Annotated in this window: 108 protein-coding genes, 1 tRNA gene and 3 riboswitches (2 of these 112 only partly in view); of the genes, 62 read left to right on the top strand and 47 right to left on the bottom strand. The window is 64.1% G+C overall.

Features of this window, described 5'->3' with window-relative positions; translation table 11 throughout:
* The 8 genes from GCT19_RS17130 to GCT19_RS17095 all read right to left on the bottom strand — a co-directional run.
* On the bottom strand, nt 1-53 hold the 5' end (the start) of the coding sequence (locus GCT19_RS17130) for a thiamine pyrophosphate-binding protein (protein WP_018432464.1). It extends 1,675 nt beyond the left edge of the window; only the first 53 of its 1,728 coding nucleotides appear in the window; it begins with the start codon at nt 51-53; its stop codon lies off the left edge, out of view.
* Between the two features lie 239 nt (nt 54-292).
* A complete protein-coding gene (locus GCT19_RS17125) occupies nt 293-1,681 on the bottom strand; it encodes an L-serine ammonia-lyase (protein WP_152852598.1) in 1,389 nt (462 codons plus the stop codon).
* Nucleotides 1,682-1,709: 28 nt separating this feature from the next.
* Complete coding sequence (locus GCT19_RS17120; protein WP_018432466.1) at nt 1,710-2,840, bottom strand: alginate lyase family protein; 1,131 nt, start codon at nt 2,838-2,840, stop codon at nt 1,710-1,712.
* Nucleotides 2,841-2,964: 124 nt separating this feature from the next.
* Complete coding sequence (gene gcvP, locus GCT19_RS17115) at nt 2,965-5,901, bottom strand: aminomethyl-transferring glycine dehydrogenase (protein ID WP_152852597.1); 2,937 nt, start codon at nt 5,899-5,901, stop codon at nt 2,965-2,967.
* 82 nt (nt 5,902-5,983) lie between these two features.
* A complete protein-coding gene (gene gcvH, locus GCT19_RS17110; RefSeq protein ID WP_013090937.1) occupies nt 5,984-6,364 on the bottom strand; it encodes a glycine cleavage system protein GcvH in 381 nt (126 codons plus the stop codon).
* Between the two features lie 61 nt (nt 6,365-6,425).
* The gene (gene gcvT, locus GCT19_RS17105; protein WP_152852596.1) at nt 6,426-7,544 is read right to left on the bottom strand and encodes a glycine cleavage system aminomethyltransferase GcvT; all 1,119 of its coding nucleotides are present in this window, start codon (nt 7,542-7,544) and stop codon (nt 6,426-6,428) included.
* Nucleotides 7,545-7,623: 79 nt separating this feature from the next.
* Nucleotides 7,624-7,784, bottom strand: a riboswitch (glycine riboswitch).
* 20 nt (nt 7,785-7,804) lie between these two features.
* A riboswitch (glycine riboswitch) is annotated at nt 7,805-7,906 on the bottom strand.
* Nucleotides 7,907-8,123: 217 nt separating this feature from the next.
* Complete coding sequence (locus GCT19_RS17100; RefSeq protein ID WP_018432469.1) at nt 8,124-8,474, bottom strand: hypothetical protein; 351 nt, start codon at nt 8,472-8,474, stop codon at nt 8,124-8,126.
* A gap of 218 nt (nt 8,475-8,692) precedes the next feature.
* Nucleotides 8,693-9,742 carry an oxidoreductase gene (locus tag GCT19_RS17095; protein ID WP_152852595.1) on the bottom strand — a complete coding sequence of 350 codons (1,050 nt, stop codon included), beginning with the start codon at nt 9,740-9,742 and terminating at the stop codon, nt 8,693-8,695.
* A 249-nt stretch (nt 9,743-9,991) separates the two neighbouring features.
* Between GCT19_RS17095 and GCT19_RS17090 the strand changes: the two genes are divergently transcribed.
* A complete protein-coding gene (locus GCT19_RS17090) occupies nt 9,992-12,082 on the top strand; it encodes a UvrD-helicase domain-containing protein (RefSeq protein ID WP_018432471.1) in 2,091 nt (696 codons plus the stop codon).
* Between the two features lie 117 nt (nt 12,083-12,199).
* Here GCT19_RS17090 and GCT19_RS17085 read toward each other — a convergent pair whose 3' ends face one another.
* Nucleotides 12,200-13,099, bottom strand: coding sequence for a c-type cytochrome (locus GCT19_RS17085; RefSeq protein WP_152852594.1), 900 nt, complete (start codon nt 13,097-13,099; stop codon nt 12,200-12,202).
* 308 nt (nt 13,100-13,407) lie between these two features.
* Between GCT19_RS17085 and GCT19_RS17080 the strand changes: the two genes are divergently transcribed.
* Nucleotides 13,408-13,483: transfer RNA gene (locus GCT19_RS17080), tRNA-Arg, on the top strand.
* Between the two features lie 190 nt (nt 13,484-13,673).
* Here the strand turns inward: GCT19_RS17080 and fliT are convergent.
* The 3 genes from fliT to GCT19_RS17065 all read right to left on the bottom strand — a co-directional run bounded on the left by fliT (nt 13,674) and on the right by GCT19_RS17065 (nt 16,909).
* Entirely contained in the window at nt 13,674-13,973 is a 300-nt protein-coding gene (gene fliT / locus GCT19_RS17075) for a flagellar protein FliT (RefSeq protein ID WP_152852593.1), read from the bottom strand.
* 19 nt (nt 13,974-13,992) lie between these two features.
* The gene (gene fliD / locus GCT19_RS17070) at nt 13,993-15,564 is read right to left on the bottom strand and encodes a flagellar filament capping protein FliD (protein WP_152852592.1); all 1,572 of its coding nucleotides are present in this window, start codon (nt 15,562-15,564) and stop codon (nt 13,993-13,995) included.
* Nucleotides 15,565-15,724: 160 nt separating this feature from the next.
* A complete protein-coding gene (locus GCT19_RS17065) occupies nt 15,725-16,909 on the bottom strand; it encodes a flagellin (RefSeq protein WP_018432475.1) in 1,185 nt (394 codons plus the stop codon).
* A 384-nt stretch (nt 16,910-17,293) separates the two neighbouring features.
* On the opposite strand from GCT19_RS17065, the gene GCT19_RS17060 reads away from it, so the two are divergent.
* From GCT19_RS17060 to GCT19_RS17020, 9 genes are all read left to right on the top strand, one after another.
* Nucleotides 17,294-18,976: a glycosyltransferase family 2 protein gene (locus GCT19_RS17060; RefSeq protein WP_152852591.1), complete on the top strand. Its 1,683-nt coding sequence runs from the start codon at nt 17,294-17,296 to the stop codon at nt 18,974-18,976.
* Nucleotides 18,977-19,060: 84 nt separating this feature from the next.
* Complete coding sequence (locus GCT19_RS17055; RefSeq protein WP_018432477.1) at nt 19,061-20,179, top strand: DegT/DnrJ/EryC1/StrS family aminotransferase; 1,119 nt, start codon at nt 19,061-19,063, stop codon at nt 20,177-20,179.
* Entirely contained in the window at nt 20,179-20,421 is a 243-nt protein-coding gene (locus GCT19_RS17050; protein WP_018432478.1) for an acyl carrier protein, read from the top strand. Before GCT19_RS17055 ends, GCT19_RS17050 begins: the two co-directional genes overlap by 1 nt.
* 4 nt (nt 20,422-20,425) lie before the next feature.
* Nucleotides 20,426-21,463, top strand: coding sequence for a ketoacyl-ACP synthase III (locus tag GCT19_RS17045; RefSeq protein WP_018432479.1), 1,038 nt, complete (start codon nt 20,426-20,428; stop codon nt 21,461-21,463).
* 2 nt (nt 21,464-21,465) lie between these two features.
* The gene (locus GCT19_RS17040; protein ID WP_152852590.1) at nt 21,466-22,221 is read left to right on the top strand and encodes an SDR family NAD(P)-dependent oxidoreductase; all 756 of its coding nucleotides are present in this window, start codon (nt 21,466-21,468) and stop codon (nt 22,219-22,221) included.
* A gap of 1 nt (nt 22,222) precedes the next feature.
* Entirely contained in the window at nt 22,223-22,867 is a 645-nt protein-coding gene (locus GCT19_RS17035; RefSeq protein ID WP_152852589.1) for a NeuD/PglB/VioB family sugar acetyltransferase, read from the top strand.
* A 64-nt stretch (nt 22,868-22,931) separates the two neighbouring features.
* Nucleotides 22,932-23,975: an aromatic ring-hydroxylating oxygenase subunit alpha gene (locus tag GCT19_RS17030; protein ID WP_152852588.1), complete on the top strand. Its 1,044-nt coding sequence runs from the start codon at nt 22,932-22,934 to the stop codon at nt 23,973-23,975.
* A complete protein-coding gene (locus GCT19_RS17025) occupies nt 23,972-25,114 on the top strand; it encodes an SGNH/GDSL hydrolase family protein (RefSeq protein ID WP_152852587.1) in 1,143 nt (380 codons plus the stop codon). The genes GCT19_RS17030 and GCT19_RS17025 overlap by 4 nt, the downstream gene beginning before the upstream one ends.
* Nucleotides 25,115-25,219: 105 nt before the next feature.
* On the top strand, nt 25,220-26,128 hold the full coding sequence (locus GCT19_RS17020) for a sulfotransferase domain-containing protein (RefSeq protein WP_152852586.1): 909 nt from the start codon (nt 25,220-25,222) through the stop codon (nt 26,126-26,128).
* Between the two features lie 108 nt (nt 26,129-26,236).
* On the opposite strand, the gene GCT19_RS17015 is transcribed toward GCT19_RS17020, so the two are convergent.
* Nucleotides 26,237-31,126: an O-linked N-acetylglucosamine transferase family protein gene (locus GCT19_RS17015; protein ID WP_152852585.1), complete on the bottom strand. Its 4,890-nt coding sequence runs from the start codon at nt 31,124-31,126 to the stop codon at nt 26,237-26,239.
* 271 nt (nt 31,127-31,397) lie between these two features.
* Here GCT19_RS17015 and GCT19_RS17010 point away from each other — a divergent pair, with 271 nt between their 5' ends.
* Together GCT19_RS17010 and rpsU are read left to right on the top strand one after the other, a co-directional pair.
* Nucleotides 31,398-32,342 (top strand): aldo/keto reductase, encoded by a 945-nt coding sequence (locus GCT19_RS17010; RefSeq protein ID WP_152852584.1) that lies wholly within the window; start codon nt 31,398-31,400, stop codon nt 32,340-32,342.
* A 415-nt stretch (nt 32,343-32,757) separates the two neighbouring features.
* The gene (gene rpsU, locus GCT19_RS17005; protein ID WP_006050883.1) at nt 32,758-32,970 is read left to right on the top strand and encodes a 30S ribosomal protein S21; all 213 of its coding nucleotides are present in this window, start codon (nt 32,758-32,760) and stop codon (nt 32,968-32,970) included.
* Nucleotides 32,971-33,071: 101 nt separating this feature from the next.
* Here the strand turns inward: rpsU and GCT19_RS17000 are convergent, their stop codons facing one another.
* Nucleotides 33,072-33,497, bottom strand: a complete 426-nt coding sequence (locus GCT19_RS17000) for a hypothetical protein (protein WP_152852583.1) — start codon at nt 33,495-33,497, stop codon at nt 33,072-33,074.
* Between the two features lie 161 nt (nt 33,498-33,658).
* Nucleotides 33,659-34,255, bottom strand: a complete 597-nt coding sequence (locus GCT19_RS16995) for a DNA-3-methyladenine glycosylase I (RefSeq protein ID WP_176135933.1) — start codon at nt 34,253-34,255, stop codon at nt 33,659-33,661.
* 140 nt (nt 34,256-34,395) lie between these two features.
* On the opposite strand from GCT19_RS16995, the gene GCT19_RS16990 reads away from it, so the two are divergent.
* Both GCT19_RS16990 and GCT19_RS16985 read left to right on the top strand, forming a co-directional pair.
* Nucleotides 34,396-35,286, top strand: coding sequence for a BadF/BadG/BcrA/BcrD ATPase family protein (locus GCT19_RS16990; protein WP_152852582.1), 891 nt, complete (start codon nt 34,396-34,398; stop codon nt 35,284-35,286).
* Between the two features lie 47 nt (nt 35,287-35,333).
* On the top strand, nt 35,334-36,155 hold the full coding sequence (locus GCT19_RS16985) for a Cof-type HAD-IIB family hydrolase (RefSeq protein WP_152852581.1): 822 nt from the start codon (nt 35,334-35,336) through the stop codon (nt 36,153-36,155).
* 112 nt (nt 36,156-36,267) lie between these two features.
* Here GCT19_RS16985 and GCT19_RS16980 read toward each other — a convergent pair whose 3' ends face one another.
* From GCT19_RS16980 to aqpZ, 3 genes are all read right to left on the bottom strand, one after another.
* Complete coding sequence (locus tag GCT19_RS16980) at nt 36,268-36,561, bottom strand: PXPV repeat protein (protein WP_013090911.1); 294 nt, start codon at nt 36,559-36,561, stop codon at nt 36,268-36,270.
* Nucleotides 36,562-36,849: 288 nt separating this feature from the next.
* Entirely contained in the window at nt 36,850-37,617 is a 768-nt protein-coding gene (locus tag GCT19_RS16975) for a histidine phosphatase family protein (protein WP_152852580.1), read from the bottom strand.
* 173 nt (nt 37,618-37,790) lie between these two features.
* Nucleotides 37,791-38,531 (bottom strand): aquaporin Z, encoded by a 741-nt coding sequence (gene aqpZ / locus GCT19_RS16970; protein ID WP_152852579.1) that lies wholly within the window; start codon nt 38,529-38,531, stop codon nt 37,791-37,793.
* 286 nt (nt 38,532-38,817) lie between these two features.
* On the opposite strand from aqpZ, the gene GCT19_RS16965 reads away from it, so the two are divergent.
* Nucleotides 38,818-39,120 (top strand): H-NS histone family protein, encoded by a 303-nt coding sequence (locus GCT19_RS16965; protein WP_013090908.1) that lies wholly within the window; start codon nt 38,818-38,820, stop codon nt 39,118-39,120.
* Between the two features lie 292 nt (nt 39,121-39,412).
* Here the strand turns inward: GCT19_RS16965 and GCT19_RS16960 are convergent, their stop codons facing one another.
* Complete coding sequence (locus tag GCT19_RS16960) at nt 39,413-40,477, bottom strand: glycosyltransferase family 4 protein (protein ID WP_152852578.1); 1,065 nt, start codon at nt 40,475-40,477, stop codon at nt 39,413-39,415.
* Nucleotides 40,478-41,280: 803 nt separating this feature from the next.
* On the opposite strand from GCT19_RS16960, the gene flhD reads away from it, so the two are divergent.
* The 20 genes from flhD to GCT19_RS16860 all read left to right on the top strand — a co-directional run bounded on the left by flhD (nt 41,281) and on the right by GCT19_RS16860 (nt 63,444).
* Complete coding sequence (flhD, locus tag GCT19_RS16955) at nt 41,281-41,601, top strand: flagellar transcriptional regulator FlhD (protein WP_013090906.1); 321 nt, start codon at nt 41,281-41,283, stop codon at nt 41,599-41,601.
* On the top strand, nt 41,601-42,251 hold the full coding sequence (gene flhC / locus GCT19_RS16950; protein WP_152852577.1) for a flagellar transcriptional regulator FlhC: 651 nt from the start codon (nt 41,601-41,603) through the stop codon (nt 42,249-42,251). The genes flhD and flhC overlap by 1 nt, the downstream gene beginning before the upstream one ends.
* 136 nt (nt 42,252-42,387) lie before the next feature.
* Nucleotides 42,388-43,248 carry a flagellar motor stator protein MotA gene (motA, locus tag GCT19_RS16945; RefSeq protein ID WP_013090904.1) on the top strand — a complete coding sequence of 287 codons (861 nt, stop codon included), beginning with the start codon at nt 42,388-42,390 and terminating at the stop codon, nt 43,246-43,248.
* Between the two features lie 22 nt (nt 43,249-43,270).
* The gene (gene motB, locus GCT19_RS16940; RefSeq protein WP_013090903.1) at nt 43,271-44,281 is read left to right on the top strand and encodes a flagellar motor protein MotB; all 1,011 of its coding nucleotides are present in this window, start codon (nt 43,271-43,273) and stop codon (nt 44,279-44,281) included.
* 83 nt (nt 44,282-44,364) lie between these two features.
* A complete protein-coding gene (locus GCT19_RS16935) occupies nt 44,365-44,742 on the top strand; it encodes a response regulator (RefSeq protein WP_013090902.1) in 378 nt (125 codons plus the stop codon).
* Between the two features lie 96 nt (nt 44,743-44,838).
* Nucleotides 44,839-47,178, top strand: a complete 2,340-nt coding sequence (gene cheA, locus GCT19_RS16930) for a chemotaxis protein CheA (protein ID WP_152852576.1) — start codon at nt 44,839-44,841, stop codon at nt 47,176-47,178.
* 78 nt (nt 47,179-47,256) lie between these two features.
* Complete coding sequence (locus tag GCT19_RS16925) at nt 47,257-47,790, top strand: chemotaxis protein CheW (protein ID WP_013090900.1); 534 nt, start codon at nt 47,257-47,259, stop codon at nt 47,788-47,790.
* A 39-nt stretch (nt 47,791-47,829) separates the two neighbouring features.
* Complete coding sequence (locus GCT19_RS16920) at nt 47,830-49,689, top strand: methyl-accepting chemotaxis protein (RefSeq protein ID WP_018432497.1); 1,860 nt, start codon at nt 47,830-47,832, stop codon at nt 49,687-49,689.
* A 204-nt stretch (nt 49,690-49,893) separates the two neighbouring features.
* A complete protein-coding gene (locus tag GCT19_RS16915; RefSeq protein ID WP_152852575.1) occupies nt 49,894-50,856 on the top strand; it encodes a CheR family methyltransferase in 963 nt (320 codons plus the stop codon).
* Nucleotides 50,853-51,566, top strand: coding sequence for a chemoreceptor glutamine deamidase CheD (cheD, locus tag GCT19_RS16910; RefSeq protein ID WP_152852574.1), 714 nt, complete (start codon nt 50,853-50,855; stop codon nt 51,564-51,566). Before GCT19_RS16915 ends, cheD begins: the two co-directional genes overlap by 4 nt.
* Before the next feature lie 5 nt (nt 51,567-51,571).
* The gene (locus GCT19_RS16905) at nt 51,572-52,660 is read left to right on the top strand and encodes a protein-glutamate methylesterase/protein-glutamine glutaminase (protein WP_026228102.1); all 1,089 of its coding nucleotides are present in this window, start codon (nt 51,572-51,574) and stop codon (nt 52,658-52,660) included.
* Between the two features lie 61 nt (nt 52,661-52,721).
* Nucleotides 52,722-53,117 (top strand): chemotaxis response regulator CheY, encoded by a 396-nt coding sequence (cheY, locus tag GCT19_RS16900; protein WP_008923965.1) that lies wholly within the window; start codon nt 52,722-52,724, stop codon nt 53,115-53,117.
* 1 nt (nt 53,118) lies between these two features.
* The gene (gene cheZ / locus GCT19_RS16895) at nt 53,119-53,829 is read left to right on the top strand and encodes a protein phosphatase CheZ (protein ID WP_013090895.1); all 711 of its coding nucleotides are present in this window, start codon (nt 53,119-53,121) and stop codon (nt 53,827-53,829) included.
* Nucleotides 53,830-54,166: 337 nt separating this feature from the next.
* On the top strand, nt 54,167-54,712 hold the full coding sequence (locus GCT19_RS16890; RefSeq protein WP_026228103.1) for a DUF2844 domain-containing protein: 546 nt from the start codon (nt 54,167-54,169) through the stop codon (nt 54,710-54,712).
* Between the two features lie 14 nt (nt 54,713-54,726).
* Nucleotides 54,727-56,049, top strand: coding sequence for a DUF3443 domain-containing protein (locus tag GCT19_RS16885; RefSeq protein ID WP_152852573.1), 1,323 nt, complete (start codon nt 54,727-54,729; stop codon nt 56,047-56,049).
* Nucleotides 56,050-56,223: 174 nt separating this feature from the next.
* Entirely contained in the window at nt 56,224-57,459 is a 1,236-nt protein-coding gene (flhB, locus tag GCT19_RS16880; protein WP_176367761.1) for a flagellar biosynthesis protein FlhB, read from the top strand.
* Nucleotides 57,456-59,558, top strand: coding sequence for a flagellar biosynthesis protein FlhA (flhA, locus tag GCT19_RS16875; RefSeq protein WP_018432505.1), 2,103 nt, complete (start codon nt 57,456-57,458; stop codon nt 59,556-59,558). Before flhB ends, flhA begins: the two co-directional genes overlap by 4 nt.
* A gap of 282 nt (nt 59,559-59,840) precedes the next feature.
* Entirely contained in the window at nt 59,841-61,817 is a 1,977-nt protein-coding gene (gene flhF, locus GCT19_RS16870) for a flagellar biosynthesis protein FlhF (RefSeq protein WP_152852571.1), read from the top strand.
* Nucleotides 61,810-62,679 (top strand): MinD/ParA family ATP-binding protein, encoded by an 870-nt coding sequence (locus GCT19_RS16865; protein WP_026228106.1) that lies wholly within the window; start codon nt 61,810-61,812, stop codon nt 62,677-62,679. Before flhF ends, GCT19_RS16865 begins: the two co-directional genes overlap by 8 nt.
* A gap of 30 nt (nt 62,680-62,709) precedes the next feature.
* Nucleotides 62,710-63,444: an RNA polymerase sigma factor FliA gene (locus GCT19_RS16860; protein WP_013090888.1), complete on the top strand. Its 735-nt coding sequence runs from the start codon at nt 62,710-62,712 to the stop codon at nt 63,442-63,444.
* 94 nt (nt 63,445-63,538) lie between these two features.
* Here the strand turns inward: GCT19_RS16860 and GCT19_RS16855 are convergent, their stop codons facing one another.
* From GCT19_RS16855 to flgA, 5 genes are all read right to left on the bottom strand, one after another.
* A complete protein-coding gene (locus GCT19_RS16855; RefSeq protein ID WP_013090887.1) occupies nt 63,539-63,949 on the bottom strand; it encodes a type II toxin-antitoxin system HicB family antitoxin in 411 nt (136 codons plus the stop codon).
* Nucleotides 63,946-64,128 (bottom strand): type II toxin-antitoxin system HicA family toxin, encoded by a 183-nt coding sequence (locus GCT19_RS16850; protein WP_013090886.1) that lies wholly within the window; start codon nt 64,126-64,128, stop codon nt 63,946-63,948. Before GCT19_RS16850 ends, GCT19_RS16855 begins: the two co-directional genes overlap by 4 nt.
* 290 nt (nt 64,129-64,418) lie before the next feature.
* Nucleotides 64,419-64,865: a flagella synthesis protein FlgN gene (locus GCT19_RS16845; RefSeq protein ID WP_013090885.1), complete on the bottom strand. Its 447-nt coding sequence runs from the start codon at nt 64,863-64,865 to the stop codon at nt 64,419-64,421.
* A 94-nt stretch (nt 64,866-64,959) separates the two neighbouring features.
* Entirely contained in the window at nt 64,960-65,319 is a 360-nt protein-coding gene (flgM, locus tag GCT19_RS16840; RefSeq protein ID WP_321576816.1) for a flagellar biosynthesis anti-sigma factor FlgM, read from the bottom strand.
* Nucleotides 65,320-65,481: 162 nt separating this feature from the next.
* Entirely contained in the window at nt 65,482-66,963 is a 1,482-nt protein-coding gene (flgA, locus tag GCT19_RS16835) for a flagellar basal body P-ring formation chaperone FlgA (protein ID WP_152852570.1), read from the bottom strand.
* Between the two features lie 218 nt (nt 66,964-67,181).
* Here flgA and flgB point away from each other — a divergent pair, with 218 nt between their 5' ends.
* The 12 genes from flgB to flgL all read left to right on the top strand — a co-directional run bounded on the left by flgB (nt 67,182) and on the right by flgL (nt 79,646).
* Nucleotides 67,182-67,682, top strand: a complete 501-nt coding sequence (flgB, locus tag GCT19_RS16830; protein WP_018432510.1) for a flagellar basal body rod protein FlgB — start codon at nt 67,182-67,184, stop codon at nt 67,680-67,682.
* 128 nt (nt 67,683-67,810) lie between these two features.
* The gene (gene flgC / locus GCT19_RS16825; protein WP_013090881.1) at nt 67,811-68,236 is read left to right on the top strand and encodes a flagellar basal body rod protein FlgC; all 426 of its coding nucleotides are present in this window, start codon (nt 67,811-67,813) and stop codon (nt 68,234-68,236) included.
* 10 nt (nt 68,237-68,246) lie between these two features.
* Nucleotides 68,247-68,954: a flagellar hook assembly protein FlgD gene (locus tag GCT19_RS16820; protein WP_018432512.1), complete on the top strand. Its 708-nt coding sequence runs from the start codon at nt 68,247-68,249 to the stop codon at nt 68,952-68,954.
* A gap of 43 nt (nt 68,955-68,997) precedes the next feature.
* Nucleotides 68,998-70,512 carry a flagellar hook protein FlgE gene (locus GCT19_RS16815; RefSeq protein ID WP_152852569.1) on the top strand — a complete coding sequence of 505 codons (1,515 nt, stop codon included), beginning with the start codon at nt 68,998-69,000 and terminating at the stop codon, nt 70,510-70,512.
* Between the two features lie 17 nt (nt 70,513-70,529).
* The gene (gene flgF, locus GCT19_RS16810) at nt 70,530-71,288 is read left to right on the top strand and encodes a flagellar basal-body rod protein FlgF (RefSeq protein WP_013090878.1); all 759 of its coding nucleotides are present in this window, start codon (nt 70,530-70,532) and stop codon (nt 71,286-71,288) included.
* A gap of 56 nt (nt 71,289-71,344) precedes the next feature.
* Complete coding sequence (gene flgG, locus GCT19_RS16805; RefSeq protein ID WP_013090877.1) at nt 71,345-72,133, top strand: flagellar basal-body rod protein FlgG; 789 nt, start codon at nt 71,345-71,347, stop codon at nt 72,131-72,133.
* Between the two features lie 29 nt (nt 72,134-72,162).
* Nucleotides 72,163-72,861: a flagellar basal body L-ring protein FlgH gene (gene flgH / locus GCT19_RS16800; RefSeq protein ID WP_026228107.1), complete on the top strand. Its 699-nt coding sequence runs from the start codon at nt 72,163-72,165 to the stop codon at nt 72,859-72,861.
* Between the two features lie 2 nt (nt 72,862-72,863).
* Nucleotides 72,864-74,033: a flagellar basal body P-ring protein FlgI gene (locus GCT19_RS16795; protein ID WP_152852568.1), complete on the top strand. Its 1,170-nt coding sequence runs from the start codon at nt 72,864-72,866 to the stop codon at nt 74,031-74,033.
* A 12-nt stretch (nt 74,034-74,045) separates the two neighbouring features.
* Nucleotides 74,046-75,053, top strand: a complete 1,008-nt coding sequence (gene flgJ, locus GCT19_RS16790) for a flagellar assembly peptidoglycan hydrolase FlgJ (protein ID WP_152852567.1) — start codon at nt 74,046-74,048, stop codon at nt 75,051-75,053.
* 358 nt (nt 75,054-75,411) lie between these two features.
* Entirely contained in the window at nt 75,412-76,185 is a 774-nt protein-coding gene (locus GCT19_RS16785; RefSeq protein WP_184249444.1) for a flagellar brake protein, read from the top strand.
* A 228-nt stretch (nt 76,186-76,413) separates the two neighbouring features.
* Nucleotides 76,414-78,408, top strand: a complete 1,995-nt coding sequence (gene flgK, locus GCT19_RS16780; protein WP_152852565.1) for a flagellar hook-associated protein FlgK — start codon at nt 76,414-76,416, stop codon at nt 78,406-78,408.
* Between the two features lie 11 nt (nt 78,409-78,419).
* A complete protein-coding gene (gene flgL, locus GCT19_RS16775; RefSeq protein ID WP_152852564.1) occupies nt 78,420-79,646 on the top strand; it encodes a flagellar hook-associated protein FlgL in 1,227 nt (408 codons plus the stop codon).
* Between the two features lie 76 nt (nt 79,647-79,722).
* Here the strand turns inward: flgL and fliR are convergent, their stop codons facing one another.
* Genes fliR through fliL form a run of 7 tightly spaced genes read right to left on the bottom strand, consistent with a single transcriptional unit; the run spans nt 79,723 to nt 84,176 of the window.
* Nucleotides 79,723-80,505: a flagellar biosynthetic protein FliR gene (gene fliR / locus GCT19_RS16770; protein WP_013090870.1), complete on the bottom strand. Its 783-nt coding sequence runs from the start codon at nt 80,503-80,505 to the stop codon at nt 79,723-79,725.
* A gap of 31 nt (nt 80,506-80,536) precedes the next feature.
* Complete coding sequence (fliQ, locus tag GCT19_RS16765; RefSeq protein WP_013090869.1) at nt 80,537-80,806, bottom strand: flagellar biosynthesis protein FliQ; 270 nt, start codon at nt 80,804-80,806, stop codon at nt 80,537-80,539.
* A 34-nt stretch (nt 80,807-80,840) separates the two neighbouring features.
* Complete coding sequence (fliP, locus tag GCT19_RS16760; protein ID WP_018432522.1) at nt 80,841-81,608, bottom strand: flagellar type III secretion system pore protein FliP; 768 nt, start codon at nt 81,606-81,608, stop codon at nt 80,841-80,843.
* Between the two features lie 41 nt (nt 81,609-81,649).
* A complete protein-coding gene (gene fliO, locus GCT19_RS16755; RefSeq protein WP_152852563.1) occupies nt 81,650-82,165 on the bottom strand; it encodes a flagellar biosynthetic protein FliO in 516 nt (171 codons plus the stop codon).
* On the bottom strand, nt 82,162-82,626 hold the full coding sequence (gene fliN, locus GCT19_RS16750; protein ID WP_013090866.1) for a flagellar motor switch protein FliN: 465 nt from the start codon (nt 82,624-82,626) through the stop codon (nt 82,162-82,164). The genes fliO and fliN overlap by 4 nt, the downstream gene beginning before the upstream one ends.
* A complete protein-coding gene (gene fliM / locus GCT19_RS16745; protein ID WP_013090865.1) occupies nt 82,619-83,617 on the bottom strand; it encodes a flagellar motor switch protein FliM in 999 nt (332 codons plus the stop codon). The genes fliN and fliM overlap by 8 nt, the downstream gene beginning before the upstream one ends.
* 58 nt (nt 83,618-83,675) lie before the next feature.
* Nucleotides 83,676-84,176, bottom strand: coding sequence for a flagellar basal body-associated protein FliL (fliL, locus tag GCT19_RS16740; RefSeq protein ID WP_026228111.1), 501 nt, complete (start codon nt 84,174-84,176; stop codon nt 83,676-83,678).
* A gap of 39 nt (nt 84,177-84,215) precedes the next feature.
* Here fliL and GCT19_RS16735 point away from each other — a divergent pair, with 39 nt between their 5' ends.
* Nucleotides 84,216-84,521, top strand: a complete 306-nt coding sequence (locus GCT19_RS16735) for a hypothetical protein (protein WP_152852562.1) — start codon at nt 84,216-84,218, stop codon at nt 84,519-84,521.
* 410 nt (nt 84,522-84,931) lie between these two features.
* On the opposite strand, the gene GCT19_RS16730 is transcribed toward GCT19_RS16735, so the two are convergent.
* The 6 genes from GCT19_RS16730 to fliF all read right to left on the bottom strand — a co-directional run bounded on the left by GCT19_RS16730 (nt 84,932) and on the right by fliF (nt 92,087).
* Entirely contained in the window at nt 84,932-86,473 is a 1,542-nt protein-coding gene (locus tag GCT19_RS16730) for a flagellar hook-length control protein FliK (protein ID WP_152852561.1), read from the bottom strand.
* A 61-nt stretch (nt 86,474-86,534) separates the two neighbouring features.
* Nucleotides 86,535-86,984 carry a flagellar export protein FliJ gene (gene fliJ / locus GCT19_RS16725; RefSeq protein WP_013090850.1) on the bottom strand — a complete coding sequence of 150 codons (450 nt, stop codon included), beginning with the start codon at nt 86,982-86,984 and terminating at the stop codon, nt 86,535-86,537.
* Nucleotides 86,985-87,001: 17 nt separating this feature from the next.
* Nucleotides 87,002-88,636 (bottom strand): flagellar protein export ATPase FliI, encoded by a 1,635-nt coding sequence (fliI, locus tag GCT19_RS16720; protein WP_321576815.1) that lies wholly within the window; start codon nt 88,634-88,636, stop codon nt 87,002-87,004.
* Complete coding sequence (gene fliH, locus GCT19_RS16715) at nt 88,630-89,313, bottom strand: flagellar assembly protein FliH (protein ID WP_013090848.1); 684 nt, start codon at nt 89,311-89,313, stop codon at nt 88,630-88,632. Before fliH ends, fliI begins: the two co-directional genes overlap by 7 nt.
* A complete protein-coding gene (fliG, locus tag GCT19_RS16710) occupies nt 89,306-90,301 on the bottom strand; it encodes a flagellar motor switch protein FliG (RefSeq protein ID WP_013090847.1) in 996 nt (331 codons plus the stop codon). The genes fliH and fliG overlap by 8 nt, the downstream gene beginning before the upstream one ends.
* Nucleotides 90,291-92,087, bottom strand: a complete 1,797-nt coding sequence (fliF, locus tag GCT19_RS16705; protein ID WP_018432527.1) for a flagellar basal-body MS-ring/collar protein FliF — start codon at nt 92,085-92,087, stop codon at nt 90,291-90,293. The genes fliG and fliF overlap by 11 nt, the downstream gene beginning before the upstream one ends.
* Nucleotides 92,088-92,323: 236 nt before the next feature.
* Between fliF and fliE the strand changes: the two genes are divergently transcribed.
* The 5 genes from fliE (at nt 92,324) to GCT19_RS16680 (ending at nt 95,586) form a co-directional block, all read left to right on the top strand.
* Nucleotides 92,324-92,659 (top strand): flagellar hook-basal body complex protein FliE, encoded by a 336-nt coding sequence (fliE, locus tag GCT19_RS16700; RefSeq protein ID WP_152852559.1) that lies wholly within the window; start codon nt 92,324-92,326, stop codon nt 92,657-92,659.
* Nucleotides 92,660-92,929: 270 nt separating this feature from the next.
* The gene (fliS, locus tag GCT19_RS16695) at nt 92,930-93,364 is read left to right on the top strand and encodes a flagellar export chaperone FliS (RefSeq protein WP_013090844.1); all 435 of its coding nucleotides are present in this window, start codon (nt 92,930-92,932) and stop codon (nt 93,362-93,364) included.
* Nucleotides 93,361-93,687, top strand: coding sequence for a flagellar protein FliT (locus GCT19_RS16690; protein ID WP_013090843.1), 327 nt, complete (start codon nt 93,361-93,363; stop codon nt 93,685-93,687). Before fliS ends, GCT19_RS16690 begins: the two co-directional genes overlap by 4 nt.
* A gap of 106 nt (nt 93,688-93,793) precedes the next feature.
* A complete protein-coding gene (gene fliK / locus GCT19_RS16685; RefSeq protein ID WP_152852558.1) occupies nt 93,794-95,218 on the top strand; it encodes a flagellar hook-length control protein FliK in 1,425 nt (474 codons plus the stop codon).
* The gene (locus GCT19_RS16680; RefSeq protein WP_018432530.1) at nt 95,218-95,586 is read left to right on the top strand and encodes an EscU/YscU/HrcU family type III secretion system export apparatus switch protein; all 369 of its coding nucleotides are present in this window, start codon (nt 95,218-95,220) and stop codon (nt 95,584-95,586) included. Before fliK ends, GCT19_RS16680 begins: the two co-directional genes overlap by 1 nt.
* Nucleotides 95,587-95,793: 207 nt before the next feature.
* On the opposite strand, the gene GCT19_RS16675 is transcribed toward GCT19_RS16680, so the two are convergent.
* From GCT19_RS16675 to GCT19_RS43350, 5 genes are read right to left on the bottom strand one after another with little or no spacing between them, the layout of a single operon-like run.
* Entirely contained in the window at nt 95,794-96,528 is a 735-nt protein-coding gene (locus GCT19_RS16675) for an immunity 52 family protein (RefSeq protein ID WP_152852557.1), read from the bottom strand.
* Between the two features lie 7 nt (nt 96,529-96,535).
* A complete protein-coding gene (locus GCT19_RS16670) occupies nt 96,536-97,159 on the bottom strand; it encodes a restriction endonuclease fold toxin 5 domain-containing protein (RefSeq protein WP_152852556.1) in 624 nt (207 codons plus the stop codon).
* Nucleotides 97,159-97,503 carry a hypothetical protein gene (locus tag GCT19_RS16665; protein WP_063710100.1) on the bottom strand — a complete coding sequence of 115 codons (345 nt, stop codon included), beginning with the start codon at nt 97,501-97,503 and terminating at the stop codon, nt 97,159-97,161. The genes GCT19_RS16670 and GCT19_RS16665 overlap by 1 nt, the downstream gene beginning before the upstream one ends.
* Nucleotides 97,460-97,993, bottom strand: coding sequence for a DUF4123 domain-containing protein (locus GCT19_RS16660; RefSeq protein WP_193727403.1), 534 nt, complete (start codon nt 97,991-97,993; stop codon nt 97,460-97,462). Before GCT19_RS16660 ends, GCT19_RS16665 begins: the two co-directional genes overlap by 44 nt.
* Complete coding sequence (locus GCT19_RS43350) at nt 97,993-98,352, bottom strand: hypothetical protein (protein ID WP_227749278.1); 360 nt, start codon at nt 98,350-98,352, stop codon at nt 97,993-97,995. Before GCT19_RS43350 ends, GCT19_RS16660 begins: the two co-directional genes overlap by 1 nt.
* A gap of 457 nt (nt 98,353-98,809) precedes the next feature.
* Here GCT19_RS43350 and GCT19_RS16650 point away from each other — a divergent pair, with 457 nt between their 5' ends.
* Both GCT19_RS16650 and GCT19_RS16645 read left to right on the top strand, forming a co-directional pair.
* Nucleotides 98,810-100,717, top strand: coding sequence for an alkaline phosphatase family protein (locus GCT19_RS16650; RefSeq protein WP_227749277.1), 1,908 nt, complete (start codon nt 98,810-98,812; stop codon nt 100,715-100,717).
* A 6-nt stretch (nt 100,718-100,723) separates the two neighbouring features.
* The gene (locus tag GCT19_RS16645) at nt 100,724-102,007 is read left to right on the top strand and encodes a cytochrome-c peroxidase (protein ID WP_227749276.1); all 1,284 of its coding nucleotides are present in this window, start codon (nt 100,724-100,726) and stop codon (nt 102,005-102,007) included.
* Nucleotides 102,008-102,393: 386 nt separating this feature from the next.
* On the opposite strand, the gene GCT19_RS16640 is transcribed toward GCT19_RS16645, so the two are convergent.
* The 4 genes from GCT19_RS16640 to GCT19_RS16620 form a co-directional block, all read right to left on the bottom strand.
* The gene (locus GCT19_RS16640) at nt 102,394-102,678 is read right to left on the bottom strand and encodes a hypothetical protein (RefSeq protein ID WP_152852554.1); all 285 of its coding nucleotides are present in this window, start codon (nt 102,676-102,678) and stop codon (nt 102,394-102,396) included.
* Nucleotides 102,659-103,177: a DUF2778 domain-containing protein gene (locus GCT19_RS16635; protein WP_184252028.1), complete on the bottom strand. Its 519-nt coding sequence runs from the start codon at nt 103,175-103,177 to the stop codon at nt 102,659-102,661. The genes GCT19_RS16640 and GCT19_RS16635 overlap by 20 nt, the downstream gene beginning before the upstream one ends.
* A gap of 474 nt (nt 103,178-103,651) precedes the next feature.
* Nucleotides 103,652-105,070: a coniferyl aldehyde dehydrogenase gene (locus GCT19_RS16625; RefSeq protein WP_152852551.1), complete on the bottom strand. Its 1,419-nt coding sequence runs from the start codon at nt 105,068-105,070 to the stop codon at nt 103,652-103,654.
* Between the two features lie 107 nt (nt 105,071-105,177).
* A complete protein-coding gene (locus tag GCT19_RS16620; protein ID WP_152852550.1) occupies nt 105,178-106,866 on the bottom strand; it encodes an isovaleryl-CoA dehydrogenase in 1,689 nt (562 codons plus the stop codon).
* Between the two features lie 316 nt (nt 106,867-107,182).
* Between GCT19_RS16620 and GCT19_RS16615 the strand changes: the two genes are divergently transcribed.
* Nucleotides 107,183-108,808, top strand: a complete 1,626-nt coding sequence (locus GCT19_RS16615; protein WP_152852549.1) for a GMC family oxidoreductase — start codon at nt 107,183-107,185, stop codon at nt 108,806-108,808.
* A 77-nt stretch (nt 108,809-108,885) separates the two neighbouring features.
* On the opposite strand, the gene GCT19_RS16610 is transcribed toward GCT19_RS16615, so the two are convergent.
* On the bottom strand, nt 108,886-109,836 hold the full coding sequence (locus GCT19_RS16610) for a LysR family transcriptional regulator (RefSeq protein WP_018432542.1): 951 nt from the start codon (nt 109,834-109,836) through the stop codon (nt 108,886-108,888).
* A gap of 112 nt (nt 109,837-109,948) precedes the next feature.
* Here GCT19_RS16610 and GCT19_RS16605 point away from each other — a divergent pair, with 112 nt between their 5' ends.
* From GCT19_RS16605 to metF, 5 genes are all read left to right on the top strand, one after another.
* Nucleotides 109,949-110,440: a CidA/LrgA family protein gene (locus GCT19_RS16605; RefSeq protein ID WP_152852548.1), complete on the top strand. Its 492-nt coding sequence runs from the start codon at nt 109,949-109,951 to the stop codon at nt 110,438-110,440.
* Entirely contained in the window at nt 110,437-111,162 is a 726-nt protein-coding gene (locus GCT19_RS16600; RefSeq protein ID WP_152852547.1) for an LrgB family protein, read from the top strand. Before GCT19_RS16605 ends, GCT19_RS16600 begins: the two co-directional genes overlap by 4 nt.
* Nucleotides 111,163-111,226: 64 nt before the next feature.
* Nucleotides 111,227-111,361, top strand: a riboswitch (S-adenosyl-L-homocysteine riboswitch).
* Between the two features lie 33 nt (nt 111,362-111,394).
* Entirely contained in the window at nt 111,395-112,813 is a 1,419-nt protein-coding gene (ahcY, locus tag GCT19_RS16595) for an adenosylhomocysteinase (RefSeq protein WP_152852546.1), read from the top strand.
* Nucleotides 112,814-112,988: 175 nt separating this feature from the next.
* Entirely contained in the window at nt 112,989-113,342 is a 354-nt protein-coding gene (locus GCT19_RS16590; RefSeq protein WP_018432546.1) for a phage holin family protein, read from the top strand.
* Nucleotides 113,343-113,353: 11 nt separating this feature from the next.
* Nucleotides 113,354-113,511: the beginning of a methylenetetrahydrofolate reductase [NAD(P)H] gene (gene metF / locus GCT19_RS16585; RefSeq protein ID WP_013090827.1), read on the top strand. It continues 673 nt past the right edge of the window; only the first 158 of its 831 coding nucleotides appear in the window; it begins with the start codon at nt 113,354-113,356; its stop codon lies beyond the right edge, outside the window.

Below are 113,511 nucleotides of genomic sequence, written 5' to 3'. Positions count from 1 at the left end.
GTGCGTGCGGTCTGGGAAGCGGAATTGGCAGCGGGAGCATTCGGCAGCGACATTGCGAAGAAGCCTCCTGGCAGTGCGTGAGTGCGTTGGAATGGAGCCGCATCGACGAAATCTCCAACAGCGGCCGATGCATGCTACGTCAGCTTACGCCGAGCACGTGGGCGCTGTCATGGCGCAGCGCAACTGTTCGATCGGCGCAGGCGCAACGCGATCGCCCAAATGAAAAACGCGGGCCGCAGGGCCCGCGTTTTTCCGATGCGATCGCGTGCAATTGAATGCGGCGCTCAACGAGTCAACATTCGACGATATTCACCGCGAGTCCGCCGCGCGACGTTTCCTTGTACTTGGTCTTCATGTCCGCGCCGGTTTCGCGCATCGTCTTGATCACCGAATCGAGCGACACGTAGTGGCTGCCGTCGCCGCGCAGCGCCATGCGCGCGGCATTGACTGCTTTCACCGATGCCATCGCATTGCGCTCGATGCACGGAATCTGCACCATGCCGCCAACCGGATCGCAGGTGAGCCCGAGGTTGTGCTCCATGCCGATTTCCGCCGCGTTCTCGACCTGCTTGGGCGTGCCGCCCATCACGGCGGCCAGCGCGCCCGCGGCCATCGAGCAGGCGACGCCGACTTCGCCCTGACAGCCCACCTCCGCGCCGGAGATCGACGCGTTCAGCTTGTACAGGATGCCGATCGCGGCGGCCGTCATCAGGAAGTCGATCACGCCCTGCTCGTTCGCGCCCGGCATGAAGCGCGTGTAGTAATGCAGCACCGCCGGAATGATGCCGGCCGCGCCGTTGGTCGGCGCGGTGACGACGCGCCCGCCCGCGGCGTTCTCTTCGTTGACGGCGATCGCGTACAGGTTGATCCAGTCGACCATCGACAGCGGGTCCTGCAACGCGCGCTCAGGATTGCCCGTCAACGCGCGATACAGTTGTGGCGCGCGCCGCTTCACCTGGAAGGGGCCGGGCAAGTGACCATCGGCGTCGGGATTGTTGATGCCGCATCCGCGCGCGACGCATGATTGCATCACGTCCCAGATCTTCAGCAGACCCGCGCGCGTTTCTTCCTCGCTGTTCCAGACTCGTTCGTTTTCCCACATCAGCTGCGCGATGCTCTTGCCGCTCGACGCGCACAGCGCGAGCAATTCATTGCCGGTACGAAACGAGTGTGGAAGCTGGTCGACGGCGCTCAACACCTTCATGTTCGGCGCGCCGGCCGTCACGACGAAGCCGCCGCCGACCGACAGATAGGTCGACTCGCGCAGCGTCGCGCCTTGCGCATCGAACGCGAACAGCTTCAGGCCGTTTGGATGCTCGGGCAGCGCCTGGCGATAAAACGCGATCTGCTCCTTCTGCACGAAAGGTACCTCGTGCGTGCCGAGCAGCGCGAGTTTGCGCGACGTGCGCACCGCTTCCAGCCGTTGCGCGATCGTGTCGGGATCGACGGTGTCGGGCGCATCGCCCATCAGGCCTAGCATCACGCCGCGATCGGTGCCGTGCCCTTTGCCGGTCGCGCCGAGCGAGCCGTACAGCTCCGCTTTCACCGCTGCGGTGGAATCGAGCAGCCCGTCGCGCTCGAGTCCCTGGACGAACATCAGCGCCGCGCGCATCGGCCCGACCGTATGCGAGCTCGACGGACCAATGCCGATTTTGAAGAGATCGAAGACGCTGACTGCCATGTACTGCTCCCTGCCTATGGATAAGAGTTTAGCGCGCCGCCAGCGGCAAGCACACGGCCAGCCACGCGGGCGGCGTCGGTGCGAGCTGCAGCGCGACTGGCGTGAAGCGTCCATCGAGACGCGCCGCCAGGTGAAACAGTTCCGCCGCGTTCTTCGGGTCCCACCGACCCGAATAGCCGGGCAAGCCGGCCTCGCGACGTTTCGCATCGAACGCGACGTTCGAATGCACGAATTCCTCATGCGTCTGGGTACCCATCGCAAACGGCACGAGCCAGTTCAGCGCGGCGAGCAGCGTCGCGCCGTTCGCGCCCTTCTCCTGCAGCCAGTTGCGGTTATGCCGGCGCGCGGCGAGCGCGGCTGTCACCAGTGGTTGCAGATCGTAGGTGACGTAGTGCAGCGCATCACGCTCGCCGAAGTCGATCGTCGAGCCGTCCGGCGCGATGTTGTCGCCGATATGCTCGACGAACAGCCGTTGCGCGGCGTTGATCATCTTGCGATTGTCGAGCGTGAACGCGGCCATTGCGATCAGCTTGATGCGGTGGCTTTGCCAATTGTTACGGAACGTGCCGGTGAGCGGCCGCGGCTGCGCGTCGATCTGTGCGATATAGCCGTTGGCGAACTTCGTCAGAAACGCCATCGCCGCGTTGCGCGTTTTGACGGGCAGCGCGCTCGCGGTCATGTCATACGCGAGGATCAGCCCTTCGAAACCCGTTTCGTCGATCGGATTGAAGCTCGGCTGATAGGTCGTGACCCATGCATACAGCAGGCGGTCGACGAGCTTCAGGAAGCGGTCGTCGCTGGTCGCGCGCCACGCGAGCGCGGCGTCGCGCAGCAGGTCGAGATCCTTCTGCGCTTCGACGCTCTGATCGTAGATACCCTCGTGCGGCAGCGTGCCTTCGGTGTGCAGTTTCGCGAGCGCATGGGGCTGCTCGTTCAGATGCGCCAGCACGTTGGCGACGAGCGCCTTGACGCCGGGATCGGCATTGGTGCGCTCGCTTGTTTGCAGCGCCGGCGCCGCGCAGAAATTCATCGCGGCTTGCGCCTCGCGCAGCGGCAACAGCACGGCCGCGCCGGCCAGCAGCACAGCGTAAGCGGGTCGCCACGGACGGAGACCCGCCGCCTCGTCTTGGCTTTGCATCAATCGCACCTTTCGCGCCATGCGAAACTCCTCGTTAGGCTGATTCGGTGTGTGATGTTAGCCGGTTGCGGCTTTCAACAACAGGATCGCGCGCGCACGCTGACGGACCTTCGCAGCGCCGCGCGTGACGTCTCCTGACTCGCTGTTACTCGTAATCGGCGATCGGCACGCACGAGCAGAACAGGTTGCGATCGCCGTACACGTTGTCCGCGCGGCCGACCGGCGGCCAGTACTTGTTCGCGATCAGCGTTTTCAGCGGATACGCGGCCGTCTCGCGCGCATAGGCATGCTTCCAGTCGTCGGCGATCACGACCGCCGCCGTGTGCGGCGCGTGCTTCAGCGGATTGTCCTCGCGGTCCGAGCGGCCTTCCTCGACCGCGCGGATTTCCTCGCGGATCGCGATCATCGCCTCGATGAAGCGGTCGAGCTCTTCCTTCGACTCCGACTCGGTCGGCTCGACCATCAGCGTGCCCGGCACCGGGAAGCTCATCGTCGGCGCGTGGAAGCCGTAGTCGGCGAGGCGCTTGGCGACGTCGTCGACGGTGATGCCGCTCGTGTCCTTGATCGGACGCAGATCGAGAATGCACTCGTGTGCGACGAGGCCGCCGGGGCCCGAGTACAACACCGGATAGTGCGGCGCGAGCTTGTTCGCGACGTAGTTCGCGTTGAGGATCGCGGTTTCGGTCGCGGCGGTCAGATTCTTCGCGCCCATCATCGCGATGTACATCCACGAGATCGGCAGGATCGACGCCGAGCCGTACGGCGCGGACGACACCGCGCCAATGCCTTGCGGGGCACGCTCGTAGCCCGACGAAGTCTGGTTCGGCAGGAACTGCGCGAGGTGCGCGCCGACCGCCACCGGACCGACGCCCGGTCCGCCGCCGCCGTGCGGAATGCAGAAGGTCTTGTGCAGGTTCAGGTGCGAGACGTCGCCGCCGAACTGACCCGGCGCGCACAGACCGACCATCGCGTTCATGTTCGCGCCGTCCACATACACCTGGCCGCCGTGCGCATGCACGATCTCGCAGATTTCGCGGACGTTCTGCTCGAACACGCCGTGCGTCGACGGGTATGTGATCATGATCGCCGCAAGCTTATCGGCGTGCTGCGCGGCCTTCTTCTTCAGGTCTTCGATATCGACGTTGCCCTGAGCGTCGCATGCGACGACCACGACCTGCATGCCAGCCATCTGCGCCGACGCCGGGTTCGTGCCGTGCGCCGAAGCGGGAATCAGACAGACGTTGCGCTGCGCTTCGCCGCGCGACGCGTGATAGGCGTGGATGATCAGCAGACCCGCGTACTCGCCCTGCGAGCCCGCGTTCGGCTGCAGCGATACGGCCGCATAGCCGGTCGCGGCAACCAGCATCGCTTCGAGCTGATCGATCATCTCGCGGTAGCCGACGGTCTGTTCGGCCGGTGCGAACGGATGGATCTGGCCGAACTCGGGCCACGTGACCGGCAGCATTTCCGACGTCGCGTTCAGCTTCATCGTGCACGAGCCGAGCGGGATCATCGAGCGATCGAGCGCGAGATCCTTGTCCGACAGGCTGCGCAGATAGCGCAGCATTTCCGTTTCCGAATGATGACGGTTGAACACGTGATGCGTCAGGTACGCGCTCGTGCGTTCGAGCGCGGCCGGCACCGATGCGGTCTTCGATGCGCTCAGCGCGGCGTCGAGCGCGTCGACTTGCGGCACGTCGCTCGCGAAGGCCGCTTGCGCGAACACCGCGAGCAGGTCGGCCAGATCGTGGCGGGTGGTGGTTTCGTCGATCGACAGGCCGACTTGCGTCGCGCTCACGTGGCGCAGGTTGATGCCCTTCGCCGTGGCCGCGTCGTGCAGCGCTTGCGTGCGTGCGCCGGTGTCGAATGTGAGCGTGTCGAAGAAGGTTTGGTTGACGAGCTTGTAGCCGAGTTGCTTCGCGCCTTCGGCGAGCAGCGTGGCGATGCGGTTCACGCGCAGCGCAATCGTCTTCAGGCCGTGCGGCCCGTGATAGACCGCGTACATGCTCGCCATGATCGCGAGCAGCGCCTGCGCGGTACACACGTTCGAGGTCGCCTTCTCGCGGCGGATGTGCTGCTCGCGCGTTTGCAGCGCGAGACGCAGCGCGGGGTTGCCTTGGGCGTCGACGGTCACGCCGACCAGACGTCCGGGCATCTGCCGCTTGAATTCGTCGCGCACCGCGAGGTACGCGGCATGCGGGCCGCCGAAGCCGACCGGCACGCCGAACCGCTGCGTATTGCCGACGGCCACGTCCGCACCCCATTCACCCGGCGGCGTCAGAACCGTCAAGGCGAGCAGGTCGGCGGCGACGACCACATGGCCGCCCGCCGCGTGGATCGCTTCGGTCAGCGCGCGGTAGTCGCGCACGTCGCCGTTCACGCCCGGGTATTGCAGCAGCACGCCGAATGCGTTGGCGTCGGCAGCCTCAGCGGCCGGGCCGACTTTCACTTCGATGCCGACCGGAGTCGCGCGCGTCTTCACGACTTCGATGGTTTGCGGCAATACGTCGTCGGCGACGAAGAACACGTTCGACTTCGGTTTGCCGACACGTTGCAGCAGCGTCATCGCTTCGGCTGCAGCGGTCGCTTCATCGAGCAGCGATGCGTTCGAGATCGCGAGGCCGGTCAGGTCGGTGACCATCTGCTGGAAGTTCAGCAGCCCTTCCAGACGGCCTTGGGAAATTTCAGGCTGGTACGGCGTGTACGCGGTGTACCACGCCGGATTCTCCAGCACGTTGCGCAGGATCACCGTCGGCGTATGGGCGTTGTAATAGCCCTGGCCGATGTAGGAGCGGAACACCTGGTTCTTGTCCGCGAGCTCGCGCAGGGCAGCGAGCGCTTCGGCTTCGCTCTTCGGCTGCGCGAAGGGGCCGAGCGGCAGCGCTTCGGTGCGGCGGATCGTCTTCGGGATGACGGCGTCGATCAATGCCGCGCGCGACGCGAAGCCGATTGCTTCGAGCATCGCTTGCTGGTCGGCCGTGTCCGGGCCGATATGCCGTTCGGCGAAGGCGTCGTGCACTTCGAGCGCGGCGAGCGAGAGAGGAGTGCGGTTCATCAGACGATCCGGGTGTTCGAGCTTCATGGGTGTTCCTGGCGGCGCGGCGCGCGCCGTTGTGCGAGCGCCGCGCCTGACGGTTAAAACGAAAAGTGAATCAGGCAGCGACTCAGGCGCCGATCGACTTCGCGTACGCGTCGGCGTCGAGCAGACGCTCCAGCGACGCATCGGCGGCCGGCTTGATCTTGAACAGCCAGCTGTCGTACGGCGTGCTGTTGACGGTGTCCGGCGAGTCGCCGACGGCCGTGTTCGCTTCGATGACTTCGCCCGAAACCGGCGCGTAAATATCGGAAGCGGCCTTCACCGATTCGATCACGGCGACGGTGTCGCCCGCGGTCACGGACTTGCCGAGTTCCTGGACTTCGAAGAAGACGATGTCGCCGAGCGCTTCCTGCGCGTGGTCGGTGATGCCGACCGTCAGCGTGCCGTCCGCTTCGGTGCGGACCCATTCGTGCGATTCGGTGTATTTCAGATCGGCCGGGATGCTCATTGGATGCTCCTAATCGGTATGTTCGGTAGTGGTTTGAATGTAGGGGGCGTGCGCCGGCCGCTTAGACCACCAGCACCTTGCCGTTGCGCACGAACGGCAGTTTTACCACGCTTGCGGGGCAGGCTTTGTCGCGAATCTGGACATGCACCGTGTCGCCCGGCTGCACGCCTTGCGGCACGCGCGCGAAGGCGATCGATTCCTGCATGGTCGGCGAGAACGTTCCGCTGGTGATTTCGCCGTCGCCGTGCGGCGTGACGACTTTCTGATGCGCGCGCAGCACGCCGGCGGCCTTGCCGTTTTCCTTCAGCAGGATCAGGCCGACGAACGCGGCGCGCGAGCCGCCGGCTTCCAGGCTGCTCTTGCCGACGAAGTCGCGCGGTGAGGTGAGGTCGACGGTCCATGCGAGGCCGGCGTCGAGTGGCGAGACATTGTCGTCCATGTCCTGGCCGTACAGATTCATGCCGGCTTCGAGGCGCAGTGTGTCGCGCGCGCCGAGACCAGCCGGGCGCACGCCGTGGGCGGCAAGTGCATTCCACAGCGCTTCGACGTGGGTAGCCGGCACGATGATCTCGAAGCCGTCTTCGCCGGTGTAGCCGGTGCGCGCGACGGTCAGCTCGCCGAACGGCGTGCCGTCGATGCGCGCGGCGTTGAACGGCTTCAGCGCTTCGGTCGCGGCGCGCGCGGCCGGCACGGTTTGCCAGGCTTTTTCGCGCGCGTTCGGGCCTTGCACGGCGACGATCGCCAGGTCGCGGCGCGGCGTGATGGTGAGGCCGAAGCCGCCTTCGGCGTTGAGCTGGCCGAACCAGGCGATGTCTTTGTCGGCGGTGCCGGCGTTGACGACCACGCGGAAGTAGTCTTCGCCGAAGTAATAGACGATCAGGTCGTCGATCACGCCGCCGTTCGGATTCAGCATGCAGGAGTAGAGCGCGCGGCCCGGCGTTTGCAGCTTCGCGACGTTGTTCGCGAGCGCGTATTCGAAGAACGCGCGGACGCGCTCGCCGGTGAAGTCGACCACGCACATGTGGGACACGTCGAACATGCCGGCGTCGGTGCGCACCGCGCGATGTTCCTCGATCTGCGAGCCGTAGTTGACGGGCATGTCCCAGCCGCCGAAGTCGACCATGCGGGCATTGAGCGCACGGTGAGCGGCGTGGAGCGGGGTGTGTTTGAGTTCGGTCATGGGGCCTCGGGCGTCTCGCGAAACAAAAAAGGCCATGCGGCGCACTGCCTCGCGGCCTTGTGCCTGCGAGCGTGTTCTGCATGACCCCTCTGTCCTCGATACCTGAGAGATTGCGCCGCCGCGACGGGCTCAATGAGCTCGATTCGTCACGGTGAAACGCGCGCCCCTTCGGTGGGCAGCCTGCCTGCGGTGCACGACGTGCGACGCGGATGGCTACTGCCGCTCTCCAGAGTGCGAAAAAACCGCCGGAAGACGGGTTTTCGACGCGGTCGGTCCTTTTGCCTGAGAGTTTGCGGGTGTGCCCCTTCGGCGGCGCGGCCTGCGATTTTTCGCTTGCCAGCGCGCTCTCCCGACGCGTGCGGCGAATGTACGCGACGGGCCGGGGCTTGTCAATTAAAGGGCCGGGAGCGCTGTCGGGAGTGACCGCGACGGTTCGGGGCGCAAAAAAGAAAAGCGCGGGTCGTATGCCCGCGCTTTTCAGTTGCTTGTCCCGGCGCTATCCGTCACCGCACGCTGAGCGATAGTGGGCGCTCACCTGCTGACGCGTTTGCCAACTCGTTTGCCGACTTGCCCGCTGACTCACTCGCCGATCGCATGAGCCGCACTGTCCAGTTCCTGGTTCAGCACGCGCTGTTCTTCCGAAGACAAACCGCCGCCATGCTGTGTGGCCATGTCATGCGCTTCCTGGCGGATCGTCTCGAGACGGTGATGCAGCGCGGCGCCTTGCGGCGGCGGGTAATAGCCTCGATTCACGCGAGTGTCGATACGGCGCGCGAGATTGTCGATGCGGCCTTCGACCTGGCGCAGGCGCTGGTCCGCGATCTGCTTCGGAGTGGGGCTCGGATGCGGCGCCGGCGGGGGCGTCACCACGCAGGCGGTGACGGAGCCGAGCAGCGCGCATGCAACCAGGGCACGGATGATTCGAGACATGGATTCTCCCGGAGTCGTTGTCGTATCGAATTGCTACCTCGCTAGCAACGGATGACGAGGAACGCCCGCTGACTCGGCCACGGGCGAACTTGTAACGTTATGTTCCTTTCTGGAACGTCAGGAAAGCCCTGCGCCGACGGCCTTCTCGGCGCAAAAGGTCATTCCGCTTTTGGTACACAGACCGCGCGGGCACGGTCCGACGCGCAGTGATGCAAGGCTCAGCGAATGCGCTCGAATGGCAGCCGCACGCCTTGCTCGGAACTGCGCGCGGCCAGTTCGATGATCGTCATCACGTCGACCGCGTCGCGCGTGCTGACCGGAAATGCGACGCCGTTCTGGATCGCATCGGCCAACGCAATATAGAAGCCTGCGTACTCGCCGTTGCGGGTCGGCAATTCGCGCTCGACTTCCTTGTCACCTTCGAGCACGCGCAGCACGCCGGGGGTGTTGCCGGCGCCGAAGCCTGCGTCGCCGGGGCGCAGGCCGGCTTTCAGCTGATCTTCCTGGGTATCGAGCCCGTGCTTCACATAGCTGCCGCGCGTGCCATGAATAGCAAAGCGCGGTCCCGGCAATGCGGTCAGCGCGCTCGCGTGCAGCACGACCTCGAACGCCTCATAGCCGAGTTGGATGTGCACGTAGTCGGGTGCGCTTGCGTCGTCGCGATGCGCGCGCACCGTCGCCGAGACGGTCTGCGGCGCGCCGAAGAGGGCGAGCGCCTGGTCGATCAGATGCGGACCGAGATCGAACAGCAGACCGCCGCCGCGCGTCACGTCTTCGCGCCAGCGCTGACGCACGCCCGGCCGGAAGCGGTCGAAATGCGATTCGTAGTGCGTGACGCGACCCAGTTCCACGCGCGCGAGCAGATCGCGCACGGTCAGAAAATCGCCGTCCCAGCGGCGGTTGTAAAAGGGCGCGAACAGTTTGCTACGAGCGAGCGCGATATTCGCAAGCGTGTGCGCGTCGGCGGCGCTCAGCGTGACAGGCTTGTCGACGACCACGTGCTTGCCGGCTTCCAGCGTGCGGCGCGCGAGGTCGAAGTGAGTGTCGTTGGGCGTCGCGATCACGACGCAATCGATGTCGTCGAGCGCGAGCAGCGCGTCGAGATCGGCGACGATCTTCGCGTGCGGATAGTCGGCGTGCGCGCGCTCGGATTGCCCGGTCGCAATCGCGGCGACGCTCGCGCGTCCGCAATGCTCAATCACGGGTGCGTGAAACGTCGCGCCGGCGAAGCCGTAGCCCATCAATCCAATCTTCAGCGATGCGGACATGCGATTCTTCCTGAAGGAACGGCGCGCCGCCTTGCCACCGCGGCGGCGGCGCGCAATCTCATTATTGTGGCATTTGTGGGTTGGACCGGGGGCCGAGCATGGCCCCATCGCGGGGTCCGTCGCGGTTGTCCATGTTAACATCGCACCTCTCGCGCGCATCGAGCCGCGCAGCATGTCCCGGGCCTTCGGCCGGTGCCTCCCGCCGGTCCGACTTCAGCGGCCCTCAACCGTATTACCCATCCACAAACGATGTCCGCAGGCCTGAACCCCGCTCAAAGTGAAGCGGTCCGTTATCTCGACGGCCCCTGTCTCGTGCTCGCCGGCGCCGGTAGCGGCAAGACACGCGTGATCACACAGAAAATCGCGCACCTGATCGAAGCGAAGGGCTTCGAGCCACGTCACATCGCCGCCGTCACGTTCACGAACAAGGCCGCGGCGGAAATGCGCGAGCGCGTCGGCAAGCTGCTCGAAGGCAAGACGCTGACCGCGCCCGGCAAAGAAGGCCGCAAGGTGCCCGTGAACCAGCTGACGGTGTGTACCTTCCACTCGCTCGGCGTGCAGATCCTGCGGCAGGAGGCGGAACACGTCGGCCTGAAGCCGCAGTTCTCGATCATGGATTCCGACGACTGCTTCGGCATGATCCAGGAGCAGGTCGGCTCGACCGACAAGGGCTTCATTCGCAAGATCCAGTCGATCATCTCGCTGTGGAAGAACGGCCTGATCATGCCCGAACAGGCAATTGCGACCGCATCGACCGAGGACGAGCACCAGGCGGCGATCGTCTATCGCAACTACGTGGCGACGCTGCATGCGTATCAGGCGGTCGATTTCGACGATCTGATCCGCCTGCCCGCCGAACTGTTCGCAAGCAACGAGCAGGTGCGCGACCGCTGGCAGAACAAGCTGCGTTATCTGCTGATCGACGAGTATCAGGACACCAACGCGTGCCAGTACGAACTGGTGAAGCTGCTGGCCGGCAAGCGCGCGGCGTTCACGGCGGTCGGCGACGACGACCAGGCGATCTACGGCTGGCGCGGCGCGACGCTCGAAAACCTCGGCCAGCTCGGCAAGGATTTTCCGAATCTGCACCTGATCAAGCTCGAGCAGAATTACCGCTCGACGGTGCGCATCCTGACCGCCGCGAACAACGTGATCGCGAACAACCCGAAGCTGTTCGAGAAAAAGCTGTGGTCCGAGCACGGCATGGGCGACACGATCACGGTGACGGGCTGCAACGACGAGGAGCACGAGGCGGAGTCGGTCGTGTTTCGGCTGTCCGCGCACAAGTTCGAGCGGCGCGCAAATTTCCGCGACTACGCGATCCTGTATCGCGGCAACTTCCAGGCGCGCATCTTCGAGCAGGTGCTACGCCGTGAACGGATTCCGTACGTGCTGTCGGGTGGCCAGTCGTTCTTCGACAAGGCCGAGATCAAGGACATCTGCGCGTACCTGCGCCTGATCGCCAATGCGAACGACGACCCCGCGTTCATCCGCGCGATCACCACACCGCGCCGCGGCGTCGGCAATACGACGCTGGAGGCGCTCGGCGCGTTCGCGGGTCAGGCGAAGGTGTCGCTGTTCGAGGCGGTCTACATGGGCGGCATCGAGGCGCGTCTGTCGCCGCGTCAGATCGAGCCGATGCGCGCGTTCTGCGACTTCATGCAGCGCCTGACCGACCGCGCGGAGAAGGACGCGGCGGGCACGCTGCTCGACGAGCTGATGGAGGCGATTCACTACGAAGCGTATCTGTACGACGCGTTCGACGAACGCCAGGCGCAGGCGAAGTGGCAGAACGTGCTCGAATTCATCGAGTGGTTGAAGCGCAAGGGGACGAAGGAAGAGCCGGCGGGCGGCAGCGGCAGCGAGGCGACCGGCTACGACACCGCCGACGGCTTCGGCGACACCGGCAAGAACCTGCTCGGGCTGATCCAGACGGTCGCGCTGATGTCGATGCTCGAAGGTCGCGAGGAAGATCCGGATGCGGTGCGGCTGTCGACCGTGCACGCGTCGAAGGGGCTCGAGTATCCGCACGTGTTCCTGGTCGGCGTCGAGGAAGGCATCATGCCGCATCGCGGCGGCGCGGACGACGAGCCGATCGACGACGCGCGCATCGAGGAGGAACGCCGGCTGATGTACGTCGCGATCACGCGCGCGCAGCGCAGCCTGCATCTGAACTGGTGCAAGAAGCGCAAGCGGGCGCGGGAGACGATCGTCTGCGAGCCGTCGCGCTTCATCAACGAAATGCTGCTCGACGACGCGCCGCCGCCGACGCCGGAAGAAGCGCCGATGTCGCCGAAGGATCGGCTCGCGAGTCTGAAGGCGCTGTTGCAGAAGGCGTGAGCGGGCCAGGCTTCAAATGTCCGCCAGATGCGGTTGCTTGTCATTGCGCATAAAAAAATCCCTGCATCGCGTTAGCGCATGCAGGGATTTTTTGTTCAGCGGCCGACGCCGCGCGGTTCACTTCACCGCGCTGACCATATAGTCGACCGCGGCTTTCACGTCCGCATCCGATGCGTTCGAGCCGCCCTTCGGTGGCATCGCGCCCTTGCCGTGCAGCGCGTAGTTGTAGACCGTGTCCATCGAGTCCTTCAGGCGCGGCGCCCATGCTTCCTTGTCGCCGAACTTCGGCGCGTTCAACACGCCGGCCGCGTGACACGCCTGACATACCGACTGATACAGCGCCTTGCCGGCCTGCGAAGCGTCCGCGCTTTGTGCGCCAGCTGCTGCCGGGGCGGGAGTCTGCGGCACGCTGGCCATGGCGGCCATCGCCGCGGCGGCCTGGGCTGCGCCCGCGTCCGATGCGGCTGCCGCGCCGGATGCCGCACCGGCACCCGACGCCGCCGCCGCGCCCGCCGCCGGCTGCGCCGGCTCGGGGAAGCTCGCGCCCGAATTGTTCGCCATATAGATGACCGCGCGCGCGATCTCGAAATCGCTGTAGTCGTCCGGGCTCGTGCCGCCGCGCGGCGGCATCGCGCCTTTGCCGGACAGTGCGGTGTGCCACAGCGTGTCGAAGCCTTGCGCGATGCGCGGCGCCCAGTCGGCGGTGTTGGTGAATTTCGGCGCGCCCGCGGCACCCGACGCGTGACACGCCGAGCAGACCGCCTTGTAGACTTCCTCGCCGCTCTTGTAGACGCGCGGCGCGTTGGCGTCGCGGATTTCGACCTGGGCGATCGGATGGATGCGGGAGGTGACTTCGGCTTCGGAGAGGGAGTCGGTACCAGCGCCGGTGCGTGTCGAATTGTCGACGTAGACGGCGAGCAGAACGATGATGATGATTGGCACAGCAAACCCGGCGATGACCGCGGCGATGAGCTGTGCTGGGGTTTTGATCGGGGCTCCGTGTGGTGCTTCGCTCATGCTTGTCTCGTCTCCGTGGGTATGTGAGCGGTACAGCGCGACGGCAACTTCTTGTTCTTGATCAGCCACGGACGATTATAGACGCAAGGTTTCGGCGGCGGCGAGGGGGCCTGGACGGCGTTCAGCAGGCGTTTACCCGCATCGGCACGGGCGATGACAGGGCTCGGGGAAGGCGCTGGGGCGTGTGTCGGAGGCCGTCCGGTGGACGGTTCGGCCGAAACCGGGTATCCTTGCGGTCTCTCGCGTTGGCGTCGTGTCCGTTCTGGTTGCCGCGCTTTCGTGTAGATTCCCCGCAGTTTTGTGGTGAAGCGCCCGTAGCTCAATGGATAGAGTACTGCCCTCCGAAGGCAGGGGTTGCTGGTTCGATCCCAGCCGGGCGCGCCAAAATTCGAAGTGATGCTGGGTGGATTAAACCTAGCAAAATCAAGGCCCTAAGGCAAATGCCGAGGGCCTTTTTCATTTTAGGCGACGCCGAAAACCCGCCCCCCATCGAAAATCAGGGCTGCTGCAAAAAGAAAAGCCCGCGCAAGGCGGGCCAAGGTACGCAAATGGGCAGCGAATCGTGGTTCCTGCCTCAAGCCATCGCCATGCTCAAATACCGCCCGGCATTGCGACTCGACTGCATGTTCGCCTGATACTCGGCGCCCAGCTCCTGCTGCGCGACACGCGCGGCTTCGAAGATCCGGCTGTCGATCTCGTGAATTTCCCTGAGTCTTGCCATCACCTCCTGCGGCGGCTGCGCGCCGAGCGCCGTCAAGAGCGGCGAGCGCTCGTCCGCAAGCCGCGCGGCCCGCTCCCAGTCGCCGACAGCGGCCGCCAGTTCGAGATCCTTCGTCATCTGCCAGATGCGCTCGATCGGGGCTACGTTTTGCATGGTTGGCTCCCCGCTGCGCTCAGCCCTTGTTCGTGGCAAGCGCACCTGCGCTGTTGGTGCCACCGAACAGTTGCGTGAGGTACTGCGAGTTGTTGTTCATCGTTGACATCAGCGTGTTGAGCGCGGTGAACTGCGCGGTGTACATGCTGGTGAGCTGGGCCTGCCACGCTGTCAGCGTCGTCTGCTGGTTCGTGAGGCTCTTCAGGTCGGCGTTGATCGCGTCCGTACGGTTTTGAATGATGCCGCCGGACGAGGTGTAGTTCGTGACGTTGTCGTCGAGTTGCGCGGCGATGCCATTGGTCGGATTGAACAGCGAGGCCACGACCGACTGATTGTTCTGCAGCGCATTGCTGAGCGTCGTGTTATCGACCGACAGCGTGCCGTCCGCCTGGAGCGAAATGCCGATCGCGTCGAGCGTCGTCTTCGAGGAGCCGCTGCCCACGCCGCCGCCCACGATCTTGGCGAGCTGGTTCTGGATCATGCTCAACGTGGAGTCGCCGAGCAGTACGCCCTGCGATGTCGAGGTCGCGTTGTACGCCGTCAGCGATGCCATCGTCGTGACCAGCGTGTTGTAGACGGTGACGAAATTATTGATCGCCGTGGATTCCGCGCTGGTGTCCTGCGCGATGGTGAGCGTCTGCGTGGTGCCCACTGCCGCTGCCGTGAGGTTCAGCGTCACACCGGACAGGGCTGTCTTCACGGAGTTCGTTGAACTGCTCACGCCGACGCCGCCGAGCGTGAAGTACGAATCCTGGGCGGCCTGCGTCTGGGTCCAGCCTGAGCCGGAGATCGTCGACTGGCTCGGGTTGATCGGATTGCCGCTGCTGTCGGTACCGGTCAGATCGCTCGCGCTGGAGATCGACCCGCCGGCGGTGGTCGTCACCGCGAGCTTGTTCAGGTCGTCGCTCGAGTTCGAATCGTTGATCGCGATACTGATGCCGCTCGACCCGCCGGTCGACTTCGATTGCAGCACGAGGTGGGCGCCGTCCGCGCCGGTCACCACGGTTGCGGTTACGCCGGGATTGTCGTTGGCCGAATTGATCGCCGAGGCAATGCCGGCAATCGTGCTGTTCGAGCTGTTCAGGGAAATGGTGCTGGTCTGGCCGTTGACCGTCAGGGTCATCGTGGCCGAGCCGGAAGCCAGGTTTGTGCTCGCGCCATAGCCCGCCGAGGTCAGCACCTGCGACGTGGCGACCTGCGCCACATTGAGCGAGTACGAACCAGCCACTGCGCCGGCCGCAGCCGTGGCGGTCACGCCGGTGCCGCTCAGGGTGGTCGAGAATGTATTGAGCGTGTCGCCGTCGCTGAGCGGCAAGACGGCTGCCTGCAACGCGGACAGTCCCGCGGAGAGCGTGCCGTAGGCCGAGATCAGCGTATTGTCCGCAGTCTGGTTGGCGGCGATGGTCGCGGCCTGGCCGGCGGTCTTGCTGTTGACGAGCGCGGTGACGAGCGCAGTCGTGTCCATCGACGAATTGGTCGAGCCGCTGATGATCGACTGGGCGGCTGCCTGCACCGACGCCTGGGCGGCGGCGGTCGTGGTGGCGACTGCGCTCGCGATCGCGGTAGTCGTGGATCCGGTTACGGTGGACATGAGGAGGCTCCGTGCGTCGGCAAGGCCGGTGAAAGCGGTTGAATGCGCGGTTTAATTCGCGGTGTAACGCTGGAAACGACAATCGGGAGGCAAGCCTCCCGACGGTTTTGAGTCCGGCGCGCGATACGCTGCGCGCCGGACACCTGCAGCCGGAAGCGTCTTACTGGAGGAGCTTCAGGATCTGTTGCGGCTGCGAGTTCGCTTGTGCCAGCACCGAGATACCGGCTTGTTGCAGAACCTGTGCCTTGCTCAGGTTAGCCGTTTCTTCCGCGAAGTTCGCGTCCTGGATCGACGACTGGGCGGTCGAGAGGTCGGTCGATTGAGCTTGCTGCGTCGAGCCGATTGCGCTGAAGCGGTTTTGTGCCGCGCCGAGCGTAGCTTGCAGGTTGTTCAGCGTGGTCAGTGCGTTGTCGATCGATTCCATCGCCATGCTTGCGCCGCTCTGGGTGCTGATGTCGATGTTCGCGACGTCCGACGGGACGTTGAGTTTGTCGATCGTCGCGCCGACGGCGTCGTTCGACGTCTTCGTGGTGCCCGTCGTGACGCTATCGAGCTTCGTGGCGATAGCGGTGCCTGCGGTGGCAGCGTTAGCGGCCGAGATGGTTGCGTTGCCAGCTGCGTCGGCGGTGATGGTGACACCGGCGCCGAGCACTGCGGTAGCGATCGCGCTGGTCAGTGCCTGGTTGTTCTGGTCCGTCAGCGTGTAACCGCCCTTGCCATCGGCGAGCACGTTGATTGCCGTGATCGTCGCGCCCGAAGCAACCGTCGCGCCGGTGTTGTCCAGCGACAGGCCGGTGAACGAACCGAGCGTGTTGCCTACCTGCACGTTGCCCGTGCCGAGCTTCGCAGCCGACATGTCTTGCGTCAGGCTCAGGCTGATCGTCTGGCCGACGTTTGCGCCGACCTGGAACGACACGTTGCCTAGCGAACCGTTGAGCAGGTTCATGCCGTTGTACGTCGTCTGCGACGCGATACGGTTCACTTCCGAAATCTGTTGCGCGACTTCCTTCTGCAGCGCCGCGCGGTCGTCGCTGGTCATCGAGCCGTTCGCTGCTTGCGTGGCCAACTGGCGGATACGCTGCAGGCTGCTCGTCAGCGAGGCAAGACCGCTCGATGCGGTTTGCACCATCGACGTGCCGTCGTTCGAGTTCGACACACCCTGGTTCAGACCGTTGATCTGGGTCTGCATGATGTTCGAGATCGCGAGGCCTGCTGCGTCGTCCGCTGCGCTGTTGATGCGCTTACCCGACGACAGGCGCGTGATCGCCTGCGACAGCGCGCTGCCCGAACCAGTCAGGTTCTGCTGCGAAACGAGCGAGTTGATGTTTGTATTAATTCCGAGCATTTCAATTCTCCGAGTAGGGCACGAGCCCGATCCCAAAATTGGCAGCGCTGTGTGAGTTTGCCGCCTTGCTTGGGATATCGGTCTGCCCCGCAAAAACTTTAAGGGGAGAATCGATGAAAGAAGTCAGATGGCGCGCAGGGGCCTCGGTTCGGGAGCCGAGGCGTATGGCCGGCGTTCATATTGCGTCTGGCTTTCAGCCAGTCTGCGCCCGGCGCCGCGGGCCAGTCATTAGTCATTGCGCATTTTTCCGCAATTCGGAGGCGTGCGCGAACCGCGGGGTTTCCGCATCCGCGGAATTAGGTGCGAAAACCGTGCTTGTCCACCGGATTAAGGTTCGGCAGCGGCCGCTACACTGCCCGATCGCTTAATTCAGCCGCCAGTCGTATGCCAACAGTCAGCATCCTCATTCCCGCGTTTAAGCCGACATACCTGGCGAAGACTTTGGCGAGCGCCTGCGCTCAAAGCTTCACGGACATCGAAATCCTGGTCGGCGACGACACGCCCGACGGCATACTGCGCAAGATTGTCGAGGATGCGAACGATCCGCGGATTCGATACTTTCACCACGGATTTCAGAACGGCCTGCGCAATCAGGAGCAGTTGTGGGCGCACGCTAGCGGCCGGTACGTGAAGTGGCTTTACGACGACGATCTTTTGATGCCGACCTCGGTCGCCGTGCTGGTTGCCGCGCTCGACAGTCACCCCCAATCGACGCTGGCCTTTCACCAGCGCGTTGTCATCGACTCCGACGACAAGGTGATCGACGTGCCAGCCGCACTGATCCAGCCCGGCGCGACGGCGCTGCTGGATCGCGCGTTCCTGGTCGAGAACGTAGTGGTGACCGCCAACAACTTCCTCGGTGAACCCAGCAACGTGATGCTGGTGCGCGAGCGGGTCGATGTCGGCTCCATGATGAAGTACCGGGAACACGGATTCATCTATCTGACCGATGTCGCGATGTACCTGAATATGGCGGAGCGGGGGCCGATCGTCCTCGCTGGCGGCTACCACAGCTGCTTTCGGCGGCACGCGACGCAAAACTCCGGCGTGGCGAACCCCTGGCTTGCGGCGGGCTTTTACGAATGGGAAATCATGGTGCGCGCCGAAGCGGCTGCCGGGACCATCGGCGCCGAGCTGCTCGGCAAGGCTCGCGAGCGGCTCCGCGAGGTTTACAGCTTTGCGATCGAAAAGCGCGGTCTGTCGGGGCTCGAACCGCTGCGGCAGAGCCTGGACGAACTGGGGCGCGTGCCGCCTCGCGAACTGCCCGAATCTCGCCGGTTTCTCGACGGCATCGCCCACTCGCGCGCGCTGGCTGCCGCGAAGAAGCGCAAGCGCGTGCGTCTGATCTGCGCCACGCGGGGAGACCAGCAGCAGTTCATGGCCGAAACCGCGCTCGGCCGTTCGCTGCGGCTGTACAGCTCCGCCATGCACGGCGACGATGTACAGATCAGGCTGACGATCAACAACACCCAAAGCTTGCCTGCAATCTACAACGCCGCGATCGAGGCAGCGGCCACCGATCCGGCGATCCTCGTCTTTATCCACGATGACGTCTGGCTTGCCGACTTCTTCTGGCAGGAACGCATCCACACGGCACTCGAGCACTTCGAGGTGGTCGGTATCGCTGGCAATACGCGCCGCGTGCCGGGGCAGCCGGCCTGGCATTCGACGACGCTCAGCTTTGAACAGGACGCGGAGCATCTGAGCGGAAGCGTCGGCCGTGGTCGGGGCATGCCCTGCGACGAAGTCGATCTGTACGGGCCCCCGGAGCAACAGTGCAAGCTGCTCGATGGCTTGATGCTGATCGCCGACAGCGAAACGCTGCTGGCCCGGGGTGTCCGGTTCGACGAGCGTTTTGCGTTCGACTTCTACGATCTCGACTTCTGTCGCCAGGCCGAACTGGCTGGCTTGCGGATGGGAACGTGGGCGCTCAGCGTGATTCACGAGGGCGGCCATCGGCACGGCACCGAGCCGTGGAACGAAGGCTACATCCGGTATCTGCAGAAATACGGCGAAGAGGCGGGGTATGACGTGCCGGTGACGCAGGTTTATGCCAATGAGGCGTAGTAAGGGGGAAAAGCCCCTTAGTTCACAGGACTGAAATGGCGGCGCGAGCGTCAAAATCTCGGGACCGACTTATCTCGATTGCCCATGAAATCGCCCGGCCAGACGCCCATCTATGTCACCCAGCCGTACATGCCACCGCTGGAGGACTTCATTCCCTATCTGGAAAAAATCTGGGATTCCCACCGGCTGACTAATCATGGGCCGATGCACGAGCACCTCGAAAAGGCGCTCGCCGAGTATCTCGGCGTCGAGCACATCGCACTCTTTTCGAACGGCACCCTGGCGTTGGTCACGGCTCTGCAGGCCTTGCGCATCACCGGCGAAGTCATCACGACGCCGTACTCCTTCATCGCGACGGCGCACTCTTTACGCTGGAATGGCATCGAGCCGGTGTTCGTGGACATCGACCCGAACACACTCAATCTTGATCCCGCGAAGATCGAAGCGGCCATCACGCCCAAGACCACGGCTATCTTGCCGGTGCATTGCTATGGCAATCCCTGCAAGGTCGAGGCGATTCAAAAAATCGCCGACACCTACAACCTGAAAGTGATCTACGACGCCGCGCATGCGTTCGGCGTGCGCGACGAAGGCGGCAGCATCGTGCGGCACGGCGACCTTTCCGTATTGAGCTTTCACGCCACCAAGGTGTTTACGACCTTCGAGGGCGGCGCCATCGTCTGCCCGGACAAGAAGACCAAACAACGCATCGACAACCTGAAGAACTTCGGGATCGTGGACGAAACCACGGTCGTCGCACCGGGCATCAACGGCAAGATGGCCGAGGTCAATGCCGCCTTCGGCTTGCTGCAACTGCAGCACATCGAAAAGGCACTGGCGCGCCGTCGCGAGATCGGCGCGAAGTACGGCGAGCTGTTGAAAGGCGTTCCGGGCATCGAATGCGTGCAGCAACGGGAAGGTAACGGCAGGAATTTTTCGTATTACCCGATTCTGGTCGGACAGGAATATCCGATCAGCCGGGACGCCCTTTTTGAGCGATTGAGGGAAAAGGGAATTCATGGGCGCCGGTATTTCTATCCGTTGATCACCGAGTTCCCGATGTATCGCGGCATGTCCGGCGCTTCGCGCAGCAATTTGCCGGTGGCGACGAAGGTGGCAGCAGAGGTGATCTGCCTGCCGATTTATCCGAACCTCACGAACGATGAGGTCGAGACGATTGCAGCACTGATTGGAGATATTTGATGACTACCGAGTTTGTAATTCCCAGCATTGAAAGCTTTATTGAAAATTTTCTGGTTGTCACCGATTTCCAGAATCCGGTGGAAGTGAAACCGGAGACGGAATTGAGCAGCCTGGAAGAATGGGATTCGCTGGCTGCACTGGGCGTGATCGTGATGTTCGACACGGAGTTCGGCAAGGTGATCTCGGGTGACGACCTGAAGAAGTGCGCAACGATCACCGATCTCTACAAGCTGCTCGGATAAGAACATGGCCTTTTCCACTCTGCGCAATGTGCGCTTCGCAGGCATGGCGACCTGTGTGCCAAGACGTGTCTATGACAACGTCCTTGATGCTCCGCCGCAGATCCGTTCGGAGCGCGAGCGCCTGGTGCGCAATATCGGCATCCAGACGCGACGCCTTTGCCCGGAGTGGCAATGCTTTTCCGATCTCGCTTTCGATGCAACGGAGAAGTTGCTGGCTGAGCTGGAGTGGGAGCGGGAAGAGGTCGATGCGCTCGTTGTCGTGACGCAGTCGCCGGATTACCTGATTCCATCGACGGCGATCATCCTGCAGGATCGCCTGAAGCTGTCGCAGGCGACGATCGCCTATGACGTGAACCTGGGCTGCTCCGGCTATCCGTTCGGTTTGCATCTGCTGGGCAGCATGATTGCCGCCGGCGCGATCAAGAAGGCGCTGCTGCTGATCGGCGATCGCTCGGGCAACCTTCGCGATCCTTTGTTCTCCGACGCCGGCACGGCGACCGCACTCGAATTCGACGAGAAAGCGCCGCCGATGCACTTCGACCTCAACAGCGACGGTAGCGGTTACAAGGCGATCTGCTTGCCGGTCGGCGGACATCGGGAGCCGGTTGGTATCCACCACATGATCCCGACCCGGGATGAAGGCGGCTTTTATCATTCAGGACTCGACTTGACGCTTGATGGCCCAGCCGTGCTGAGTTTTTCCACGCAGCGTGTACCGCCTGCAGTAGAAAAGATTCTGGAAAGAACAGGCACGAGCAAGGACGACATTGACTATTTCGTCTTCCATCAAGCCAACAGGATGATCAACGAGACCATCCGCAAGAAGCTGGGTTTGCCGGTGGAGAAAGTGCCATCCACCTTGCCGGATTTCGGCAATACCAGCGGCGCATCCTTGCCGGTGACGATGACGGCCCGTTTGCACGAGGTGCTGGGCGAAGGCCGGCATCGCCTGCTATTGAGCGGTTTCGGTATTGGCCTGTCGTGGGGCACCGTCATTATGGATATTGAAGGCGCCAGGTTTCCGGCATTGATCGAGTCATGAGTATGGAAAACCCGTTTTCGCTTTCCGGGAAGCGCATCCTGGTCACAGGTGCTTCATCGGGCATTGGTCGTCAGATTGCGATCTCCTGTTCTCAGATGGGTGCGCAGGTCGTCATCACGGGCCGCGACCGCGAACGTCTGAAACAGACGCTGGAGATGCTCGATAAATCGGCATTGGTGGGGCATCAGGCCGTACAAGCCGAACTGACGAATGCGGCCGAGCGGGAGACGTTGGTCGCGGCGCTTGACGGCAAGCCACTGAATGGCGTCGTGCATAGCGCAGGCATTTCGCGCCTGAGTCCGGTACGCATGTTCACCGAGCAGCACTTGCGTGAAGTTCAGGCTATCAATGTCGATGCACCGATGCTGCTGACGCAGGCGCTGCTCAAGCGCAATCTGGTCGCACCGGAAGGTTCGCTGGTATTTGTCGCCTCGATTGCGGCGCATATCGGCGTTGCCGGTGTCGGGGCCTATTCGGGGACGAAGGCCGCGCTGATTGCCATGATGCGTTGTCTTGCGATGGAAGTGGTCAAGCGCCGTATTCGCGCCAACTGCCTTTCGCCGGCATTGGTCGAAACGCCTCTGCTGGAGGCGACGGCCACCATGGTGGGATCGATGGAGCAGGAGCGAAACAACTACCCGCTCGGCTTCGGCAAGCCGGACGATGTGGCCAATGCCGCGATTTTCCTGTTGTCGAACGCCAGCCGGTGGATCACCGGCACGACGCTGGTGATGGATGGCGGCTTGACGATCAGCTGATATGCCGAATTCCCATCGCAGCCTGCTGATTGTCGGGGCCGGAGGTTTCGGTCGCGAAGTGTTGAGCTATATCGAGGACGACAATCCTCTATTCAAGGTGAAAGGCTTTCTCGATGGTCGTGCCGGTGCGCTCGATGCAACGCCACGCGACGTGCCGATCGTCGGCGATCCGCTGACGTACCAGCCATTGCCGAACGAGGCGTTCATGGCTGCGCTCGGCGATCCGCAGCAGCGTTTCAAGTACACCGCGACGCTCCGTGACGTTCACCATGTCGATTTCGCGACGGTCGTGCATCCGCGTGCCAATGTGAGCAAACACGCAAATCTGGCACATGGTTGCATCATCGGCCCAGGTGTAGGCGTGTCGGTCGATACGCACATCGGCGCCTTTACCTGCATCCAGGAATACACAGTCGTCGGTCACGATGCGCGTATCGGCGAGTGGTGCCAGATCAACAGCCATTGCACGATTGCAGGCGGCGCCTGGATCGGCAACTTTGTCACGATTCATCCCAACTGCGTGATTACCAGTCGTGCCGTCATTGGAGACGGTGTGACCGTTGCGCCGGGCAGCGTTGTCATCGGACGGATTCCGGCAGGTATCACGGTCTTGGGCAATCCGGCCAAACGTTTTTCTTTCCGCTGAATTTATGTCGACTCATCAGATCCCGCCCCGAGCTTACGTCGATTCTGTCCATCACGAAAACGAGTTGAACGGTTTGTTCCGTCAGTCGTGGATTTTCGTGGGCCTGAAACTGGAACTGCAAGGCAACGTGCATCAGGGCATGCGCGTGGGGAATAAGGAAATCCTTCTGCAATGCGACGAAGCCGGCAAGCCGCGCGCCTTTTTGAACGTGTGCTCGCATCGTCATGCGCGTTTGTGCGAGCCCGGGACGCATCGTGGTTTCGTGCGCTGCCCGTACCATAGTTGGGTTTACGACAAGACCGGTGTGCCACTCAGCGTGCCTCAGAGACAGGCATTTCCTCAAGTCGTCGCGGAGCCTGAGAAGTTTCGTCTGCATGAGTTTGCTTGCGACGCGGCAGGGGAATTCATCTTTGTGCGCTTGTCGGAAGAGGGCCCCAGTCTGCGCGAGTATCTCGGTTCGCAGTACGCCTTTCTCGAACGCGCAAGCGAAGGCATGGACACGGTGCTGGATGAGTTCCGCGAAGATGTCGGAGCCAACTGGAAAGTCGTGATCGAAAACGCCTTGGAGGGCTATCACGTCCCCTCAGTGCATTCCGGCACGTTCATGGAAGTCGACGGGATGAGCCGCGAGAAGGAAGCTCCGCGCTTCTTCTTCGACGACACCCGGCACAGTCATCTGGAGCACGAGGCCAACGCCGATTGGGTCGCGCGTTTCAAGCGCATGGAGTCCCGAATCGGCCGCTGGCCATGGCGTTTCGAGCATTACACACACCATCACATTTTTCCGAGCCTGACCGTGACGTCCTTTATGGGCTATAGCTTTCACGTGCAGCGTTTCGATCCGACCGCCGCGGAGACAACGACGGTGCATTCGCGCACGCTCGGCGTCAAATTCGAAGGAAGCACCGAGGCCGGGAAAAAAATGATGGAGCACATCCATGCCGATGGGCACGCCTTCACCAGGAAAGTGTTTGCGGAAGATGGCGGGATTTGCGCCAAGGTGCAGGCGGGCGTGCGCCATGCGACGAAGCTGGCTGTTCTCGGCGAGGGGATCGAAGACCGTGTTCGTCATTTTCACCGTGCCTATATGTCGGAAACAAATAAGTGAAAATTCTATTGATTGGTGGCAGCAATCTGGTCATGACCAGTGGTATCAGCTTGCAATTGCCACGGTTCTTGAAGATGGCTGGACTGGCTGCTGATCCGGTTGTCACCAATTTGTCAGTCGGCGGAACGGGGAGTTTGTTCGGACTTGAGAGGCTTGTCCGCCACGACGGCGCAGATTATGACCTGGTCGTGATTGAATACGGGATCAACGACCTGTTCGCTTTTCAAAAAGACGTGTGTCTGTGGAGAGCAGGATTCCGGGGATTGCTGGAGCTGGTTTGCAGAAAATTTCCATCTGCGATGATTGTCAGTCTGATTTTGGGAAGGCGCTCGGAAAGTACCTGGTACGATCAGAGCGAGATGCATGACGAAATGACCGCGATATCCGCGGAATATGGCGCCACTGTCGTCAATGCTGATGGGCACTTCAAACGTAGCGGACTCGGATTCGGGGAGGGATTTGCCTCCTTGTATCGAGACCTTACTCATTATGCGACGCCACTGGTCGATGGTTATATCGCGCAGTACTGTGCCTTGCACATTGCGAATATCATCAACAAGCCAAGGTCACGAAATGGTTCCGGGCCTTCTGCGGATACAGGTCGGATACGGATGCACGTAACGCCTTTCCCTGGTGCACAAAGAGATTTCAAGGGATCGCGTTTCCAATGGCGTGCAGGAAGGCTTGATCTCGGGAAAAAAATTGCAATCGATGTCAAGGGCGTTCCCATCGGCATGTCCTTCGTATCCGTCCCCGAATCGTGTGCGTTGCATCTTGATATTGCCGGCAAGAAGTGCATCGTTAATACCTCTACGGCGTGGACTCAGAATGGGATGTTTCCATTTCTCGTTACGCATGCCCCGCTGCTTCGAATATGGAACAAGAGCGAACCGCTTCCAGATTTCACTCGCGTTGAAATTACTGCAATTGACACTGCTTCCGTATTATGGAAGCAGTCGCTGGTACAAGAGCATGGCTATCCGGAGGGAAGCCCGGAACCCGTTGATAAGCAAATGGGGGAAAGAGCCTCAACTGCATATATCGACGCAATCACGTCATGGACCTATGAGAAGGACTCCGTTTCTGACAATGACGCGTGCGATCAAGGGAAATGTTCGCGAATAGCGCAGGCCCTGTGAACAGAATCTCACGCCAATTTGCTATTACAAGGGCAAGGCCGGCCTCATGATTTTTTCCAAGAACAAAAATAGAAGCTGCCGGGGATTAAAAGAAACAGAACTGAAATGACGCTAAAGAATATTTTTATTGCTGGCATGCCAAAATGTGGCACGACATCGTTGGCTGAATGGATGGTGCGAGGTGGACTTGCCGAATACAGAGTGCCAGGTGTCAAGGAGCCCCATCTATATGCAAACGACGACGCGCATCCATCCCTGCCAGCGTCGGCTTTGCCACTTTTGGATGCGAGCCAAGGCTATGCCAACCCAGTAGTGATTGGACGATTGCCGGAGCACGATACGCATATCGTTATCTGTCTAAGAAATCAATTCGACAGGGCTTGGAGTCACTACAAGATGTACAGGCTTCTGGGCGCAGATAACAAGAGCGCAAGCGATTTTTTTATGTCGTTTCCGGGCAAATATGAAAATCGGGAGTTTGTTGACTCGGAATTGGCACTCAATGATGTGTGGGCACTCACCAAGAAATATTTCGCACGCCGCAGTCACGCGGTAGTCGAGAAATATTTCAAGAAAGAAGTCGGGCATCTTATGTCCCACAGTTTCCTTGAGCGAATCCAATATGAGTTAGCCTTTTATCTTTCGCGGCGAACCTTCCCGCTCTTTTCTGTTCTTGGTGCCAGTTTGTATTATTTTCCAGTACGTAGCCTGCTGGAGAAATACCAACCTTCGGATATTTCCGTCCTCTCCGTCAATCTGTTGCGCGATTCGGATACAAGGGACCGCTTCGTCCACGGCGTGTTCGACAAAGAGCAGGAGACGCCAGACATCCCCGTCTTTTTCAGCAGCGCTGAAGTGGAATTCGAGCAGCCTAAGCCGGACTTCAACGACAAGGCATTCGATTGGTTGCGCGCGTTTTTCGGCTATGACCTTGCCCAAGCAAGACCGTTGATCGAAACAACGCGTTTCGGAAGCAGTTTGTTGGATAACAAAGCGTTGGATCGCTATCTCTAAGGAGCTCCAAGGAAACACGCATTGGCCACGTGATTCCTTGTTCTGGCAGGGGCGGTCCGGCGGGCGGTCATCAGCGATTGAAGCAGCCTTGACCGCGCTCCCTGTCCGCTAACTCCCATATTTCCGCAAATACCGCTCGTACCCCTCACGCCACCCCGGCGAACCGAACGCCCCCCCGCTTTCATGCACCACGCTCAACGGCCACGTGCCCATGCGCAGCCCCTTGAGCTCGGCCTCGCGACAAAAATCCATGTCGTAGAAATGGAACTTGAACTGCTCGTCGAATCGCACGTCGCGGCTCACGAGCGTTTCGCTGTCGGCAATTAGCAGGAGACCGTCGAGGAGTTTGCATTCCTGTGCGACCGGGCCGAAGTTCGAAACCTCGTTGCATGGGAAGCCCTTGCCGTGGCCGACTGTCCCGCTCAGATACCGTCGCTCGTCCCAGCGCAGGTCCGGCGAGACGAAGGCCCATGACGGCTGATGCGGCACGCGACGCAGGTTGCCGGCAAGGCCCACCACGTCGAAACGCGTGAGCGATCGACGCACGCGCAGCTTCCAGAAGAAGTCGCTGAGCCAGATGTCGTCGTGAATGAAGACGAGAATCGCTGGGTCCTGCTTCGCGTGCTCGATGGCCTCGTTGTAGATGCTGGAGAGCCCGCGCGTGTTGTTGTCGAACAGTTGGAGCTGGACGTCGGGCTGGTTCGCGTAGGGCTTCAGCGAGCGGCCCAGTGCGGTTTGTTTCCAGAACTGCTCACGGCTGCAACGGGTGCCGCAGACCAAACGGATCGGCTTGATTGCCGCGGAGACGCTGTCTGCCTTCTCGCTCGACGTGACCGATGCCGAGGTTGTCCGGGCGGCGGCTGGTGTGTCGCTTGCGCGCGCCGCGATCGGCTGCGCCGGCGCATTCAAGTCGCGCGCCGGAACCTCGAAGTGCACGGGTTCCAGCCCGTCGCACCAGCGTTGCCACATCGTGCGCAGCGCACGCGATGCAGCGTCGGCGATCGTGCCCGCGCTGATCAGCGACGACTGTGCGCAGTGCGCTCGGAGCTCGCTGCGCACCATGGCGAGCGCGTCCGGGTCGGCGGCCAGCGCGACGCACTTGCTCACAAAATCGTCCTCGTCGCGCGCAACGAATGCCTCGTCGATGCCGAGGTGCGACAGCCATCCCGTGCTGCCGCGGCTGGCCATCGAGACGCCGGGCAGGGTCACGGTCGGAACGCCCATCCAAAGCGCGTGCATCGTCGTGGTCGAGCCGGCGAACGGAAATGCGTCGAGACACACGTCGATCTGATGATGCTGCTCCAGATAAGCCGCCATCCCCGCGCGCGGCAAGAAGCTGATGCGGCTGCCGTCGATTCCCTGGTCGGCGAAGAGCGCGCTCACCTTGCTCATCTGCTCCGGCGCCACAATCGCGCCGATGACCATCCGCGAGTCCGGCACTTCGCGTAGTACGCGCGCCCACAGCGCGATGACTTCCGGCCCGATCTTGAGCAGCTTGCTGAAGCTGCCGAAGGTCATGAAGCCGTTTTTCAGCGCCGGCAATGCGTTGACGTCCGGCGCGTGGGGGTGCGGCTTGAACGGTGCGAGCGCCGGAAGGAACACGAGCTTTTCCGAGAACTGCCCGGCGAACTGCGCGAGCGGCGTGACGAAGCGGTCCGACATGTAATAGTCGATGGCCGTCAGACCGGTCGTCGATGGATTGCCGATCCAGCTCACCTGCACCGGCGCGGGTTTGTGCGCGAAGGTGACCAGGCGGTTGCGTCCGGTATGGCCGGACAGATCGATCAGGATATCGATACCGTCGCCACGGATCTTTTCAGCGAGCGCGGCATCGCTGATGCCGGCAACCGGGTGCCAGCCTTGCGCATGGGCGCGGATCTGCTCGGTGTAGCCGTCGCTGATCGTGTGGTTCGAATAAAAGTGCAGTGCGAGGCTCGTGTCGCGCGCCAGATATTCGACGATCGACAGCAGGAAATATGCGATCGGGTGATTGGACAGGTCGCCCGAAACGAAGCCGATCCGCAGACGCCGTGACGGATTGCGCTGATTGGCGTGCTTTGGCCGGCGCGCGCGCAGGGGCGCCTCATGGCGGGTCGCGAATTCGCGGTATTCCGCGAAGGCGCTCGCCGCATCGAGACCGTACTGATGCATCAGGCAGAACAGCAGGTTGCTGCGCACCTGCGCCTGCGTCGGCGCCAATTCGAGTGCCCGGCGCAACGCGGACTCGGCCTCTTTGCTCTCGCCATACTCGAGCAGTGCGACGCCGAGCGCGTCGTACGCGAGGGCGTTGTCCGGTGTCAGCGCCACGGCACTGCGGAAACAGGCGATGCTGTCCGCGTGTCGCCCCATCGACTGCAGGACGACGCCCAGCGAATGGTGCAGTCCCGCGCTCTCGGGATGGCGTTTGAGTGCCTCGCGGCAGTGCCTTTCGGCTTGCTCGAACTGACGCGTGATTTTCAGCGCGTCGGCCAGCAGTGTCTGTGCGGAAAGCGTGTCGGGCAGCAGGGTGGCAGCACGCTCCGCAGCGTTCGCGAACTCAGTGAGCTTGCCCGCGCGCTGCAACGCGCACGCAAGGGCGAGCCAGCATTCTCCGTGCGACGGGTATTGCTCCGTCAAGCGATGCGCGATCTTGAGCGCTGCTTCGATTTTTCCCTTCGCGAAGAGATCCGTGTATTGGCGCATCTCCTTGGCGCTGGCGCGTCGGACATCGCTTCTTGCGGGCGCGGCTGCATCCGCTACCTTGAGGTCGTGTTCCGGTTGCCGATCGGCGGCTGGTGCGGCGGCTTGGTCTGGAACCGGCGAAGCGATATCGAAATGTTCGGGCGCGAGTCCGTCGCACCAGCGCTGCCACATGATGCGCAGCGCGCGCGATGCGGCGTCCGCGACTGGTTTCGCACTGAACACGGGTGACTGCGCGCAATGCGGGCGAAGCTCGCGGCGCAGCGTCGCGAGAGCCTCGATGTCGGCGGCGAGGGTTACGCACTTGCGCACATAGTCGGCCTTGTCATGCGCGACGAAGGGCGCGTCGAGTCCCAGCAATGAGAGCCAGCCCGTGCTGCTGCGGCTTGCCATCGAATCGCCGGGCAGCGTCACCGTGGGCACACCCATCCACAAGGCTTGCAGCGTCGTGGTCGAGCCGCCGAACGGAAACGCGTCGAGGCAGACGTCGATCTGGTGGTGCTGTTCCTGATAAACGAGCATGCCTTTGCGCGGCAGAAAACCGAGGCGCGCCGCGCCGATCCCTTCGGCGGCGAACCGCTCGGTCAGCTTGTTCATCTCGTCCTGACCGGAAATCGAACCGATGACGAGACGCGCATCCGGCACCTCGCGCAGTACACGCGCCCACAGCGCCACGACGGCCGGCCCGATCTTGCTCATCCGGCTGAAACTGCCGAACGTCAGGAAGCCATTGCGCAACGCTGGCAACTCGTTGACGGGCGGTGAGTTTTCCGGCGCCCTGAACGGGGCGAGGGCTGGCAGGAACACGAGTTTTTCTGAGAACTTTCCGGCGAACTGGTCGAGGGGCGTGACGAAACGGTCGGACAGGTAATAGTCGATCGACGTCAGGCCGGTCGTGGCGGGATTGCCGATCCAGCTGAGCTGAACCGGCGCCGGTTTGTGCGCGAATGCCGCGAGCCGGTTGCGGCCCGAATGGCCCGCGAGGTCGATCAGAATGTCGATGCCGTCAGCGCGGATCTGCTGTGCGAGCGCGCCGTCAGCGAGGCCGTACACTTCACGCCATCCATCGGCATGGCGGCGGATCTGTGCGGTGACGCTGTCGCTGGCCGGATTGTTCGAATAGAAGTGCAGCGACAGGTTGTTGTCCCGCGCCAGATGCTCGACGGTCGGCAAAAGAAACGACGTCACGGGGTGATTCACCAGATCGCCCGAAACGAAGCCTATGCGCAGGCGCCGCGATGGATCGCGGGCGTTCTCATGGCGGGGCCACTGCTCGCGAAGGGGCGCTTCGTGCCGTTTCGCGAACTCGCGGGCCTCGGCCTGGAACATCGCCATGTCGCGATCGACCTTGTGCATCAGACAGTGCAGCAAGGCGGTGTACGCGCTCGCATCCATCGGCGTCAATTCGAGTGCGCGGCGATACGCGGTTTCCGCCTCTTCATTCTGGCCGTGCCCGAGCAGAGCGGTGCCGAGCGTGCCATGGATGTCCGCATGGCCGGGCGCCAGCGCCGCGGCGCGGCGGCAACTGGCGATGCTGTCGGTGTAGCGGTGCATTCCCGTCAGGCTGTTCGCCAGCATGCGATGCAGTTCCGCATAGTTGGGGAATCGCGCGAGCGCCTCGCGGCAGTGGGCCTCGGCGCGCGGCCAATCGGCGATGGCGCAGAGGCCGCTTGCCAGCAGCACGTAGGAAACCAGATCGTCGCCGAGCAGTCGTACGGCGTGCTCCGCGACGGGCACGGATTCGGCGTACTGTCCCAGACGCTGCTGGGACAGCGCGAGCGCCCGCCAGCATTCTCCGTGCGACGGATAGTGCGTCGTCAGACGAAGGGCGATGTTCAGCGATGCCTCGATCTCTCCTCTACTGAAGAGGGCCGCGTGCTGGTTCAGCTCCTCTGTGCTCGCGCGACGCGTATCAGTCGAGGGCAGACGGGCGAGCAGGGTAGCGAGCGCCGGCTCGCGCACGCCGAGTTGCTGTGCCGCATCGCATGCCGCCCGGGCCGCTTCGGTCTGGCCGGTCTCGATCAGGGCGTTGATGTAGCCGACCCAATACGCGCCGTTGTTCGGTTCACGGCCGAGTGCGGCTTCGAAATGCGGCCACGCCTCGTCCTGCCTCCCGGTTTGCACGAGCAGCAGGCCGAGGTGGTGATTGGCACTGGCGTGATCGCGAATCGCGTCGAGAATCGCGGTGTAGTGCGAAGCGGCCTGGTCGAATTCCTGCCTGCGATGATGCTCGAACGCCGCCTGCATGACGACCGCGATGTCGTGCTCCAGCTGTTGTTCGGGCGCCAGGGCGTCGGTTGGGAGGGTAGGAAGGGACATGTCGAATTCGCGCGAGGTCGCAAGGAGGCTAAGTCTGCGATTATGGGGTGGGGTCTGGTGGGCCGATGCGTCGAGCTAACGCCAAAACGGTCGTCAATTTGGCGGCATATCGCGGAATTGCGGGGTCTGCGCAAAGACAAGGCGAACTTGCCACCATCGCGAGCTCTGTTGCGCCGTGCTGCAGCCTTGTTCGGGGCGGCGTATGCTCAACGGTCCCGGGATTTCCCACCCACCTCCCGCATTGCCTTCGCCCACTCGTACTGGAGCCATCATGGAACTACGCAGGATCGGCACTTCCTCGTTGCAGGTCGCCCCGCTGATGTTCGGCGGCAACGTATTCGGCTGGACGGCCGACGAAGCCACCTCTTTCTCGATCCTCGATGCGTTCGTCGACGCCGGACTCAATTTCATCGACACCGCCGATGTCTACTCCGCCTGGGTGCCCGGCAACCAGGGCGGGGAGTCGGAGACGATCCTCGGCAAGTGGTTCCGGCAGAGCGGCAAGCGCGAGCGGATCGTGCTCGCGACCAAGGTGTCGAAGCATCCGCAGCGCAAGGGGCTGTCGGCCGCAAATATTCGGGCGGCGGTCGAAGACTCGCTGCGCCGCCTGCGAACCGATTACATCGACGTCTATTTCTCCCACGACGACGACACCGCGACGCCGCTCGTCGAAACGCTCGGTGCGTATCAGAAGCTGATCGAGGCGGGCAAGGTGCGCGTGATCGGAGCGTCCAACTATCGTGGCGCGCGCGTTGAGGAAGCGCTTGCGGTGTCGCGCGAGCATGGCCTGCCCGAGTACCAGTTATTGCAGCCCGAATACAACCTGTACGACCGAGCGCAATACGAGAGCGACAGCGAGCCGGTGGCGCTGGCGAATCATCTCGGCGTGGTGGTCTATTACAGCCTCGCGAGCGGGTTCCTGTCAGGCAAATACCGCAGCGAGGCCGATCTGGCCGGCAGGGCGCGCGGGAGCCGGGTCGAAAAATACCTGAACGGGCGCGGCTTGCGGATTCTGGGCGCGCTCGACCGCGTCGCGCAACGGCACGGCAGCACGCCGGCCGCGATCGCGCTTGCATGGCTGATCGCGCGGCCGAGCGTTACGGCCCCCATTGCGAGCGCGACCTCGGTCGAGCAGTTGAACAGCCTGGTCGCCGCCGTCCACCTGTCCCTCACCGCCGACGATATCCGTGAACTGGACGAAGCAAGCGCCTGGTAGGGCGAGCGCCTTGGTGGCCGATGTGGACGTCATCCGCGCCAGGGAAAAGCTTGGCGCAATCGGTAAACCCCTGGTAGGATGGAGAGTTTCCTGATATGATCGGGAGTGAATTGAGATCTTTGCCTGTTTCGTCAGTGTTCTTCATTGATGAAAGGTTGGCGAAACGGCAACAGACGCGGCTTTTGCATTACGTCTGTCCGCGTTCCGCGGTGAACTCCCCACCTCTCTTTTCCGGCCTCCGTGGCCGCTTTGCCTCTCGCTTCATTCGTGGTTTGGCCGGGGTTGTTTATGAGCCTCGCGTTTGCCTGTTACTGGCCATGAATCGGAGTGACCGGAGTGCCGGTGCGTAAGTGGTGACCTGAGCGGTTACTGCCAAGCAATTAAACCCGTATCTAGTGATTGAGTTAGGAATTACATGACGACGATTCTTCTGAAGGAAAACGAGCCGTTCGAAGTGGCAATTCGCCGCTTTCGTCGCGCAATCGAAAAGAATGGCCTGATCGCTGAACTGCGTGAGCGCCAGTCGTACGAAAAGCCGACCACGGCTCGTAAGCGCAAGAAGGCAGCAGCTGTCAAGCGCCTGCACAAGCGTCTGCGCAGCCAGATGCTGCCGAAAAAGCTGCACTAAGCACGCTTTTTACGTACGCCGAACGGCGGTGTGAGCTTCGAAAGAAGCCACATCGCCGTTTTGCTTTTAAGGCGGCGAATTTATGCGCCGCCGTGCAGCCGTTACGCCGCGGTCTTCAGCCGCTCGGCCGACAGACCGAATTCGCGCGCGATCGAGCCCAGCCGGTCGTGCCACTCCCATGTGCCGAACACGTCGTGCACGTTTTGCAGGCAACTGAGCAGAGCGATGGTGGCCGGGTCATACACATTGATGCGAGCGCGCAGCAGCGCTTTTTTCAGCGCGGCCACGCCGGCATCCATGTAAGCGGGCACTTCCGTCGGAGGTTTGCCGATGAAGCGCACTGGCACGCCTTCCATCGCAGTCATATAGTCGCGCGGCTTGATCAGGTTGCCGACCGGGCAGCCGCCACGATAGCCGCGGTAGGCGCCGCCGCCCCTCGGCAGCAATGCGGCGCGTTTCTGTTCGAACAGATGCGTGACGGACTGATCGTAAATATCCTGGTGGGTCAGGAAGCTAAGAGTTTTCATGGTTGGTCTCCCGCGTCCGAGGCGGCAGCTATTTGTTGTTGAGCGCGCATCGAGTGAGCGCATGGCGATGAGTATCCACCGCGCGCCGTCCGACGAAGGACCGACTACGAGCATGAAAGGGCGCCAATTCGCGAGTTTGCGCGTCCAGCGGACTCCCGGCCTCACCCTGCCTTGCGCCGACGCCCCTTCTTGCCCAGCGACGCGCATCGCTCACGGCACATGCAGGTCGTCTCATGGTCGTTGACCATGCCGACCGCCTGCATGAATGCATAGCAGATCGTCGAACCGACAAATTTGCAGCCGTAGCGCTTGAGCGCCTTGCTCAGCGCGTCCGATACTTCCGTCGATGCAGGCGCGTGCTTATACGAAGCCCATTCGTTCTGAATCGGCGTGTCGTTGACGAATGACCACACGAAGCTCGCCAGTGAGCCATGTTCGGCCTGGATCTGCTGCACGGCGCGCGCGTTCTGGATGGCCGCCTCGATTTTGCCGCGGTGGCGCACGATGCTCTCATCGGCGACGAGTGCATCCACATGCTTCGGCGTGAAGGCCGCGACCTTATCGATGTCGAAGTCGGCGAAAGCACGGCGGTAGCCGGCGCGCTTGTTGAGTATCGTCGACCATGACAAACCGGCCTGCGCGCCTTCGAGCACGAGCATTTCGAACAGGTGCTGGTCGTCGCGCGAGGGTACTCCCCACTCGGTGTCGTGGTACTGTGCGAGCGCTTCGCTCGATACCCAGTTGCATCGTTGTGTCACTGTCGCGCTCCCGCGTGGTCGTATCGATCGCCAGCATAGCGGAAGCGGTGTATGCCGCAAGCTGGCCAATTGGCCAATTGCACGATTCAAACTGACCTGCCACGCTAAGCGTTATTCACCCACGGAACTGATTCGACTCGATGAACCACGACTTCTTTCTGATCGGCGTCGACGGCGGCGGCACCGGCACGCGCGTCGTCCTCGGCGATGCGCAGGGCCGCGAACTGGCGCAGGCGGCAAGCGGCCCATCAGGTCTCGGGCTCGGCATCCCGCGCGCATGGCAGTCCATTCAAGCCGCCTGCGGTGAAGCCTTCGAGCGAGCCGGAGTCGCGCTGGACTGGTCGCGCTGCGTGCTCGGTTGCGGACTTGCGGGCGTCAACAATCGCGACTGGCTCGCCGAGTTTCACGAGCAGGCGCCGCGACTGGCCGGACTGGCGGTCGAATCCGACGCCTACACGACCCTGCTCGGCGCGCACGACGGCGCGCCCGGCGTGATCGTCGCACTCGGCACCGGCAGCGTCGCGGCCTCGCTTGCGAGCGACGGCGAATTCCGCATGGCTAGCGGCTACGGCTTTCCGTCAGGCGACGAAGCGAGTGGCGCGTGGCTCGGCCTCCGACTGATCGTGCACGCGCAGCAGGCGCTAGACGGCCGTGCGCCCATCGACGATCTCGCGCATGCGTTGCTCGCGCATACCGGCACTGAGGATCGCGACAGCCTGGTCGTGTGGCTGTGCGCGGCCAATCAGACTGCCTACGCACGGCTCGCACCGATCGCGATCGAACACCGCGCACATCCATTCGCGGCGCGCTTGCTCGGCGAGGCCGGTGTCGAAGTCGGCAAGATGATCGCCGCGCTGGACGCGACGGGCTCCCTGCCGGTCGCATTGTGCGGAGGCCTCGGCGTGCCGTTACGCGAGTACGTGCCCCAGGTGTATCAGGCGCGCCTGCGCGAGCCGCGGGCGGATTCGGCGCATGGCGGCCTGCAACTGGCGCGGCGCGAGGCGCAGCGGCTGGCTGGACGAGACCTGTAAAATATCCGCTTTGACGCTGCCTCGACGGCTCAGCCGCCGGACTCACCATGTATAAAGTCATCGCCACGGATCTCGACGGCACACTGCTCAACGCCGATCACCAGCTAGACCCGTTCACGGTCGCCACGGTGCGCAAGCTCGAAAGCGACGGGCTGCAGTTCGTGATTGCCACGGGGCGGCATTACTGCGACGTCGCCGGCATTCGCGATCTGCTCGGCATCAATCCATATCTGATCACGTCGAACGGCGCGCGGGTTCATGCGCCTGACAACACGGTGATCCACGCCGACGATCTGCAGCCCGCGATCGTCCAGCGTCTCGTGCAGCCTGAAATTGTCGGCGCGCATGGCCGAGTGATCGTCAGTCTGTTTGCAGACGAAGCGTGGCTGATCGATCGCGACGCGCCCCATCTGCTTGAATTTCACCAGGACTCGGGCTTCAGGTACGAAGTGACCGATCTGCCGAAGCACGATGGCGTCGACATTGCCAAGGCGTTGTATATCGGCGATCCCGCCGATCTCGCGCAGGTGGCCGCCAATCTGGAACGCGAATTCGGCGAGCGACTATACGTGACGTATTCGTTGCCGGATTGTCTCGAAGTGATGACCGCGAATGTGTCGAAGGGGCGCGCGCTGCAGATCGTGCTCGAGCGGCTCTCCGTCGACGCGTCGCAGTGCGTCGCGTTCGGCGACAACATGAACGATATCGATCTGCTCGAGACGGCCGGCCATCCATTTATGATGAACAACGCCAATCCCGATCTGATCATGCGTCTGCCGCATGTGCCGCGCATCGGCAACAATTTCGAGGCCGGCGTTGCGCATCATCTGCGCAAACTCTTTGCCCTCAACGACGAACTGGCGTCCTGAACCGCAATTACTCAAATTGAAAGCGGCCGCATTCACACTCGCGTGGATGCAGGCCGCAGAAGTTGCTCGCGAAGCGAGAAGCGCGGAGCGCGCTGTACTCCGCTTACGCTCGTCAATCCCGCCAGCCGCGGTGCTCACCGCGATAGTCATGACCCCAGCGACGATTGTCGTGACCCCAGCCGCGGTCATAGCGGTGATAGTCGCGGTAATAGTCGCCACGCGGGTAGCGATGATCCCAGCCGCCGTAATACACGGGCTCCGGCGCCGCATAGACGCGCGCGGGCGCGGCATAAACCGGGGCGCCGAGCGACAGGCCGACGCTCAGATCCGTATGCGCCTGGGCGACACCGCATGCGCCCGCCGCGAGTCCGGCAGCAACCAGCAAGTGAGTGACGATGCGTTTCATGTTGGTCTCTCCTGTGAGGCGACGTAGGTTTGTCGCACAGGACCAATGTACGCACTCGAGGCGGGGCGGACTGCGACTAGATGTTACGGACTGCAAGCATCGTCGAAGTCATCGCGGGCAGGCGGAAAGGTCGCGCGGACGGTGCGCGCAGGCACCTTACTTTGCTGTCCGCCGCGCCCCACGGGAGCTTTGCGGCTGGTTGATTCGAGCCGGCAGGCGGCTGGCCGCGCGCGCTTGCCGCTTGATGAGCCAGCACACGTAATCGCGGCTTACATCTGTATTACCGAATTAATCCGCCGCCGGTGCCGAAGCGTTCGAACTGGAGGAAGAGGCCGCCCCCGCCGAAGACGCCGGCACTCCCGGCAATGCCGCACAAGGGCAATCGGTCGCGCGTCCATCCAGCCCTTCGCGGTCGTGTTTGAAGCTCGCGCGCGGCGTGCCGTTCTGCCAGTCGAGTCGGACGATGTAAATGCTGTCGAAGTCGTCGCTTTGCCATTTCGGCACGTCGGCCGCGCGACCGCCATGCGCGCTCAACATCTGCCGCAATAGCTTTTCGATCAGCTTGTGCTCCCAGGCAATGACGATCAGCTTGCCGCGATTGGCCGGATCGACCAGCGCGTTGCCGAGCTGGTCGATCTGCGCAAAGCCGTACGGCGTTTCCACCGGCATCTGGAATTGAATCGCGGTCGGCTCGATCGTCGCGAGCGGGCGCACGTAATAGTACGGATGACCGCCGTCGTCTTTTTGCTGGCCGGGGTCGGGCGCGTAGATCGCATCGGGTTTGCCGAATTTGGCGGCGATCACGGCCGGCAACGCGAGCGCGCGGTTGAGCCCCTGGCAGTCTAGCTGGCCGTAGCCTTGCGCGGGCTTCTCGCCGTGACGAACGAATACGAGGGTTTCGATATTGCCGCCCGCCGCAGCTACGGCGGGGGCCGCGGTTGCGACGACAGTCGCCGTGTTCGTCGCCGCGTTCGCGGCCAGCAACGTCAGCGTGCTCGCGCACAAGCCGCCGAGCGACAGTGCAACGCCTTGCAGGAATCCGCGGAAACGGTTCATCGAAAGCACCTGTGCGAGGCTGGGAAGTCGCCCGATTCTAGCAGCGGTGCCCGCCGTCACGCGGCCGCCGCGGCACTGATATCGCATTGGCGCTCGCAATGAATAATGGGCGCCGGGACGCCCATTCATCCGGACTACGCGACGATCACGCGACCGACGCGTCGAACCGGCCGTCAGTCGAGCGCCAGCTTGCTCGCATCGCTGCAGCGATCCTCGGCGATCAGCGGATAGACGACACCCGCGATCACCGCGCCGATGATCGGCGCGGCCCAGAACAGCCAAAGTTGATCGATCGCCGCGCCGCCGACGAATAGCGCCGGGCCCGTCGAGCGCGCCGGATTGACCGACGTATTGGTGACCGGAATCGAGATCAGGTGGATCAGCGTCAGGCACAGGCCGATCGCGATGGGCGCGAAGCCGGCCGGCGCGCGGCGATCGGTCGCGCCGAGAATCACGAACAGGAAGAAGCCGGTCATCACCACTTCGCAAACGAAGGCGGCGGCGAGCGCGTAGTGCCCCGGCGATTGCTCGCCATAACCGTTCGTCGCGAAGCCGCTTGCGACCAGGTCGAAGCCCGGCTTGCCCGACGCGATCAGCGACAGCACGAATGCGCCGAGCACCGCGCCGACGACCTGCGCGGCGATATAAGGCAGCAGATCCCGCAACGGAAATCGGCCGGCGACAGTCAGGCCGACGCTCACCGCCGGATTCAGGTGGCAGCCCGAAATGTGGCCGATCGCAAAAGCCATCGTCAGCACGGTCAGGCCGAAGGCCAGCGACACGCCGACGAAACCGATGCCCAGACCATGAACCGGCCCGGCGAAGTTGGCGGCGAGGACCGCGCTGCCGCAGCCTCCGAGCACGAGCCAGAAGGTGCCGAACAGTTCGGCAACGAGACGCTTTGACAACTGCATGTTTGGTGATCCTAAAAAGAATTGGTACTTCAGAAGCACGCATCGAAAAGGGCGAGTACGTACCTTGAGCGCGCAATTCTAGGTAGGCAGCGCCAAATCGGGTGTCAAGGATTGTCAATCCGGACAGAATTTATAAACTATTGCGAGATAAAGCGCATGTTTTACAATTCACACGCTTTAATAATTATCAGAGGAAAATTCGCTAAACCGGTATTAATGGCCATTGCGAATTTTTATAATTGCAGCTAGTCTGCGGTCGAATGAGTTCTAGAAAGGGGAGAACCGAATGTCTCAATATGCAGACCTCAAGGCGCAGATAGCCAAATTGCAGGCACAGGCAGAAGAAGCGCGACGCACGGAAATCGACAATGTCGTCGCCGACATCCGCCAAAAGATCGCCGAATACGGTCTGACCGCGCAGGATCTCGGTTTCGCGGTCGCCGCCAAGCGCGGCCGCCCGCCCAAGAAGACGCCGCTGCCGGCGAAATATCAGGACCCGAAGTCGGGCAATACGTGGAGCGGGCGCGGCAAGCCGCCCAAATGGATCGTCGGCAAGAATCGCGAGCGCTTTCTGATTGGCTCGGCTTGATGTCCGCCCGAGGTGACGCGGTGCAAGCGGTCTGAAGGTTTTTTGCCGCTTGGCTTAATCGGCGCGCGCTAATCCGCGGTGGAAGCGCCACCATCGCAGTATTAAAAAAGCCGCCCATACAGGGCGGCTTTTTCGCGTCCGGCGGCGAGAAAGACTTCGTTTTCCGGTCCTGCAAACGATTCCGAAGCCGGATTCGTCCGCTATTGGGCGTTATAGGCGAAGGTTCGCAGCGCCGCTTCAAAGCGGACCGAGAACGGCCGGCCGTAAAAGCGACGGCCGTTTTCAAGCACGCTTAGCCGACCGCGACCTGGCGCAATACCGGGCGCCGCGACGTTTCAATCAAGGCCGAATAGCCGTCGACATAGTTCTGCGCCATCGTTTTCGAACTGAACCGGCGTTCGAACTGCGCACGGATTTCGGTGCGCGACAGCTCGTCCAGACGCTGCAGAGCCGCTACCGCGCCTTGCACGTCCTCGACGATGTAGCCGGTCACCCCGTGGTCGATCACCTCGGGCACCGAGCCGCGGTTGAACGCGATAACCGGCGTGCCGCAAGCCATCGACTCGATCATCACGAGGCCGAACGGCTCGGACCAGTCGATCGGGAACAGCAGCGCCTTCGCGCCGGACAGAAACTCGGGTTTCTGCGCCTCGTTGATTTCGCCGACGAACTCGACATGCGCCATCGACAGCAGCGGCTCGATCTCGCGCTTGAAGTACTCCATGTCGACCTTGTCCACCTTGGCGGCGATCTTCAGCGGCAGACCGCTTTGGGCGGCGATCTTGATGGCTGTATCGACGCGCTTTTCCGGGCAGATCCGGCCGAGGAACGCGAGGTACTCGGGCTTCTTGTGCGGCTGCGGCGTGAGCAACTGGTCCGGCAGGCCGTGATAGATCGTGCTGAGCCAGTTGGCCTGCTGCAGCGGCAGACGCTGCGAATCCGAAATCGACACCACCGGCACATGCGAGAACGCGTCGAACACCGGCTGCAATTCCGGCAAGTCGAGGCGGCCGTGCAGCGTGGTCACGAACGGCGTGTCCATCGTCGTGAACAGCGGGAACGGCATGTAGTCGAGATGGAAGTGCAGCACGTCGAACTCGTGCGCGACCTTGCGGACCTTTTCCATCATCAGCACGTGCGGCGCCAATGCATCGCGAATCGTCGGATCGAGGCGCAGCGCGCGTGGCCAGCACGCCTCGAGATTGGCGGACGTGACCGAGTCGCCGCTCGCGAACAGCGTGACGTCATGACCGAGGTCGACGAGCGCTTCGGTCAGATACGACACGACACGTTCGGTGCCGCCATAGAGTTTCGGTGGGACAGCTTCGTAGAGCGGCGCGATTTGTGCGATTCGCATGCGTTTTCTCCTGTATCGATCGGAGTTAGCGCGGGGGGCGCTGACCCGAATCCCATGCAGATTTTTGACACTTACCGGGGCTTCGCACGACGGCGGGATTGCTCGAGGTACGTAGGCCTAACGGGCGTTTGGGCGCGGTTGGCCCCGCCCGAAGGGTGCTCCGAAATAGGTATCGGGTAATCCCTTAGCCTCCATTATCGGGATCGACCGCGGTAATTCGAGTTATTTTTCAAACGCTTAATGTTGTTACAGCGCGAAACAAGGACCGTTACAGCTCGCGCGCACGGTCCAATCGCAACCGCTCCCAATAATCGGCAAACCGGATTCCGCCGACTCAGTCAACGGCCCAACAAGCGAAATGCACCCTAGCAAGCGGCGGACCTGAGGGTCCGATGACGCGCGAAACGTGTCTAACCGAGCCTGATTGCAGGCGGGTGAAAACGTCTTATAATTCTTTCTCACCGTTTTACGGTGCGGCGGTGAAGTTCCGGAAACTCACCAACCGGTACACGCCGCAACCGAATAAATTCCCAGCGCGCATCGTCAGTCCCGCCCAGCGCCTCAATTCGTCCCAATTCGAGCCTCGCCGCACCCTCGGTTGTAGGAATTATTCCTACACAAATGACGGATTAATCCGTCATCCAGGTGGGGTGTCTCTCCGATTTTCGGCTGTGCCCCCTTTCGAGACAATGCTTGCAAGACCAGAGACGAGTCGATTCGCGCGGGGTTCAGCGCGCGCGTTCGAGCAAACGTTTCCGCAAAAAAAATCGGCCTGACCAGCCGGGCATACGAACGGGGGAATCATGAGCACGACTAGCCACATGCTCAGTGAGATCAGGGAAGTCAATCTGTCCTATTTGCTGCTCGCCCAGCGTCTGCTGCGCGAAGACAAGCCGATGGGCATGTTCCGCATGGGTATTTCGGACCAGCTGGCCGACGTGCTCGCCAATCTGTCGTTGGCGCAGACCGTCAAGCTCGCGGCGTCCAACCAGATGCTGTGCCGCTTCCGCTTCGACGATCACGCGGTGCTGACCGCCCTCGCGGATAAGGACAAGTCCAGCGCGGTCGCGCAGGCGCATTCGGCGATCCTGATGGCGAGCCAGCCGGTCGAGCAACTCGGCTGATGGCCAGTAAGAGCGTCGTACTCGAAGCTCGGGAAATCACCCTCGCGATCGAGCTGATCGAACTGGGCGCGCGTCTGCAATTGCTGGAGGCAGAAACCAGCCTGTCGCGCGACCGGCTCGTCAAGCTGTACAAGGAACTGAAAGGGGTGTCTCCGCCCAAGGGCATGCTGCCGTTTTCGACCGACTGGTTCATGACCTGGCAGCCGAACTTTCATTCATCGCTGTTCTACAACATCTACCGTTTCATGGCCGGCCACGGCGGCTGCCGCGCGATCGAATCGATCGTGAAGAGCTACCGGCTGTATCTGGAGCACGTGCAGTTGCACGACGACGAGCCGGTGCTCAGTCTCACGCGCGCGTGGACGCTGGTGCGCTTCTTCGACTCGGGCATGCTGCAGCTGAGCGCCTGTCGCCGCTGCGGCGGCCAGTTCGTCGCGCACGCGCACGATCCGCAGCACGCGTTCGTTTGCGGACTGTGCCAGCCGCCGTCGCGCGCGGGCAAGACGAAGAAGGCAGCACAAACGCGGGCCGAGCGGCAAAGCGCCGTCGCCGAAATTCGGGCCGAGGTGCCGCAAGTGGCCGAAGCGCGGGCTCACGAGGCCCGCTGCACCGCCCTCGCGCTCGACACCTTCGTCACCGCCGAAGTCTGAGTGACACACGTTGAGGCAGCGCAAGCCTCTGGTTTACACCGGACGCAAGCGCCGTCTTTTTCCCCAAAGTTTTTCGCCTCGGTGCCGTAAACCTGACTAACGACGGTGACCGTCGCTTTTTTGTGAGGGCTCGGCAGTGCTGATATTCGTGGGAACACTCGTGACGCTGTTGTCCGTCTTCGGCGGTTACGCGCTGGAAGGGGGCCATCTCGGCGCGCTGCTGCAACCCGTTGAGGTGCTGATGATCGCCGGCGCCGGACTTGGCGCGTTCATTCTCGGCAACGGGATGAAGACGATCCGGGCGACACTGCGCGTCATTCCGACCCTGTTCAAGGGCGCGAAGTACAACAAGGACGTCTACATGGAGCTGATGGCGCTCCTGTACGTGCTGCTCGCGAAAGCGCGCAAGGAAGGCACGCTGACGCTCGAAGCCGACATCGACGATCCGTCGAAGAGCCCGATTTTCACGCAGTACCCAAAGATCCTCGCCGACAAGCACATCATCGAGTTCCTGACCGACTACCTGCGGCTGATGGTCGGCGGCAACATGAACGCGTTCGAGATCGAAAGCCTGATGGACGAGGAGATCGAGACGCACCACCAGGAAGGCGAGGCGCCCGCGCAGGCGCTGGCCAAGGTCGGCGATGCGATGCCGGCGTTCGGTATCGTCGCCGCGGTGATGGGCGTCGTGCACACGATGGCCTCGGCCGACCGGCCGCCCGCGGTGCTCGGCGAGATGATCGCGCAGGCGCTGGTCGGCACCTTCCTCGGCATTCTGCTTTCGTACGGGTTGATCGGACCGCTCGCGAGCGTCGCCGAACAGCGTGTGACCGAGTCCACCAAGATGTTCCAGTGCATCAAGGTGACGATCCTCGCGAGCCTGAACGGCTACGCGCCGGCGATTGCGGTCGAGTTCGGCCGCAAGGTGCTGTTCTCGACCGAGCGCCCGTCGTTCGCCGAGCTCGAAGAGCACGTGCGCCGCGTCAAGGCGAAATAAGGCTGAGACGGGAACCGAATCGATGAGCAGCAAGGACAAAGACCGCGCAATCGTTGTCAAGCGCTCGGCGCCGAGGAAGCATGGCCATCACGGTGGCGCATGGAAGCTCGCCTACGCGGACTTCATGACCGCCATGATGGCGTTCTTCCTGCTGATGTGGCTGCTGAGTTCGGCCTCCACGGTGCAGCTGAAGGGCATCGCCGAGTACTTCAACCAGCCGCTGAAGATCACGCTGTGGGGCGGTGATCGCAGCGCCGAAGACTCGAGCATCCTGAAGGGCGGCGGGCGCGACATCTCGACCGACGCGCAGGGCGTGACCCGCTCGACCGACGGCAGCAGCAACCGCGCCGAGCGCACCGCGTCGCGCAATAACGAAGACTCGGTGAAGCAGCTGCAAGGCGAGCTCGAACGCCGCGAGCAGGTCCGCCTGCACGACCTGCAGGTCAAGCTGATGGCCGCGATCGAGGCGAACCCGGTGCTGCGCCAGTTCAAGCAGCAGATCCGCATCGACTCGACCCTGACCGGCCTGCGCATCGAGATCGTCGACTCGCAGAAGCGGCCGATGTTCGCGACCGCGCGCGACGTCGTCGAACCGTACATGCGCGACATTCTGCGCGAGATCGGCCACACGCTGAACGACGTGCCGAACCGCATCATCGTCCAGGGCCACACCGACGCCGTGCCGTACGCGGGAGGCGAGAAGGGCTATAGCAACTGGGAGCTGTCGGCCGACCGCGCGAACGCGTCGCGGCGCGAGCTGGTCGCGGGTGGCATGGACGAAGCGAAGGTGATGCGCGTGCTGGGTCTCGCGTCGACGCAGAACCTGAACAAGGCGGACCCGCTCGATCCGGAGAACCGTCGCATCAGCATCATCGTGTTGAACAAGAAGTCCGAGGCGGCGCTCGATCACGACGATTCGACGACGACGACGCTGTCGGACGACGCAGCCGGCTCGAAGCCGTTGCTGCAAAAACTTGCGCAGCCGGTGACGGCTGCACCGAAGTTGCCGGCGGCGGCGCCGCCGGCAAAGTAACAGACCGCGGCCGCCGGGCCGGGGCCCGCGCCCGAACGGCGCGCCCCGCCCGGCGGCCCAGTGTTAAGCGCAGCGAGGTTTTCATGATCAGGCACATCCTGGCAGTCGACGATTCGGCATCGATGCGGCAGATCCTCGCCGCGACGCTGACAGGCGCCGGCTACGAGGTCACGCTCGCGGCGGATGGCAACGAAGGCCTCGAAAACGCGCTCGCGATGGCGTTCGACCTCGTGTTGACCGACCAGCACATGCCCGGCAAGACCGGTCTCGATCTGATCACCGCGCTGCGCGGAAATCCGGCCTATCAGGCGACGCCCATCCTCGTCCTCACGACGGAATCGGGCGAACCCTTCAAACAGGCGGCGCGCGCAGCGGGCGCGACCGGCTGGATCGAAAAGCCGCTCGACCCGGACATGCTGACCGAGCTGGTGGCTGCGCTGGCCGAACCGGACCCGGATTGATCCGCGTAATCAATACCTTTAGACACAGTACAGATAGCTCTCGACGCGCCTCTCCGGCAACTCACGCCAGACAGGCACTCTCGCGGTGAACCAGGCATGACACTCGACATCACACAGTTCTATCAGACGTTCTTCGACGAAGCGGACGAACTGCTCGCGCAGATGGAGCAATTGCTGCTCAATCTCGACGTGGCCCGCCCGGACCCCGAAGACCTCGCGGCGATCTTTCGCGCCGCGCATTCGATCAAGGGCGGCGCGGCGACGTTCGGCTTCACCGCGCTCACCGAGACCACGCACATTCTCGAGTCGCTGCTCGATCGCGCGCGCAACAACGAGCTGGTGCTGCGCAAGGACATGATCGACACGTTCCTCGAAACCAAGGACGTGCTGTCCGGCCAGCTCGCCGACTACCGCGCGAGCGCCGAGCCCGACGCCGAGGTGGCGCGCGCGATCTGCGCGAAGCTCGAGCAGCTGCACGCGGAAAGCCGCATGGGCGGCGCGCCGGCGGCGGCAGCCGTCGAGACCGCGCCGGTCGCGGCGCAGCCGACGGCAACCCAAACAACAACACCAACAACCGCGGTACAGCAGCAAGGCGGCACCCCGCCCGAGCACGTCGTCGAACAGGCGGTGCAGATGGCGGGCGAATGGATGGACGGCGAACCGGCACAGACCGGGCAAGCCGCGGGCACGGACGACAGCGCCGGCCCACATCTGAAAATTACGCTACGGGGCGTGGGAGAGAAAGACCAGGAACTGCTCGCCGAAGAGCTGGGCAACCTGGGCAATATCGTCGGGCAGGTCAAGAGCGGCGGCGATCTGATGCTGTGGCTCTCGAGCGACGTACCCTCCGACGACATCATCGCCGTGTGCTGCTTCGTGATCGACGAAAGTCAGATCACGATCGGCCGTGGCACCGCGCCGGCGGACGACGCGCAGCAGGGCGAACCTGGAACGCCCGACGCTGCCGCCGCTCCGACGCCGGCGCAAACCGCGCCTGTCGCTCCCGCCGCTCCCGCGGCGCAAGCGCAAGCGCAGCCGGTCGCTCACGCGGAGCAAGCAGCATCGTCGAGTCCGGCGGCTCACACCGCTGCGCCCGCAAGCGCGGCCGGTCACGCCGACAGCATCGAGCCGCCGCCAGCACCACCCGCAGCGGCTCCGGCGGCAGCCAAACCGGCTGCGGCAGCGTCCGCCGAACACGACCGCAAGGCGGCCCGTCCGGCCGCCGCGGCGGCGAGCGGCGAAGGCAGCTCGATTCGCGTCGGCGTCGAGAAGGTCGATCAACTGATCAACCTGGTCGGCGAGCTGGTGATCACGCAGGCGATGCTCGCGGAGACCACCAGCACGTTCGATCCGGCGCTGCACGACCGGCTCTTCAACGGCATGGCGCAACTCGAGCGCAACGCGCGCGATCTGCAGGAAGCGGTGATGTCGATCCGCATGATGCCGATGGATTACGTGTTCAGCCGTTTCCCGCGTCTGGTGCGCGATCTCGCGGCGAAACTCGGCAAGGAGGTCGAACTCGTCACCTTCGGTCAGGCGACCGAACTCGACAAGAGCCTCATCGAACGGATCATCGATCCGTTGACGCACCTCGTGCGCAACAGTCTCGACCACGGCATCGAAACCGTCGAGGCGCGGCGCGCGGCGGGCAAGGATTCGACCGGTCAGCTGGTGCTGTCGGCGGCGCACCATGGCGGCAACATCGTCATCGAGGTCAGCGACGACGGCGCGGGCCTGCGCCGCGACAAGATTCTCGCGAAGGCGGTCAAGCAAGGCATGCAGGTCAGCGAAACGATGACCGACGAGGAAGTCTGGAACCTGATCTTCCTGCCGGGCTTCTCAACCGCCGAGCAGGTCACCGATGTGTCCGGTCGCGGCGTCGGCATGGACGTGGTGAAGCGCAACATCCAGTCGATGGGCGGTCACGTCGAGATCACGTCGCACGCGGGCAAGGGCAGCACCACGCGGATCGTGCTGCCGCTCACGCTGGCGATTCTCGACGGCATGTCGGTGAAGGTCGGCAACGAGATCTTCATCCTGCCGCTGAACTTCGTGATGGAGTCGCTGCAGCCGCAAGCCGAAGACATCTACACGGTCGCCAACGGCGAGCGGGTGGTGCGCGTGCGCGGCGAATACCTGCCGCTCGTCGCGCTGCACGAGGTGTTCAACGTGTCGGAGGCGAAGCAGGAGCCGACCCAGGGGATCGTCACGATCATGCAGACCGAGGGACGGCGCTTCGCGATGCTGATCGACGAACTGGTCGGCCAGCAGCAGGTGGTCGTGAAGAATCTGGAAACGAATTACCGCAAGGTGCACGGCATATCCGCGGCGACCATTCTGGGCGACGGCAGCGTCGCGCTGATCGTGGACGTCGCCGCGCTGAACCGCGAAACCCGTCATGCGCATGGGCATGCGCAGGCGATGAGCCTCGCGTGACGCATGCAGCAAACACGGTACTGACAGACATCGCAACACAACTTCAATTCAATTTATCCCAACCGTTTGGGGGCTAACGTGGCAGAAGTCCAATCCATCAATTCGAGCGTCGCAAACGCGAGCGGTACGAATGGCCGCCGCGACGCGCAGGCGGACGCCGGCGGTCAGGAATTCCTCGTCTTCACGCTCGGCGCGGAAGAATACGGCATCGACATCCTGAAGGTGCAGGAGATCCGCGGCTACGACAACGTAACCCGCATCGCCAACGCGCCCGAGTTCATCAAGGGCGTGATCAACCTGCGCGGCATCATCGTGCCGATCGTCGATATGCGGATCAAGTTCCATCTGGGCCGCGTCGAGTACGACCATCAGACCGTCGTAATCATCCTGAACGTCGCGCATCGCGTGGTCGGCATGGTCGTGGACGGCGTGTCGGACGTGCTGACGCTGACGGTCGACCAGATCATGCCGGCGCCGGAATTCGGCGCGACGCTGACGACCGAGTACCTGACCGGCCTCGGCACCGTCGACGGCCGCATGCTGATCCTGATGGACATCGAGAAGCTGATGACCAGCTCCGAGATGGCGCTGACCGAAACGCTCGGCGTCTGACGGCAAGCAGTAACGGAACCCGGCACAAGGAGCATCAACATGCTGAGCAGGTGGTCGATCCGCACATCGCTGACGATGGTGGGGATTCTTCTGGTGACGCTGACCGTGGCGGTCGGCGCGCTTGGGCTGACCGCGCTGAATCGCGCGAGCGGCTCGCTCGATCGCATCGCGCGCGGTGAACTGGTCGCGATTCATGCGCTCGACGACGCGTCGGCGTATTTGTTGCGCTCGCGCATCGCGATCGAACGCTTCAACACGCTGACGGCCGCCGGCAACGCGGACGAGGCGAAGAAGGCACTCGATCGCGCGCAGGAGCTGCTCGGCAAGAGCAATCAGAGCTGGCAGGCGTATCTCGACGCGCCGAAGCACGGCGTCGAGCAGCCCTTGCTCGACGATGTGCTCGCCAGGCATACGACGGTGATGCACGACGGCGTCGACGTCGAATTCGCCGCGTTGAACGCGAACAATCTCGACGCATATCATGCGGTCGCGGACACCAGGATCAGTCCGATGTTCATCGCCTACGACGCGGCCGCCGCCGCGGTGATCCAGGCGCTGCAGCAGAGCGTAGCCGATCAGGAGGCGAGCGCGCAGTCGAACACATCGCTGATGATCACGCTGATCAGCGTGATCACGGCGTTCGCGCTGCTGGTGGTGGTCGGCATCCGCTTCGCGCTGCGCGGGCTCATCGTGCAGCCGCTGAACGACGCGACCGCGTGCTTCGAGCGGATCGCCGCGGGCGACCTGTCCACCCCCGTCGAGGCATTCAGCAACAACGAAATCGGCCGTTTGTTCGCGGGCATCAAGCGGATGCAGGAAAGCCTCGCGACGATGCTGCGCGCGGTACGCAGCGGCACCGAGTCGATCGACACCGGCGCGCGCGAAATTGCGATGGGCAACACCGATCTGTCGCAGCGCACCGAGCAGCAAGCGGCGTCGCTGCAGGAAACCGCGTCGAGCATGGATCAGCTGACCGGCACCGTGCGGCAGAACACCGAGAACGCGCGCCAGGCGAGCCAGCTCGCCGTCAACGCGTCGGACATCGCGACGCGCGGCGGCGAGGTGGTGAGCCAGGTCGTCACGACGATGCAGGAGATCGCGACCAGCTCGAACAAGGTCGTCGACATCATCGGCGTGATCGAAGGCATCGCATTCCAGACCAACATCCTCGCGCTGAACGCGGCGGTCGAAGCCGCCCGCGCCGGCGAACAGGGCCGCGGCTTCGCGGTCGTCGCGGGCGAAGTGCGCAGCCTCGCGCAGCGCAGCGCGAGCGCCGCGAAGGAGATCAAGGAGCTGATCGGCGATTCGGCCGACAAGGTGAAGAGCGGCTCCGAACTGGTCGGCCGCGCGGGCACGACGATGGACGAAATCGTGCAGGCGGTGCGTCGCGTGACGGACATCATGGGCGAGATCAGCGCGGCGTCGGAAGAGCAGTCGGGCGGCATCGAGCAGGTCAATCGCGCGGTCGTGCAGATGGATTCGGTCACGCAGCAGAACGCGGCGCTGGTCGAACAGGCGGCGGCCGCGGCGGCGTCGCTCGAAGACCAGACGCGGCAGTTGCAGGCGGTGCTGAGCGGCTGGAAGGTGAGCGGCTCACCGGCGCGTCAGAGCGCACCGGCGACGCGTGCACAGAACTCCGCGCAGTTCGCCAAGGCGGCGCCGCAAGCGGCGAGCGTGGCGACTCCGGTGAACCCGGCTGGCGCGGGCAGCGAAGCGAAGGCGCCCGCGGCGGCGCCGGCGGCCCCGACCCAGCACGACGCAGCCGCACGCGTCGAACCGGCATTGAAGTCCTCCAGGCCGGCCGCAGCCGCGGCTCGCGTCACGACCGACACGCCCGCGCGCGCCGCTCCGGCGAGCCCGCCGAAGGCAAGCGCGGACGCGGATTGGGAAACGTTTTAGGCAACGGCAGAGTGATATGTGGTCAACCGGCATCGCGCCCGCGGATGGGCGAAGCATCGAAGCACGCGCAGCACGCGTGTCGCGAGCCGGCCGTATGTCGATGGCACTCGCGGGAGGGCGCGACCCCGCGAAGACAATTCCTACCTCCCAGGCAGTCCGGCTGGGCGGCGAGCGTGACGGCTCATATCGCAGACAGGAATTTTGATGATGGCAACGCGCGCAACACAACGTCCCGTACGGGCGGCGCCTGACGGCACGGAGCCGGCCAGGTCCGTCGAGACGGGACGCGATTTCGAATTCACGGCGGCGGATTTCGCCCGCATCCGCGATCTGATTCATCGCGTGGCGGGCATCTCGCTGTCGGACCACAAGCGCGACATGGCGTATAGCCGCCTCGCGCGACGCTTGCGGGCGCGCGGCATCGATACGTTCCGCCAGTATCTCGATCTGCTCGAAGCGGAAAACGATCCGGCCGAGTGGGAAGCGTTCACCAATGCGCTGACCACCAACCTGACCGCGTTCTTCCGCGAAGCCCATCACTTTCCGATCCTCGCCGAGTTCGTGCCGCGCCGTTCGCAACCGGTGTCGGTGTGGTGCTCGGCGGCATCGACGGGCGAGGAGCCGTACTCGATCGCGATGACGCTGATCGAGGCGCTCGGCGAGACCGGCGCGCGCCAGGCGTCGGTGCTCGCGACCGACATCGACACCCAGGTGCTCGCGAAGGCCGAGGCCGGCGTCTACCAGTTCGACCAGGTCAAGCACCTGTCGCCCGAGCGCCTGAAGCGCTTCTTCCTGAAGGGCACGGGCGCGCATGCGGGGATGGTCAAGGTGCGTCCCGAAGTGCGCGCGCTCGTGCGCTTCGAGCAATTGAACCTGACCGATCGCGATTACCAGTTGCGCACGCAGTTCGACGCGATCTTCTGCCGCAACGTGATGATCTATTTCGACAAGCCGACGCAGGCGCAGGTGCTGACGCGCTTCGAGCCGCTGGTGAAGCCGGGCGGCCTGCTGTTTGCCGGCCATTCGGAAAACTTCACGTACGTGACGCAGGCGTTCCGGCTGCGCGGCCAGACCGTCTATGAACTGACGCGCGACGCCAGCGGCGCGCGCGCGCCGTCGCGCGGCCACGCGCATGACGCGCTTCAATCGAGCGGGGTGGCCGCATGAGCAGCACGCTGCCGATCGCTTCGAACCTGTACTACGACAACCACTTCCAGCGCCCCGGCGTGAAGCTGTTGCCCAACGAGTTCTACACGACGAGCGAAGACATGGTGCTCGTGACCGTGCTCGGCTCGTGCGTCGCGGCCTGCATCCAGGACCGCACCGCGGGCATCGGCGGCATGAATCACTTCATGCTGCCGGACGACGGCGCCGACGTCGCGCAGGCCGCGTCGGACTCGATGCGCTACGGCGCGTACGCGATGGAAGTGCTGATCAACGAACTGATCAAGGCGGGCGGCCGGCGCGAGCGCTTCGAGGCCAAGGTGTTCGGCGGCGGCGCGGTGCTCGCGGGTATGACGACGATGAACATCGGCGATCGCAACTCGGAGTTCGTGCGCCGCTATCTGGCCACCGAAAAGATCCGCATCGTCGCCGAGGACCTGCAGGGCTCGCATCCGCGCAAGGTCGCGTTCATGCCGCGCACCGGTCAGGTGATGGTGAAGAAACTGCGCTTGCAACAGGAAGCGGGCGTCGCCGAGCGCGAACAGGCGCTCGTGCGGCAGAGCGCCGAAGCGCGCGCCGAGCGGCTCGCCGCGGCGCGCAGCCGGGTCGAGCTGTTCGCGAAGCCGGCCGCCGCGCGGCCGAAAATCGAACTGTTCGGCGCGAGCCCGCGCCCGATTCATTCCAACAACGCCAGAACCACAGAGGAGGCGTGAGCGCTGTGCAAAAGATCAAGGTATTGTGCGTCGACGATTCGGCGCTGATCCGCAGCCTGATGACCGAGATCATCAATGGCCAGCCGGACATGACGGTGGTGGCGACGGCGCCCGATCCGCTCGTCGCGCGCGAGCTCATCAAGCAGCACAACCCGGACGTGTTGACGCTTGACGTCGAAATGCCGCGCATGGACGGCCTCGATTTTCTCGAGAAGCTGATGCGTCTGCGGCCGATGCCGGTCGTGATGGTGTCGTCGCTGACCGAGCGCGGCAACGAAATCACGCTGCGCGCGCTCGAACTCGGCGCGGTCGATTTCGTGACCAAGCCGAAGGTCGGTATTCGCGACGGCATGCTCGACTACGCGGAAAAGCTCGCCGACAAGGTTCGCGCGGCGGCCCGCGCGCGCGTGCGCCAGGCGGCCCCCGCGCAGCATGCGGCCGCGCACGCGGCGCACGCGACGGTCGGCTCCGCGCCGCTCTTCAACAACCCGCTGCTCAGTACCGAGAAGCTGGTCATCGTCGGTGCGTCGACGGGCGGCACCGAGGCGATTCGCGAAGTGCTGGTGCCGCTGCCGCCCGATGCGCCCGCGGTGCTGATCGCGCAGCATATGCCGCCGGGCTTTACGAAATCTTTCGCGCAACGCCTCAATGGTTTGTGCCGGATTACCGTTAAAGAAGCAGAGCACGGCGAGCGGGTGCTGCCGGGGCACGCGTACATCGCGCCGGGCCACGCGCATCTGTTGCTCGCGAGGAGCGGTGCGAACTATATTGCGCATCTGTCCGACGACCCGCCGGTGAACCGGCATCGTCCGTCGGTCGATGTGCTGTTCCGCTCGGCCGCGCAGCATGCGGGCAAGAACGCGGTCGGCGTGATTCTGACCGGCATGGGGCGCGACGGCGCGGCCGGTCTGCTGGAGATGAAAAAGGCCGGTGCCTACACACTGGCGCAGGACGAAGCGAGCTGCATCGTGTTCGGCATGCCGCGCGAGGCGATCGCGCTCGGCGCGGCCGACGAAATCGCCTCGCTGCCGGACATGAGCCGGCGCGTGATGGCGCGTTTGTCGTCGATGGGTGACCGCGTTCAGCGGGTATGATGCGTGCCGGATGGAATGACGCGGTTCAACGCCGCAACATGGATCAAGCAAAGGGATAGAAATGGATAAGGGAATGAAGATTCTGGTGGTTGACGATTTTCCGACGATGCGCCGGATCGTCCGCAACCTGCTGAAGGAACTGGGCTACTCGAACGTCGACGAGGCGGAAGACGGCCAGGCCGGTCTCGCGCGTCTGCGCAGCGGCAGCTACGAGTTCGTGATCTCGGACTGGAACATGCCGAACCTCGACGGCCTCGCGATGCTGAAGGAAATCCGCGCCGACGCGAGCCTCGCGCATCTGCCGGTGCTGATGGTGACGGCCGAGTCGAAGAAGGAGAACATCATCGCGGCGGCGCAGGCCGGCGCGAGCGGTTACGTCGTCAAGCCGTTCACGGCCGCGACGCTCGACGAGAAGCTCAACAAGATCCTCGAGAAGATGGCGAAAGCCGGGAGCTGACGTGACGCCGCCGACCCAAACGCCTGGCGCCGAAGCGGGCAACGATAGCGGCGACTTCGCGTCGGACCGCATCCTCGCGCGCATCGGTCAACTGACGCGCACGTTGCGCGATTCGATGCGCGAGCTCGGGCTCGACAAGCACGTCGAGCGCGCGGCCGAAGCCGTGCCCGACGCGCGCGATCGGCTGAAGTACATCGCCAACATGACCGAGCAGGCCGCCGAGCGCGTGCTGTCGGCGATCGACATCGCGAAGCCGATCCAGGAGCAGTTGCAGAAAGACGCGGGCACGCTCGACGCGCGCTGGGAGCAGTGGTACGCGGCGCCGATCGAACGCGAGGAAGTGCGCGCGCTGATGAACGACACGCGCACCTTCCTGCGCGGCGTGCCCGACTCGACCAGCGCGACCAACTCGCAGCTGATGGAGATCATGCTCGCGCAGGACTTCCAGGATCTGACCGGCCAGGTGATCAAGAAGATCACCGAGGTCGTCTATCTGATCGAGCAGCAGCTGCTCGGCGTGCTGGTCGAGAACATCGCGCTCGAGAGGCGCGAGCAGTTCGCGGCGCACGCGGCGGCCCTGAAGGCCGAGGTGTCGTCGACGGGCAGCCCCGAGCATCTGCTCAACGGTCCGCAGATCAATCCGGAAGGCAAGACGGATGTGGTCCAGGATCAATCGCAGGTCGACGATCTGCTCGCTAGCCTCGGTTTCTGAGCAAGCGATTAGGCCCGGCAAGCGCGCCGGGCTGGTGGTTTCTCCGCGATTTACGCCAAACACGCGTTCAATTAGCACCGACTCCCGATCTTCCGTACGATTTCCTGCTAGTAATAGTCGGTAAGTCGCACATGCGGGCGCACCTTGCGCCGGCTGAAAGAATCCGCAGGCATACTACGAGGTCAAAGCGGTACGGCACCCGGCCCGCGCAACGCCGGGCAGTCGCGTGGTGAGGACATCCCTCAGCATTGCGGCCGCGGCGGTGCCGTATCATCTGCCTAAAAGCGGCCGCTTCGAGCAATCGGCGAAGCGTACCGCGGCCCGGGAGGAATTTCTCATGTGGAGTCGTATTGGTCGCGCCGGAGTCACGGCGCTCGTGTTGCCATGTTCGTTACTGGCCCTGACGGCCGCGCAGTCAGCCCATGCAGCGCTGGGCAGCGCGCCGCTTACCCCCCCGTCCGACGCGTCGGTATCGTCCCGTGTGGTGCAGCCCGCCAGCGGATCATCGCAAAGTGTGATGCGTTCTCAAGCGAGCGGCGCATCTTCCACCTCTTCCACACCCGCTTCCTACACGGTACGCGAGACCACGTTCGGCAACGGCACCGTGGTGCGCGAATATCTGAGCACCAGTGGCGCGGTATTCGGCATTGCGTGGCGTGGTCCGCAAATGCCGGATCTCAATGATCTGCTCGGCAGTTATTTCCCGCAGTACGTGGCCGGCGTGAAGGCCGCTCGGGCCGCGCGCGGCAACGCGCGCGGGCCGGTCGCCGTGAACGACAGCGACATCGTGGTGCGTTCGGGCGGCCATATGGGCGCGTTCAGCGGCGTCGCGTGGCTGCCGTCGGCGCTGCCGGCCGGCGTCAGCGGTTCCGACATCCAGTAACGGCGAGGACGACGATGCGAATCATGCTCACGACCGCGAATCTGAAAGGCTGGATGCAGGCCGCGCTTGCCGTGCTGCTGGCGGCGACGCTCGTCGCCTGCGGCGGAGGCGGTGGCGGTGGCGATGACAACTCCGGTTCCAACAATGGCGGCGGCACGTCGAACGGACTGAACGGCGGTTCGCTGCCGCCCAGCCCGACCCAGCAGCCGATCTCCGCGAACGCGTCGAACACGGTGCCGATCACGGTCGGCCGGGGCGCGGCCGGCGTCATCAATATCCCGACCGTCAGCGTGACGATCTGCGCGCCGGGCTCGACCACCAACTGCCAGACCATCAACAACGTCCAGCTCGACACCGGCTCGTTCGGCTTACGCGTGGTCAGTTCCGTGCTCAATTCGACGCTGCTCGGCGCGCTGCCGGTCAGCACGATCGGCAGCAACGGCGCGCAGCTCGCCGAGTGCGCGACGTTCGCGGACGGCTTCACGTGGGGCTCGGTGCGCACCGCGGTCGTGACGATCGGCGGTGAAACGACGACCGGCGCGATCCCGTTGCAGATCATCGGCGACAAGCCCACGAGCACGGTACCCACGCGCGGCTGCGGCAGCGGCTCGCCCGAAAACACGGTCAGCGATCTGGGCGCCAACGGCATTCTCGGCGTCGGCACCGCGCTGACCGATTGCGGCGCGACGTGTGCGAACCCGTTGACCGCGGCGACCTACAGCAACTACTTCGCCTGCCCGAACGGCACGTCGTGCACGCGCACCGCGGTGCCGCTCACGCAACAGGTGGCGAACCCGGTCGCGAACTTCCCGCTCGACAACAACGGCGTGATCGTGCAGATGGCACCCGTGTCGAACTTCGGGCAGGCGTCGGCGACCGGCACGCTGGTGTTCGGCATCGGCACGCAGGGGAACAACCCGCTTGCCGCTGCGCAGGTCTTCACGACCGACCCATTCGGCAACCTCAACAACAGCACATTCAATGGCACGACGGTCCAGGCGTTCCTCGATTCCGGCTCGAACGGCTATTTCTTCACCGATAGCTCGATCACGCTGTGCGGCAGCCAGTTCGCGGGCTTCTATTGCCCGTCGTCGGCGCAGACCCGCACGGTCACGCTGGTGGGCTTGAACAAGGTGTCGGCGGTCGCGAGCATCGGCATTCTGAGCGCGCAGACGCTGTTCGCGAACGGCAGCAACTTCGCGTTCAACAACCTCGCCGGTCAGATCGGCGTCAACGCCAGCTTCGACCTGGGTCTGCCGTTCTTCTACGGCCGCCACGTGTACTACCACATCGACCAGACCGCGAGCGGCGGTCCCTCCCCGTTCGTCGGCTACTGAGCCGCACGTCGATCCGAGGCCGGACGGCGCGCGCGAGACACGCGCGAGCCGTCCGGTCATCCGTCGAAATACCCCCGTTTCTCCTCCTTTATCCGCCGATCGGCGCTTGCGTCGAGCAGGAATAATCGCTCTCACTGGAAAGAGGCGCCGTGCCTCGGCCGACTGGAGAGCTTTGTGGCAGAGGACAGCGACCTCGAAAAAACCGAATCAGCCACCCCTCGGCGCCTGCAGAAGGCGCGCGAGGAGGGGCAGATCGTGCGTTCGCGGGAGCTGTCGACCTTTGCGCTGCTCGCGGCCGGCTTCTACGGTGTATGGGGCATGTCGGGCAACATCGGCGAGCATTTGCAGAACATGGTGCGTGCGTCGCTGATGTTCAACCATGCGAGCGTGTTCGACACCAACCGCATGCTAATCGGCGCGGGCACGGCAGGTCGCGAAGGACTGTACGCGCTCGTGCCGGTACTCGGCGTCACCGGACTGGCCGCGCTGCTCGCGCCGATGGCGCTGGGCGGCTGGCAGCTGTCGGCGAAGGGGCTCGAACCCAAGTTCAACCGGCTGAACCCGATCGAGGGCTTCGGCCGCATGTTTTCGATCAACGGACCGATCCAGCTCGGCATGTCGCTCGCGAAGACGCTGGTGGTGGGCCTGATCGGCGGCACGGCGATCTGGAATCGGCACGAGGAATTCCTCGCGCTCGCGACGCAGCCGCTCGAAGTCGCGCTCGCCAACTCCATGCATCTGATCGCGGTGTGCTGCGGCATGACGGTGGCCGGCATGTTCGCGGTGGCCGCGCTCGACGTGCCGTATCAGCTGTGGTCGTTCCACAAGAAGCTGCGCATGACGAAGGAAGAAGTGAAGCGCGAGCATCGCGAGAGCGAAGGCGATCCGCACATCAAGGGCAAGATTCGCCAGCAGCAGCGCGCGATCGCGCGGCGCCGCATGATGGCGCAAGTGCCGAAGGCCGACGTGGTCGTGACGAACCCGACGCACTTCGCGGTCGCGCTGCAATACACGGACGGCGAGATGCGCGCGCCGAAGGTGGTCGCCAAGGGCGTGAACCTCGTGGCCGCGCGGATTCGCGAGATCGCCACCGAAAACAACGTGCCGCTGCTCGAAGCGCCGCCGCTCGCGCGGGCGCTGTATCACAACGTCGATCTGAATCGCGAGATTCCGGGGCCGCTCTATGGCGCGGTCGCCGAAGTGCTCGCGTGGGTCTATCAGCTGCGCCGCTTCAAGGCCGAAGGCGGCGACGTGCCGCTCGCGCCGACCGAACTCGACGTGCCGCCGGAACTCGACAAGGGCGCCGTGTCGGACCAGGACGCCGCCGAAGAAGCCGCCGACACGCTGAACCCGACCGCCGACAACGCCAACGACGCCACTAGCGGCGACAACAACGGAGCCTCCGCATGAACGCTCGCGCCGGTTTCCTCGCCCGACGGCCGGATGCGCTGAGCAGCACCAACCTGCGCGCCCTCGCCGGGCCGGTGCTGATCTGCATGATCCTCGGCATGATGATTCTGCCGTTGCCGCCGTTCCTGCTGGATCTGCTGTTCACGTTCAACATCGCGCTGTCGGTGATGGTGCTGCTCGTCAGCATGTACACGATGAAGCCGCTCGACTTCGCCGCGTTCCCGAGCGTGCTGCTGTTCTCGACGCTGCTGCGGCTGTCGCTGAACGTCGCCTCGACGCGGATCGTGCTGCTCGAAGGCCATACCGGTCCCGACGCGGCCGGCCAGGTGATCGAGTCGTTCGGCCACTTCCTCGTCGGCGGCAACTTCGCGGTCGGTATCGTCGTGTTCGTGATCCTGATGGTGATCAACTTCATGGTGATCACGAAGGGCGCGGGGCGGATCGCCGAAGTGTCCGCGCGCTTCACGCTCGACGCGATGCCCGGCAAGCAGATGGCGATCGACGCCGATCTGAACGCCGGCCTCATCAACGAAGAGCAGGCCCGCAAGCGTCGCACGGAAATCTCGCAGGAAGCCGAGTTCTACGGCTCCATGGACGGTGCGAGCAAGTTCGTGCGCGGCGATGCGATCGCCGGTCTGCTGATCATGGTGATCAACATCATCGGCGGGCTGATCGTCGGGATGGTCCAGCACGACATGACTTTTGCCGCGGCGGGCAAGAACTACACGCTGCTGACGATCGGCGACGGCCTCGTCGCGCAGATTCCGTCGCTGGTGATTTCGACGGCGGCCGGCGTGATCGTGTCGCGCGTCGCGACCAACGAGGACATCGGCACGCAGCTGACCGGCCAGCTCTTCACGAACCCGCGCGTGCTGATGATCACGGGCTGCATTCTCGTGCTGATGGGCCTGATCCCGGGCATGCCGCACTTCGCTTTCCTGATTCTGGGCGGCGGCCTGATCCAGCTCGGCCGCACGATGAAGAAGCGCAACGAGGAGCGCAAGAACGCGCCGGCGCTCGTCGACGTCGCGCCGGCCGCGCTCGCACCGGTCGAAAACGCCGAGGCGAGCTGGGACGACGTGACGATGATCGACACGCTCGGCCTCGAAGTCGGCTACCGGCTGATTCCGCTCGTCGACAAGAACTCGGACGGCGAGTTGCTCAAGCGGATCAAGAGCATCCGCAAGAAGTTCGCGCAGGAAATCGGCTTCCTGCCGCCGGTCATTCATATCCGCGACAACCTCGAATTGCGGCCGAACGGCTATCGGATCGCGTTGAAGGGCGTCGAGGTCGGCTCGGGCGAGGCGTATCCGGGCCAGTGGCTCGCGATCAACCCGGGCCAGGTATCGGCCGCGCTGCCGGGCACGCCGACCCAGGACCCGGCGTTCGGCCTGCCCGCGATCTGGATCGATACGAACCTGCGCGAACAGGCGCAGGTGTACGGCTACACGGTCGTCGATTCGAGCACGGTGGTCGCGACGCACCTGAATCACCTGGTCGTCACGCACGCGTCGGAGCTGCTCGGCCGCCGCGAGGTGCAGTCGCTGGTCGAGCGGATGCAGAAGGACACCGCGTCGCTGGTCGACGATCTGGTGCCGAAGATGCTGCCGCTCACCACGCTGCAAAAGGTGCTGCAGAACCTGCTCGAAGAAGGCGTGCCGATCCGCGACATGCGCACGATCCTCGAAGCACTCGCCGAACACGCGACCAAGCTCACCGATCCGCACGAGCTGACCGCCGCGGTGCGCCTCGCGCTGGGTCGCGCGATCACGCAGCAGTGGTTCCCCGGCACCGCCGACATGCAGGTGATGGGGCTCGACGCGAACCTCGAACGGGTGCTGTCGCAGGCGCTGTCGACCGGACCGAACCCGGGCCTCGAACCGGGTCTCGCGAATACGCTGCTCACCGAAACGCAGAAGGCGATGATGCGTCAGCAGAACCTCGGCCTAGCACCGGTGCTGCTCGTGCAGCACGCGCTGCGGCCGATGCTCGCGCGCTTCCTGCGCCGCAGTCTGCCGCAGCTGAAGGTGCTGTCGTATGCGGAAGTGCCCGATACGCGCAACGTCAAGGTGGTGAACCTGATCGGCGCGCACGGCTGACGCAGGCCGCTCGCTCGTGGCAGTCGATACGACGAAAACCGGCGCTCCAGTGGGGCGCCGGTTTTCGTTTGCGCTTCCGGTTCCGCCTGCCGGCGAATCGGTAAAAACGCCTTTGCGGGCCTCGTCAAACGGTGTGTCTGCCGTGTGTCCATCGCGCGAATTGCCCACTTTTAACGGTCTTTATCCATCGATCGTCGCCCGACGCGTTTCGCAATAATTGATCGCATTGGGAAGCGGTGTATTGCCGGTCCGTCAGTCCGTATACCTCATCGGGGGTCCAGCTTGAACATTCGTAAATTTGTCGGTGCTACCAGTCGCGATGCGTTGCGTCTCGTTCGCGAAGCACTTGGCCCCGATGCAGTCGTGCTGTCGAATCGTACGATGGACGACGGCAGCGTCGAAATCGTCGCGCTCGCCGACAGCGACCTCGCCGCGCTCACGCCGAAAGCGCGCGAAGGCGCGCAGGCTGCGGCGCTAGGCATGGGCTCGGGTGCGGCATCGACTGGGGGGCCGCGCGGCTTGTCCGCGGCGCCGATGAATCCGTATGCGAGCGCCATGCCGGACGTGTTTTCGTCGGTGTTCGGCGCGAGCCCCGAAGCGGGTGCCGAAGCGATGACGGCGAACGAGCCGGCGAATGCGGCCGCGGATCTCATGGGCGGCTCGGCGAACAAGACGGCGCTCAATTCTGCAGTCAGCCAGGCGGCCGACATGCTGTCCGCGAGTGAAGCAGCATCTGCCTCGTTGCCCGCCAATTCGCCAGCTGGTCCGGCGATGCTGGGTACGAGCGGCGCGCCGGCGGCCAGCGCGACAGGCGCCGCGCCCGTAGCGAGCCAGCCCGCTTCTGCCGCAACTTCCGGCGCGAGCGCCCGCGCCGCGGCCACGCGCCTGTCGAAAGACATCCGCGCGGATCTGCTGAAGGCCGCCGGCGTGCCGGTACCGCCGGCTGTCGCATCGAGCGAGGCCGCCGCGCCGCGCACGATGGCCGAATCGAATCCGTGGCTCATCGATCACGCGCGCCGCATCGCGGCCGAGCAGCAGCAACAGGACGGTCAATACAGCGCGCGTCCCGCCGCGATGACGCCCGCCGTCGCGACCGCCAAAGGCCTCGGCAGCGCGGTCGACGCGCGGCCGGTGATCGATACGCCCGACTGGGCACGCGAAGCCGCCGAAGTCGCCGCGCGCCGCACCGCGCAGAAGATCGCGCCGGCGTCCTCCAGCGATGAAGGCCGCACGCCGGCCGCCGTCGCCGAAGCGATCAAGGGGCGCATGGAGCAGGTCGTCAAGGACACCGTGATGAACGAGCTGTCGTCGATGCGCGACATGATGGAAGAGCAATTCGCGGGTCTGCTGTGGGGCGATCGACAGCGCCGCAGTCCCGCGCGCGCCGCGCTCACCAAGCATCTGTTCGCCGCCGGCTTTTCCGCGCAGCTCGTGCAGATGCTGGTCGACAACCTGCCCGAAGCCGTCGACACGATGGACGGCGGCATGGACTGGGTGCGCTCGGTGCTCGAATCGAACCTGCCGGTGATGGAGAACGAAGACGCGCTGATGGAGCGCGGCGGCGTGTTCGCGCTGATGGGGCCGACCGGCGTCGGCAAGACGACGACCACGGCGAAGCTCGCCGCGCGCTGCGTGATGCGCTTCGGCGCGAGCAAGGTGGCGCTGCTGACGACGGACAGCTACCGCATCGGCGGTCATGAGCAACTGCGCATCTTCGGCAAGATTCTCGGCGTTTCGGTGCACGCGGTGAAGGACAGCGCCGATCTGCAACTCGCGCTCTCCGAATTGCGCAACAAGCACATCGTGCTGATCGACACGATCGGCATGAGTCAGCGCGACCGCCTCGTGTCCGACCAGATCGCAATGCTGAGCCGCGCCGGTCAGCCGGTGCAGCGTCTGTTGCTGCTCAACGCGACGAGCCACGGCGACACGTTGAACGAAGTCGTGCAGGCCTATCAGCGCGCGCCGGACCAGCAGCCGCTCGCCGGCTGCATCCTGACCAAGCTCGATGAAGCGACCAACCTCGGCGGCGTGCTCGATACGGTGATCCGCTACAAGCTGCCGGTGCATTACGTGTCGACCGGACAGAAGGTGCCGGAGAACCTGTACGTCGCGACGAAGAAATTCCTGATCAAGAGCACCTTCTGCATTCCGCGCGACAACTCGCCGTTCGTGCCGCACGACGACGACATCCCTGCTTTGCTGTCCTCGCTGTCCGCACGTTCGACGGCCGAGCTGCACGAGGTTCGCTTTGGATAAGTTCGGTTCAGATCAAGCCGAAGGGTTACGGCGGATGCTCGCGCGCGGCGGTGCGCGCGTGATCGCGTTGGCGGGCGCCTCGTCGGGCGTCGGCAATACGACCGTGGCGGTGAATCTCGCCGCGGCGCTCGCGCAGCAGGGTAAGGACGTGCTGGTGATCGACGAATGCGTCGGTGAGAACTCGGTGAGCGCGATGCTTGGCGGCTTGCGCGGCGCGGGCAACTTCGCGGCGGTGATGCGTGGCGACACGCCGGTCGATTTCGCCGCCGCGCGTCACCCGCTCGGTTTTTCGGTGCTGGCCGCGTCGCGCAACAACCGCGAGGGACACACGGAGGCCGAACTCGGCGTGTTGCTCGGCGGTTCGGCCGACATCGTGCTGATCGACGCGCAGCTCGATGTTGAAGGGCATCTGTCGTCGCTTGCGAAACAGGCGCACGACGTGATGATCGTCGCGCGCATGTCGGGCGAGGCGATCACCGACGCGTATGCGTGCATCAAGCGGTTGCATTACGCGCACGCGATCGCGCAGTTGCGCGTGCTCGCGAATCACGTGCAAAGCACCAACGACGCGCAAGCCGCGTTCGCGAAGCTCGCCGGCGTGGCCGGTCGTTACCTGACCGTCGCGTTGGAACACGCCGGCTGCATCGCGGCCGACGTGCGCATGGCGCGCGCGCTCGAGCTGTCGCGCTGTGTGGTCGACGCGTTTCCGTCGACCCCGGCCGCGCGCGACTTCCGCCATCTCGCCGCCGAATTGCAGTACTGGCCGATGCGGCCAGCGATGTCGTCGCAAACGCCTTGGCGGGCGCCTGCGACAGTTACAGCGGCGCACCACGCCGACCAACCGTCCGCGCATCACGCTTAAAAGGCGTGCACGAAGGATAAGGGGAGCACGATGTACAACGCTCAGGGAAAGATTTCTCAGGCCGACGTTCTGACGAAGTACGCACCGCTCGTGCGTCGACTCGGCTTGCAGCTCGTCGCGAAAATGCCGGCGAGCGTCGATCTCGACGACCTGATCCAGGCCGGCATGATCGGCCTGCTGGACGCTGCCGGCCGCTACAAGGAAGACCAGGGCGCGCAGTTCGAGACCTATGCCAGCCAGCGGATTCGCGGCGCGATGCTCGACGAGCTGCGCAGCAACGACTGGCTGCCGCGCAGCTTGCGCCGCACCTCGCGCGAAGTGGAAACTGCGGTGCACAAGGTGGAGCAGAACCTCGGCCGCTCGGCGAGCGAGGCGGAGGTCGCCGAGCACCTTCAAATGCCGCTCGACGAATATCAGTCGATGCTGCAGGACCTGCACGGCAGCCAGCTGATCTACTACGAAGACTTCGACCGCTCCGCCGACGACGAACCTTTTCTGGACCGCTACTGCGTCGATCATTCCGATCCGCTGTCGGCGCTGCTCGACGACAGCTTGCGCTCCGCGCTGATCGAAGCGATCGACCGCTTGCCGGAACGCGAGAAGCTGCTGATGTCGCTGTACTACGAGCGCGGCATGAATCTGCGCGAGATCGGCGCGGTGATGGAAGTCAGTGAATCGCGCGTGTGCCAGTTGCACAGTCAGGCGGTGGCACGCCTGCGCGCCCGGCTGCGCGAAATGGCCTGGGCGAACGCAGAAACGAACTGACTCCACCGCGGGGCGGCGCGCCGCTTTTCAAGCGTTGCCGGCCAGACGCGGCAGCGCGCCGATGGGGATGCGCGCCTGCGCCGCCTTGCGTTGCTCAAGCGTCCGCCATCTCATGCTCGGCGGCGAGCGCGAGAAACGCCGAGCGCGACATGCCGCGCGCCTGTGCGTACGCGTCGATCTCCTGCACCAGCACCTCGGGCAGCGAGATATTGATGCGGACGGCCTTCTTCAACGCCGGAATATTGCGCGTTGTCACGAAACCCCATGTGAACCCCTCGAACTCGGGATTGCGCCGATGCTCGCCGAGCGTGAGCGGCTCGGGCAGCGGCAACCCTTCGTCGAGCAAGGTTTCGAGATGCGATTCGATCGCCTCTTTCGCGTTCACATACGCTTGTTCGAGCGTGTCGCCCGCGGAGTAGCAGCCCGGGATATCGGGCACCACGACGCCGAACGCGTGCGTGTTGTCCCCGGGTTCGATGGCGATCGGAAAGATCAGATGCTTCATTTGAGCCCCGCCTGTTTCAGAATGCTGTTCAGGGTGCCGGCCGGCAGATCTTTTTTCGGGTGGGGAACGGTGACGAGCCCCCGTTTTCCCGCGTGCCTGAAATGATGGTGACTGCCCGCTATGCGGACGAGCTGCCAGCCATTTGCTTGAATCAGTTTCACGACCTCGGCACTGTTCATACATCATACCCTCCATTATACACACCTCTACACAAACCAACTGGCAAACAAGTTTTTGCCTGTCGATGTACGGCCGCGACGAAGCCGCGGCATTGGCGAAAGCTCGAACGAAGTCACCATTTCAACGTGCTGAGGTGTATTAGCGCCAGCTAGCCGAATGGCTAACGCGGCGCGCGTAGCGCAGGGACGTGGATGAAAAAGCGGTGGCGAAAAACGAAGAGGCCCGTCATTGACGGGCCTCTTCATTCATTTCGGATATTGCTCAATTGCAGGCCGGGCAGGCGGGCCGATCAAAGTCCCGAATAAGCCGGAACGCGTCCATCCGGCCCATACAGATTCGTCTTGCGCGGCACGTTGACTTGCAGCGCCTTTAGCGCGCGCTGGTTGTAGTCCATCCGCACGCGGATCAGCTCGCCGTTGTTGGTGTTGACGCGCCGCGCGCGATCCGCGGCTTTCTGCAGCAGCGTCCATTGCGTCGCGATGCGCGCGTCCGTGCTCGCCGCTAGCTCCATGCCGGACCAGCCGGTCGGAAAGCCGAGTTCGGTCAGCTGCGCGTCGCGCGCGGCTTCGAGCCTCGCGAGCACGCCGATCAGCTCGGTTTTCTTCTCGACGATCGCGGGCAACTGCTCCATGGGGGAGACCGTCGTCAGTGCTTTGGTTTCGAGAGTGAGGATCGAGGCGAAGGCCTCGACGGTCGAATATTCTTCGATCAGGGTAGCAACCAGGGCGTCTTTCATGTCAACAACTCGCTACGCACACCGGCTCGCGAACGATGCGCGAACCGCGTTGGTCGAACGCCGCCCGGCAGATCACCGCGCGGCGAAATGCCGATCAGTTGCCGGTCGACGAGGTCTTGTTCTGCAACAGATCGCGCGCCGTCTGCAGTACGCCGTCGGCGATCTTGCCGGAGTCGATCTGCAACGTGCCGTCCTTGATCGCCTGCTTGATCGACTCGACGTGCGCGGTGTCGATGTCGGCCGCGCCGGAGGCCGCGAGGCTGCGCAGATGCTGCGACAGACCCGACAGGCTCACGCTCGCGTCGCCCGACGAACTGCTCGCGGCCGGCGCGGCCGTGCCCGCCGCGCCCTGCGTTGCGCTGGTTGCCGGCGTGGCTTCGCCGCTCTGCTGCGAACGGGACAAAGCGTCTTTCAACGACGGCAGATTCGAAGAGGTGGTGGGATCGACTTTCACGATTGGCTTCCCTAACGATTTGATCCTGATAACGGCAACTGCTGATCAAAACTTTAGCGCAATCGCGCGACACCCGGCCCGCAAGCAGGCGGCCATCTGCCCATTTCAATACCCGGCTGTCTACCGTCGCCACCGCATCGCCGACGGCTGCCGTCTGTCCGCTCACATCTGGATCTCGACCGTGCCGCCGTCCTTGACGATGCCGGAGATGATCTGACCGTTCGGGGTCTTCACGCGCACCTGCTGGCCCGGCGACGCGTTGTTCATCGCGCTGCCCTCGGACGAAATCGAGAAACCGTCGCCGGCCGCGACGACCCGCACGGTCTGGCCGAACACGACCGCCGACGCGTTCTTCAGCATGTCACGGCGCAGCGGCATGCCGCCCGAGATCCGTACCAGCGACACCGAACCGACCGCCTGCGACGGGTCGGTGACGATCGCCTGCGGCAGGCCGGTCAGATCGCCCTCGCGCGCGACGAGGTCGGCGGCCGTGAGCACTTCGCCCGGCGCCATCGCGCGGGCGGCGAGGTAGTAGGTCGCATGCAGCGAGATGCGCGCCTGCAGATAAATGGTCCACGGCCGCTCGCCCGCACAGCGCACGCCGACCGTCAGCCGACCCCACAAGCGCCCGCCGCTCGGCATGAACGGTTCGAGCGACGTGCACGCGGCGAGGCCGCGCGGAAACGCGGAGGCGACCGTGATGTCGGCCTTGCCGGGCAGGCCGGCGGCCTGCTGTTTCAGGAACGCAAGCGCGGCTGCATGGATCGCTTCCGGGTCCTGCTGGCCGGGCAGCGGCGCGGCTTGGGCCGGCGTCGCGGCCGCAGCGGTCTGCGGCGTTCTTTGTGCGATGGCGGTGGTGGCGGCTGGTTGGCGCGCGCCCGGCGACGTCGCGGGTACTCTCGCGCTCGCGGGACGGGCCGGCTGCGCGGCAGCGGCCGCGACCGGCTTGCCATTGGCGCCGAACTCGGGCGGCTCGCCGCGTGCCGCGAGACTGTCGAAGCCATCGCCTTGCGGCGGATTCGCGGCAACCGCGCGCGAATTCGCGACGCTGGCGGCCGGGCCCGCTTCGACATTGACGCGCGCGACGCCCGATGCTCCCGTGCTGGCCGCCGGCGGAATCGTCACGACGCCGTTGGCGTCCGGTTTGAAGTTGGTGCGGATGATTGCCGGCGCGGCAGATGCGGGCTCGCCCGCGCCCGGAACGACGATCGCGCCGCTTGCGCTCGCCGCACGGCTGAACGTATCGGTGTCGCGCGACGCGGGTGCGCGGCCGAGCGACTGCGCGGTCGCCGCCGCCAGCGACGCCGCCGACGCGCTGCGCTGCGCCGGCGTCTGAATCCGTTGCGCGAGATCGTTCAGCGCGGCGGGATTTTTCTCGGCGGGCCCCGCAATCACGATCGGGCCAGCCGCATCCTGCGCCTTGGTCGTCGCCGGCAGCAACACGATGCCGCCCGCAACCCATACGGCGACGTTGACGACCACCCGCGTCAGGCAACGCGCAACGCATCGCGAGATAGAGCGCGGCAGCGGCTGCGCGAGCGCGCCTTCCGGACCATCGACCCGCTCATCGGCCCCGCGGCCACCGACGCGACCCATCGTCGTGCCGCTCGCACGCTGCGGCAAGGTGTTGGTGGGCTGGTCCATCGCGGGTCTCCATCGAATGCATCGGTACGCCTTGCATTCTAGTGAGCACCCCTTTCGCGCAAACGTTGAATAGAAGCCCCCTTTCCCGGTTATTCGTCCGATTGCCGCTTGCGCCCGGCCCATAAGATGCATCACATGCAAAAAGGCCTTCGCCCCCACCGCGTGTCTTTCACGATGCGCACACGGGACGGCCTTGGAAACGTTCTCGGGAGATTCCGATGCTGGACAAACTCGATGCCGAATTCGCGTTCGGCCGGCAGGCGATGGATGTACGCGCATACCGGCAGGAACTGTTGTCGTCGAATATCGCGAACGCCGATACGCCCGGCTATAAGGCGCGCGATATCGACTTTGCGTCGTCGCTCGCCGGCGCGCTGAAGAAAACGGGCGGCAGCACCGCCGGACGGGGTGCATCGAACAACTCGACGCTCGCGATGGCGCAGCCCGCCGGCGTGACGAGCGGCATGTCGATGAACACGACCGAGACTGGCCACATGAGCGGCAAGGCCAGGCTGACCGCGACGGGCGGCAGCCCCGACGACTACGGCAACCTGCAATACCGCATGCCTCTGCAGCCGGCGCTCGACGGCAACACGGTCGACGTCGACGTCGAGCGCGTGCAGTTTGCCGACAACACGGTGCACTTCCAGTCGGGTATGACGGTCGTGTCGAACCAGATCAAGACGATGCTGTCGGCGATCACGTCGGGCTCGTCGTAAGCCGGGCACGAGTACGCCGCACGAGCAGCGCGCATAGCGGCTGAACACAGGCAGCATGCACGCACGAACAGAAACGCTACGGGACTTAACGTGAAGCCGGTGCGAACCGGCAGGAGAGGTCAGGAAACATGCCATCCCTGATGAATATTTTTGGTGTCGCGGGTTCCGCGATGTCGGCGCAGTCGGAGCGGCTCAACGTGACGGCGTCGAACCTCGCCAACGCGGACAGTACGACGGGCCCCGACGGTCAGCCGTACAAGGCCAAGCAGGTCATATTCGCGGTGAATCCGATCGGCGGCGCGCGCACGCGCTCCGGCCAGCAGGTCGGCGGCGTGCGGGTGACCGGCGTGGTCGACGATCCGTCGCCGATGAAGACCGCGTACGACCCCGGCAATCCGGCCGCCGACGCGAACGGCTACGTGACGCTGCCCAACGTCGACCCGGTGCAGGAGATGGTCAACATGATCTCGGCCTCGCGTTCGTACCAGGCCAACGTCGAAACGCTGAATACGGCCAAAACCCTGATGCTGAAAACGCTCACGATCGGAACCTGAGGAGAGAGCCTTGACCACCAACACCACGATCGGCAGCAACGGCACGACCGTTTCGCAGACGCTGCTCGACACGATGAACGGCACGGGCAGCAGCTCGACGAGCGGCACCTCGGGCACTTCGGCCGCGGACCTGCAGAACACCTTCCTGCAACTGCTCGTCGCGCAGTTGAAGAACCAGGACCCAACCAATCCGATGGACAGCTCGCAGATGACCTCGCAGCTTGCCCAGATCAGCACGGTGCAGGGCATCAGCAACCTCAATACGTCGTTGACCTCGCTATCGACGCAGCTGTCGGCCAGCCAGCAGGCGCAGTCCGCGCTGCTGATCGGCTCGACCGTGCTCGCACCGGGCAACTCGGTCACCGTGTCGAGCGGCAAGGCGAACGCGTTCGGCGTCACGCTCGCGAATGCCGTCAGCGACCTGCAGATCGTCGTGAAGAACTCGGCCGGCACGATCGTCAACACGCTCGATCTCGGCAAGCAGTCGGCCGGCACGATTCCGGTCGGCTGGACACCGACCGACACGTCCGGCAACGCGCTGCCCGACGGCACCTACACGATTACCGCGACCGGCACGATCAACGGCCAGCAGGCGACGGCCACCACGCTCACCAGCGCGACGGTCCAAGGCATCGTCCAGCAGAGCAGCGGAACACCGGGCCTCGTGCTGTCGAACGGCTCGACGATCGGCCTGACCAGCGTCGCCGCGATCCTGTAGTCCGGACCGATCCAGTTACGACTTTCCAGATACGGAGTACGTCATGAGTTATCAAACAGGTTTGAGCGGTCTGTCGGCGTCGTCGAGCGATCTCGACGTGATCGGCAACAACATCGCCAACGCCAACACCGTCGGTTTCAAGAGCGGCACCGCGCAATTCGCCGACATGTACGCCAATTCGGTCGCGACCGCGACTAGCCAGCAAATCGGCATCGGTACGAAACTCTCCGAAGTGCAGCAGCAGTTCTCGCAAGGCACCATCACGACGACCAATCAGGCGCTGAACGTCGCGATCAACGGCAACGGCTTCTATCAGCTGTCGGACAACGGCACGCTGGTCTATTCGCGCAACGGCGTGTTCCAGCTCGACAAGAACGGCTTCATCACGAACGCGCAGGGCTTGCAGCTGATGGGTTATGCGGCCAGTAGCGCGGGCATCATCAACACCGCGCAGACCGTGCCACTGACCGTGCCGACCGCCAACATCGCGCCGAAGTCGACCACCTCGATCACCGCAGGCCTGAACCTGAACGCGCAGGACGACATCATGCTCGGCGCGCCGACCGTGACGGCCGGCGCCACGAACACCGGTTCGGCGAAAACGACCGGCGCGACGATCACCGACGCGAGCGCGGGCACCAACACCGACCAGTACACGATCAATTTCACGAGCCCGACCACCTACACGGTCACGGACAACACGCTCGGCACGACCAGCGCGTCGCAGCCCTACACGGACGGCACCGCGATCACGCTCGGCAACGGCGAGAGCATCACGTTCACCGGCACGCCGGCGACCGGCGACAGCTACTCGGTCACGCAGAACCCGACCACGTTCAGCCAGAACAGCTCGTCGACCTATAACTACTCGACGAGCACGACCGTCTACGACTCGCTGGGCGGCTCGCAGACCGTCAACATGTATTTCGCGAAGACGGGATCGGGCACGTGGAACGTGTACGCGGGCCCGTCGAACGGCACCGCTTCGCTGATCGGCACCGCGAACTTCAATTCGTCGGGCACGCTGGTCAGCACGACCGACGCGGCGACCGGCCTCGCGACCGCGACGCTCGGCGCGTTCACCATGTCGATCCCGAACACCGACGGTTCTAGCACGCCGCAGAACGTCACGCTGAACATGGCCGGCACCACGCAGTACGGCGGCAAGAACGGCGTGAACAGCCTGTCCACCGACGGCTATGCGGCAGGCCAGCTGACCAGCTTCACGGTCAGTGCGGACGGCACGCTGACCGGCAACTACTCGAACGGCCAGACCGCGGCGCTCGGCCAGATCGTGCTCGCGAACTTCGCGAACCAGAACGGCCTCGTCAACCTCGGCAACAACGAGTACGGCCAGACGTCGGCCTCCGGTGTCGCGCAGATCTCGACGCCGGGCTCGACCAATCACGGCGTGCTGCAAGGCGGCGCGGTCGAGAACTCGAACGTCGACCTGACGAGCGAGCTGGTCAACCTGATCACCGCGCAACGCAACTATCAGGCGAACGCGCAGACGATCAAGACCCAGCAGGCCGTCGACCAGACCCTGATCAACCTGTAAGCCAACGGGACCTCTTCATGGATCGGCTGATCTACACCGCGATGTCGGGCAGCGCGCAAGCGCTCGAACAGCAGGCGATCGTCGCGAACAACCTCGCGAACGCATCGACCACGGGCTTTCGCGCGCAGCTCGAAACCTACCGCGCCGTGCCGATGTCGTTCGGCGACGGCAGCACGATCAACGACAACACGACCCGCACCTTCGTGCTGTCGTCGACACCGGGCGCCGACTTCACGCCGGGGCCGATCCAGCAGACAGGCAATCCGCTCGACGTCGCGATTCAGGGGGCCGGCTGGCTGTCGGTGCAGACCGCCGACGGCAACGAGGCGTACACGCGCGCGGGCAATCTGCATATCGACGAAAACGGCCAGCTCGTGAACGCGACCAATCAGGTCGTGCTCGGCAACGGCGGGCCGGTATCGGTGCCGCCGGGCGCGCAGATCACGATCGGCAAGGACGGCACGGTGACGGCATTGACGCCGGGCGATCCGCCCACCGCGGTCGTCACCATCGATCAGCTGAAGCTCGTCAATCCCGATCCGCAGTCGATCACGCGCGGCGATGACGGTCTGTTTCGCACCGCCGACGGCAACCCCGCCGACGCCGATCCGACCGTGACGCTCGCGCCGGCGTCGCTCGAAGGCAGCAACGTGAATCCGGTCAGCGCTATGGTCTCGATGATCACCAACGCGCGCCAGTTCCAGATGCAGACGCAGTTGCTGCAAAACGCCGACAAGAACGATCAGTCCGCCAACCAGATTCTCAGCTTCAGCTAACGGATTGCCACGGGGCGCCTTACGAGGCGCGCTCCGCGACTTTTGGAGAACCATAAGTGAACCGCTCACTGTATATCGCCGCTACCGGCATGAATGCGCAACAGGCGCAGATGGACGTGATCTCGAACAACCTCGCGAACGTCAGCACCAACGGCTTCAAGGGCTCGCGCGCGGTGTTCGAGGACCTGCTGTACCAGACCATCCGCCAGCCGGGTGCGAACTCGACGCAGCAAACCGAACTGCCGTCCGGCATTCAGCTCGGCACCGGCGTGCAACAGGTCGCGACCGAGCGTCTGTACACGCAGGGCAACCTGCAGCAGACCGGCAACTCGAAGGACGTCGCGATCAACGGCGCGGGCTTCTTCCAGGTGCAGATGCCCGACGGCCAGACTGCCTACACGCGCGACGGCTCGTTCCAGACCAACGCGCAGGGTCAGCTCGTCACGTCGAGCGGCTATCAGGTGATTCCGGCGATCACGATTCCCGCCAACGCGACCTCGCTGACCATCGGCAGCGACGGCTCCGTGTCGATCACCGTGGCCGGCTCGAGCAACACGCAGCAGCTCGGCACGATGCAGCTCGCGACCTTCATCAACCCGGCCGGCCTCGACTCGAAGGGCGAGAACCTGTTCGCGGAGACCGCGTCGTCGGGTGCGCCGAACGTGGCGCAACCGGGTCTGAACGGCGCCGGCACGCTCAACCAGGGTTACGTGGAAGCGTCGAACGTGAACGTCGTGCAGGAGCTGGTGAACATGATCCAGACGCAGCGCGCGTACGAAATCAACAGCAAGGCCGTGACGACCTCCGACCAGATGCTGCAGACCTTGAGCCAGATGCCGGTTTGAGGACTGGAAATTTAAGGCGGTAAACGATGATGTCGCATTCCACTCGCACTCCGGTTCATTCGCGCACGGCCGAGGCGCTCGTGCAGCTCACGCTGCTCGCCGCGCTCGGCGGCTGCGCGCTCGTGCCGAAGCAACCGATCACGCAACAGCCGATGACCGCGCTGCCGCCGGTGCCGCCGCAGGCGCAGGCGCCGGGCTCGATCTACAACCCGGGCTACGCGGGCCGTCCGCTATTCGAAGATCAGCGGCCGCGCAACGTGGGCGACATCATCACGATCGTGATCGCCGAGAACATCAACGCAACGAAAAACTCGGGCGCGAATGCGAGTCGCAATGGCAGCACGAACTTGAGCGTGCCGACCGCTGGCTTTCTCAGCGGACTGTTCGCCAAGACCAACCTGAGCGCAGCCGGCGCCAACGGTTTTGCCGGTACTGGCGGCGCGAACGCGTCGAACACGTTCAACGGCACGATCACCGTGACCGTGACCGGCGTGCAGGCCAACGGCAACCTGATCGTGAGCGGTGAGAAACAGATGCTGATCAATCAGGGCAACGAGTTCGTGCGCTTTTCGGGTGTCGTCAATCCCAACACGATTTCGAGCCTGAATGCCGTGTACTCGACCCAGGTCGCCGACGCGAAAATCGAATACTCCGCGAAGGGCTACATCAACGAAGCGGAGACCATGGGCTGGCTGCAGCGGTTCTTCCTCAACGTGGCGCCGTGGTGATCATGGGTACTGTTTTCGACACGCTGTCGCGCGCGGGCCGCGCAATGATGTTCGTCGCGCTCGCCTGCGCGGCGCTGCCGGCCGCGACGCCAGCGCATGCCGAGCGTCTGAAGGACCTCGCGCAGATCCAGGGCGTGCGCGACAACCCGCTGATCGGCTACGGCCTCGTGGTCGGCCTCGACGGCACCGGCGACCAGACCACGCAGACGCCCTTCACGACGCAGACGCTCGCGAACATGCTCGCGAACCTCGGCATCTCGATCAACAACCAGGCTGCGGGTTCGAGCAACTCGCAGTCGTCGCTGTCGAACATCCAGCTGAAGAACGTCGCCGCCGTGATGGTGACCGCGGTGCTGCCGCCGTTCGCGCGGCCGGGCGAAGCGATCGACATCACCGTGTCGTCGCTCGGCAATGCCAAGAGCCTGCGCGGCGGCACGCTGCTGCTCACGCCGCTCAAGGGCGCCGACGGCCAGGTGTATGCGCTCGGCCAGGGCAACGTCGCCGTGGGCGGCGCGGGCGCGAGCGCGAACGGCAGCAAGGTGCAGGTCAACCAGCTGGCCGCGGGGCGCGTCACCGGCGGCGCGATCGTCGAGCGCGCGGTGCCGACCGCGGTATCGCAGGCGGGCATGATGCAGCTCGACCTGAACGACATGGACTACGACACCACGCAGCGCGTCGTGGCGGCGATCGACAACGCGTTCGGCAGCGGCACCGCGACCGCGCTCGACGGCCGCACGATCCAGCTGCGCGCGCCGGCCGATCCGCAGCAGCAGGTCTCGTTCATGGCGCAATTGCAGAACCTCGAAGTGCGCCCTGGGCAGGCGGCCGCGAAGGTGATCCTGAACGCGCGCACCGGCTCGATCGTGATGAACCAGATGGTCACGCTGCAGAGCTGCGCGGTCGCGCACGGCAATCTGTCGGTCGTGATCAATACGCAGCCGGTGGTGAGCCAGCCGGGCGCGTTCTCGAACGGCCGCACCGTGGTCGCGCAGCAGTCGCAGATCCAGATGAAGCAGGACAACGGCGCGCTGAAACTCGTGAATGCCGGAGCAAACCTCGCCGAGGTGGTGAAGGCGCTCAACGCGCTCGGCGCGACGCCCGCGGATCTGATGTCGATCCTGCAAGCCATGAAAGCAGCCGGTGCTTTGCGCGCCGACCTTGAAATCATCTAAGGAGCACGCGAGATGAATTCCGATCCGACCAATGGCGTCAACTCCGCCAGCGACCTGACCAGCCGGTTCGCGCTCGACGTCCAGGGCTTCGGCGCACTGAGCGCGCAGGCGAAGGCCTCGCCGCAAGCCGGCATGAAGATGGCCGCGCAGCAGTTCGACGCCGTGTTCACGCAGATGATGTTGAAGAGCATGCGCGATGCGACGCCGCAGGACAGTCCGTTCGATTCGCACGACACGGCGACCTTCACGTCGATGATGGACCAGCAGATGGCGCAGCAACTGTCGAAGCGAGGCATCGGCGTCGCCGACGCGATGCTCAAGCAGTTGATGCGCAACCAGGGCATGCAGGTGAGTGGCGCGAACGGCGCGGGCGGGGCGGGTGGTCTCGCCGGCATGGCCAACGCGCTCGGCGGCGGCATCGGCGGCGGCGACGAAGGCCAGAGCGCCGCGCTCAACGCGCTCGCGCGCGCCTACGGCAACGCCCAGGCCAATGGCCAGCTCGCGCTGGGTCGCGGCTACTCGGCCAATAGCGCGCTGACACCGCCGACGCGCGGCGACGGCAGCTCGCCGAAGGTCGATGCGTTCGTCGACAAGCTCGCCGCGCCGGCGCAGGCCGCAAGCGCGGCGACCGGCATTCCGGCACGCTTCATCATCGGTCAGGCCGCGCTCGAATCGGGCTGGGGCAAGAGCGAGATCAAGAAAGCCGACGGCTCGACGAGCCACAACGTGTTCGGCATCAAGGCCGGCAATGACTGGACCGGCAAGACCGTGTCGACGGTCACGACCGAATACGTGAACGGCAAGCCGCATCGCACGGTCGAGAAATTCCGCGCGTACGACTCGTACGAGGAAGCGATGACCGATTACGCGAGCCTGTTGAAGAACAATCCGCGTTACGCGCAGGTGATCAATTCGTCGCGCGACGTGAACGGTTTTGCGAACGGCATGCAGCGCGCCGGTTATGCGACCGACCCGCATTACGCGAAAAAGCTGCTGTCGATCATGCAGAAAATGGGCTGATTAAAAATCGTGCAGACGATGGAGCATTAAAGCGGCTTTGCAAGTATCGGTAAGTCCGGCACAAAAAGCGGCGGCAGAAAAACCGACGCCGGTAAGAAGCTCCGCATCATCCCGCGCGTGCAAAATCGCGGGAAATGGGGCGGATACGCTTTTAACGTTTGCGCGAAATTTTCCGGCGAATATTTAAATTGAGCCCCTAAATTTTGGCTCGATGCTGCCGCTAACGAGTTAGACCCGATACCGGAACAGCGCAGCAAGGTCCGGTCGAACGCGTGTGTTGCGGCTTTGCATGAAGACCCTCAGAGTCGATGGCTAGGCCCTGGCACGTGCCCGCAAGAACATGCTTACCGGCAAGCCCATGGATATGAACCAGTCGAACGGCCTGACTGACACGAACGGTCAGCCGCACGTCCCGCAAAACGAGAGCCCTTCCGATTTCGGCCGCCGCAATCCGCTGGAAATCGGCGTGCAGCTGCGCAATATCGTCAATCGCGGCGATTTCCTCACGGTCGAATATGCAGGCGGGCAGCTCGTCACGCGCCTGCTCGACGTCGACGTGCGCGAGCGCACCTTCACCTTCGATTGGGGCGCGCTCGCCGAGCAGAACAAGGGGCTGCTCAGCGCCCCGCGTTGCCAGTTCCACGCGTCGCCCGACGGTGTGCGCGTCGAGTTCACGACGCCGACGCCGCGCGAGACGCGCTTCGAGGGAATGCCGGCGTTCGAGGCCGACTTCCCCGAGGTGCTGTTCTACGTGCAGCGCCGCGAGTACTTCCGCGTCGCCGCGCCGATTCTCGACCCGTTCATGTGTACGGGCCGCCTGCCCGACGGCGACACGTTCCGCTTCGAGGTGCACGACCTGTCGCTCGGGGGCGTCGGCATGCGCACGACCGACCTGCGCGTCGCCGAGCTGCCGATGGGCGCGCGCCTGATGGACTGCGAGCTCACGCTCGGCGCGCTCGGCCGTCTGTCGCTCGATCTGCAGCTCGTGTCGCATCGCTCGCTCGCGATGCCGAACGGCACGCAGCGCTATCAGCTCGGCTTCCGTTTCCTGTCGCTGCCGGGCAGCGCGGAAAACACGCTGCAGCGGCTGATCACGCAGCTCGAAATGAAGCGCCGCTCGCTGGCGCGCTGAGCGGCGAGCCAACGCGCGGCAGGCGTGCGCAAAACGCGCGGCCGCCGCGCGAATGTTTTTGGCCGGCGAAGCAAACGTTGCACACGCAGTGGAAGCAATAGCGCGGAACCCATCGCGGCGCGCGCAAACGAGGTGGAATGGCCCTCAATTTTTCGCACGACGGGCCGTTAAAGAGGATGTTCCACTAACACGGTGGCATGTCTGCGATGCCGCCCTTCAGGATGACGCATGTCCAGCAATCTGTTGAATATCGGCCTTAGCGGACTCAACGCGGCCCAATGGGGTTTGACGACGACTGGTGAGAACATCAGCAACGCGTCGACACCCGGCTATACGATGGAAACTCCGGTGTTTTCGGAGGTGGGCGGCAACTATACGGGCTCGGGCTACCTGCCGATGGGCGTGTCCACCGACACCGTCACGCGCGCGTATAGCCAGTACCTGACGACCGAGCTCAACACCGCGCAGTCGTGGAGCAGCTCGCTCGGCACGTACAACACGATGATCAGCCAGCTCAACAACCTCGTCGGCAGTCCGACTGGGGGGATTGCGAGCGCGATCAGCGGTTACTTCACGGGGCTGCAGAACGTCGCCAACGACGCGTCGAGCGTGTCGACGCGGCAGACCGCGATCAGCGCCGCGCAGACGCTCGCGAACCAGATCAACGCGGCGGGCCAGCAATACGACCAGCTGCGCGCGAGCGTCAACACGCAGCTGAGCGACGCGGTCACGCAGATCAACACCTTCACGGCGCAGATCGCGTCGCTGAATACGCAGATCACGCAGGCGAGCAGCCAGGGCCAACCGCCGAACCAGCTGCTCGACCAACGCGACCTGGCGGTGTCGAACCTGTCGCAACTGATCGGCGTGTCGGTCGTGCAGGACAACGGCAGCTATAGCCTGTTCATGTCGAACGGGCAGCCGCTCGTGCTGGCCGGCAACAGCTTCAACCTCGGCACGGCGACTTCGTCGGGCGATCCGACCGAGCTGTCGGTCCAGTATCTCGGCCAGGCCGGCGGGAAGCCGACCCCGACCCCGCAGACGCTGTCCGACACGAGCGTGTCCGGCGGCACGCTGGGCGGCCTGCTGCAATTCCGCTCGCAAACGCTCGATCCGGCCGAGGCGCAACTCGGTGCGATCGCGACCAGCTTCGCCGCGCAGGTCAATGCGCAGAACGAACTCGGTTTGACGCTGAACGGCACCGCTGGCGGCGCACTGTTCACCGTCGGCTCGCCGACCGTGTACGCGAACTCGCAGAACAGCGGCACCGCGACGCTCGGCGTCTCGTTCGCCAACGCGAGCCAGCCGACCACAGGCGACTACACGCTGTCGTACAACGGCAGCGCCTACACGCTGACCGACAACCAGACGGGCAGCATCGTCGGCTCGGCGGCGGACCTGACCAACCCGATCGGCGGCCTGCAGTTCTCGGTCGCGAGCGGCACGATGAACGCCGGCGACTCGTTCACGGTCGAGCCGACCCGCGGCGCGCTGAACGGCTTCGCGCTGACCACCACGGCGGCCTCGGCGATCGCGGCCGCGGCGCCGGTGCTCGCGTCGGCGTCGACGTCGAACACCGGCAGCGCGACGATCACGCAGGGTACGGTATCGACCGGCTATAGCGCGCCGACCAGCACGTCGACGATCACCTACAAAGCGGGCACCGGCCTCACCGGTTTCCCGATCGGCTCGGTGGTGACGGTCGCCGGCTCGCCGTCCACGTCGTACACGATCAACACGGCGGCGGACGCGGTGCCGTACTCGCCGAATTCGGGCGCAACGCTGACGATCACCAACCCGACCAACTCGACGAGCGCGGGCGTGATGAACAACGTGACGGTCACGATCAGCGGCACGCCCGCCGACGGCGACTCGTTCACGATCGGACCGAATACCGGCGCGACCAATGACGGCCGCAACGCGCAACTGTTGTCGAACCTGACGAAGGCACAGGTGCTCGCGGGCGGCACCGCGACGCTGACGAACGCGTACGCGAGCTACGTCAACAACATCGGCAACCAGGCCACGCAGATCCAGGCGATGGCGACGACGCAAACCTCGCTCGTTACGCAGATCACGTCGGCGCAGCAGTCGGTGTCGGGCGTCAATATCAATGAAGAAGCGGCTAACCTGCTTCAATACCAGCAGCTCTATCAGGCCAACAGCAAGGTCATCCAGACGGCGCAGACGCTGTTCCAGACTTTGCTTGGCATCTTCTCGTAAGGCGTTGAACCATGCGAATTTCTTCCCAGCAGTACTTCAGCATGAACGTCGCGAACATGAGCAATCAGCAGGCTCAGTTGTCGCAGATCTATCAGGAAATCTCGAGCGGCCAGAGCCTGACCACGCCCGCCGACAATCCGCTCGGCGCCGCCCAGGCCGTGCAGCTCAGTTCGACGGCGGCGGCACTGTCGCAGTACACGACGAACCAGACAGCGGCGCTCACGTCGTTGCAAGCCGAGGACTCGACGCTGTCCACCGTCATCACGACGTTGCAAAGCGCGAACACGCTGGGCCTGCGCGCCGGCAACGGCGCACTGAACGACGCCGACCGCACGGCGATCGCCGCGCAGCTGACCACGCTGCGCGACCAGCTCCTCACCTACGCGAATGCGACTGACGGCTCCGGCAATGCGTTGTTCGCCGGCTTCCAGAATTCGACCCAGGCCTTCACGACCGATGCGGCCGGCAACGTCACCTATACGGGCGACACCGGCTCGCGCACGGTGCAGGTCACCGATAGCAACGCGGTCGCGACGGGTGACAATGGACTGGCGGTGTTCATGAGCGTCGGCGCGACCAACGCGCAGCCGATCGCCGCGGGCAATTCGGCCAATACCGGCAGCGGCGTGATCGGCGGGGTGTCGATCAAAGATCCGACCAACGCGGGGAATGCGGACGCCTACCAGATCCAGTTCAGCGGCAGCGGCAGTTCGCTCACCTACACGATTACCGACACGACGACCGGCGTCGCCGGTACGCCGCAAGCGTACACGTCCGGCTCGGACATCACGATCGCCGGTCAGACCGTCCAGATCTCGGGCACGCCGGCCGCCAATGACACCTTCACGGTACAGCCGGCCAACAAGGCGGGCACCAATGTGTTCGCGAACCTGAACGCGATGATCACGGCGCTCCAGCAGCCGGTGAGCGGCAACCCCGCGGCCGCGGCGACGCTGCAGAACGCGTTGAACACAGGCCTGTCGCAGCTCGGCAACACGCTGGACAACATCACCGCGGTGCAGGCTTCAGTGGGCGGCCGCGAGCAGGAAGTCAAGGCGCTGCAAACGGTCACGCAAACCAACTCGCTGCAAACGCAGAGCAACCTCGCGGACCTGACGCAGACCGACATGGTCTCGACGATCAGCAAGTACACGCTGCAGCAGGCGGCCTTGCAGGCTTCGCAGCAAGCGTTCGTGCAGATCCAGAACATGTCGCTGTTCCAGTACATCAATAGCTGATGCCGCTTCGGCGGCGCAATAAAAAACCGGCGCGATGAACTCGAGCCGGTTTTTTTTATGCCCGCGATTTTCCGGGTTATTTCAGCGCCGCCGCGACCCGTCCCATCTCATCGATACCGCTATCGAACAGCCGCACGAAGAACGGGATCATGTTCGGCAGCATCAGTTGCACGAGCAGCAGACCGACCAGCATCGTCAGCGGAAAGCCGATCTGGAATACGCCGATCTGCGGCGCCGCGCGATTGAGAATGCCGAGCGCGAGGTTGGCGATCAGCAGCGCGACGACCACCGGCAACGACAGCAGCAGCCCCGCCGAAAAGATCGAGCTGCCCCAGTTCGCCAGCGTCTGCCAGCCGTGCGGCGCGAGCAGGTTGGCCGACACCGGCACCGACTGGAACGTCGTCACGAGCGCGGCGATCATCTGCAGATGACCGTCGACAGCGAGAAACGCCAGCATCGCGATCGTCGTCATATAGCGCGAGATCACGACGCCCGAGCCGGTCGCCTGCTGGTCGAAGAAGGTCGCGAAGCCGAGACCCATGCCGAGGCCGATGAAGTAGCCCGTCGCGTCGATCGCCTGGAACACGATCTGCATCGTCACGCCGAGCGCGATGCCGATCAGGAACTGGTTGGCGAGAATCCACACGCCGTCCGCCGAAAACACGGTGACCTGCGGCAGCGCGCCGATCGTCGGCGCGACGATGATCGTCGTGAACGCGGCAAGGCCGATCTTCACGCGCGAGGGCAGCGACGTGTTGCCCAGCACCGGTGCGGTCGCGATCAGCGCGGCGATGCGCGCGAACGGCCACAGGAACGCGGTCAGCCAGACGTTCAGTTGCGCGTAGGTGACCGTGAACATGGAGCGGGGAGGGCGGACGTGCGAGCAGCGCTCAGTTGACGAGCGTCGGAATGCTGGTGAGCGTCTGGCGCAGATAGTCGAGCATCGTGGTCAGCATCCACGGCCCGGCGATCACCAGCGTGGCCGCGATCGCGAGCAGCTTCGGGATGAACGACAACGTGCTCTCGTTGATCTGCGTGGCCGCCTGAAACAGGCTCACGACCAGACCGACGACGAGCGCGACGAGCAGCAGCGGGGCGGCCATCATGAGGCCGATGTACATGGCGTGGTGGGCCAGCGTCATGACTGCTTCGGGTGTCATCGTGCGTACCTGAAGAACGAGGAGTCGAAAATAATCAGACGAAGCTCTGCGCGAGCGAGCCGAGCAGCAACTGCCAGCCGTCGACGAGCACGAACAGCATCAGCTTGAACGGCAGCGAAATCGTCGCCGGCGACACCATCATCATACCCATCGACATCAGCACGCTGGCGACCACCATGTCGATGATCAGGAACGGAATGAAAATCGTGAAGCCGATCGTGAAGCCGGTTTTCAACTCGCTCGTCACGAACGACGGCACCAGCAGCGACAGCGGCACGTCTTCGGGCCCCTGCATCGGCGCCGCGTGCGAAATGCGCGCGAACAGAGCGAGGTCGCTTTCCCGGGTCTGACGCAGCATGAAGGTCTTGAACGGCGCGACGCCGCGCGACACCGCCTGGTCCATCGGCAGCGTGCCTTCGGAAAACGGCTTGTAGCCTTCGTTATAGGCTTTATCGAGCACCGGCGACATCACGAAAAACGTCAGAAATAGCGCAAGACCGACGAGCACCTGGTTCGGCGGCGTCGTAGTCGTGCCGAGCGCCTGGCGCAGCAGCGACAACACGATCACGATGCGCGTGAAGCTCGTCATCATCAGCACCATCGCGGGCAGGAACGACAGCATCGTGAGCAGCAGCATCGTCTGCACGCTCAGCGAGTAGGTCGTGCCGCCGTTCGGGCCGGGGCTCGTCGTGAAGGCCGGCAGGCCGGCGGTTTGCGCGAACGACAGCGTCGGCAGCGCGACCAGCAGTGCCGGCAGCGCGAGTCGAAGCGCTGTGGGGAGCGAACGCGCCGCACGGCGCATTGGCGTGAAGAACCAACCTGACTGCCTGAAACTGACCTGCATTACCGATCCCCGCCGCGGTGCGCGTTGAAACGTTTGCCCACTTCGCCCTTCATGGCGTCGCGAAAGCGTTGACCAAAGGTGCCGGAAAGCGGTGCGGGCGAAGCGGCAACCGTATCGGCTGCGACGGAACCCGCCGGCATCGTATGCAGCAGCCGCACGTTGCCGGGCGCAGCGCCGAGCACGAGCCACGTATCGCCGATCTCGACGACCGCGACGCGCTCCTTGCCGCCGAGCGAAGCGCCGCCGACCGTCTTCACGAGGCCGCCGCGCTGGCCTGGTTGCAGGCCGAAGCGTCGCGCGAGCCATGCGCAGCCGAACACGAGGCCGATCACGACCGCGAGCCCGACGAAGGTTTGCAGCACCGCGCCGACGCCGAGCGCCGGCACCGCGCTACCCGCGCCGACACCCGAGGCGATCTTCGCGGCGTTGTTGACCGCGTTCATGTCGGCGGCGTGCGCGACGCTGAACGCGATGAGCGGCGCGAGCAACACGCCGCGACCTGCCAAACGTTTCATCGATTGAGTTTCCGGATGCGTTCGGACGGCGTGATGATGTCGGTCAGCCGGATACCGAACTTGTCGTTGACGACCACCACTTCGCCCTGAGCGATCAGACAGCCGTTGACGAGCACGTCCATCGGCTCGCCGGCCATACCGTCGAGTTCGACCACCGAGCCCTGCGCGAGCTGCAGCAGATTGCGGATCGCGATTTTGGTGCGGCCGAGCTCGACCGTCATCTGGACGGGGATGTCCAGGATCATGTCGATATCGTTGTGCGTCGCGGTCGGCTCGACCTTCGACAGCGGCTGGAACACACCGGCCGCGGCCGGGTTGACCTCGGCGTTGCCGTTCTGCTCGGCGAGCGCGCTGGCCCAGTCGTCCATCGCCGCGTCGTCTTCCGCGGCGGACAGCGCGCCGGCGGCGAGTTGCTCGGCTGCCTCGAGATCGCTCTCGGGCTTTGCGTTCAGGTCACTCATATCCACCTTCCTTCATCGTGTCGGCTGCGCTGATCATCTTCTGGACCCGCAACGCGTACTGACCATTGAAAATTCCGTAGCCGCATTCCATCACCGGCACGCCGTCGACTTTCGCGGTGATGTGCTCGGGGATGTTGATCGGCAGAACATCGCCTTTGCGCATGTTCAGGATCTGTTCGAACGTGACCGGCACCTGCGCGAGGTCGGCGGTCAGCTGCACTTCGGCAGCCTGCACCTGCTGCGACAGCACGCGCACCCAGCGGCGGTCGACGTCCATCGCTTCGCCCTGGATCGGCGACGACAGTACGTCGCGGATCGGCTCGATCATCGAGTAGGGCATGCAGATGTGCAGCGTGCCGCCCGTCGAGCCGAACTCGATCGAAAACTGCGTGACGATGACGATTTCGTTCGGCGTCGCGACGTTGGCGAACTGCGTGTGCATTTCCGAGCGCACGTATTCGAACTGCAGCGGGCGCACGCTCTTCCACGACGCGGTGTAGTGCTCGAACGTCAGATTGAGCAGCTTCGTGATGATGCGCTGCTCGGTCTGCGTGAAATCGCGTCCTTCGACGCGCGTGTGGAAACGCCCGTCGCCGCCGAACAGGTTATCGACCACGAAGAACACGAGGTTCGGATCGAACACGAACAGCGACGTGCCGCGCAGCGGCTTCACGTGCACCAGGTTCAGGTTGGTCGGGATCGGCAGATTGCGCGTGAATTCGCTGTACTTCTGCACCTTCACCGGGCCGACGGAGATTTCCGCCGAGCGCCGCATGAAGTTGAAAATGCCGACGCGCAACAGGCGCGCGAAGCGGTCGTTGATGATTTCGAGGCCCGGCATCCGGCCACGGACGATACGTTCCTGCGTCGCGATGTTGTACGGGCGTACGCCCGTACGATCGTTTTGCTCGGATTCCGTGTCGGATTCGCCGGTGACGCCCTTCAGAAGGGCATCGACCTCCTCCTGGGACATGAACTCTTCATGGCTCATTGCTTATTCCTCGTGCGTCCCTTGGCGATTGATGATGGCAGCGCTAGACAAGGCCACGTCACTGCACGACGAACTCGGTGAACAGCACGTCCTGCACGCGGATCGGTGCGACGCCCCGCTCGGTCGGCTCCGTGATCAGCGTCTTCAGCTCTTGGGCGAGCGAGCGCTTGCCTTCGAGCGGCGCGAGTTCTTCGGGGTGCTTGTTCGACAGCGCGAGCAGGATGCGGCTGCGCACTTCCGGCATGTGATCGGTGAGCGCCTGCTGGGTGCCGGCGTCGCCGAGCTTCAGCGTGAGGCCGATGCGCAGGAAGTGTTGCTGGCCGTCGTCCGATTGCAGGTTGACGGTCATCGATTCGAGCGGGAAGAACAGCGGCGCGGCGGACAGCGCCGGCGCTGCTTCGGCCGATACGGCGACGGGTGCGCGCTTCGACATGAAGAACCACACGCCGGCACCGGCAGCGCCCGCGGCGATCAGCGCAATGAGGACGATCAGGATGATGCGCTTCATGGGGCCCGGCGAGGCGGGCGCGGCTTGTTGCGGGGCGGTCGTAGTTGCCATTTGGGTTGCCAGCCTGGTGCTGGCGTAGTAAGGGTTAGGGTGATTGTTGTTGATTTGCCTGCGGCGCTATGGGTCGAAAAGAAGGGCTATTTCTGGCTATTTCTGGGTGTTTCTGGTTTTTGGTTGTTTTTCTTGTCTTTATTCTTTGCTTTGTTGGCCTTTCCTTGTTGTCTTATCGGTCTATTAGCGTTGCCCCTGTGCGGGGCGGCACCTACTTTCTTTGCTGCTGCAAAGAAAGTAGGCAAAGAAGACAGCTCAAACCGCAAGCTCATAAGCGGGTCCCCTGGCTTGGCAGGGGTAGTGGTGCATCTGGAATCCGTGCCCCCGCACATTCCCCGTTCGTGACAAAGCCATCATCCTTCCCACTCCGCACTACGTGCGTCGCGGACGGGTCTGCCTGGGAAACCAATGGTTTGGCCGGCGCAGCGGGGCCGTCGGCTGCGCCTCGGCGATGCGCTGAAACAACCGGTGGTTTTGGAGCGGGGCTTCGGCGCGCGTGGCGCCGCCGGAAGAATGACTGCCTTGTCACCGGGGTGGAATGTGCGGGAGCACGGATTCCAGATGCACCACTACCTCACGCACACCGAGAAACCCGCTTAAGAGTTAGCGGTTTGAGCTGTCTTCTTTGCCTACTTTCTTTGCAGCAGCAAAGAAAGTAGGTGCCGCCCCGCACAGGGGCAACGCCAATAGACCGATAAGACAACAAGGAAAGGCCAAGAAAGCCAGAACAACGAAAAAGAAGCGCCCGCCTCGCTCTAGGCAAACGTATCGACTAATCCAACCTGCTGCCGCACGGCAACATTAGCGATGGCATCCCTGGAGTCCGCAGAGCCCTCCCCTGTAAGGGAACCACGACCACCATCCTTCCCATTCGCCCCACCCGCGCCAGCGCTCTGCTGCTGCTGCTGCTGTTGCCCGCTTTGCCGGGCAAACCCATCACTCACGCTCGCACTGCCGAGCCCAATTCCATTGGACTCCATCGCCTCGCGAAGCTTCGGCAACGCCGCCTCGACCGCCTCCCGCACCGACTGGTGCTGCGACACGAACAGCGCATGCGCATGGTTATCCGCCACCTGCAACACGACCTGCAACGGCCCCAGATCCTTCGGATTGAGCGTCAGCTCAGCACTCTGCGAATGCGCATTCGACAAAAACACCACCTTCTGGCTCAGCGCTTCTTCCCAGGCGCTCGTGCCGACCTGCGGCGTCAACGCGTTCGCGGCGGCGGCCGCGCTCGCGTTGCCGGTGCTCTGCACCGCCGCCGTCGTGCTCGCGGCGTTCGCTGCCGCCTGCGTCGCGGCCAGCGCGGCGTTCGCCGCCTCGGACGCGCTGCGCGTCGAGGCGAGATTGTCGGCCTGGCCGCTGGTCGCGGCCGCGGCGCTGATTGCATCGGCGGCCGACTTCGCTGTCGATGGATCGGCCAGCGCGGTCGCGGCGGCCGTTGCCGTCGTCGGCATCGTGTGGGTGGTCGAGGCGCCCTTGCCGGTGCCGGGCGTCTTGTCGTCCGAGGTGCCGTTCAGGTCGTTTTTCGGGTTGCTAAGGCCGCGTACCGCGCTCGATACGCTCGCGGCTTTCGCCGCCGCGCCGCTAGCGAGCGAGGCCGCCGGCACCGCGCCCTGGCCGCTCGATAGCGCGGACAGCGCATTCTGCAATGCGTCCTGCAGCGACTTCGGATCGACCGCGCCTTTTCTGCTTGCCGCGGTGGCCGTGAGCGCGCTCGTGGCCGTGCCGGCCAGCGCGCTCAGCGCGTCGGTCGCGGAGCTTGCGGCATCGGTCGCGGTGGTCGCGTTCGCGTCGGTGTTAATGACGGCGGCCTGTGCCTGTGCCTGTGCCTGCGCTTGCGCCTGCGCCTGCGCGGCAGCCGCCGCGGCAGCGAGCGCGCCAGCGTCGGTTTGCGCCTTGGTGTCTTGCTGCCTGGTTTGCGTCGTGGTCGACTGGCTGTTCGATGCCTGCTGCGCGGGTGTCGTCGACGTCGTGGATGTTGTGGACGACGATGACGCGCTGGCGCTGGCCGCGTTGCTCGCCGTGCCGCTGCCGTTCTGGCTACTGCTCGCGCTCTGCCGCGAGGGAGCGGGCACGGGCGCGGGTGCGCTGGGCGCGCTCGGTGCCGAGGCTTGCGACGCCTTCGTTGAACTGGTCTGCTGTTGATTCGCGCTGTTCTGCTGGTCGATGCTTTGCTGCAAGGTCTGCGCGAACGGCGTCGAGCTCGCGGCGTTCGCGGCCGCGCTGCTCGATCCATTGCTGCTCGCGTCGAGCAGCGTGCTCAGTTGCGAGCCGATCTGTGAAAGAAGCGACATAAAGAATCCTGTGAATCGGTCAAACGGGTGTGCCGTCAGGCATTAACCGTGCGGCAAGGCCTCACGCGCCGTCGGCTCGCATGCGCAGACTCCGCGCCGCAAATTCGTCGGCGTCGCGCTGTTCGCGCCGCGCCGCCACCTTCGCCTCGGCCGCCTCGCCGCGTGCCTGCAGCACTTCGTACGAGCCGAGCTTCTGCTTCTGGCGCTGCCAGTCGGGCTTCGCCATCTCGACGCGCGCGCTCGCCGCCGCGAGCAGGTTGCGCTGCTGCTCGATCGCTCCGTCGAGCGTGTCGAGGAACGCCTGGAAGTTGCGCATGTTGCCGGCGGGCATCCCCGACTGCGCGCTCTCGGTGAAGCGTGCATAGTATTCGTTGCGGTACTGCACGAGTGCATCGAGTTGCGCCTGTACGTCGTTGCGCTCGCGCTGCGCGCGGCCGAGCCGCTGCGCGGCGGCGTCCACGTCGTCCTGCGCGAGACCGATCAGCGTCTTGATCGGAAAGTGTTTCGACATAATCAGCCTCCTCGATCCTAGGCAAACAGCGCGTTCAGCATGTCGATGCTCGGCTGGAAGTTCGCGCACTCGCGAAAACCTTGCTGCAGGAACGCTTCCATCCGCGGGTACAGCGCGATCGCGCGATCGAGCAGCGCGTCGCGCCCGGCGGAATAAGCGCCGACGTTGATCAGATCGCGGTTGCGCTGATAGCGCGACAGCATCTGCTTGAACATACGCGTTTTATTCAGATGGTTATCGTCGATCAGCGCGGTCATTGCCCGGCTAATCGACGCTTCGATATCGATCGCGGGGTAGTGGCCGGCTTCGGCGAGCGAGCGCGACAGCACGATGTGGCCGTCGAGAATCGCGCGCGCCGAGTCGGCGATCGGGTCCTGCTGGTCGTCGCCTTCGGTGAGCACCGTGTAGAACGCGGTGATCGAGCCGCCGCCCGCCGGTCCGTTGCCGGTGCGCTCGACCAGCGCCGGCAGCTTCGCGAACACCGACGGCGGATAGCCCTTGGTCGCGGGCGGCTCGCCGATCGCCAGCGCGATCTCGCGCTGCGCCATCGCGTAACGGGTCAGCGAATCCATCAGCAGCAGCACGTGCTTGCCCTGGTCGCGGAAGTATTCGGCGAGCGAGGTCGAGTACGCGGCGGCCTGCATCCGCAATAGCGGCGACACGTCGGCCGGCGCGGCGATCACGACCGAGCGCGCCAAACCTTCCTCGCCGAGGATCTGTTCGATGAACTCCTTCACTTCGCGGCCGCGTTCGCCGATCAGGCCAATCACGATCACCTCGGCGCTGGTGTAGCGCGCCATCGTGCCGAGCAGCACCGATTTACCGACGCCCGAACCCGCGAACAGCCCCATGCGCTGACCACGGCCGACGGTCAACAGCGAGTTGATCGCGCGCACGCCGACGTCGAGCACCTTGTGAATCGGCTCGCGATTGAGCGGATTGATGACCGGCGCGGACAGCGGCGCATCGGTTTGCGTGCCGAGCGGGCCGAGCCCGTCGAGCGGACGGCCCGATGCGTCGAGCACGCGGCCGAGCAATTCCCAGCCGACCGGCAGACGCTTCGCACCGGCGAGCGGGTCGGCGATCGGCGCGCTTTCGAGCGGAAAGACGCGCGCGCCGGGCAACAGGCCGATCACTTCGGTGGTCGGCATCAGGAACAGCTTGTCGCCGGAGAAGCCGACCACTTCGGCTTCGGCCATCGGCAGCGAACTGCCGGGCGGCAGCTCGATCATCACTTCGGCGCCGACCGACAGGCGCAGCCCGACCGCTTCGAGCACCAGACCGGCCGCGCGCGTCAGACGCCCGCACGCGCGCAGCGGCTTCGCGATCGCGTTGCGCGCGCGCAGCGCGTCGAGCTGGCCGCGCCATGCCTGCATGTGCGGATTGATGTCGAGCGCGGGATCGTAGGACGGTGCGTGCGGTGCGTGCGGTGCGTGCGGGGCGTGCTCCGTCGCGGCGGACTCGCGGCTCACCGCCGCGCCTGTCGCCGGCTGCGCAGTCGCGGGAGCGTGCCATGCCGCATCCGGTGGTTCCGGAAAACCGGCCGACTCGACATCGGCCAGCGCCTCGGCGCCGAACGACGCCAACGCGAGTTCGCGTTCGAGCGGCGTCAGGTCGCTCGCGCGGATCTCGTCGAGTGTCGGCTTCACCACGTGCTCACCTTGCCGAGCGCGGCGGCGACGCGCTGCCAGCGCGTATCGATCCCCGCGTCGACCTCACCGGTGCCGGCCTGCGCGCGGCAACCGCCACGCTCCACCGATGCATCGGTGCGCACGGTCCAGCCGCGCGTTTGCAATTCTTCGAGCAGATACGCCTCGACCACCGGCAGATCCGCGGGACTCACGATCAGCGCCGGCGCGCCGGAGAGCGCGGGCTCGGCCGCGAGCACCTCGCGCGCGGCCGCGATCAGCGCGGTCGGGTCGTGCTGCACATGCTGGCGCACGACCTGCTGCGCGATGTCGAGCGCGAGCGCGATCAGCGTTTCGGAGATCGCGTGCTGCGCGCCGTCGAGCGCAGTCTTGAAGGTTTCGGCGAGCGCGGCGAGCCGCATCGCTTCCTCGCGCGCCTCGGTCTGGCCCTGCGCGAAACCCTGCGCGTGCCCCTGGTCGTAGCCCGCCTGATAGCCGAGCGCCTGGCCGGCCACATGACCGGACGCGACGCCCTGCGCATGCGCGGCTTCGCGGCGGCGCTCGAGTTCGGCTTCGAACGCGCGCTCGTCGAACTCGGGCTCGGCCGGCGGGGGCGGCGGCGGAGCCGGGTCGAACGACGCCATCTCCCAGCGTTGGTAAGCCGAGAGGCCGTCCTTTGCCGGGGCGTTCGGATCAGACATATGCGTCTTCCGCCTTGCCGCCGATCACGATCTGGCCGCTCTCGGCCAGGTTGCGCACGATCTGCAGGATGCGGCGCTGCTGCGTCTCGACTTCGGACACGCGCACCGGGCCGCGTGCGTCGAGGTCTTCGGCGAGCAACTCGGCCGCGCGCTGCGACATGTTCGACAGGAACTTCTGACGCAGCGCGGGCGGCGCGCCCTTCAGCGAGATGATCAGCGCCTCGGATTCGACTTCCTTCAGCAGCAGCTGGATCGCGCGGTCTTCGAGGTCGAGCAGGTTCTCGAACACGAACATCTGGTCGATGATCTTTTGCGCGAGCTCCGCGTCGTACTGGCGCACGTTTTCGATGACGCCTTCCTCGTGGTTGCTCGACATGAAGTTCAGAATCTCGGCGGCTGTGCGGATGCCGCCCATCGGGCTGCGCTTCAGGTTGTCGCTGCCCGACAGCAGGCCGGTCAGCACGTCGTCGAGCTCGCGCAGCGCGGCCGGCTGGATGCCGTCGAGCGTCGCGATCCGCAGCAGCACGTCGTTGCGCAGGCGCTCCGGGAAGCACGAGACGATCTCCGAGGCCTGATCGCGGTCCAGATGCACGAGGATCGTCGCGATGATCTGCGGATGCTCGTTCTTGATCAGTTCCGCGACCGCCGACGAGTCCATCCACTTCAGACCTTCGATGCCGCTCGTGTCGCTGCCCTGCAGGATGCGGTCGATGATCGCGCCGGCCTTGTCGTCGCCGAGCGCCTTGGTCAGCACCGAGCGGATGTAATCGCTCGAATCGAGCGACATGCCGGTGTGCTGCTCGGCCTCGCGCACGAACTCTTGCAGCACCTCGTCGATCTGCTCGCGGGTGACGTTTTTCAGCGCGGCCATCGCGACGCCGATTTTCTGAACCTCACGCGGGCCCAGAAACTTGAACACCTGCGCCGCCTCTTCCTCGCCGATCGACATCAGCAGCAGCGCGCTCTTCACTACGCCTTCAGCGCTCATCGGACACCCAGTTCTTGACGACGGTTGCTACGATCTTCGGATCCTGACGCGCGATGTTGCGCGCGAACTCCAGGTTCCGCTCGTACTTGTGCTTCGCGTTTTCGAGCGCGAGCTTCTCGCTATCCGCTTCGATTTCGACCACCGCGCCGTCGCGCTCGTCGGCCGGGATGCCGTCGAGCAGCACCGGTTCGTCGGGCGACATCAGCGCGGGCACCGGCTCGGGCGGCGGCGGGAACGCGCGGCGCAGCGCCGGCTTCACCATCACGAAGTAGAGGAACAGGGCCACCGCGCCGATGCCGAGGTACGTCGCGATCTGCTTGTACAGCGCGAGCATGTCCGGCGTGCGCCACCACGGCAGGTCGGCGTTCGGGTCGAGGTCGGTGGTGAACGCGCTGTTGACCACGTTGACCGAGTCGCCGCGCGACGCGTCGTAGCCCATCGCGTCCTTCACCAGCTGCGTGATCTGCGCGAGCTTGTCGGCGCTGACCGGCTGCATCGTCACGTGACCCTTCGGATCGACGACCCGCATATAGTTGACGACGACCGCGACCGTCAGCCTGCGGATGCCGCCCATCGGCTGGTCGATGTGACGCACGGTCTTGTCGAGCTCGTAGTTGGTGGTCGAATCCTTGTGATCGCTGATCGGCGTCGTGCTCACCGAGCTCGCGCCGTTGCCGGCCACGATCGGCGCGGAGGCCGGCTGCGGCGGCTGATTCGACAGCGCGCCCGGCACGCCCGAGGCGCCGCCCTGCGACATTTCGGTGGCGCTGCTCGTCTGCTGGCTGCGGATCGCGGCGTCCTGCGGATTGGCGTTCGGGCCGTACTTCTCCGAAGTCTGCTCGCTGTGCGAGAAGTCGATGTCGGCGCTGACCTGCGAGCGCGCGTTGCCCGCGCCGAACAGCGGCGCGAGGATCGTGTCGATGCGCTGCTGCGTGTTGCGTTCGATCTGCTGGCGGAACTTCAGCTGGGTCGCATCGAGGCCGCTGCCGTTGGTTGGCTGCGTGAGCAGGTTGCCGTCCTGGTCGAGGATCGTCACGCCGCGCACCGGCATTTGCGGCACCGCCGACGCCACCATGTGCGTAATCGCGACCACTTGCCCTTCGTCGAGCACGCGGCCCGGGTACAGGTTCACGAGCACCGACGCCGACGGCGGTTCCTTGTCGCGCACGAATACGCTCGGCTTCGGAATCGCGAGGTGCACGCGCGCCGATTTGACGCTCGAGATCGATCCGATCGTGCGTTCGAGTTCGCCTTCGAGCGCGCGCTGATAGTTGACCTGTTCGTCGAACTGGCTGATGCCGAATTTCTGGTTGTCCATCAGCTCGAAACCGACCGAGCCGCTCTTCGGCAGTCCCTGCGATGCGAGGCGCAGGCGGGTCTCGTGGACCTGCTCGGCGGGCACGAGCACCGCGGTGCCGCTTTCGGACAGCTTGTACGGGATATTGGCCTGCTGCAGCGCGGTGATGATCGAGCCGCCGTCGCGGTCGGACAGATTGCTATAGAGCACCTTGTAGCTAGGCGCGCGCGACCACAGGAACAGACCGGCGACGACCGCCACCAGCAGCGCGACCGCGAACACCAGCGGCGCGCGCGGGTTGCCGCGCATCTGCGCGAGTCCGGACAGACGCTGGCCGAAATTGCCGCCGAGACCTCCGAGGCCGCCGAGGCCACCGAGGTCGGCCGTGCCGCCGGCCTGGCCGCCTGCGGCCTGAGCGGCCGCGGGCTGCGCGCCGGCGAGCCCCATGCGGGCGTCGGGGTTGATCAAAGAGTTGGCTGACGAATCCATGCGTCGGGTTTCTCCGGGGGATGCCTTGGCGTTCTGCCGTGATGCCGCGCCGGGGCTCGGCGGACGGACAGAGACTTTCACCTTGAAATTATCCGCAGCGCCGCTCAACCCGATTGCTTGAATAGAGCCGGGTTTCCCCCCTAGTTTCGGGACTTTCGGCGAGGGGCCGCTGCTATGCTTTCGTCCAGATCGGTACACCTTCCAGTGGTCCGATCGCCTATCCAACGGAGAAAAAGATGACCATGCCCGTGAACGCGCTATCGTCGGCGCTGCAACAGATGCAGGCGATGGCGACGCAGGCGGCCGGCGGCGCGACCCCAGTGGCGGAGCAATCCGGCGCGGCGACGCCGACCAACTTCGCGGCGGCGCTGAAGGCCTCGCTGGACAAGATCAGCAGCGACCAGCAGAAGGCGATCGGCGAATCACAGGCGTTCGAACTCGGCGCGTCGAACGTGTCGCTGAACGACGTGATGGTCGACATGCAGAAGGCCAACATCGGCTTCCAGTTCGGCCTGCAGGTGCGTAACAAGCTGGTCGCCGCGTACAACGACATCGCGCAGATGTCGATCTGAGCGGGATCGCGCGGGACTGCATGAAGGATTGCCCGAAGGTCCATCTGAGTCCCGTCCGACGATCCGGCAAGCCGCTGCCGGCGCTTGCGTCGGTGGCTTCGCGACCCGTTTCCATGCCCGCCCAGCGGCGCTTTCGATCCTCCTTGCACCGGACTAAAGCTTTGTCGTCGCGCATCCGATAACCAAATTACATGTCAGCGATTGGCGCGGCGACGCGCCACGCGGCCACGCCACGACTTAACCGCAGCCAGTATCAGAGGAGGAGCGCCGATGTTTTCCCAAGGACACGCTGGAGCCAACGCGTATGCGCGTGTCGGCATCGAGACATCCGTGATGGGCGCGAGTCCGCATCGTCTGATCGTGTTGCTGTACCAGGGTGCACGTCAGGCGATCGCGCAAAGCCGCCTGCATTTGCAGCAGGGCAACGTGGCCGAGCGTGGCATGGCGATCAGCAAGGCGATCCGGATCATCGAAAGCGGGCTGCAGGCGTCGCTCAATCTCGAGGTGGGCGGCGAAATCGCCGAACGGCTCAATGCGTTGTACGACTATATGGCGCGTCGGCTGTTGCAGGCCAATATCAATCAGAGCGAGGCGATGCTCGTGGAAGTCGACCGACTGCTCGCGACGCTCGAAGAGGCATGGATCGGGATTGCCCCGGAGATCGCGCGGATGGCGGCACAGCCAGCCGCGGAAAGCCTGAGATGACATCGAACGCAGAATATTTTGCCCGCTATGAAGCGGTCGCCGCGCTGTCCTGCCGCATGCTGATCGCGGCCCGCCGTGCACTGTGGAACGACCTGGTGCACCTGCAGGAAGAGTATCGGCATCTGGTCGAAGCGCTGCGCGAAGCCGACGTGGGCGTCAAGCTCGACGAAGCCGAGCGCCTGCGCAAGTACGCGCTGATCCGCCAGATCCTCGCCGACGACGCCGCGATCCGCGACCTCGCGAATCCGACCATGGCGCATCTGTCGGCGCTGTTCGCCGGCCGGCCGACGCGTGTGCTCAAGGAGTTGTACGGGGCGCGCTGAGTGCGGGCGGGCACGCGGATGAGCTGACGCCACGCCGTACGCGTCTGAAGGATCGGAGCAATCAGAGCATCGCGCGCATTGCCGCCGATGCGACCAAGGAACCGGCATGAACGGAATCGATTCGGCCCTCGCTTCGGTGCTGTCGAGCCGGATCGACAGCCTGCTCAGCATCGCGCCGGGAACCGCGACCACCTCGCAGACCGGCGCCGCCGGCGTCGATACGAAGGTTGCCGCGGCGCCTGCGAACGCGACGCCCGCGCCGCAGTCGTCCGCGCAAACCGCGCTGTCGGCCGTCGCGCTGACGCTGAACGCGATCGCGCACTCGGGCGGCGAGGCGACACCGGCGGTGCTCGGCCGCGCGCCCATCTGGGCGGCCGCGCCGGCGCTCGACGTCGCCATCGAGAGCTTGCCGCTGACCAATGCGGGATCTGCTGCCGGCGATTCCGCCGCTTCCGCCGCTTCCACGAATATCAATCCCAATCCCAACGCTGCAGCCAACGCAACCGCGGCTACCACCGCGAGCGTGGCGGCGACCGAAGTGCCGGTCGCGGCGCTCGCTGCCGCGCTGCAAAAAACAGTGGCCGACAGCGGCCTGTTCTACGAGGCGCATCTCGCGGCGTGGCTGGTCGGCCAGCGTTCGCCGGCTCAACTGGCGAACGAGGCACAGAATCAGCTCGTCGCAGATTCTCAATTGCCCCCCGGCTGGAGCGCCGACGCTGGCGACGCGAGCGCACGGTCCGCTTCGGCGAACGGAGCCCCCGAGGCAACGCCACGCGGCGCGCCGAACGGCGCACCGGCCGGCACGCCGAACGCTGCCGATAACCACCCTGCCTCGCACGCGATGCCGTCGATCCTGACCGCGCAGGCCGCGCGCCTTGTCGCGGGCGAACTGCTGGCCAGTTCGGTGTCCGACCTGAACGGACAGTCCACGCATGCGGGGCCGCACAGCGCCGCGTCCCAGGCTGCCGATGCCGGTCCATCGCAGAGCGCGCAGGCGATGGCGGCGGCGGTGCATCCGGCGACCGTGCCGCTCGTGCGCCAGCAGCTCGATCTGCTTGCGACCGGACAGTTTCGCTGGACCGGCGAGGCGTGGCCCGGCGCGCGTCTGGACTGGACCATCGAACAGGATGGCGACGAATGGGACCGCAGCGGCGGCGGCCTCGCGAGCGAGGACGACCAGCCGTGGCGTACGCGCCTGACGCTGTCGCTACCGACCCTCGGCACCGTCGATGCCGAACTGACGCTGGTCGGCACGCGGCTGACCGCGCGCGTGCAGGCGAGCCCGCGGGGCGCCGCGCGGCTCGCGATGCAGGGAGACGGTTTCCGTCAGCGGCTCGCGGCGGCGGGGATCGAACTGCAGGGATTGACGATCCGGGAGATTGGCGGCGGCGCACCAGGGACTACTGCGGCTGGCGCCTCGGCGGCGGGGGCGCAGGCGGCGGGCGTGTATGCACGGTCGGCGTCGGCGGCAGTGACCGAGTCGGCGGCGGCGAGCGCCGCATCGCGCGACGACTTCGATTGGGATATCTGATGAGCCGCACCCATCGTCGCAGCGCGGCTGCGCTCGTTTATGACGCTCATGGCGGGGAGCCCGCGCCGCGTGTGGTCGCGAAGGGGTATGGGCTGCTTGCCGACATGATCGTGCAGCGCGCGAAGGAAGCAGGGCTGTATGTGCATGAGGCGCCCGAGATGGTGTCGCTGTTGATGCAAGTCGATCTGGATGCGCGGATTCCTCCGGAGCTGTATCAGGCTGTTGCCGAGTTGTTGGCCTGGTTGCATCGGCTTGAGAGTGGGGCCGATGTTGAGCCGGCGCATGAGGGAGGGAGCGCCGGCGCGCAAGATGTGGTGGATGTTGTTGCTACTGATGTGCCTGGCGGCACGGGGGCTGCGGATCATTGACGGTGCGCGTTTGCCATTTTGCAGGGCGGAGCTCTTTTTGTTCTTGTTCTTGCGGTATTGGCTTTTCCTTGCTTGCTTGTCGGTCTATTGGCGTTGACCCTGTCCCATCGCAATCGGTGGATCGTCGCGTGACGTAGAAGAGGCCCCGCTGCGGCGCGGGCCTTTTCGCAGGAAAAACCCCGCCAAAGCGGGAATAGCGAGCCGAACTCAGAGATCAACGAAACGCGGCAACAGGTCCTGATCGGCGAGGCGGATTTCGATATCGTTAGCCGCCTTGACGTGCTCCCGGTTGTGCACATCAAAGACTTCATCCGTCACGCTAACGACGATCGTGCCTTGCTGCTTGCCATCGCGCATGACAGGGATAAGGTCGCGCGCTTCGGGCACTTGGGCCGGTGTGAGAACGTGCGGCAGGTAGAGCATCCAGCTTACGCCAGGACGATCTTCAAACACCTTTTCCTTGAAATAGAAGTACGGGCCAAATGTGATGTAGAACGACCCATAGATTTGGACAATTTTAGCAAGAACTTCTGTTACAGATTTATAGTCACCCAGGCGGGAATCCCGTTTTTCTGTCTTCTCGTTAAGAGATATGTCAAGCGATTTTGAAAAAATCTCTCCGCCATCAATCTCGACTGTTATTGATGCGCCAACCTGATCCGATCTCACCCCATTCCATATTCCGATTGATTTCGGATCACCCTTGCTTCTCCCCGCGTACTCTTTCGAAAGAGCATCGATTGCAGTCGTTGATGGAATTTTGTCGTCATAGGCGCGATGCTGAAGTGCCTCTTGCTCGCTCTCGCCTTGTAGGTACCATTCGCTCAACTCGCTATCTTTGCGTTTCAATAGGTCGATGACAGGCCGTAGGCGACTCAAGTGATATTGCCAATCTGCATTGGGTAAGTCAGTCCGATCACGATGTTGCTCTGACAGGTTCATTATTTTCTCACTGCTGGAAAACGGAAGGGATTCCAAATCTCTGAAGTTTTGGCAACATAAACTGTCTCGTTTTAGATGTCTGAAAATACCAGATCAGGTTGGCGGGTGGATTGCCGCGTACAATCGTGCCTTGCTTCTTGATTTGCTCAGCCATGTTTGTAAAGCCCTTGAAAAACTCGAGGGGTTTTCCATTTCCACTGATAAATTGGTCGTAATTCCCCTTGGCTTCCTGCAAGAGGCATTGGGAAGGCTGAAATCCGTCGAAGTCTGTGCCAAGCCACGCCCACTCCATATTCCAGCCCTGGCTGGTTTCCCTGCCTTTCCCGTCCGTCACTATTCCGTACTCAAACCCTGTGATGCGGGCCTGGTAGCGTCGCGGCTCAGGATTCATTCCGTGATTCCTTCGCACCTTTTCGCCGCTTTTCTCAGGCAGGCACTTGCATGGCCTCTCACGTTCGCGGGAGCGATCACGCGACAGTTCGCCCCAACCGCCATCAGTGCCTGCTCCCGTGCCGCTGCTGCCCGCAGGACCAGCAGACGGTGCGGCGGTGGGGACCGGAACCGGCATTGGCGCTACCTGCGCCATTGCGTTTACCGCGCGTGCGAGCGTTGCCGGGAATGGAATAGCCATCAACGTTTCTCCTTCATTTCCTGTTGTCTTTTTCGCGTGGCCTGCATCAACATTTCGAATCGCTGTTCAGCTGGAACACCGGGTTTGTGCAGCCATGCTATGACCTCCGGAATCCAGTAAAACCCCGGCGTGGTTGCTTCCACATACAGGAAATCGACTATCGGCCCGTCATGTGTAAAGCGGAGCATCTTTGTTTGCGCAAAGGCCGCATTAAGCCGGTCGCGCAAGGTCGGATCATTGGCCAGCGCGGGATAGTCGCGCACTATATGACCACGAATAAAGTCCACATAGTTGCGGTCCTCATAGTCTTTCAGAAGCGCCCATTGTCCTTCGGTAAATTCCATTGTCGTTGATGGTGAACCGTTGTCCTTCGTTGAGGTAGTGCCACGCGTCGGCAGCCCTGAAAAGCTCACGTTCGCTCCTGCCGTGGCATACGGCATTGAGCGCATGCAACACCCTGGGGTCCCAGAAGCGCAGCAGGGCCGATCGTCCATTTGGTATTCGGGTATTCAGGTGCGCGCGCAGCTTTGCGGCCTGCCGCTCAAGGCTCTCTGAGGTGGTCAGCCAGATCACGCCAGGGCGGACCTGTTCGAGTTCGCGCAGGTCCGCAAGAAAATCGCGCGCCGTGTTCGGATCAACCAGCCACGGCCCCGCGTGTGCGAGTGCCATGTCGTTCGTTCCCGCGAACAGCGAAACCGTCCTATCGGTTTCCGGCGTGAGTTGCTGGCCGGTATGCTGCTGGTAGTGGATACCGTCCACTAGCGCCAGCACGTGGCCGCCGTAGTGCCGTTCCCCGTACTGGCGAAGCTGTTCATTGACAGAGACGGGAATCATCAGCGCTCCAGGGTCATCGCACCTTGCCCGGCAGCGCGGATCATGCAATCGAGACAGATAGACGACTGCGGAAGCACCGACCGGGGCGTTGCGCCGTAGACCGATGACGGGCCTTTTTTCCGTGGGGTATCCGGGGAGCGTCCACGGCAATTGCATGCCCATGCATAACCCAGGGCTTCGGCCATCTCATAACCGGTTGGATACGACTTCAGACTATCGAACGGAAACCATTCGCCGGTTTCGGCGTTCAGCGCCATTGCCGACGGCATTGACGGAAAGTTTGAGTAGATGGAATAGGTGATGCGGCAAAGCTGGCATTCTTCCATGCCCCGGGTTTCATCCTGCTTCTGTTTTTCCATCTGACCTCTGCTGTTTTTCCAGAACACACCCGACAAATTAATCATCTAAAACGCGACACGGTCAACGGCTTTAAATTGAGATAAAGCCGTTTTGACAACTATTTACTATGGTGTCGGGTATCTCTATTTCTATTACATATTTCCGCTCACGCGGGATGACTAACAGGAGTAGTGGTGCATCGCCTTCGGCGCTTGAGGCCGAAGGCTCCCGCTGCGCGGGCGAAACCATTGACTTCATCGCGTCCAACTCAAATGCGGCAGCCGACCATAAACAGCCTTTCGAGCCAGCGGGCGCGTAAGGGTCGACGCGGTGGCGTGTCAACGTGCATTGCTTTCAACCATGCAATGGAATTGTCACGCAACGTTCTTACACTGCGGCCCGAAGCAAATAATTTCAAATATTGGGCGCGGTTTCGCGAAGACGTCATCCGTCCAGTGCGAATAGGGTTGAGAACGAATGAATCTTTCGAAGAAGAAGAGTCGGATGTTGCGCGTGAGCGCTCGTGCCCTGCTGGCCAGCATCGGCGTGGCGGCCGGCTTGAGCGCATGCGGCGGCGACGTTAGCACGGTTCCCCAGGTGTCGGGCCAGGTACTCGGCAGCTACATCCAGAATGCGAAGGTCTGTCTCGACCTCAATGACAACGGCAAGTGCGATAGCGGCGAGCCGTATGCGGCGACCGATGCCAAGGGCAAATTTTCCATTGGCGACGCGAGCAACGGCGGCTGGAAGAATGTGGTCGCGGATTTGACCAACGCGCAGGAAAACGATGCCAATGGCAAAAACATGGGCACACAGTTCGGTTCCGGCACGTTCTTCCGCGCGCCGAAGGGCGCGACGGGCACCGTCAGCGCCATCACCACGCAACTGGCACAACTGGTGGCGGGCGGCGCCACGCTGGACAACGCAAAGAGCACGCTCGCAGCGAAGTACGGCAGCGTGCCGGCCGACAAGCTGCTCGGCGACTTCAACAGCGACAGCAGCCTTGCCAGCCTGAAGACCGCGAGCGACAACTACATCAAAACGGTTGTCGGCGCCAAAGCGGTGCGCCACGTGTTCGTGATCACGATGGAAAACAAGGACTATGAGGAGTCGTTTGGCACGACTGCGGCCACCAGTGGCCAGGACCCATACCTGAAGTCGCTGGCGAAGCAAGGCGCGATGCTGACCAACTACTACGGTACGGGTCACGTCAGCCTCGATAACTACATCTCGATGATGAGCGGTCAGCCTTCGACGGTGGATACCGAGACCGACTGCTTCGCCCTCTGGTCCGACATCGTCGATGCCGGCGACTACACCGATCCGGTCAACGGTGCCAAGCTGCTCAAGGCTGGCACGGACGCGAACGGTCACGCCGGTGGCGGCTGCGTGTATCCGGCGCGCGTCAAGACGCTTGCCAACCAGCTCGATAACGCCAAGTTCGCCTGGAAGGGCTACATGGGCGACATGGGTAACGACCTGAACCGCGACGGCACGAAGACGTGCAGCTTCCCGACCCGTACCGCGAAGCTGGCGGGCACGGACCCGGCCAAGGCGGTCGACGGTACGCAATCGGCTTCGGCGGGTTCCGCGTCCGGCGACGTCATCGCGGATGCCTACGCAACGCGTCACAATCCGTTCGTGTACTTCCACTCGATCATCGACGACATCGAATATTGCGACCAGCACGTCGTGAATCTGGACGCAAACCTGGAAAACGATCTGAAGTCGATCGACACCACGCCGAACCTCGTGTTCATCACGCCGAACCTGTGCGATGACGGCCATGACGGCGACGGCACGGGCGCATCAGGCAAGGGCTGCAAGAGCGGCGCGCCCGGCGGTCTGACTTCGATCGACGCGTTCCTGAAGAAGTGGGTTCCGATTATCCAGGCTTCGCCGGCTTACCAGCGCGATGGTTTGATCGTGATCAACTTCGATGAGTCGAATGCGTCCAGCGGCGGTTATAGCCCGTCCCTCAACGGCACGACGCTGCAACTGATGATCAACCTGACTGGCGCGTCGACCGCCAACCAGCAGAGCGGTCCTAATGTGACGCGTCCCGAGGACGAGTTCCTGATGGCGAACTATCCGATTTCCGCCGCTGCGGGATTGCTTGGTTCGGCAAGTGCTTCGGCGCTGACGGCAGCATTCCCGACGGCGACCACGTTCAGCCTCGGCATGCACTACAACGGCGTGGGCGGCGACCGCACGGGGGCCGTGCTGTTGTCGCCGTTCATCAAGGCGGGTACGACCACCGCTACGGGCTACAACCACTATTCGCTGCTCAAGAGCCTGGAAAACGTGTTCGGTATTCCGCAGTATCTGGGCTATGCAAACGATGCGAATCTGACGGCCTTCGGCTCCGACATCTTCACCCAGTAAAGATTGATGGCTTTGCACTTTACGAAAGGGACCGCCCGGGGGGCGGCCCTTTTTCTCTTTGCGAGCTTCTTCCTCGCGGCCTGCGGCCCCAAGGAAGAGGCGATCAGCACTGCTGCCGCCGCGACACCCCCCGCGGCAACTTCCGCAGCGCCTTCCAACAAGGACATGGCCGAGATCGGCAAGCTGGCCTTTTTCGATCAGTCGCTGTCGGCGTCGGGCCGGCAGTCGTGTGCGAGCTGTCACAGCCCTGATCATGCCTATGGGCCGCCCAATGGCCTCGCCGTGCAACTGGGCGGCGCCGATATGAAGCACTACGGCACGCGTGCCGTGCCTTCGCTGCGCTATCTGCGGCGCGTGCCGATCTGGACGCACACGTATGCGAGCAGCGCCAAGGAACGCATGGAGGATGGCGACAACATGCCTTCCGGCGGCTACACCTGGGATGGGCGTTTCGACCGCCCGGCAGACCAGGCCGCGTTCCCGCTCCTGAATCCGGACGAAATGGCCAACGCGGACGCTGCGGCAGTCGCGAGCAGATTGAGCAGGAGCGCTTACGCGGCGCGTTTCCGTGCCGTATTCGGTCAGGACATCTTCTCGCGGCCGGCCGACGCGCTCGCGGCGCTCGGCAAGTCGTTGGAGCGCTTCCAGTTCGACGATCCGAGCTTCCAGCCGTTCGACAGCAAGTTCGATCGCGTGCTGGACGGCAAGGCGCAGTTCACCGCGCAGGAGGCGCGGGGCTTCAGCCTGTTCGTCGATCCCGAGCGAGGCAACTGCGCGTCGTGTCACCTTGTCGACAAGGGCGCGGCCGGTGCGCATCCGACGCTTTCCGACTACAACTTCCAGACACTGGGCGTGCCACGCAACCCGGAGATTCCGGCCAACGCCGATCCGAAGTACTACGACCTGGGTTTGTGCGGCCCAATGCGGACCGACAAGACCGACAACAAGTGGTACTGCGGCATGTTCAGAACGCCCACGCTGCGCAACACCGCAACCCGCCAGGTGTTTTTCCATAACGGCCGCTTCCACACGCTCGAAGATGCTTTGCGCTTTTACGTGCAACGCGACACGAACCCGGGCAAGTGGTATCCGCATCCCGGTGGCAAGCAGCAATTCGACGACCTGCCGGTGCAATACCAGAGCAACGTCGACCATCGCACCGCACCGATGACGAATCACAAGGGCGGCAAGCCGGTCTGGTCAGACAGCGATATCCGCGACGTGATCGCCTTTCTGGAGACATTGAACGACAGCGACGCAGAGGCGAACAAAAAAGTCGCAGCGCATTGAGGTCGCGGCCGAATGCCGTTTCTCAACACGTCCCGTAGGCGTCGAGAGGGCTCTGAGCGACGCGCCGAAACAACCAGTGGCTTTGGAACAGGGATTCGGCGCGCGTAGCGCCGCCGGAAGAATGACTGCCTTGTCACCAGGGTGAAATGTGCGGGAGCACGGATTCCAGATGCACCACTACCTCACGCCGACCGAGGGACCCGCTTAAGAGTTTGCGGTTTAAAGCTGTCTTCTTTGCCTACTTTCTTTGCAGCAGCAAAGAAAGTAGGTGCCGCCCCGCACAGGGGCAACGCTAATAGACCGATAACAAAGCAAGGAAAGGCCAACCCGTAAAGCACACCGACAAGACAACTATCCCTATCGAAGCCATCACGCTATGCGGCGCCCTACAAGCCGTTACGATCCCATGTGTCTATTCCGGCCCGCCAGTACCGCCATAGCCTGATGATCGCCGAGTATGCTAACGCCGCCACAAGCAGATCAATAGTCACCCACACGACGAAATACAAATCCTCGGGATCGCGGATTCCAAGCCAGCGCGAAGCACGCCACCAAATCACCGACTGGCTTTCAGGCATTGGCCAGGGATACGTGTGGACATAGGGCACAGCGAGACAGAACAGACCGACAAACAGCGCGACCTTGGATAGCCTACGGGCAAGTGCTTCCATACGTGATGACCTCGATTGTTCCGTACGCGCGAAGCCCCGAACTGCGGACAGGAATAGTAGCGGTGTGGATCAGCGCGTTGCGAATTCTCATGAAATCGCTATGGCTCGGCACGGCAATACAACCAAGTGAAATACCTTGGCCTCCTGCCGGGTGTAACCGGAACTGCCCGCGCCTCACACCATTAACCCAGGTTATGTCATCAATGCTGCCGTCATCCCGATAAAGCGCGAACCATTCATTATGATTCGAAGGCGTGCCGAATGCTGAGTTGAAGGTATCTTGAGCCCACGCGTAAGCCTGAGAGCGGATGCCGCCCTTGGGGCGATCAACGATCCAGTATTTACCCGCCGGGATAGGGCCGTCGTTGGGCACTGCTGTGCATCCGCCGCGATTGCGATATTGATGGTGACCTGAAAAGGCGTTGAATGTGCCGACGCCGAAAATCGTCAGTGGCGACAACGGTGCGTTATTCACAAGAAATTTTCCTTCGTAAGCCACGTATGTTGTTCCTCGAGAAGGTTTATGACCGCCGCGCAGCTATGAAAATGTCGCCGCTGAGAGATACAAAATGCGGGTATCATTTTTTACTCGGTTGAAATCTGAATGGCTATAAGAGTGTGCTGAATATTTGCGAGCAAATGGCTGCGCCCCAGCGACGCGCCGAAACAACCAGTGGCTCTGGAACAGGGTTTCGGCGCGCGTAGCGCCGCCGGAAGAATGACTGCCTTGTCACCAGGGTGAAATGTGCGGGAGCACGGATTCCAGATGCACCACTACCTCACGCCGACCGAGGGACCCGCTTAAGAGTTTGCGGTTTAAAGCTGTCTTCTTTGCCTACTTTCTTTGCAGCAGCAAAGAAAGTAGGTGCCGCCCCGCACAGGGGCAACGCTAATAGACCGATAACAAAGCAAGGAAAGGCCAACCCCGCAAAGAACAACGACAAAAAAGGCCTCACCACGCCCAAAGTAAAAATCAAAACCTCATCATCAACTTCAACAACGCGTTCACGCGTCTCCCATACGGCGGCGAGATCAACCCACGCGCGTTGAGGCGCGCCTGCATGAGCACGGGCTTCATCTTCGAAAAAGTAACGAACCCCTCATACCCGTGGTACGCCCCCATCCCACTCGCCCCGACCCCGCCGAACGGCAAACTCTCGCAAGCAAGATGCATCAGCGTCTCATTGACCGCCATGCCACCGGCAATAGTCTCGAGCGTGACACGCTCAACAGTCCGCGCATCGTCGGCATACAGATAAAGCGCCAGCGGCCGCGGCCGCACATTGATCCACGCGATCGCATCATCGAGCGTGTCATATGGCACGAGCGGCAACAGCGGCCCAAAAATCTCCTCCTGCATCAGCGCGCATTCATTCGGCGCGCCAGTCACGGCGATCAACGGAAAGCGCCGACTCGCGGCATCGGGCGTCGCGTCGGTCAGCGGATGCAACTGCGCACCCGCAGCCCGCGCTTCGTCGGCGAGACGTTCGAGCCGCTCGAAGTGCCGCGCCGAAATGATCGACGTGTAGTCCGGGTTCTGCGCAAAGTCCGGATACATCCTCGCCATTCTCACGCGCGCCCGTTCGATGAACGCCTGCTCCTTGCCGCGCGGCACCAGCACGTAGTCGGGCGCGATACAGGTCTGCCCCGCGTTCAGCGTCTTGCCGGCGATCAGGTTGTCGACCGCGTTGTCGAAACGCGCATGCGCGCCGATCAGTGCCGGCGACTTGCCGCCGAGTTCGAGCGTGACCGGCGTCAGATGCTCGGCCGCCGCGCGCATCACTTCGTGACCGACCTTGGTCGAGCCGGTGAACAGCAGATGATCGAACGGCTGCGCGCTGAACGCGGCCGCGAGCGCCGCGTCGCCGTTGACGACCGCGACGTGATTGCGAGCGAAGGTCTGGCCGATCAGCAACTCGAATAGCGCCGAGGTGCGTGGCGTCAGCTCGGACATCTTGATGATCGCGCGATTGCCGGCCGTCAGCGCGCTGATCAACGGACCGACCGCGAGCAGCACCGGATAATTCCACGGCACGATGATGCCGACCACGCCGAGCGGCTGCGGCACCACCTTTGCGCGCGCCGGCAACAGCCACTTGTTGGTGCGGCGGCGCTGCGCTTTCATCCAGCGCTTGCCGTGACGCAGCGCGGCGTCGATCTCCTCCTTCACGAGCAGGAATTCGGCGAGCAGCACTTCTTCCTTCGCGCGATTGCCGAAGTCCGCGTGCATCGCATCGGCGAGCGCGTCACGATTGTCGAGCATCAGCTTGCGCAGCGCGCGCAGATGCGTCGCGCGCGTGTCCCAAGACGGATACGGCGCGCGCAGATACGCGTGACGTTGATCGCGCAGCAGCGCTTCGAGCGCGGCGACCCCCGACAGATCATTCTTCATGTGAGTCCACTCCCTGATGGATGACGATGCGCGTCGAGCGCGCTTATTGGTTTGAGCTTGCGTCGGTGTTGCGAGCGGAGCGCCCGGAGTTAGCGTGCCCGCCGCGCTTACGCGGGAAAGGCGCGCTCGATGATCGCCGCGTGATCGAACGTGGCCGGCAGCGTGCCGTACACGCGGCCGCTTTCGCCGCAGCCGTCGGCGACCCGCGTCGCGATGAACGCGTCGGCGACCGCCGCGGGCGCGTGCTGCGCGAGCAGCGTCGCCTGCGCGATCAGCACGATCTGCTGCGCGATACGTCGTGCCGACGCCTCGCGCTGTTCGGCTGGCCCGTTCAGCGTCGCGGCGAGCCGCGCGAGCGCCGCGCCCAATGCCGGATGCGCGCGTGCGACGTCCTGCCAGGCGGCGAACAGCGCTTGCGCGGCTTGCGGCTCGCGCTCGATCGCGCGCAGCACGTCGAGGCACATCACGTTGCCCGAGCCTTCCCAGATCGAGTTGACCGGCGCCTCGCGATAGAAGCGCGCCATCGGCCCGGTTTCGACGTAGCCGTTGCCGCCCCACACTTCCATCGCCTCGCCGGTGAATTCGAGTGCGCGCTTGCAGACCCAATACTTCGCGGCCGGCGTAACGATGCGCCGCCACGCGCGTTCGGCCGATGAAGCCGATGACGCGTCGGCGGATTCCTCGAACGCGCGCGCGAGACGCATGAACAGCACCGTCGCCGCTTCCGATTCGAGCGCGAGATCGGCGAGCACGTTGCGCATCAGCGGTTGCTCGGCGAGGTGCCGCCCGAACGCGCTGCGATGCCGCGCATGATGGATCGCCTGCACGAGCGCGGCGCGCATCAGCGCGGCGCTGCCGATCACGCAATCGAGCCGCGTGTAGTTCGCCATTTCGATGATGGTCGGCACGCCGCGTCCTTCGTCGCCGATCATCACGCCGTATGCGTCGAGAAATTCGACTTCGCTGCTTGCGTTGGAGCGGTTGCCGAGCTTGTCCTTCAGGCGCTGGATCTGCACCGCGTTCTTGCTGCCGTCCGGCGCGAACCGCGGCACGAAGAAGCACGACAGTCCCTCGTGCGTGTCGGTGCGCGCGAGCACCAGATGCGCGTCGCATTGCGGCGCCGAGAAAAACCACTTATGACCGATGAGCCCGTAGGCGCCGCCGCGCCCGCCGGCACCGTCGAGCGCATGCGCTCGCGTCTGGTTGCTGCGCACGTCGGAGCCGCCCTGTTTCTCGGTCATGCCCATGCCGATCATCATCGAGCGCTTCTGCGTGAGCGGCACGTCGCGCGGATCGTGCTCGCGCGTGTACAACTGCTCGCGCAGTGTGTCGAACAACGCGGACTCGCGCTGCAACACCGGAATGCTCGCGAAGGTCATCGTCAGCGGACACAGCGAGCCGGATTCGATCTGCGCATGCATGAAGTAGCCCGCGCAGCGCGCCGCCATCGCGCCGCTTCGCGGATCGGAAAACGGCAGCGCGTGCAGTCCTTCGCGGCGCAGCAGCACGAGCAGTTCGTGCCACGCGGGATGAAACTCGAGCGCGTCGATGCGCTCGCCGCGAGGACTATGCGTGACCAGCTCCGGCGTATGGCGGTTGGCGAGCTCGGCGAGCGCGAGCGTGTCGGGCGTCGTCAGCGCCGCGCCGTGTCGCAGCAGCGCCTCGCGATGCCAGCTCGCGCCGTCGCGATCGACGGCCGCGCTCAAGGCGGTGTCGCTCGCGAACAGGTTGTAGTCCGCGAGCGCAGGCGCCTGATTCGTCACCTCGTGAGTCTGGCCGAAGCCGTGCCGTTCCATCTGCTGTCTCCGTGCTTTCGCTATTGTGCGCCGCTTTGCCGACGGCATCCGCGATGTGTTTCGACGCATCTGTTCGAGCGCCGCGCGTGATGCCGGATGGGGGGAGAAAGGCGCGCGCCGCGCCGTGTTTGCATGCCGCGCGCGGCCCGTGCGCGCCTTTCATCATAGGGGCGCGATGCCGCCGGCGTTTAGAGGAATCGTTCTGTCAGTAAGCCGCCGCAGCCCCAAAACGCTCCCTACAATGCGCAGAAAACACACGTAGACAAGTGTGCACGAGACAGGGTCCGCGAGCAACGCGGCCCATCAGGAGGAGCGCATGCAATACGACTACATCATCGTCGGTGCGGGCTCGGGTGGCTGCACGCTCGCGAGCCGTCTCGCGGATAGCTGTCCCGACGCGACCATCGCGTTGATCGAAGCCGGTCCGCATACCGAGCGCAATCTGCTGGTGAACATGCCGGTCGGCGTCGCGGCCGTGGTGCCGAACCGGCTGAAGACCAACTACGGCTACCTGACCACGCCGCAGCCGGGGCTCGCCGGTCGCCAGGGCTATCAGCCGCGCGGCCGCGGTTTCGGCGGATCGAGCGCGATCAACGCGATGATCTACACGCGCGGCCATCCGCTCGACTACGACGAGTGGGCCCGGCTCGGCTGCGATGGCTGGTCGTGGGCCGAGGTGCTGCCGTATTTCCGCCGCGCCGAAGACAACCAGCGCGGCGCCGATGCGTGGCATGGCGAGGCCGGTCCGCTGACGGTATCCGATCTGCGCTTCAAGAATCCGTTTTCAAAGCGCTTCGTGCAGGCCGCGCTCGAAGCGGGCTACAAGGCGAACGACGATTTCAACGGCGCGGACCAGGAAGGCGTCGGCTTTTATCAGGTCACGCAACGCGACGGGCGACGCTGCAGCGTTGCTCGTGCCTATATCTACGACCGGCCGCGCGCGAACCTGCACACGATCGCCGACGCAACCGTGCTGCGCGTCGTGTTCGACGGCAAGCGCGCGAGCGGCGTCGAGATCGTGCGCGGCGGCCGGATCGAAGCGCTCGCCGCGCGCGCCGAGGTCGTGCTTGCCGCGGGTGCGTTCAACTCACCGCAATTGCTGATGTGCTCGGGCATCGGGCCGGCCGCGCATTTGCGCTCGCTCGGCATCGACGTGCTGCACGATGCGCCCGAAGTCGGTCAGAACCTGATCGATCACATCGATTTCACGATCAACAAGCGGGTGAGGTCGATCGAGCCGGTCGGGTTCTCGGTGCGCGGCATCGCGCGGCTGCTGCCGCAGTTCGTCACCTTCATGCGGCATGGGCGCGGCATGCTGTCGAGCAACGTCGCCGAGGCGGGCGGTTTTCTGAAGACCCTGCCGACGCTCGAGCGGCCCGATCTGCAATTGCATTTCTGCGCGGCGATCGTCGACGATCACAACCGCCATATGCACTGGGGCCACGGCTATTCGCTGCACGTCTGCGTGCTGCGTCCGCATAGCCGCGGCACCGTGACGCTCGCGAGCGCCGATGCGCGTGTGGCGCCGCTGATCGATCCGCGCTTTCTGAGCGATGCGCGCGACCTCGATCTGCTCGTCGAGGGCGCGAAGATCGCGCGGCGCATTCTCGACGCGCCGTCGCTCGCGCTGCATGGCGGTGAGGAGTTGTACACGCGGCCGGGGCAAACGGATGCCGAACTGCGCCAGACGATCGCCGAGCGCGCGGACACGATCTATCACCCGGTCGCGACTTGCCGGATGGGCGGCGACGCGCGCTCGGTCGTCGATCCGCAATTGCGCGTGCGTGGCGTGACGGGGTTGAGGATCGTGGATGCGTCGGTGATGCCGACCCTGATCGGCGGCAACACCAACTCGCCGACGGTGATGATCGGCGAACGGGCGGCGGAGTTGATCGCGGCGAGCCGGCGACAGGGAGCGGGGATATCGGCGCAGGCGGCTTGATCGCCGTCGACGACGAGTTCGACAAACGCAGGCGGCGCGATGCAACCGCCCGCCGCGCTTCACTCGTGCGCGGGTAGCTAAGCTTCGTCCGGCGTTGCGATTCCGTTGAAGCCGATTCCCGGTCCGAGCATGAAATCGTCGCTGACGTGCGTCGGCAGCGTTTCGCGCGCGACGTCGAGCCATGCGCGCGCCGCGTGCGACAGATAGCCGTTGCGGCGCCAGCCGATCGCCATTTCCCACGGGATCTCCGGTTCGACGACCGGGCGGCAGGTGAACTGCGCGGGATCGAGCCGCCGGCAATAAGGCGCGGGCAGCAGCGCGATGCCGACGCCGGCCAGCACCAGCGCCGCCATGAAGTCCCAATGCCCGCTGCGCCCAACGATCGCGGGCGCAAACCCCGCCGCGCGGCAGGCGTTCAGCACGACGTCGTTCAGCGCGAGGCTCTCGCCGTAAAACACGAACGGCTCGTTCGCGAGCTGCGCGAGCGGCACCTCGTTCAACGCGTCCCAGCGCGAGCCGCTGCGCGCGACGAGCCACAGCAACTGGCGCGACATCGGCAGCACGTCGATGTTGTCGGGATCGACCGGCTGCAGCACCCCGCCGAGTTCCAGCTCGCCGTTGATCAGCGCGGCTTCGATCGCGCGTGAGCCCTGCTCGAACAGCTTCAGTTCGATCTTCGGATGGCGCTTGCGGAACTCGGCGATCGCGGGCGTGAAGAGTTCACCGCCCATTGGCGGGATGCCGATGGCGAGTTCACCGCGCCCGAGCGTGTCGAGATCGTTCAGCTCGGCCTGTAGTTGCGCGTGCGCGGCGAGCACGTCCTGACCGCGCTGATAGACGATCCGGCCGACGTCGGTGAGCACCATCTGACGGCCGTCGCGCAGCAGCAGCGGCGAACCGATCTCATCCTCCAGCGACTTGACCATCTTGCTGATGGTCGGCTGCGTGACGAACATCTGCTCGGCGGCGACCGTAAAGCTCTGTTGACGGACCACTTCGACGAAATAGCGCAGCGCGCGGAGTTCCATGACCGTGGCCTCCAGAATTCCAGATTGGAATGGTTTCGATGATTGTAAGTCATTTTGTTTATGGTGCGACGAGCCTCATACTGAGCCCCTTCCGAGTCAGCCAGGGAATGCCATGTCCGCGCCAGTTTTCGTCCGTTCCGCGCCTCCCGCCGATGGCGGTTCGAGCGGCGGCGCGGGTGGCTTCGGCCGGGTCGCACGCATCGCCGTGCAAAGTGCCGCGATTGCCGCGCTGTGGATCGGCGCCGATTTCATCGTGCGCCGGCTGCATTTGCCGGTGCCGGGCGGCGTGCTCGGCCTCGTCGTGCTGCTCGCGCTGCTGTTCTGCGGCGGCGTCGCGCCTCGCTGGGTCAAGGCCGGCGCGGACTGGCTGCTGTCCGACATGCTGCTGTTCTTCATTCCGGCCGCGGTCGCCGCCGTGCAATACGGCGGCCTGTTCCGCGCGGACGGCTGGCGGCTCGCGCTGGTCGTGATCGCCGGCACGCTGATGGTGATGGTCGCGGTGGCGTTCGCCGTCGATCAGGCCGCCCGCGTCGAACGGCATTTCGCGCTGCGCCGCGTGCGGGTTGCGCGTAAGACCAGCAGTCTGGCGCGCGAGCACCGATGAACCCGCTCTTTTTGACTTCGCTGTTGGCCGACGACGCCTCGCGCCTGATCGCGGCCGGTTGCCTCGTGCTGACGATCACGCTGTATTTCGCGTCGAAGGCGCTGTATGCGCGCGTGCGCTCGCCTTGGCTCACGCCGATGCTGACCGTGCCGGCCGCGCTCGTCGCGATTGTCGTGCTCGCCCACATTCCGTATTCGCTGTACTTCGAGGACACGCGCTGGCTGATGTGGCTGCTCGGTCCCGCGACGGTCGCGTTCGCCGTGCCGATCTACGAGTACCGCGCACTGCTGAAGCGCCACTGGATTTCACTGTCCGTCGGCGTGACGGTGGGGATTCTGGTCGGCGTCGGCGGCTCGTTGATGCTCGCGAAGCTGCTGCATCTGTCGCCGGAATTGCAGCGCAGCCTGATGACGCGCTCGGTGTCGACGCCGTTCGCGCTCGCCGTGTCCGACAGGATTCACGCGCCGAAAGATCTGAGCGCGCTGTTCGTGATCGCGACGGGCGTCTGCGGCATGCTGTTCGGCGAACTCGTGCTCGCGTTCGTGCCGCTGCGCACGCGGCTCGCGCGCGGCGCGCTGTTCGGCGCGGCCGCGCACGGCGTCGGCACCGCGAAGGCACGCGAACTCGGCAGCGAGGAGGGCGTGGTGTCCAGCCTGACGATGATGATTGCCGGCGTCGCGATGGTGCTGCTCGCGCCGATGCTGGGACTGCTGCCGATCTGAACCAGCGCGCGCCGCACCATCCCGCGCGCGCCGAAGTCACCTCGATTTGCTACAATCGCCGTTCGTCTTCGAGGAGCGTTGCGACGGGTACCGCGAATCCGCATTCGCCGGCCGCCCGCCAGGCTCGAAGGCTTCAATCGGCAGCATGGAATGCGCATCACGCGAATCCGTGCGTTGCCTCAAACCGCGCTCACGTCACATTTCTAGTCAATTTCTTAGAAAGGAGGGCGTGATGAACGCCGCAGTTATCGATTCCCCCAAGCAGGATTACGTTGTTGCCGATATGTCGCTCGCCGCGTGGGGCCGCAAGGAACTGACGATCGCCGAGACCGAAATGCCCGGCCTCATGCAGACGCGTGAAGAGTACAAGGCGCAGCAGCCGCTGAAGGGCGCGCGCGTCGCCGGCTCGCTGCACATGACGATCCAGACCGGCGTGCTGATCGAGACGCTGACCGCGCTCGGCGCGGACGTGCGCTGGGCCTCGTGCAACATCTTCTCGACCCAGGACCATGCCGCCGCCGCGATCGCGCAGGCCGGCACGCCGGTGTTCGCGTTCAAGGGCGAATCGCTCGACGAATACTGGGAGTTCTCGCACCGCATCTTCGAATGGCCGAACGGCGAGTTCGCCAACATGATCCTCGACGACGGCGGCGACGCAACGCTGCTGCTGATCCTCGGCTCGAAGGCCGAGAAAGACCGCTCGGTGATCGCCAAGCCGACCAACGAGGAAGAAACCGCGCTGTACAAGTCGATTGCCGCGCACCTCGAGATCGACCCGACGTGGTACTCGAAGCGCCTCGCGGCAATCAAGGGCGTCACGGAAGAAACCACCACTGGCGTGCATCGTCTGTACCAGATGGAAAAGGAAGGCCGTCTGCCGTTCCCGGCCATCAACGTCAACGACTCGGTCACGAAGTCGAAGTTCGACAACCTGTACGGCTGCCGCGAGTCGCTCGTCGACGGCATCAAGCGCGCGACCGACGTGATGATCGCCGGCAAGATCGCGGTCGTGGCCGGTTACGGCGACGTGGGCAAGGGCTGCGCGCAATCGCTGCGCGGTCTGGGCGCGACCGTGTGGGTCACCGAAATCGATCCGATCTGCGCGCTGCAAGCGGCGATGGAAGGCTACCGCGTCGTGACGATGGAATACGCGGCGGATAAAGCCGACATCTTCGTGACGGCGACCGGCAACTATCACGTGATCAACCACGATCACATGAAGGCGATGCGTCATAACGCGATCGTCTGCAATATCGGCCACTTCGACTCGGAAATCGACGTCGCGTCGACCCGCCAGTACCAGTGGGAAAACATCAAGCCGCAAGTCGATCACATCATTTTCCCGGACGGCAAGCGCGTGATCCTGCTGGCCGAAGGCCGTCTCGTGAACCTCGGCTGCGCGACGGGCCACCCGTCGTTCGTGATGTCGAACTCGTTCACGAACCAGACCCTCGCGCAGATCGAACTGTTCACGCAGGGCGCGAAGTACGAGAACAAGGTGTACGTGCTGCCGAAGCATCTGGACGAGAAGGTCGCGCGTCTGCATCTGGCGCGCATCGGCGCGAACCTGACCGTGTTGTCCGACGCGCAGGCCGGCTACATCGGCGTCGACAAGAACGGTCCGTTCAAGCCGAACCACTATCGCTACTAAGTAGGCGGCCGCCCGCGGGTTCGAGGCGCGCTTCGCGCGCCCGGCCAAGCGGACGGCGGTGAAAAGTTTGACGGTCTGATCTCGGGGCGGCGCACAATGCGCCGCTTTGTTCGACAGCGCCGCTTTTCATTTGCTGGACATCTTCCCCGCACAGGTGCTTACAAGGAGTTCTCACATGACCGTGCTGCTGACCTGGCTCATCAACGCGCTCGCGCTGCTGATCATCACCTACATCGTTCCGTCGATCCACATCCGCAGCTTCGGCACCGCGCTGATCGTCGCGATCGTGCTCGGTCTCATCAATGCGGTGATTCGGCCGGTACTGATCCTGCTGACGCTGCCCGTCACGATCCTCACGCTCGGACTCTTCATTCTGGTCGTCAATGCGCTGTGCTTCTGGCTGGCCTCGTCGCTGTTGAAGGGCTTCGAGGTGTCGGGCTTCTGGTCGGCGTTCTTCGGCTCGATCCTGTACAGCATCGTGTCGTGGCTGCTGTCCGCGCTCATTTTCGGCAACCGCAGTCTAGGTTGACCTCATTGACTATGAATCCGATCGAACTCTCATTCGAATTCTTCCCGCCGAAGACGCAGGAAGGCATCGACAAACTGCGCGCGACGCGCGCGGAACTCGTGTCGCTCAAACCGAAGTTCGTGTCCGTCACGTTCGGCGCCGGTGGCTCGACCCAGCAAGGCACGCTCGA

The organism is Paraburkholderia atlantica (genome assembly GCF_009362785.1).
GTDB lineage: Bacteria > Pseudomonadota > Gammaproteobacteria > Burkholderiales > Burkholderiaceae > Paraburkholderia > Paraburkholderia atlantica.
The sequence above is the reverse complement of the archived record's forward strand: the minus strand, read 5'-3'. Positions and strand labels throughout refer to the sequence as shown.

What these genes read in the sequence shown, in the direction of transcription:
- GCT19_RS16620 (WP_152852550.1), bottom strand. Translation starts at nt 106,866, where the DNA reads ATGGAACGGCACGGCTTCGGCCAGACTCACGAGGTGACGAATCAGGCG.
- fliN (WP_013090866.1), bottom strand. Translation starts at nt 82,626, where the DNA reads ATGAGTGACCTGAACGCAAAGCCCGAGAGCGATCTCGAGGCAGCCGAG.
- GCT19_RS16625 (WP_152852551.1), bottom strand. Translation starts at nt 105,070, where the DNA reads ATGAAGAATGATCTGTCGGGGGTCGCCGCGCTCGAAGCGCTGCTGCGC.
- GCT19_RS17090 (WP_018432471.1), top strand. Translation starts at nt 9,992, where the DNA reads ATGTCCGCAGGCCTGAACCCCGCTCAAAGTGAAGCGGTCCGTTATCTC.
- fliQ (WP_013090869.1), bottom strand. Translation starts at nt 80,806, where the DNA reads ATGACACCCGAAGCAGTCATGACGCTGGCCCACCACGCCATGTACATC.
- GCT19_RS16885 (WP_152852573.1), top strand. Translation starts at nt 54,727, where the DNA reads ATGCGAATCATGCTCACGACCGCGAATCTGAAAGGCTGGATGCAGGCC.
- GCT19_RS16600 (WP_152852547.1), top strand. Translation starts at nt 110,437, where the DNA reads ATGAACCCGCTCTTTTTGACTTCGCTGTTGGCCGACGACGCCTCGCGC.
- fliG (WP_013090847.1), bottom strand. Translation starts at nt 90,301, where the DNA reads ATGAGCGCTGAAGGCGTAGTGAAGAGCGCGCTGCTGCTGATGTCGATC.
- GCT19_RS16990 (WP_152852582.1), top strand. Translation starts at nt 34,396, where the DNA reads ATGAACCACGACTTCTTTCTGATCGGCGTCGACGGCGGCGGCACCGGC.
- rpsU (WP_006050883.1), top strand. Translation starts at nt 32,758, where the DNA reads ATGACGACGATTCTTCTGAAGGAAAACGAGCCGTTCGAAGTGGCAATT.
- GCT19_RS16665 (WP_063710100.1), bottom strand. Translation starts at nt 97,503, where the DNA reads ATGGAATTTACCGAAGGACAATGGGCGCTTCTGAAAGACTATGAGGAC.
- GCT19_RS16920 (WP_018432497.1), top strand. Translation starts at nt 47,830, where the DNA reads ATGCTGAGCAGGTGGTCGATCCGCACATCGCTGACGATGGTGGGGATT.
- flhA (WP_018432505.1), top strand. Translation starts at nt 57,456, where the DNA reads ATGAACGCTCGCGCCGGTTTCCTCGCCCGACGGCCGGATGCGCTGAGC.
- GCT19_RS16615 (WP_152852549.1), top strand. Translation starts at nt 107,183, where the DNA reads ATGCAATACGACTACATCATCGTCGGTGCGGGCTCGGGTGGCTGCACG.
- flgF (WP_013090878.1), top strand. Translation starts at nt 70,530, where the DNA reads ATGGATCGGCTGATCTACACCGCGATGTCGGGCAGCGCGCAAGCGCTC.
- flgJ (WP_152852567.1), top strand. Translation starts at nt 74,046, where the DNA reads ATGAATTCCGATCCGACCAATGGCGTCAACTCCGCCAGCGACCTGACC.
- fliR (WP_013090870.1), bottom strand. Translation starts at nt 80,505, where the DNA reads ATGTTCACGGTCACCTACGCGCAACTGAACGTCTGGCTGACCGCGTTC.
- flgA (WP_152852570.1), bottom strand. Translation starts at nt 66,963, where the DNA reads ATGGACCAGCCCACCAACACCTTGCCGCAGCGTGCGAGCGGCACGACG.
- fliK (WP_152852558.1), top strand. Translation starts at nt 93,794, where the DNA reads ATGAACGGAATCGATTCGGCCCTCGCTTCGGTGCTGTCGAGCCGGATC.
- flgB (WP_018432510.1), top strand. Translation starts at nt 67,182, where the DNA reads ATGCTGGACAAACTCGATGCCGAATTCGCGTTCGGCCGGCAGGCGATG.
- GCT19_RS17125 (WP_152852598.1), bottom strand. Translation starts at nt 1,681, where the DNA reads ATGGCAGTCAGCGTCTTCGATCTCTTCAAAATCGGCATTGGTCCGTCG.
- gcvT (WP_152852596.1), bottom strand. Translation starts at nt 7,544, where the DNA reads ATGACCGAACTCAAACACACCCCGCTCCACGCCGCTCACCGTGCGCTC.
- GCT19_RS16965 (WP_013090908.1), top strand. Translation starts at nt 38,818, where the DNA reads ATGTCTCAATATGCAGACCTCAAGGCGCAGATAGCCAAATTGCAGGCA.
- GCT19_RS16730 (WP_152852561.1), bottom strand. Translation starts at nt 86,473, where the DNA reads ATGTCGCTTCTTTCACAGATCGGCTCGCAACTGAGCACGCTGCTCGAC.
- motB (WP_013090903.1), top strand. Translation starts at nt 43,271, where the DNA reads ATGAGCAGCAAGGACAAAGACCGCGCAATCGTTGTCAAGCGCTCGGCG.
- fliE (WP_152852559.1), top strand. Translation starts at nt 92,324, where the DNA reads ATGACCATGCCCGTGAACGCGCTATCGTCGGCGCTGCAACAGATGCAG.
- GCT19_RS17050 (WP_018432478.1), top strand. Translation starts at nt 20,179, where the DNA reads ATGACTACCGAGTTTGTAATTCCCAGCATTGAAAGCTTTATTGAAAAT.
- GCT19_RS17010 (WP_152852584.1), top strand. Translation starts at nt 31,398, where the DNA reads ATGGAACTACGCAGGATCGGCACTTCCTCGTTGCAGGTCGCCCCGCTG.
- GCT19_RS43350 (WP_227749278.1), bottom strand. Translation starts at nt 98,352, where the DNA reads ATGGAAAAACAGAAGCAGGATGAAACCCGGGGCATGGAAGAATGCCAG.
- fliJ (WP_013090850.1), bottom strand. Translation starts at nt 86,984, where the DNA reads ATGTCGAAACACTTTCCGATCAAGACGCTGATCGGTCTCGCGCAGGAC.
- GCT19_RS16785 (WP_184249444.1), top strand. Translation starts at nt 75,412, where the DNA reads ATGGATATGAACCAGTCGAACGGCCTGACTGACACGAACGGTCAGCCG.
- fliO (WP_152852563.1), bottom strand. Translation starts at nt 82,165, where the DNA reads ATGAAACGTTTGGCAGGTCGCGGCGTGTTGCTCGCGCCGCTCATCGCG.
- fliP (WP_018432522.1), bottom strand. Translation starts at nt 81,608, where the DNA reads ATGCGCCGTGCGGCGCGTTCGCTCCCCACAGCGCTTCGACTCGCGCTG.
- gcvH (WP_013090937.1), bottom strand. Translation starts at nt 6,364, where the DNA reads ATGAGCATCCCGGCCGATCTGAAATACACCGAATCGCACGAATGGGTC.
- GCT19_RS17020 (WP_152852586.1), top strand. Translation starts at nt 25,220, where the DNA reads ATGACGCTAAAGAATATTTTTATTGCTGGCATGCCAAAATGTGGCACG.
- flgH (WP_026228107.1), top strand. Translation starts at nt 72,163, where the DNA reads ATGTCGCATTCCACTCGCACTCCGGTTCATTCGCGCACGGCCGAGGCG.
- GCT19_RS16860 (WP_013090888.1), top strand. Translation starts at nt 62,710, where the DNA reads ATGTACAACGCTCAGGGAAAGATTTCTCAGGCCGACGTTCTGACGAAG.
- GCT19_RS16845 (WP_013090885.1), bottom strand. Translation starts at nt 64,865, where the DNA reads ATGAAAGACGCCCTGGTTGCTACCCTGATCGAAGAATATTCGACCGTC.
- GCT19_RS16660 (WP_193727403.1), bottom strand. Translation starts at nt 97,993, where the DNA reads ATGATTCCCGTCTCTGTCAATGAACAGCTTCGCCAGTACGGGGAACGG.
- fliS (WP_013090844.1), top strand. Translation starts at nt 92,930, where the DNA reads ATGTTTTCCCAAGGACACGCTGGAGCCAACGCGTATGCGCGTGTCGGC.
- GCT19_RS16680 (WP_018432530.1), top strand. Translation starts at nt 95,218, where the DNA reads ATGAGCCGCACCCATCGTCGCAGCGCGGCTGCGCTCGTTTATGACGCT.
- GCT19_RS17000 (WP_152852583.1), bottom strand. Translation starts at nt 33,497, where the DNA reads ATGAAAACTCTTAGCTTCCTGACCCACCAGGATATTTACGATCAGTCC.
- GCT19_RS16675 (WP_152852557.1), bottom strand. Translation starts at nt 96,528, where the DNA reads ATGAACCTGTCAGAGCAACATCGTGATCGGACTGACTTACCCAATGCA.
- GCT19_RS16650 (WP_227749277.1), top strand. Translation starts at nt 98,810, where the DNA reads ATGAATCTTTCGAAGAAGAAGAGTCGGATGTTGCGCGTGAGCGCTCGT.
- flgK (WP_152852565.1), top strand. Translation starts at nt 76,414, where the DNA reads ATGTCCAGCAATCTGTTGAATATCGGCCTTAGCGGACTCAACGCGGCC.
- gcvP (WP_152852597.1), bottom strand. Translation starts at nt 5,901, where the DNA reads ATGAAGCTCGAACACCCGGATCGTCTGATGAACCGCACTCCTCTCTCG.
- GCT19_RS17045 (WP_018432479.1), top strand. Translation starts at nt 20,426, where the DNA reads ATGGCCTTTTCCACTCTGCGCAATGTGCGCTTCGCAGGCATGGCGACC.
- GCT19_RS17100 (WP_018432469.1), bottom strand. Translation starts at nt 8,474, where the DNA reads ATGTCTCGAATCATCCGTGCCCTGGTTGCATGCGCGCTGCTCGGCTCC.
- GCT19_RS16975 (WP_152852580.1), bottom strand. Translation starts at nt 37,617, where the DNA reads ATGAACCGTTTCCGCGGATTCCTGCAAGGCGTTGCACTGTCGCTCGGC.
- fliM (WP_013090865.1), bottom strand. Translation starts at nt 83,617, where the DNA reads ATGAGCCATGAAGAGTTCATGTCCCAGGAGGAGGTCGATGCCCTTCTG.
- GCT19_RS16590 (WP_018432546.1), top strand. Translation starts at nt 112,989, where the DNA reads ATGACCGTGCTGCTGACCTGGCTCATCAACGCGCTCGCGCTGCTGATC.
- fliL (WP_026228111.1), bottom strand. Translation starts at nt 84,176, where the DNA reads ATGGCAACTACGACCGCCCCGCAACAAGCCGCGCCCGCCTCGCCGGGC.
- GCT19_RS17120 (WP_018432466.1), bottom strand. Translation starts at nt 2,840, where the DNA reads ATGGCGCGAAAGGTGCGATTGATGCAAAGCCAAGACGAGGCGGCGGGT.
- GCT19_RS16670 (WP_152852556.1), bottom strand. Translation starts at nt 97,159, where the DNA reads ATGGCTATTCCATTCCCGGCAACGCTCGCACGCGCGGTAAACGCAATG.
- fliD (WP_152852592.1), bottom strand. Translation starts at nt 15,564, where the DNA reads ATGTCCACCGTAACCGGATCCACGACTACCGCGATCGCGAGCGCAGTC.
- GCT19_RS17015 (WP_152852585.1), bottom strand. Translation starts at nt 31,126, where the DNA reads ATGTCCCTTCCTACCCTCCCAACCGACGCCCTGGCGCCCGAACAACAG.
- fliH (WP_013090848.1), bottom strand. Translation starts at nt 89,313, where the DNA reads ATGTCTGATCCGAACGCCCCGGCAAAGGACGGCCTCTCGGCTTACCAA.
- GCT19_RS17055 (WP_018432477.1), top strand. Translation starts at nt 19,061, where the DNA reads ATGAAATCGCCCGGCCAGACGCCCATCTATGTCACCCAGCCGTACATG.
- GCT19_RS16915 (WP_152852575.1), top strand. Translation starts at nt 49,894, where the DNA reads ATGATGGCAACGCGCGCAACACAACGTCCCGTACGGGCGGCGCCTGAC.
- GCT19_RS17040 (WP_152852590.1), top strand. Translation starts at nt 21,466, where the DNA reads ATGGAAAACCCGTTTTCGCTTTCCGGGAAGCGCATCCTGGTCACAGGT.
- GCT19_RS17085 (WP_152852594.1), bottom strand. Translation starts at nt 13,099, where the DNA reads ATGAGCGAAGCACCACACGGAGCCCCGATCAAAACCCCAGCACAGCTC.
- GCT19_RS16610 (WP_018432542.1), bottom strand. Translation starts at nt 109,836, where the DNA reads ATGGAACTCCGCGCGCTGCGCTATTTCGTCGAAGTGGTCCGTCAACAG.
- GCT19_RS16795 (WP_152852568.1), top strand. Translation starts at nt 72,864, where the DNA reads ATGGGTACTGTTTTCGACACGCTGTCGCGCGCGGGCCGCGCAATGATG.
- GCT19_RS16645 (WP_227749276.1), top strand. Translation starts at nt 100,724, where the DNA reads ATGGCTTTGCACTTTACGAAAGGGACCGCCCGGGGGGCGGCCCTTTTT.
- GCT19_RS16980 (WP_013090911.1), bottom strand. Translation starts at nt 36,561, where the DNA reads ATGAAACGCATCGTCACTCACTTGCTGGTTGCTGCCGGACTCGCGGCG.
- flgC (WP_013090881.1), top strand. Translation starts at nt 67,811, where the DNA reads ATGCCATCCCTGATGAATATTTTTGGTGTCGCGGGTTCCGCGATGTCG.
- cheD (WP_152852574.1), top strand. Translation starts at nt 50,853, where the DNA reads ATGAGCAGCACGCTGCCGATCGCTTCGAACCTGTACTACGACAACCAC.
- GCT19_RS16960 (WP_152852578.1), bottom strand. Translation starts at nt 40,477, where the DNA reads ATGCGAATCGCACAAATCGCGCCGCTCTACGAAGCTGTCCCACCGAAA.
- GCT19_RS16605 (WP_152852548.1), top strand. Translation starts at nt 109,949, where the DNA reads ATGTCCGCGCCAGTTTTCGTCCGTTCCGCGCCTCCCGCCGATGGCGGT.
- GCT19_RS16690 (WP_013090843.1), top strand. Translation starts at nt 93,361, where the DNA reads ATGACATCGAACGCAGAATATTTTGCCCGCTATGAAGCGGTCGCCGCG.
- GCT19_RS16640 (WP_152852554.1), bottom strand. Translation starts at nt 102,678, where the DNA reads ATGGAAGCACTTGCCCGTAGGCTATCCAAGGTCGCGCTGTTTGTCGGT.
- GCT19_RS16850 (WP_013090886.1), bottom strand. Translation starts at nt 64,128, where the DNA reads ATGAACAGTGCCGAGGTCGTGAAACTGATTCAAGCAAATGGCTGGCAG.
- aqpZ (WP_152852579.1), bottom strand. Translation starts at nt 38,531, where the DNA reads ATGCAGTTGTCAAAGCGTCTCGTTGCCGAACTGTTCGGCACCTTCTGG.
- flhC (WP_152852577.1), top strand. Translation starts at nt 41,601, where the DNA reads ATGGCCAGTAAGAGCGTCGTACTCGAAGCTCGGGAAATCACCCTCGCG.
- cheA (WP_152852576.1), top strand. Translation starts at nt 44,839, where the DNA reads ATGACACTCGACATCACACAGTTCTATCAGACGTTCTTCGACGAAGCG.
- GCT19_RS16985 (WP_152852581.1), top strand. Translation starts at nt 35,334, where the DNA reads ATGTATAAAGTCATCGCCACGGATCTCGACGGCACACTGCTCAACGCC.
- GCT19_RS17035 (WP_152852589.1), top strand. Translation starts at nt 22,223, where the DNA reads ATGCCGAATTCCCATCGCAGCCTGCTGATTGTCGGGGCCGGAGGTTTC.
- flhD (WP_013090906.1), top strand. Translation starts at nt 41,281, where the DNA reads ATGAGCACGACTAGCCACATGCTCAGTGAGATCAGGGAAGTCAATCTG.
- GCT19_RS16815 (WP_152852569.1), top strand. Translation starts at nt 68,998, where the DNA reads ATGAGTTATCAAACAGGTTTGAGCGGTCTGTCGGCGTCGTCGAGCGAT.
- fliT (WP_152852593.1), bottom strand. Translation starts at nt 13,973, where the DNA reads ATGCAAAACGTAGCCCCGATCGAGCGCATCTGGCAGATGACGAAGGAT.
- cheY (WP_008923965.1), top strand. Translation starts at nt 52,722, where the DNA reads ATGGATAAGGGAATGAAGATTCTGGTGGTTGACGATTTTCCGACGATG.
- GCT19_RS16935 (WP_013090902.1), top strand. Translation starts at nt 44,365, where the DNA reads ATGATCAGGCACATCCTGGCAGTCGACGATTCGGCATCGATGCGGCAG.
- GCT19_RS16890 (WP_026228103.1), top strand. Translation starts at nt 54,167, where the DNA reads ATGTGGAGTCGTATTGGTCGCGCCGGAGTCACGGCGCTCGTGTTGCCA.
- GCT19_RS17095 (WP_152852595.1), bottom strand. Translation starts at nt 9,742, where the DNA reads ATGTCCGCATCGCTGAAGATTGGATTGATGGGCTACGGCTTCGCCGGC.
- GCT19_RS16855 (WP_013090887.1), bottom strand. Translation starts at nt 63,949, where the DNA reads ATGAAGCATCTGATCTTTCCGATCGCCATCGAACCCGGGGACAACACG.
- flgL (WP_152852564.1), top strand. Translation starts at nt 78,420, where the DNA reads ATGCGAATTTCTTCCCAGCAGTACTTCAGCATGAACGTCGCGAACATG.
- GCT19_RS17060 (WP_152852591.1), top strand. Translation starts at nt 17,294, where the DNA reads ATGCCAACAGTCAGCATCCTCATTCCCGCGTTTAAGCCGACATACCTG.
- ahcY (WP_152852546.1), top strand. Translation starts at nt 111,395, where the DNA reads ATGAACGCCGCAGTTATCGATTCCCCCAAGCAGGATTACGTTGTTGCC.
- fliF (WP_018432527.1), bottom strand. Translation starts at nt 92,087, where the DNA reads ATGGATTCGTCAGCCAACTCTTTGATCAACCCCGACGCCCGCATGGGG.
- GCT19_RS17065 (WP_018432475.1), bottom strand. Translation starts at nt 16,909, where the DNA reads ATGCTCGGAATTAATACAAACATCAACTCGCTCGTTTCGCAGCAGAAC.